Raw genomic sequence first — 115,343 nt, forward strand, 5'->3', positions numbered from 1 at the left:
TCGACCTTGTCAAACACGCACTGAGGCGAGGCCACCCTCCTGGGGCGGCGCGCTGGAGATCGCCGTGCCGAGCGACGGGATGAACGCCAACGACATACCCAACGCCGCGACCAGTGAGGCGGGCAGGACGTCCACCACGTAGCTACCGTCGGCGCGAACGAGGGCGAGCCACCCGAGCCCGATGGCCAGTACCGCCAGGCCGGCAATCACCATCGGCTTCGGGCCGAACCGGTTGATGGCCCGCGGTGCCAGAGCGATCATCCCGACCATGATGAGGATGGTCATGGGAAGCAGCGCCGCACCGCTGGGGAAGGCGCTGTAGCCAAGCACCTGCTGCAGGTAGAGGTTGAGATAGAACCACATCGGAATCCACGCCGCGCCCAGCAGGAGTTGCGCCACATTTGCGGCGGCGAGGTTCGGGACACGGAAGATTGACAGCCGCATCAGCGGCTGCCGGCGGGCGGCCTGGATGGCCACGAACGCCACCAACGCGGCGACCGCGCCGGCGAGGACCAGCCACGTCTGCCCGGAGGTCCACCCGACCTCGGGCGCCCGGACGATCGCATAAACGGTGGCGCCGAGACCAGCGGTGACGGTGAGCGCCCCAGCGATGTCAAGCGAGCCGCGGCGGGCGCCGCCGGCGGGCATGAGCGCCGGGGCGGCGAGCACCGCGATCAGGGCGATCGGAATGTTGATGTAGAACACCCACTGCCAGCTCAGGTACTCGGTGATGACCCCGCCGAGGAAGACGCCCGCGGTGCCGCCCGCCGGCGCGGCCGCACCGTAGAGCGCAAGCGCCTTGGTGAGCTCTCGGGGCTGGGCGCCGAAGAGCATCATCAGCATCGTCAGCGCCGACGGTGCGATCAGGGCGGCGCCAACACCCTGGGTGGCACGGGCGGCCAGCTCCACCGCGACGCTGTCGGCCAGCCCTGCGGCTGCCGACCCGACCAACAGGATCAGCCAGCCGGCCGTGAACATGCGCCGCGCGCCGAACAGGTCCGACAGCCGGCCGCCGAGCAACAGCAGGCCACCGAAGGCTACGACGTAGGCGTTGAACACCCACGACAGGTTCTCCGGCGAGAAGCCGAGATCGTCCTGCATGCGCGGTAAGGCGACGCCGATGATCGAGGTGTCCATGATGACCATGAACTGGGCGAGCGCGATGAGCCCGAGGCCCCACCAACGCTTGGATCCGTGTGACATCTCCACCACTCCTTCATGCCCCTGGGGGGTATGGGTACGCGGTGAAGGTCTACCCCCTGGGGGTATTCCATGTCAAGCGTCAACTGTTCACGGACTCGCGTTTCGCCGCATCCCACGCATCTGGTTGATTCCCGTACCCCCTATGGGTATATTCATCGTTCGTCAGAGGGCGTCGTCTTGCGGCTCAACGGCCACCAAGCTGCCCGCATCGCGGCGGTAAGCCGGCGCCCCACGTTCTCGGACAGGAGAGAGCCATGTGCACCAGCGGATCCAGTTGCGGCTGCGCCACCGCGACCGCCGACAACGCACCGGCCACCGTCGACACCGTCGGCGGCGTGCAGGTCACCTACACCGTGTCGGGGATGACCTGCACCGGTTGCGCCAGCAACGTGCGCCGGGAGCTGAGCACCGTTGAGGGCGTCACCAGCGTCGAGATCGACGTGGCCGCCAGCGGGGTTACGGTCACCAGTCACACCCCGCTGGCGATCGCCAACGTCCGCGCGGCCGTCGAGAAGGCCGGTTACCAACTCGTGAGCTGACCGCAGGATCGGCCGCGCCCGCCCGGCATAACGGAGGGGCGCGGCCGCCCACGACGCTCTACGCCCTCGTGCTGGATCTGGCGTTTGCCGGCAGCGCGAGGCCGAGCTGGAGTGAGCTTGTCCGCGCGTGTGGACGGGCACGGGATAGGGACCTGCATGCCCGAACTAGGCCGGGACAACCACACGGCTACGCGCGCGATGTTGGCTGCCTGAGCTTATCCGGGCCCCAGGCCCCTGCATGATGGCGCTTGTGGGGACGTCCGAGGTGATTGCGAGACCGACCCAGTGACGCCGCGGGCAATGCTCACGGGCAGAACGTGAGGACCGCGAGGAGGCCGATGAAGGCCGGCGCGGCGGTCGCCGCCAGTGGGAGCAACAGGCGCGACGGCACTTTGTGAGTGCAACGGTCTTCCCGAAGGTGGTGTAGCCGCAGCGGAACATCCGCGCCTGCCATCGACAGGGTGCCCGCGGGACTGGGTGATCCCGCGAGGGCGATCAGGGCACCACGGACAGCGGAGGCGCCGCACGCGCGAACCGCGTCCGCGTCGGCGCACAGTTCCACCAGGACCCGAACCGCGCGGGGCGCCTGACGGGTGATGGGCACCCACGGTATGGCTGCCGCAAGGATCTCGGCGGCGGCGACGAGCAGGTGGTGGCGTCCACGAAGGTGAGCCCGCTCGTGAGACAGGACCGCCGCACGTTGCGCCGGTGGTAGCTGCTGGACACCGGTGGAAAGCACGACCAGGCCGTCACGGCCGCCGATGCTGTAGGCGATGGGGGTGGTGTGTGGCACGCTCAGCACGGATCGCGCAAGCGCCGTGGGCGGGCCACCCAGTAGAGCCAGAAGATCTCGATGAGCCTGATGGGACGCGCGCTGGGCGCGGCGCTGACGCACCGCGGAGACGACCGTGCGCGTGATGAGCACACCAGCTGTCAGGGCGCCAAGGGCTCCTACCAGCTCATGCTGTGCGGGCAGATGCCCGTGACGCATGGCAACCCAGCAGTGATGCGCAAGGGTCTCGGTCCATCCCTGCGCACCTGCGCGGGGTACGAGGAGCAGCACCACGCCGAGGGCGAAGGAGCCGATGACGGCGACGATCGCACCGCACCAGGACAAGAGCACCGCGAAGGGATCCTGGCGACCGGTGACACATTCCAGCAGCGGCGGCGCCAGCCAGGCAACGACGAGCGCCCCGACAAGGAGCGCGACACCCGCGTTCACTGCCTCTTCGACCTTTCATCGAGTACCTGCTGCAGCACCGCCAGTTCCCGCTCGGACGCGGAACGAGCGAAGTGCAACAGCACGACGTCCGGCTGGCGGCTGGTTTCCAGCATGCGGCGCAGTGTGCGTGCCACGAGTTCCTCCCGGCTGCCGGCCGGTCGGTACTCATAGGCCTTGCCGCTCTTGTCACGCAGGACCCACTGCTTGCGGTGCAGGTTGTCCAGCACCGTCATCACGGTGGTGTAAGCCAGGGTTCGTCCGGTCAATCGATCAAGGACTTCCCGCACCCGCAACGGCTCGCCTGACTGCCACAGCACGTCCATGACGGTGGCTTCCAGCTCGCCTAACCCGTTCACCGAACACCCCTCCCACGTCCGCGCCAGCCTACGCCCACACCGCGCAAGGGCGGGACTGCCCGCAGGGTCCGCTTGGCAGAAACGCCGATCGCATCGCGCCCCCCAGCCCACCAGCGGGTGACCGGTGGCTGCGGATGTGTGGCGCCACGCCCATGCCAGGCGTTAGGGGCGACCGTCCGGGGGTAAGCGCGGCCCGCACGACTGACGGCCGTGCCCGAGCACAGACTGCTCGCCTGACCAGGCCAACAGGCACCAGGGGGACCAATGAGACGTACACGATCAGGCATCATCCTTGCCGCGTCGCTGGCGGGGTTGTCGCTTCCCGTCGTCGCTGTCGGCAGCGTTGAGGCAGGTTCGGCCACCGTACCCGCCGCCGTTGCGAGTCCCAGCCCCTCCGGAACTCCGCATGAAGCAGCCATGTTCGCCGCGATGATGGCGTCACATCACCAGGATGGGATCGAACTGGCGCAGATGGCGCTGGACAAGTCGACCAACGACGGAGTGCGAGCCGTAGCGCAACGCGCGCAGCAGAACCAGCAGGCGCAGCTGCCTCAGCTGCAGAGCATCGCGCAGAGCGGAAGCATGAGCCCTCAACCGCCAGAAGCACCGCTGGCGAAGTTCAATGAGCAGGAGATGGCCGAGCTGCAACAGCTCTCCGGCACGGAGTTCGACCGCAAGTGGCTCGACACTTTCAGCAGCCACCACATGTCAGCGATCATGATGTCGGACCTTCAGCGGGACTCTGCGGACACCCGGGCTCGCGACCTCGCTAGCCAAATCCGGGACCAACAGCTTCAAGATGTCACTGAGATGAACAACCTGCGAGCGCAGTTGGGCTAGCTTCACACCGCCCAGGGCAGCTGTGCGGAGGTCCTTAGTTCGTCTCTGGCGAGGACCGACGGCCTTTGGCCGCGGCACTGTCTGGATCGGGGACAGGCGGCCCTCGACTGAACGTCGAGGACCGCCTGTCGTGAAATGGTCAGGCGGAGTAGCCGCGGGAAGCGGCCCAGTTCGCCAGTTCGTCGACCTGGATCCAGTAGGTGCCGTCGCCCACCGGCTGCCACGGGTCGGCGAGCTTCACCATGTCGCCGTCGTCTTGGTAACCGACGACCGTGAGGTAGTGCCCGACGGGAAACGACCGCTGGACGTTGTCGGCGTCAACGGCGGAACCGATGACGTTCACCACCGGGATACGGTCCTCGTCGATCGCCTTGCGCAGGTCGGTTCTCAGCCGCTGCACCTCCTCGGGGCGGGCCGTGTCGGTCGGGATCTCACCGGTCTTGTAGACGTCCTTGCCCAGTTCACTGTTGAGGACGCGGGTGATGTCGAACGCGGAGGCGGTGCCAGCAACGGTCGTGCCGAGCTTGCCCGCCAGGTCGTCCTGGCTCTTGATCTCGCCCTTGGCGCTCAGGGCGATCCGGGTTGACGCCGGTCCGCAGTAGTAGATGTTCGGCTGCGCCTGGAAGGTGTAGTCCTCCAGGCTCTTCGTGGAGCGCTGGTCCGCCTGTTGTGCGGCAGCGGCGGGTCCTGCCGCCGAGGAGGGGACGGCCTGTGCAGCGGCGGCGGGGCCGACCGCGACAGCGCTGAGGCACGCGAGACCGGCGACGCCGAGCGCGCTCCTGGCAACGGTTCCGCGAACGTAGGAACCGGTGTTGGTGATGGCGGGAAGCCACCGTACGAGGTTGTTCATTGCTTCGCCTTTCCTCGGGGTGAACAGAGCGACCGGTGGCTGCGTCTGTTCGTCTCGGGGTTCGGGTTGGCACGCGCTTACGCGCCGGAGAACCTAACGCCGGGCGTCGGGCTCCGGCGTTGGGAAACACAACTGCGGCTGAGGCTCGGGCATTCCGGGCGGGCTGGTTCGACGCGGGCACCGAGGATCTGTGACTTCGGTTGCTCGACAGGACGCGCTGGCCGGGCCCGATCAGTCGGGCCCGGCCAGCGCTACTGGCTGTGTGATTACAGGCGGTTGAGGATCTTCTGCAGGGTCTGCACCTCGGTTGCCTGGTCCGAGGCGATCTGCGTTGCCAGGGCTTTGGCGTCGGGGTTGCTGCCCTGGGCCTGTTCGGTCTTGGCCATGTCGATCGCGCCGTTGTGGTGGGCGATCATCATTTGGGCGAACATCTTGTCGAACTCGGTGCCTTGAGCTGCCTTGAGATCCGCCATTTCCTGGTCAGACATCATGCCCGGCATACCAGACGCGCCGGGGGTGGGAGAGCTCATGTCGGACATGTTGTGCCCGGGAGCGGAACTCATGGCCGGCATGCTGTGGTCGGCCGGTGCCGCGGTCGGCTTACCCCAGGCCGTCAGCCAGCCCTTCATCGTGCTGATCTCCGGATCCTGTGCCGCCTTGATCTTCGCGGCTAGGTCCTTCAGCTCCGGGTCGCTGGCCCGCGTGGACGCCAGGTCCGCCATCCCGACTGCCTGCTCGTGGTGCGGGATCATCATCTGCGCGAACATGACATCCGCGTCGTTGAAGGCGGCGCTGTCGGAGGACGAGGAGCTGACCGCCGGGCTGCCGCTGCCGTGGTCCATGCCCATGTCGTTGCCGCCGCAGGCCGCGGTGACGAGTAGGGCGGACAGTGCCGCGCCGGCCAGAACGGTGCGCCGCAGAGTGGTGCGCTTCATCAGGTAAAGATCCTTCTCGCTCGGTATCTGATTTCGGTAGGAGGCGGGTCGGGTTGCAGGCCAGCTCGGCCTGACCCGGACGATTCCTACGTTCGGGACACCGAAACGACAGCCAACCTCAATCTGATAGGCACGGTGGGTGGTCCGCGACCCACGGCAGGGGTGGTCCACACGTTGCGCAGGAGTCGGGCAGGGCTGCGACGCAAACGGCTTATGCGCGCCGCCCAGAGCATGATGCCCACCGCGCCCAGCACGGCCAGGCATACCGCTAACAGGTCGAGGTTCAGTCCATGCCCCGGTGTCTCGCCGGCGTCAGATCCCGCCCTGCGTTGATCGGCTCCCAGATGGGGCTGCACGACCATGCCATCGTTGCCGTCGGCCGCGACAGCGGGGGCAGGGTGATGACCCGTATCACCGACGTGACCAAGGGTGTGCATGCTAGCGACGCCCAGCGCGAGGAGGACGAACAGCATCAACTGCGGCAGGCTGAAACGGCCTGCCGCCGGCTTCATCACTGTCGTCCTGTTCATCCCGATCCACGGTAGTAGGTCTGGCTACGGTTGTCGCGTCACAAGCATTCGCAGCAGCTTGCTGTGGCGCCTTGTCAGGGAGTCAGGTTCGCGATGTCGAACCACGCGAACGGCGGCCACGGAAGATTACGCAACACCGTGCTGTAGAGCACGAAAGCCACGACGTACGTCCCGTACACGCGCGGCGACAACCGTAGCGCGGGAAGCTCACGTCCGAACCACACCGCGGCCGCCCACCGCAGGCCGAGATACACGAGGAACGGGACCGCAACCAGCGCGGCGAGGTGATGGCGCGCCGCCTGCACCAGGTCGCCGTGAAGGAGGTAATAGAACATCCGGGTTCCGCCGCAGCCTGGTCCGTTGATCCCGGTCAACGAATGCCACAGGCAGGGACCGGTGGGGTCAGCAACACCATCGGTCGGGTTGAAGCGAGAGACGAAGCCGCCAGCGGCGAGTACAGCAGCGGCGGCACCGAGGGTCGCCCATCGTTGCGCCGCACGGTCCGCAAGCGTGGCCACCTGTCGCATCCGCCCATCACCTCACAATCGCTGGGTTCGCTACCTGACCCGCTCCGCCCCAAGCGGCGTGCCGGGCCGACCGCCAATACTACTAACATCTCATAGTAGATTGGCGCCATCGCAGAGCCCCGGTTCGCGGGGTCACACAGGAGGAGGCCAGGTGCCCGGCGAACGGTCCAACCGAATGACGTGGGCGGGCACGGCGCTTGGTGTCGCTCTGCTGATCGCGGCCGTCATCGCGTTCGTGAACTGGGATGACGCATCTCGCAGCTCTGACGTCTCGACCGCAAGCGCTCTGAGTCACGTGCACGGCATGGCCGTGAACCCGTCGGACCAACAGCTCTACGTCGCCACTCACCACGGAGTCGTTCGCGTCTCTGATAGCGGGGCCGCCCACGTCGGTGATGGTCGGCAGGACACGATGGGCTTCACGGTGATCGGACCGGACCACTTCCTCGCCTCGGGACATCCCGCGCCCGGGGAAGCCGGACCGACGCATCTGGGCCTGATCGAAAGCACCGATGGTGGGCGCACCTGGCGATCGGTGTCGCTCGCCGGGAGGGCAGACTTCCACGCCCTTCGGAGCGCCGACGGGGTCACCTACGGCGTCGATTCCAGCACTGGCTCCCTGCTGGCAAGCACTGACCGGGTCACCTGGCAGGCCCGGTCCAGGATCGAGGCGTATGACCTGGCGGTCGAACCCGGACAGCCTGACAGCCTTCTGGCCACAGCGGAGCAGGGCCTGCAACGTTCGGTCGACGGGGGGCGCACCTGGGCGGCCGCCGGAGGACGGGCCTTCGTGCTGTTGCACTGGGCCGGCCGCGACCGGCTGCTGGGAATTGCGGCAGACGGCCAGATCCTCGTGTCCCATGACGCAGCCGTGAGTTGGTCGGGCACCGGGGGTCACGTTCCCGATGCGCCGGCCGCCTTCACCACCCACGGTGACCTGCTCTTCGTCGCCACACGTGATGGTCGAGTACTACGCAGCGGGGACGCGGGTGCGACATGGCAACCCATGCAGACATCGCTGTCGTGATCCTCGCCCGCCCCCTGCCATTCCCCGCCGACCGCGTACGGAAGTCCGGTCCATGATGAGGCCGGCAGCGATGTGGTGGCGACCCATCTCGGGCCGCCACCACATGCCTATCGCCCCTGCGCAGTCAGGCGGACTCGCCGCAGCAACTGGGCGTTGAGCGCCACCACGATCGTGGAGACGGACATCAGCACCGCGCCGACGGCCGGGCTGAGGCTGATTCCGGCCCAGGCGAGGACGCCGGCGGCGAGCGGGATCGCCACGACGTTGTAACCGGCCGCCCACACCAGGTTCTGAGTCATCTTCCGGTACGACGCCCGGGACAGGCGGATCACACCGGTGACGCCGCGCGGATCGGACGAGGCGAGGATGACACCGGCGGACTCGATCGCCACATCGGTGCCGGCGCCGATGGCGAGCCCGACGTCGGCGCGCGCCAGGGCCGGGGCGTCGTTCACGCCGTCCCCAACCATCGCCACTGTCAGCCCTCGGGCCTGCAGGTCGGCGACCGCTCGGTCTTTGTCGGCGGGCAGCACCTCGGCGAAGACCTCGTCGACGCCGGGACGGAATCCCAGGTCCGCGGCGACGGCCTCGGCGACCGGCCGAGCGTCTCCGGTAATCATCACGATCTTCCGCACGCCCTGCTCCCGCAGCTCTGCGATGGCCTCGCGGGCCTCGGGACGGATCTCGTCCTCCAGGGCGAACGCCCCCACCGCCTCCGCCTGCCCGCCGTCGGGCAGTCGGACCAAGTGCAGCACGGCAGCCCCGCGCGCCGACCAGACCTGCGCGACCCGAACCAGCTCGTCGGGCACCCTGGCCGCCAGTTCCCGCAGCAGAGCCGGACCGCCCACCGCATAGCTGGTGCCGTCGACGACAGCCTGCACACCTCGGCCGGTCAGCGACCGGAAGTCGCTGGCCCTCGCCTCCAGTCCCCGCTCCTGCGCGACGCCCACCAGCGCCTTGGCGAGGGGGTGCTCACTGTCGGCCTCGACCGCACCGGCGATGCGCAGCACCTCATCATCGGTGACACCGGTCGCGGCGGCCGTGGCGGTGACAGTGTGCGCACCCTTGGTCAAGGTGCCGGTCTTGTCGAACAGCACCGCGTCGACGGTGCGCATCCGCTCCAGGGCGAGGCGGTCCTTGACCAGGATGCCCGCCTTGGCCGACACGGCGGTGGACAGCGCGATCACCAGCGGAATGGCCAGCCCGAGGGCGTGCGGGCAGGCAATCACGAGGACCGTCACGGTCCGGACGACCGCCTGGTCGAGGTCACCCAGCGCCCACCAGGCGCCGAACGTGACCAGCGCGGCGGCAGCGGCGACGTAGAAGAGCATTGCGGCGAACCGGTCGGCGAGCACTTGGGCGCGGCCGTTGGACGCCTGCGCCTGGGCGACGAGCCGCCCGATGCCGGCCAAAGCCGTGTCATCGCCGACCGCGTCGACCCGTACCCGCAGGGCGGAATCTGTCGCCACGGTGCCGGCCACCACCCGGTCTCCGACACCACGCGAGACCGGTCGGGACTCCCCCGTGATCATCGACTCGTCCAGCTCGGCCGAGCCGTCGATGATCCGGCCATCGGCCGGCACCCGGGCACCGGAGCGCACCAGGACCAGGTCGCCCACCCGCAGCTCGGCGGCCTGCACGCGGTGCAGCTCACCGTCGTCGTCGATCCGCTCGGCGTCGTCGGGCAGGAGCGCGGCCAGCGCCGTGAGCGCGCCCTGCGCCTGGCCGATCGCCTTCATCTCCTGCCAGTGGCCCAGCAGCATGATCGTCACCAGCGCGGCGAGCTCCCACCAGAAGTCCAGGTCGAACGTGCCAAGGCTGGTGGCCAGCGACGCCCCGTACGCCACCGTGATCGCCATTGTGATCAGCAACATCATCCCCGGGGCCCGGTCCCGGACCTCGTGGAAACCACCGACCAGGAACGGCCACCCGCCGTAGAGGAAGACCACCGACCCGAGGACCGGACCGACCAGAGTCATGCCGGGAAAGTCCAGGGAGTAGCCGAACCAGTCCATCACCATGTGACTGGTCACCACGATCGGCAGCGTCAGCGCGAGGCTGAGCCAGAATTTCCGGCGGAACTGCTCCGGGTCGTGTCCGGCGTGCTTGTCATGCCCTCCGTGCCCCCCATGCCCGGCGTGGCCGCCGTGGTGCCCGTGGGCGCCGCTGGCGCCCTGTTGGGATGACGCGGAGTGGGGCGAGTCGTGTTCGTGGTGCCCGCCTCGCGGGTGCGGTGTTCGCGTGCTGCGCTGCGTCGCGTCCACGTGACCGTGGCTGTGCTGGCCACGTCCCACCTCATCGATACGGGCCGCGTCGTGATGCGCCATGCGTTCTCGAGTCATGCCGTCCACCTCCGCCCAGCACCATATACCCCCCGGGGGTAGAAGACAAATACCCCTGACGGGTATGCGGCCGCGCAATGGCCGGCAAGCCACCACCGCAGACCGGCGGCCCCGACCGGCACAAGTGCAGGGCGCCACTTGGGCCACTCGAAGGGGCAACAGTGCCCGAAAAAGCCCGCATGCGGCACGTATTGCGAACAAAATCCACGAAGGGCCGCGGATAGCGGGACCGTCCACCGACAAGCGGACCCAGTCGAGGAGCAGCCATGAAACCGGAGATCAGCCGCCGCCGGTTGCTGGCCGGCGTCGCGAGCGCGGTGGGTCTCGTCGGCACCAGTGACGTCTTCGGTGGGCTGGCATTCCCAGCGGGATTGAGAGCGGTGGGCACGAACCGCGTCCGTGGCGGAGACACAGGCGGCACCCGTAGCCGGGTGACGGCCACGCTTCGCCCCCGTCCCATCACCGTCGACTTAGGTGGACCGCAGGTAACCACCTGGGGATACGCCGACGATCTGCCCGGCCCACTTATCCGGGCCCGCGCCGGCGACCTGCTGCGGGTGGAGTTGGTCAACGGCTTGCCGACGGATACCAGCGTTCACTGGCACGGGATCGCGCTGCCCAACAACATGGACGGGGTTCCCGGTCTGACTCAACCACCCATCCGTCCGGGCTGCCGGTATACCTACGAGTTCACCCTGCCCCACCCTGGCACGTACTTCTACCACCCGCACTCCGGCGTTCAGCTCGACCGGGCGCTGTACGGCGTCCTCATTGTCGATGACCCGCAGGAGGCCGGCCGGTACGACCACGAGTGGATCGTGGTGCTCGACGACTGGATCGATGGTACCGGCCGCACTCCCGATGACGTGCTCGCCGCCCTGCGCGAGACGGGCGGCCATGCAGACATGCAGGGTATGGATCCCGCGGGCGCGCACGGGGAAGGCGGCGAGCCCGCCTCGCACCACGACGAGGGGTCCGACACGAGTGGCCACGGCGGCCCGGGTACCGCTGGCCACGGGGACATGGGCGGAATGGAGATGATGACCTCTCCCCTGCTCGGCGGTGCTGGCGATGTGTCGTACCCGCACCATCTGGTCAACGGTCGAGTCCCGGCGGCGCCGAGGGTCTTCCGTGCGCGACCCGGCCAGCGGGCGCGGGTGAGGATCATCAACGCCGGCTCGGATACCGCGTACCGGGTGGCGCTCGCGGGACACCGGCTCACCGTCACGCACACCGACGGATTCCCGGTCCACCCGGTGGACACGGACGCCCTCCTGCTCGGCATGGGTGAGCGCGTCGACGTCATGGTGGAGCTAGGCGACGGGGTTTTCCCGCTGATCGCCGACGCGGAGGGCAAGACCGGACGAGGTCTGGCTCTGGTGCGAACCGGTTCGGGTTCCACACCACCTGCCGCTGTCCGCGTGCCCGAATTGGAACGACAGGTGCTCGACACCGCAACGCTGCACGCAGCCGGCAGCGTGCGGCTGGTCGACCGACGTCCGGACCGGGTGCACCGGTTGGAGCTCGACGGATCGATGAGCCCCTACCGGTGGACCATCAACGGCGCGACCTTCCACGACGCTGACCCGCTGCCGGTGGAGCAGGGAGAGCGCGTGCGGCTGGAATTCATCAACCGCAGCGACATGTTCCATCCGATGCATCTGCACGGGCACACCTTTGCTCTTACCGGCGGCGGTGCCCGCAAGGACACCGTCGTTGTCGTTCCCCAGCAGAGCGTGAGCGTTGATTTCGACGCCAGCAATCCCGGCCTTTGGATGGCGCACTGCCACAACGCCTACCACGCGGAGGCGGGCATGATGGCCACGCTCGCCTACCGCACCTGAGGCACTCCGCTGCGGCGAGCGTTCGTCCACTGGCGGCAGTTGACAAGGCCGGAACGGGGAAGAAACGACCGACGAGCTCTACCGACCGGCCACCGACGAGCAGGCCGACGCCGAGCCCTCCGCAGGCGGTCGCGAGGAGCGCGGCGTCGGTTGCTCGGGGTCAGGAAAGGACGGCGTTCACGACCTCGGTGGCCCGCCACTCGTGCTGGGCGTACAGCCAACCGAACGCCGAGACCTGCACGGTCTGGGCCGCGACGGTCAGCGGAAGGTCCTGCCAGCCGGGGATGGCCTGCAGAGCGGTGAGGAACTGGCGCGTCGCGAACTCCGGCTTCATCAGGTCGCGCACGCTGCCCCAACCGGTGCTGGGCCGCTGCTGGAAGAGCCCGACAGAGTCGTGGTCCCAGCCGATCGCCTGGTACGGGTAGTCCTGCGACTCCGGCAGCACGCCACTGGCGTAGTTGTAGAGGGTGCTCTCCTGCATCGCGGTAGCCACCGCGATCACCAGCCCGCGGCGCGGCACGCCCATCTCGCGGCCGGTACGCACGATCGTCTTGGCGTTGTCCATCTGCGCCTGGTCCAGGCCGGCGACCGGAACGATCCGCTTGGGCTTGGGCCTTGACGTCGCCTTCGGCTTGGGCACGGGAGTTGTCGTAGACGGGGAGCTTTCCGGGGTGGGGGTTGAGGTGACCGGGGCGGCGGGATGGCGGGCCTGCCCGCGGGAGGCCGCGTCGACCTCGGCCCGCTGGGCGATCTCGGCACGCTGGTCCGGGCGGGGTGACTCCCCGGCGGGGTCGGCGCCTACGAACGTGACGCCCACGAGACCGAGGCAGCACACGGCCCCGGTCGCCACCGCCATGCGGGTCCGGCCCGGCCGGGCGGTGAAGAGGTTACCGAGGCCGCCGAGGCGGGTACGCAGCCATCCAATCGTGAGTCGAGGCTGGAACGTGCTAGCTGGCTGTTCGATGGAGGGGATATCGTCCGAACGGTCAGTCGCGCCGCCAAAGCCGCGCGGGTTGTCGGGGTTGCCGTCGTTACGCATCCGCCGAGGCTAGGCAGGAGAAACCATGGTCACCCAGGGTGATCAGGTGGCGATGCTCACACTTCATTCCGCGCAACGGGATCTTCCGCACCAGTCCGGCGGCGCCGGTAGGGACCCTCGCCATCCGGGCATACCGCCCGGCCCGCTGCCGCCCGACAGCGCAGGGCACGAACGGCGCGCACGGACGCCCCTCGCCAGGTGATCCACTAACTCATCCTTTCAGGTGATATCGTATCCGCCTATTGGAACCCACGGCGGGGTGGATCAGCCGATTCGCCCGTATCCGATCCCGATTCCAAATGGTGATCGTCGCCGGTTCCCCGCTGTTTACCAGACCGACGGTCGATGCTCAGATGCCCGCCGCCACGTTCCAGAGCAGGCCTGCGGCGACACCCACCACGAGGCTGAGCGCGGCACCTGTCACCGCGAGCCTCGCCGACCACCGCCTCGCCGGATGCTCGGGCGGCGGAGCGGAGTGATCGCCGCCGGATGACGCCAGCGCGGCGTCGCGGTAGGCCGGGACGATCCAGCGCAGGTAGTAGAAGAGACTGATCACGGTGTTGACGAACACCACGACGGCGAGCCAGGCGTACCCGCCGTCCCAGGCGGCGGCCGCGGTGGTGAGCTTGCCGACGAACACCGCCGTGGGCGGGGTGCCGACGAGGCCGAGCAGCGCCACCAGCAGGGCTGCGGCAAGGCCGCCGCGTCGGGCGGCCAGGCCGCGGTAGTCGGTGAGGTCGCGATGCTGCGGCAGGGCCGCGCTGACCGCGAACGCGGCGATGTTGGTCACCGTGTAACCGGCGAGGTAGACCAGCAGTGAGGGCAGCGCGAGATTACTGCGGTCGACGGCCACGACGGGGACGAGGGCGAAGCCGACCTGGCTGACCGTAGACCAGCCGAGCAGCCGGCGGGGGTCGGACTGCCAGTAGGCGGCGAGGTTGCCCAGGGTCATGCTGGCCACCGCGATGGCGGCCACCACGATCGGCCACGAGGTCGACGTGGGCAGCACGGTGGCGAGCCGGTAGACGGCGACCAGTGCGCCGATCTTGGGCACGGTGGTCAGGAACGTCGCCGCCGTAGCCGTGGCGCCCTGGGCGGCGTCGGGCACCCAAAAGTGAGCCGGTACGCCGCCGGCTTTGAACATCAGGCCGGCGATCAGGGCGACGACTGCGACGGTGGCGACGGCCCGGGGCGCGTCGGGCAGCCGCTCGGCGAGCTCGGTGTATCCGGTGGTACCGGCCAGCCCGGACAGGATGGTCACGCCGAGCAGGAGCAGGATGCCGAAGAGCGCACCCATCAGGTACGTCTTCATGGCTGCCTCGGCGCCTGCGGCGGTGGCGGCGAGACCGATCAGCGCGTACAGCGGGATGCTGGCGAGTAGGAAGCCGACGGCCAGGACGAGCAGGTCGTTGGCACCGGCGAGCAGCACCGCTCCGACGGTGGCGAAGAGCAGCAGGGCATACGTCTCGCTCTCCCTCGGGCTGCCGGAGATCTCGTCGGCGGCGATCGCGAGGATGAGCAGGGTGCCGGTCGCGGCGAGGATGCGGGCGAATCCGGTGGCGGTGTCAACGGCGAACGAGTCGTCGAACGCGCTCGTCGCCGGTTCGCGCAGCTGTATCGCCGCGGCCACGATCGTGGCCACCAGCACGGCGATGGTGAAGGCGCGGATGAACCACTGCCGGTCGCGGGCAACGAAGGAGCCCCCGATCAGCGCCGCGAGGGCGCCTGCGGCGAGCAGCATCTCGGGTAGCAGCAGCGCCGGCCGCATCATCTCCGTTTCCACTGTTCAGCGCCCAAGCAGGCCGACGACGGTGCGTGCCGCAGGTTCGATGACCTGGAGCAGGGGGCGGGGCAGGACACCGATCACGAGTGAGAGCAGCAGCAGCGCCCCGATGGACCACCGCTCGCCGGCACGCAGGTCAGTGAAGCCGATGGACTTTCCGCGGGTCTCGCCGGTGAAGACGCGTTGCAACGCGCGCAGGAACAGCGCCGCGGTGATGAGGATGCCGAGCACGGCGACGGCGGTGGCGGGGGCGGCGGCGATGCTGCCGGTGAAGATCTGAAACTCGGCGATGAACCCGGAGAAGGCGGGCAGGCCGAGGGCGGCGAAGGCACCGACGGCGAAGAGGGTCGCGAAGACGGGTGCGGGAGCGGCGAGCCCGCCGTAGTCGTGCATGTCGTCGGTGCCCGCGCGCTCGCGCAGGACCCCGGCGAGCAGGAACAGCGCGGCGGTGATCAGTCCGTGGCTGACCATCTGGGTGACCGCGCCGGTGACCGCCACCGTCCGGGCCTGCATGGTGTCGCCGGCCACCAGACCGGCGACACCGACGGCGAGGACGATGTAGCCCATGTGGTTGACCGACGTGTAGGCGACCATCCGTTTCAGGTTGGTCTGGGCGAGGGCCACGAGGGCGCCGTAGATGACCGACACCACCCCGACGGCGATGATCACCCAGGCCCAGGCGCGCCACGCCTGGGGCAGCATCGGCATGGCGATGCGGACGAAGCCGTAGGTGCCCATCTTCAGCAGCACGCCGGCGAGGACCGCGGAGCCGACGGCCGGTGCGTCGGTGTGCGCGGGCGGTAGCCAGGTGTGGAACGGCACGGTGGGTGTCTTGACCGCCAGGCCGAGCAGGATCGCGGCGAGCACCAGCCCGCCGGCGAGGGGGCGGGCGGCCAGCGGGGTGGCGGCGGCGAGCGTCGGCATGTCGAAGGTGTGCGGTTCGGCGGCGACGTAGAGGCCGATGAAGCCGACCAGCAGTGCCAGCGAGCCGAGGAAGGTGTACAGGAAGAACTTCAGGGCCGAGTGGGCGCGGTTGCCATGTCCCCAGCCGGCGATGACGAAGTACATGCCGACGATGGACAGGTCGAAGAAGACGAAGAACAGGATCAGGTCGGCGGCCACGAACAGGCCGAGGCTGACGGTCTGCAGGAACAGGAACAGCGCGGCATGCCCTCGCGGCCGGTGCCGCTCGCGAAGCGCGTATACCGCGCAGGCCAGGAAGATCACCGCGGTCATCGCCACCAGCGGTAGTGACAGGCCGTCCACTCCGATGTGGTAGCTGCTGTTCACGCCCGGGATCCAATCCACCTGCTGGGCGAAGGCCAGCCCGCCGGCCGGTGGGGTGTCGTATCGCGCCCAGAGGATCACAATCAGGGCGAGGTCGACGGCGGCCACCGCGACCCAGGCCCAGCGTGCGAGCCTGTCACCCAGGCGCGGCAGGGCGACCAGCGCCGCCGCGGCGACCAGGGGCAAAAAGACGATCACACTGAGCATCAGTTCACCCCAACACCACGAGGACGACGACAGCGACGACGAGCACGACCACGGCCTGCTGGTAGTACTGGTACAGCTGGCCGCTCTGCGGCCGACGCGCGAGCTGTCCCAGCCGGCGCATCCCGGCGGCGAGCGCCTCCACGGCACCGTCGAGCCAACGGTCGTCGACCCGGGCGGCACGCTGGGCGACGTGTACCACCCCGGTCGAGGCGAGCTCGACGCCCCGGTCGAGAACCCGGTCGTCGAAGGGACCGGCCTGGCGGGACAGCTTCAGCACCGCCCCGGCTAGGCCCGTGACGGCCCGGTCCAGCACCCGGTCGTCGAAGCGGGCCAGCGCCTCGGCGCAGCGCAGCGTCGGCCGGACAACCAGGACCTGTGCCGCGGTCTCCATCCCGAGCCAGCGCAGCGCCCACCGCGGTTCAGGGACCGGGCGGCGAGCGACCGCCAGGACGATGGCGAGGGCGATCGCCCCCGACACCGCGAGCTCGATTAGCGAGAGACGGAATTCTCCTGGACGTCCAACTGCTGCCGAGACCGTCGCGCCAAGCGGTGGGAGAGCCAGCAGCCCGGAGTAGGCAGCGCCGACCGCGAGCACGACCAGCGGCGCCTGCTCAAGCCCGCTGATCCGGCCGCTGCCCTTCTGCTCCCCGTGCTGGTGTGCGTCGACGTCGGCCTGCTCGTCGGCGGGCACCCGCCGCCAGATGATGACGAGCATCTTCCCGGCGTAGGCCGCCGACAGCGCCGACGCGGCCAGGCCCACGGCGTAGAGCCACGGCGATTGGTCGAGGGCCCGGGCGAGGATGACGTCCTTGGTCGCCCACAGCGACAGCGGCGGAATCCCGGCCAGCGCGAGCGCGCCGACGGTGGCCGACCAGCCGACCAGCCGCCACCGCGCCACGACTGCCCGCAGGCCGGCGAGTTGCTTGGTGCCTAGCGCGCTCAGCCACGCCCCGGCGGCGAGGAACAGCAGCGCCTTGGTGGCGGCGTGAGCGACCATGTGGGCGGCGCCGCCGGCAACCGCGCCAGCACCGGCGGCCAGCACCACGAATCCGAGTTGGGCCGCGGTGGAGGCGGCGAGAAGTTGCTTGAGGTCGCGTTGGGCGACCGCTACCGCGCCGAGCAGCAGCGCGGTCGCCGCGCCCACCCACATGGTCGTCGGAGCAGCCCAACCGGTCGCGGCGAGCAGCGGTTGCACTCGCAGCAGCAGGTAGCCACCCATGGCGACCATCGCCGCCGAGTGCAGCAGCGCGCTGACCGGGCTTGGGCCAGCCATCGCCCGGGATAGCCAGAACGACACCGGCAGCTGCGCGGCCTTACCGAGCGCCGCGGCGAGGATCCCGGCGGCGGCCAGGTGCCGCCAGCCGGGGCTGCTGGCGGGTAGGTCGGCCAGGGCCAGGCCGGCGCCGCCCGCGAGGGCCGCCCCAGCGGCGAGGTAGAGGCCCACGTCTGCGGCGCGGGTGGTGACGAACGCGGTCAGGCCGGCCGACACCCGGTCGGCGTCGCGCCACCAGAAGCCGATCAGGGCGTATGAAGCGGCACCCATGATCTCCCAGGCGAACAGCAGCGTCGGCAATGTGCCTGCGGTGACGGTAAGTGCTGCGGAAGCGGCGAACAGCAGCATCAGTCCGTGGAAACGGGCTTTAGAGCGGTGAATCTCGCCCGCTGCGGCAAGCAGCACGAGCAGAGTGACCACCGTCAGCATCGGCAGCACGACGGCGCCAAGCCCATCGACGGTTAGCTCGAAACGAGCGCCTGCGAGGAACGGCACCGACACGGCCGGCTGCGTGACCGCAACTACCAGCGACAGCACCACCGACGCCGCGGCGACGGCAAGCGACGCCGGCGCGGCGGCCCGCTCGGCTCGCCGGCCCAGGGCCAGCAGTGCCCCCGCCACCGCCGGCACGGCGACAAGCGACCACAACGCCGCCTGCCCGAGGGTGGTCATCGGGACAGGTCCGCGGCCATGTCGGTCATGTCCACGCGCCGTACCCGATGCAACGCGGTCGCCACAGCGAAACCCACCGCCATCTCCACGGTCATCGCAACGATGATGACCAGCAACAGCACCTGTCCCGACGGGTCCGGGGCGAGGAACCACCAGAACCCGGCGGCGGCGAGGATGAGCCCGTTGAGCATCAGCTCGAGGCCCATCATGACCATGACCACCACCTGCTGGGACAGCGCGCCGTAGAGACCGACGCTGAACAGCGCCGCGGCCACGAGCAACACGGTCTGCAGGGTCACCGTCCGACACCCCCTGGTTGCGGATCGCGGGCGGGCCGACGGCGCAGGTCGTCGCCGAACCGGTCGTAGCGACCGCGATGGGCGGCCAGCACGACACCGGCGACGATGGTGACTGCCATGACCACGCCGACAGCGGCCATGACCAACATCTTGGGACCCATCAGCTCTTCGCCCAACGCCGCCGTGACGTCGTCCGGCGGCGTTCCGCGGCGCGCCGGCCAGGGCTCGAGGAGAACCCCCGTAGCCAGCAGGACGAACACTGCGATCGACACCGCCAGGGCGTGGCGCTTGTCGTGGACCATGCTCATCGGCATCAGCGCCGGGTTCATGCCCATGAACATGACCATGTAGACGGCCATGATGGCCATCTCCATGACCATCATGAGGATCGTCACCACACCGACGTAGTTCTGCTGTAGGAGCAGTACCTGCAGGCCCACGCAGATGAAGGAGACGGCGAGGGAGTAGCTCGCTCGGGCCATCGAGTTCACGATGAACACGGCCGCCCCGGCGAGCACCGCGATAACCGCCAGTGCCCAGAACGCCACGTGTGTGATCATGGTCAGCTCCTACCGAGGGCGATGCCGGCGACGAGGAGGTCCTGCAGCAGCACGGCGGGCAGCAACACGACCCAGCCGACTTCCATGAACAGGTCCGGTCGCGCCGCCGGGAGATGGCGGCGCAGCCAGACGAACACGGCGAGCAGGGCGAGGGTCTTGACCAGCACCCACACCCAGGCGGGCAGCAGCGGACCGGCGCCGCCGCCGAGGAACATCGGCACCGCGAACGCCGCACCGGCGGCCAGCAGGGCATACCGGCCGCTGAGGAACAGCAGCCGGTCAACACCCGACAACTCCACGCTCACCCCACCGGCCACGTCAGGCCCCAATGCCGGGGAGAATGGCCCCCAGACAGCGATGGCCAACACGCCCATACAGAAGACGAGGAATGCCACCGGCATCCACACCACGAACCACAGACCTTGTTGAGCGGCCGCGATGGTACCGACATTCAGGCTCGACGCGGCCACCGCCGGCGCTACCAGCGCAAACATCAGCGGCAGTTCATAGCCGAGTCCGTGAGCCAGAAAGCGGTAACCGCCGACCAGTGAGTACGCGGAGTTGGCGCCCCAACCCGTCAGCCACACGAACGCCCACGCCAGGACGTCCATGGCGTTGAACCACACCACCCCGACGTCGAGGTCGAACAAGGTCCAATCGCCTAGCGGCACCACGGTGACGATCATCATCGCCATCACCAGTAGGCCGGCACCCCCGACGCGCCACAGCAGGGTGTCCGCGGCGACGGTGACACGGCGCCGCTGCCGCATCAACCGGGCCACTTCGCCGATGGGGCGGGTCAGGCCGGTACGGACATCAGCGCCGGCGGCTCGGGCGGACAGGGCACCGTCGAGAACCGCGGCGGCGAGCACGAGCAGACCCAGCAGACCGGCCGCGGCCAGCACCCAGAGCGGAGCTACGACCCTCACTGACGGGTCAGACACGGCTCACCTCGCGGTCCGCCGTCAACGCCTCCAGGTCGAGACTGGCGACGATGAGCCGCGCGGCGGCAAGGTCCCATCCCCGTACGAGATCGGCTACCGCCTCGATCAGCACCGCCGGCTGGTCGTGCGTTGACTGACCGTCCGCCTGGGCTAGTCCCTGGGCGGCGCGATCAAGCATGCTCAGCAGCCGGTCGCGAACATCACCGCGAAGATGCTCGGGAAGGTGCCACCGCGCCAGGTCCCGCTCGGTGAGAGGACCGACACGTCGCAGGGACCACCGCAGCAACCACGAACGCCGCACCATCCGCCTCAACCGATACAGCTGCCGCGAGGCGTGCGCGGTACCGCCGGCTTTCAGCACGGCGTCGCGGACACGGCGGGCATGGGATGCGGCGTCGTCGAAGCCCGCCAGCGCCAACAGGCCAGCGGCGTTGTCACACCGACGAGCTACGAAAAGATGCCTGCTACTGATCCGAGGGTTGGGCGCGGATGGCCCGGCATCGATGAGACGGGCTTCCGCGTCGACGATGACGTCGCCCTGAAGGGTGCATCGCAGGACCAGACCCGAGGGCCAGTGCGCGAGCACGGGACCCAGCCGTGCGTGCAGGACGTCCAACTCCAGGCCGTCGCGGTCCTCAGCGCCGCTGGCGAGCGGGATACCGGCCGGAGCCATGTCCATCGCCCCGTGTCCCATGCCGGCGTGGCCGGTGTGCTCGCCACCGCCCACGGCATCGTGCGCCATGTCATGGCCACCGCCGTGTCCCTTGCCGTGGTGGCCGCGCTGCGGGGTGTGGTGGTCGTCGTCAGACTCCGTACTGCGGCCATCGTCGTGCTGCGGGCGGTGGCTACCGTGGCCCATCGCGTCGTGACCCGCCTGCCCAACGGCGTCGTTGTCGCCGTGTCCACCCACCTGCCCACCCTGCTCGCCGGGCCCCTGCCTGGGTTGGCCCGCGCCCCCGTGATGCTGGGGGTGCGCAGAAGCATCTAATTGGCCTTCGCCGGCGTGGCGGCCTTGCTCGGTAACGGTGCGCTGTTCACCACCCCCATGCCGTCGGGCGTCTTGCGGTCGGGCCAGGTCTACCCAGTGGGTGGCAGGTTCGTTGCCGCGATCCTCGGCGTGCTGCCCGTGTGCGCCCCGGTGCTCGGCCGGGTGGTCTTCATGGCGCGCCTCCGCGCCGCGGTCGGCTCGGCGATCGAGGCTGTCGGTCTGTTGACGATCGCTGTCGCGCAGGCCGGCTTCGGCGGCGTCAAGCGCCGTGCGGGCGGTGTCCGGGGAGTCGACGTCGACACGGATCCTCGGCCCGGGAAGTTGGCTCCACAGGCGGTTGGCCACCTCGGACAGCTCCGGGCCTGGTGCGCCGCAGACGGCCAGGACATCGGCGTCCGCTGGGGATTGGGCTAGATGCCAGCCTCTGTCGAGGATGTGGCGCTCAACCGCGGCGCGCGTGAGCCAGTGTCCGGGGACCTCTATCAGCAGCACGTGCGCGTGGCGGGCCACGAGCTCGGCCCATGTTTTGTTCAGGCCCACCGCAGCGCCCCTTCGCGCCACGCCCACAGCACCGCGATGAAGGCGCTGCCGAGGAAGATGAACATTTCGACGATGGCCGTGATCCCGAGCTGGGCGACCACGACCGCCCACGGGTACATGAACAGCATCTCAACGTCGAACGCGAGAAACAGCAGGGTCGCCAGGTACCACCTCACGTGGTAACGCGAGAGGGCATGTTCTTCTGGCGGCCAGCCAGATTGGAACGGCAGGACGGTCAGCGGCGCTGACGCGATTGCCACAGCGCGGTGGGCCAGGTACAGGCCAGCCACGATCAGCACAGCCACCAGTGCCATGCCCGCCGCGCCTGCGTACATTGCCGCTCCCGTAGTTCACCGCCGGATGGGCGTCGCTTCTCCGGCGCTGCTGGTCCTGATCCTGCTGCCCATCCCCGCCGTCTCGATCCTTCCGCCACGGCCGGCCGGCGGGGCCGACCTGGGCGAGGATCCACCGTCCGCGCACTCAGGTCGCCAGCGGCTGACGCCGGAGGCCGTCGTCGCGCATCGTGGCCTGCATCGTCGATTGCCATCTGGTGCCCTGCCCCGGATGGGGAAACCTCGACATCCTCTCCTACTATTGGACAATAGTAAGAGAGGCATCCGGAGATCGCGGCGCGGCGAGCCGAAGAGCGGTGACAAGAGCTGCCTGTCTCGGAACGGTCCGGGCGCGCGCGTCGCCGCCTCGATGGGGACCGCAGCGAGGCCAACCGCATCGCGGCGGAGACGCCACGGCCGGTCACAGACAGTCACCTTCGACCGGCCGCTTGATCCGCTTTTAGGACTAGATGGTGTGAACACTAATGGGATAGTCTCACTGTCGGTCACCGCCGAAAGCGCGCAATGGCGCCTGCGGTGCCACCGCGTAATCGCCGAAAGGCGAGCCGGGGACCCGAGCCCCTGGGGTGAATCCGCGCCAGCGGTAGGGGCTACTTCCGCTCCGAACCCGACAGCTAACCCGGTCCGCGGACGATGGAAGGAAACACTGTGACGGCACCCCTACGCCGCTGGTTGACACCTGTGGTGGCCGTACTCGCTGCCCTGACGGTCCATCTCGGACCGGCGCCAGCGATCGCCGCCCCCTCCACGCCCACCCCTTCAGGACACGAGGAGGACAACGAACCTCAGTTGCTCAGCGACGTCGTCAAGGCGCGCAACCGCGACTACAGCAAGGCCAAGGCCAATCTCGCGAAATCACAAGAACGCCAGTTGGAACTCGCGATGGAGGCAAACCGGGCGCAGGGCGAGTTGGATGCTCTGGCGCCCCAGGTCAGCCAGATCGCCGCACGGTCCTACCGAACTGGCCGTATCGGTGCGGTCGCGATGCTGCTGGACAGCAACAGCCCCGACTCATTCGTCCGGCGAGCCGCGGCTCTCGATGAGCTCAACATGACTAACGCAGCGAGATTGGCCGAGGTGAAAGCGGCTAGGAACCGGGCAGAGCAGGCAAAATTGGCACTCGACGTTGAAGTGCGCAAGCAGCAGAAGCTTGCGAACGACATGGCGCGGCAGAAACGCGAGGCGGAGAAGGCACTCTCGCTCGTCGGAGGTCAGGGCTTCACCGCAGGTCTGGTGTCCGCGACGTCGCCCGTGGCCCGCATCGCCCCCGGTCGTACGTCCGACGGGGACTGGCGACCCGAGTCGTGCACGGAGAACGACCCCACCACCTCCGGCTGCATCACCCCCCGAACACTGCACATGTACAAGGAGGTCAAGCGGGCCGGCTTCAACCGGTTCGTCGGCTGCTACCGCCCGGGCGGCCCCTGGGAGCATCCCAAAGGCCTAGCCTGCGACTGGTCGCTGCAGAAGAGCGGCTTCCGCCCCTGGTACAACAACGACACACGAATGTACGGCAACAATCTCGCCGCGTTCCTCCTGCGCAACGCCGACCGGCTCGGCATCTACTACGTCATCTGGAACCGCCAAATCTGGTTCCCGGCCACCGGTTGGAAGTCCTACAGCGGACCCTCCAACCACACCGACCACGTCCACGTGTCACTGCTATAGCAGCCTCGCCTGACTCCCCCCGCCAAACGGGGATCTCGTCAGTCTGGTGATGGCCTCCCGTGTTGCGCCGGGGCAGCATGCTGCGCACCTGCTTGTTGCCCCGGCAGGCGACGGTCAGCGTTTCGGGCGGAGGGCATCAACGCGGGCGACAGATTGGTCGATGTGCGTCTCGGTGAGCTGTCCGCGTCGAACAAGAGCAACCACAGTGTCGAGCGTCTTGTCGAAAACGTCTGGCTCGTACACCTGCTGGTTGGCGAAGACCAGCAGGTCGACACCCGCCTGCAGCGCCAGGTGGGCCGCCTCCGCGGACCCGTAGCGGCGGGTGATGGCAACAGCCTGCATGTCGTCGCTGACCACTGGCCCCTGCCAACCGAGTTCACCGCGGAGCAGATCCGTCACGATTGGGCGCGACAGCGACGCCGGCCGGTCCGGGTCCAACCGGGTGTTGAGCACGTGGGCGGCCATCACACAGTCCGCCAGCCCGGACCGGATGAGTCGTCGGAACGGCTCCAGCTCGACGGGCTGCCAGGTGGAGCTGACATCGACGACCTCAAAGTCGGTGTTACCGGCGGCGCTGCCCGATCCTGGGAAGTGCTTGAGCGTGGTCTTCACACCGGCGGCCCGATGAACCTGGATCTCCTCGGTGGCGTTGCTGACGACGACGTCGGGATCGGCGGAGAAACTACGGCCGAGTTTTCCAATCGCCCGGCTCTCCGGGTTGACGTTCAAATCCACGACCGGCGCGTAGTTGAGGTTGACCCCGATCTGCGTCAGGCTGGCGACCAGGCCGCGCGCCCATTCGCGTGTCGCCGTCGCCGAGTTCTCGGCGCCGATCTCCGCCTGTGACTTGGTCGCGGCAAAGCCGTTAGCCGGGTTCAGCCGGCTGGTCCGCCCCCCTTCCTGATCGATCGACACGATGAGCCGGCCCGGCGACGCGTCCTTCAGATCCTTGATGAGCGCGGTCACCTGCTGTGGTGACCGAATGTTGCGCTCAGAATCGGTTTCCAGGTCCCGATCGAACAGGATCACTCCGCCGAGTCCGGCCCTGATCGCCCTGACGATCCAGTCGTCACGATTCACCCGGTCACCGCGAAAGCCCACCACGAGCAGGCTGGCGATCTTCCGGCGGAGCGCTGCCTCATCCACCTGCCCGGCGGTAGGTCGAGCAGTTCGGGTGGACGGCGACCGTGTCGGAGCCGTGGCTTGGCTGGCCTGGCAGGCGGTCAGTGCGGCCACGGCGGCCGAGCCGGCTCCCGTGAGCAGCAACCGGCGAGGCAGACGCACCTTGTTCACGTTCGCACAGTATGGCCCCCCAGGTCTCGACGCTGAGAAAACGCAATGGAGTCACTCGTCCGATGCTCTAGAGCATCCTTCGGGGAGCCCATGCAACGCCGCGAGGTCGCCTCCGCTCCCGGTTGGATCAGGCGCAGTACCTTCAGACCAGCAGGCGTTAATGCTCGGGCAGCGTCGGCAGGGGTTCAGGTCCTACCTTCGGCCAGGCCAGAAGTCAGATCGAGTAGAAGCAGCCGAAATACAGGTCAAGGACGGCGGCCACCCATGTACGGCATGGTGTCCATGCGCGCCATCTTCACCGGTACCCCCGCCCTCGATGCATGAACGATCAGCCCGTTGCCGACGTACATGCCCACGTGATGGAGGTCGCTGTAGAAGAAGACCAGGTCACCAGGTCGCAGGTCAGCGCGGGCTATCGAAGTTCCCTCACGCCACTGCGCCCCGGTGAAATGGGTAAGTGACACCCCGGCCGCCTTCCACGCGTACTGCGTCAGGCCAGAGCAGTCGAAGCTCGACGGCCCGCCAGCGCCCCAGACGTAGGGCTTGCCAATCTGTGCGCAGGCGGTTCGCACAGCGGTGCCGGCTGCTCCGCCGATGTTGACAGCGGGACACGCGCCGATTCGCAGTGACCCACCAGAGCTGCCGCCACCGGCTGCTGCTCGCGGCCGTAGGCCCTCCAACCGATCCACCTCGGCCTGAATGACCTTCCTGCGCTGCACCAGCTCGGCGTCCAGACGCTTCTGCTTGACGACGAGCGCCTCAACCTGGGCGCGTTGGGCGACGAGGTCATCGCGCAGCTTCACGACGTCGGCGATCTTCGCCGCATCGGACCGCGCCACATAGTTGAGCAGCGCCAGCCGGTCGGTCGCCATCTCCGGGGACTTGCTTGCCAAAACAGCGTTGACCGCCGAGGCCCGAGGAATCCTGTACTGCCGTGCTGCCATGTCACCGATCTGTCCCAGCGACATCTCCACGCGCAGCTGCACCGGTTCCAGGCGTTCGCGGAGCTCCTTCGATTTCCTCTGATTCGCGAGGAGCTCGCTGTGCACCTTGTTGTACTGCTCAATGACGGGTTCGAGCTTCTCCCACGCCTGGTCCAACTGCTTCTCGACCTCGGCAGGAGAAGGAACCGCGAGCGCGGGGGACGCGAAGGGCGTAAACACCCCGAGCGCCACAACCACTGCGACAGCCGCGAGGCCGTTACGCATTCTGCGTCCACGTCGCAACAACACGTTCCTGGTACCCCTCACTGAAACAGCCGAGCCAGCATCACATGGCGTGACGGCAGGTCGGTGGACAGCGATGGACGGTACCCTGATCTACGCACGCCGTCTACTACGTCGGTGTAGTAATCGGCTCTGGCGTCATGTCAGCAGGAGAATGCCGTAGCAGCTACGGGCGCTTTCGGCATCTCGCCTACCCGGCGACGAGCCAGCCGCAACCGCGGCTACCCAACGCCGACAGGTCGGGCCCGAGGTCCCATCCGCGGGGCCCACTGCGCGGCGTAGCCACATCCAGTTCCGTCGGCTGGCCCCACCAGCTTGACGCGCCACCGGCGCACCCTCTGCATCGCACCAAGGCCGGCGCGGCCTCGTTAGCGACCCGCCGCAAAGGTCGCGGGGACCTCCCGTGCCTCTACCTCGGGGTCACGCCCCACCCGCTACCCCGGTAACCGCCGAGAAGCGGGAAGGGACCGTCGCAGCCGCGCGACGGCCTCTGTGGGGCGCCACCCCGCCAGCACATCCCTGCCCGCGGACACGAGCGCCACACTAGGCAGCGTGGCACGCGCTCGGAGGCCCCTGGTGCCCATGCACCATCCCGCGACGCGATGACCAAGGCTGCGCTGAGGCTGCCACATCGCTACGCCCCGTGCCTGCCCCTCCCACATCGGCATGGGTCCAGTTCGAGGATCGCGTTTAGGTCATCGATGCAACACCGACCGACGCCAGGCTGGCGGCAGTGCTGGCGTGGATGACTACCCGCACCCTCGCTGCGGCCAGTTCCGAGCACGTGGCTGCTGCGGACGGGCCAGACGTCGCAGAGCCCGAAGGGCTGGTCCGCCTGGGCGGACCAGCCCTTCGGCGAGCACTCGTAGCTCAGCCGCCGGCCACAGACGGGGCCCGGCGATCCGCTCGCAATCGTGCCCGGGTGCGCGGGACTAGGTCCGTGGCCCAGCCCGGCTGGCACCGGCAGGGCGCTGCCTTGACAAACTCGGCCCAACTGAATTCAACGCGGTCCGCCCGTTGCCCGGTTCCGGCTTCACCTCACTTCCGGTGAACGTTTGCCAGCACCCCGATCGTGGGATGAGGTAGGTCGCCGCCGGGTCACTCTGATTACTAACGCAGGCAGCCCACTCAAGCAAGGACGCCTACCCACCGTCATGCCCTGCTGGGGAACGTAATCAGGTGTTCGCTCGGGAATCCCGGAACATGCTTGCACTCGCGTTCGGGGCTTCCCCTGCGAGATCCCACGTGCGCCACGACGACCGCGGTCAACGCGCGGCGTGCTGCCGGCAAAAGGCGGCGCCAGCCGTGAGCCAGGCACGGCGGGACGTGACGGTCCTGTTGCGACGCCGGATCGCCATCCAAGGTGCCTGGGCCAAGGGGTCAAGGGTGGTGATCTCTCCTGTGATCGAACTACTATCGCCGACTAGTAGGTGCGTGACAGGGTTGGTCACCCCCGTACCGACGCTGTTGCGCACCCTTCACGCCGGCGCGGTCCACTGACATTCGGCATGAGGAGCGAGATGGCGAAGAGGCACAAGGCCCGGCCGACGAGGCGACCGGGGCCAAGCCTGGCAGTCCTTCGCCCCATCCTCTGGTCGGCGCTGCTCATTGCAGTGGCCACCGCGGTGATCACGGTGCCGGCGTACGCGGATCCGGCATTGCCCAACGCCATTCCTGACACGGGCGCCAGGCCGGTTCCCTCCAGCCCCGTCCAACTACCCGGCGGCGCCGCCATACCTCCCACCCTCGGAGTGACAACACCGACTGGCTTGGGACCGTTCGCTGCCCAGATCGTTGCCAAGGAGACCGAGGTAGCCACCCTCGGCGAGCAGCTTCTGACGCTCCAACAGGAGCAGACGCGGACCGAGATCGCGACGCAGGAAATTGAGCGGCAGTTACAGATCACGCGGGCCGCGCTTGTGAAGGCACAGCAGAACCTCGGCCCGGCCGCCGTTGAGGCGATGAAGCGGGGCGCGGAATTGCCGCCGGGCGAGGTCGGCTCCCATCTGCAGGATCTCGGCGCCCTCCTGCGCCTTCGGAAGGGCCAGCAGCGCGCCGGCGACTCCCAAGGAAGCGCCCGTGCCCTGCTGCGCGCGCAAGCGGCGGAGCAGCAGGTAATTGCCGCGCGCACTGCCGCGTTGACCGCCGCTCGGGCCGCGCGCACGACCTACGTGACGGCAGAGGCGACCTTCAAGAAGCGGGAAGCCGAGCTGCTGGACCTTAAGCGGCGCAATACCGGCAAGATCGAGATGCTCGAGCGACAGCGTGACGCCGCCGAGCGGCAGTTGCGTCCGAACACCAGTGACGGTGAGAGCGTCGCTGGGATGGTCGCGAACCCTCGCGCTCTCGCGGCGGTCCGGTTCGCTCGGACTCAACTCGGCAAGCCCTACGAGTGGGGCGCTGAGGGACCCAATCGCTACGACTGCTCCGGGCTCATCTGGGCCGCGTACCGATCCCGTGGCGCCGACTATGACCAGTTGCCGCGGGTGTCGCGGGATCAGTACAACGCCACTCGTGGTCGCACCGTTGACCGTTCCATGCTGCTCCCCGGCGACCTGGTCTTCTTCGCCTCGGGCTCCAGCTGGACCACAATCCACCACATGGGCATGTACATCGGCGACGGCAAAATGGTCCAGGCTCCTACCACCGGCGATGTCGTCAAAATTTCCTCCGTCTGGTGGTCGCGCTTCTACGCCGCGACGAGGGTGATCCCGGCGGTCCCCGCGCCTACCCCGTCGCCTTCGGCGCCGCCGCCCGCGGCGACGCCCAGGCCCACTGCGTCGCCCAGGCCCACTCCCACGCCTACTCAACCCAGCCCCACCCCTACCGTGCTCGAGCCGACCCCGACCGCACCCAGCCCTACCCGCTCACTGACGCCCTCTCCGTCGACTAGCAGTTCAACCCCCACCCCTACCTCCACCCCGACCCCGAGTGCGTCAACGACAGGGCCCTAGACCTCGTCAACGGAAGTCTCGGTGCGAGTGGCCCTAGACCTCGTCAACGGAAGTCTCGGTGCGAGTGGTGTTCAGAGAGCTGCGGCTACCGGACCGGGCTGCCAAAATATGGTCGATGACCCGACTCGGCCGCCGCTAGCGACGTCGAGGCGCCTGTCGCGCAGCCGAACGCGGCCGATTGGCCGATGTGGCGCAGCGGCCGAGCGTCGGGAGCTTCGCCTTCAGCAACCTGGGTCGCCGTCGAAGCCTCAGCCGCTGAGGAGCCCGCCGGCAGGGTGGGTGCTGTCTCCGCCATGCGAGGAGTTGGGCTCTGGCGGGAGTTCCTCTGCGGGGTGTGGCCGGCGGTGATGCGGTCAGACGCTGGGACTGGCAATCCTTTGACCAGGTACTCGTCAGGCGCCAGCCTTCGAATAGGCGGCCAGGATCGTCTGGGAGATGAATCGGGCGGCGTCTGTGCTTTCCAGTCGCCCCTTGGCTACGTCGATGGCCGCGCCATGGATGACGTGGTGCAGGACGCTGGTCAGCCAATTGGCTGGGAGATCGGCTCGAAAGGCCCCATCTGCCTGTCCGCGGCGAATCAGGTCATCAACGCGCTGGGCGGGTCCGGCGTGGAGTTCTTGCACCCGTCCGGGCGCCAACGTCGCCTGCGCCGCCTCGAGAACAGCGGTCGCCTGGGCGACCAGCAGCCAGCTGGATTTGATCAGGGCGTCTAGGGCCTCACGGGGGTCGCCGGTCAGGTCGAGCGCCTGCAGGACATGTTCCCCGTCGGCTATAGCCCGGGTTAGCGCGGCGTCGACCAGGGCCTGTCGGGAAGGGAAGTGCCCGTAGAGCGTCACTCGGCCTACCCCTGCCGTCTTCGCGATCTCGCTCACGCTCGCGTCCGCGTTGCGGCTCAGGCAGGCCACCGCCGCGTCCAGGATCTTCGTGACGTTCTGCTGAGCGTCGGCTCGGAGGGTCGGCTTTGCCGGGGGGTGAGACATGCAACTCCCTCAACTCGAACAGCACTGTTCGGGTTATGGTATCTCCTCGAAACTCGAACACACCTGTTCGACTTACTGAAGGAGGCCAGCCGTCATGGCCCAACCCCTGACCGTCACCACCGCACCCCCGCATCCCCATCCGCAGCGCTGGAAAATCCTCGGACTCGTCGGGGTCGCGCAGCTGATGCTCATCCTGGACGTCACTGTTGTCGCGATCGCCCTGCCGCACATGGGCGCGGATCTTGGCCTGGAGCGGGAGGCCCTCACCTGGGTGGTCAGCGGCTACACCCTCGCCTTCGGTGGCCTGTTGCTGCTCGGCGGGCGCGCCGCCGACCTGTTCGGCGCCCGCCGCCTGGTCCTCGCCGGGCTCCTGCTCTTTACAGCCGCGTCGCTCGCCGCCGGGCTCGCGACCAACGGTCCTATGCTGCTGGGCGGTCGCGTCGCACAAGGCTTGGCCGCGGCGATCCTCTCCCCCGCGGCGCTGTCCCTGGTTGTCACCATCTTCGACGGCGAGGAGCGCAACAAGGCCCTCGGAATCTGGTCGGCGCTGGGCGGCGGCGGCGCGGCTCTCGGGGTTCTCCTCGGCGGCCTGCTGACCGCCGGGCCCGGCTGGCCCTGGGTGTTCTTCATCAATGTCCCCTTGGGACTTGTCCTCCTGCTCACCCTCCGGATTCAGCTTCCGCCGCAGCCTCAGCCGATCGGAGACGGTCGGCTCGATGTGCCGGGCGCGGTGCTGGTAACAGCCGCCACCGGGTCCTTGATCTACGCCCTGATCCAGGCCGGAGACCGAGGCTGGGGCACGCCGGTCACCCTGATTCTGCTGTGCACGGCAGTGGCTCTCTACGCAGCGTTCGTCGCCCGCCAGCGCCTCGCCGCCAGCCCACTGATGGATGTACGACTTCTGCTACGTCGACCGGTCGCAGCCGGAACGCTGCTGATGCTGGTCGCGACCGCTCTGATGATCAGCGTTTTCTTCCTGGGAACGTTCTACCTCCAAGACCACCGGGGATACGGCCCGTTACGCACCGGGTTGCTCTTCCTCCCTGTGGCGCTCGCGACCATGCTCGGGGCGAACACCGCAGGTCGCATCATCGGTCGTGCGGGTGCTCGGGCCCTCGCGGTGCTAGGACTTGTCGTGGCGGCGGCCGGCATGGCCATCCCCGCTTTCTGGGAGGGGACGTTGACCATGGTGGTAGGTGTCAGCATCGCTTCCGCCGGCACCGGCGCGGTCTTCGTCGTCGCCTCCGCTACCGCACTCGGTCAGGTTCAACCGCACGAAGCCGGTCTCGCATCCGGAATCGTCAGCACCTTCCACGAATTCGGAGCTTCACTCGGCGCGGCTGTCGTATCCAGCATCGCCGCGGCAAGCATCGCCGGCACCAACACGGCCGGCTTCGCACGCGGCTTCACCACCGGTGCCGTCATCGCCGTCACTGCGGCGATCCTTGCCTTGATCCTCACTCCGAAAACCCGCTCCAGCCAGTGAGCCCCGCGGTGATCCCCGGCGGGCGTTGGTCCCCGCCGAGGATCACCGCTCACAGCACCTCAGTCGCTCAAGCAGGGCGTATGGGCCCGACTGGGGCGCCAGCAAGGCGGGCAGCAGCGTGCCACCCTCCTGAAAGCAATGCTGTCGGTTCCACCGGACGCTGACTCGCGTCGACCTTGAGTGTCGGTGATGAACGCAGCAGATGGAACGCCACCAGGTTGGCGATCAGGCCCGTGACTGCCACCGCCCGCATCGGCCCGGAGAGGACCTCCGGCGGCTCGGCGAAGCGGCGGTCTGCCTCGACGAGGACGTAGATGGCAACCCCGAACAGCAGCACCGCGGTGGCCAGGGCGGCGAGGACCTGCGTGCGGTACAGGCCGAAGGTGCGCTGCCCTTGGCCGGAGGCGCGGCTCGCTGCGGTGGTTCGCGGCCAGGAGGTGATTGGAATTCGCATTGCTCGTCAAAGGTGTTTTCTGCGATGACTCCGGCTCGGCGGCGTGTCGGCATCACCAAAGGGCTGCATCCGCCTACGCCGGTGCTGGCGCGCTCAACGACGCGTAGTTCAACATCGCCCAGTACAACATCCGCGTCTGGCGGGAGCCTGGTCACCTGCCAAGAGGTTGGCCACACCTTCGGGACTCGACCACCAGGACGAGAACCTCGACGAGGCCGGCATCGGCACCTGCATGGTCTACACCGACGACCCGAGCAGCAACCAGCACCCGCATCATCACGACTACGACCAACTGGTGCCGTCCTACTGCGTGTCGATTCCACCACCATCGTCCGCTCCGCCCTGCGCGTCCGACGTGGGCGTTGTTGGCCTATCCACCACCCTCTTCTACTATGCCCGGGTAGTGGAAGCGTCGTCAGCTGCGAGATGAGGCCGACGCCGACGCGCCGCTCGTGGTGCCGTAGGAGGTCAAACACGAGCCAGGGGTAATTGTTCATCGGGGCGCACATCGACATGTGCGCACGGGTGTTACTCCCCTAGATGCGCGAGAGCTCTAGGTTTCACCAATACCATCGGGAGAACGCCATGGGCTCCGACCACACCCGTCCCGCACCGTCCGCCACGCCAGGAGTCAGGCGGATCCTCGTCGCGACGGTGGTGCCACTTTTCGTGATCACGGTGGTCGCCGCGTTGGTCCTCTGGCCACGGCAGGGCCGTGAGTCGACGGATGGGCCGGCGCTGCCCCGCTACCACGGCACAGTGACCCGGGTGGTGACCGAGCCGTGCCCGCCGACACCGGAGGCGCCGGACGGGGACCCAGGTGGGTCCGTCGGCCTGTGCGGAACGGTGACCGTCGCCGCCGAGCAGGGTCCGGACGCCGGCCGACAGGTCGAGACGCCGGTGCCCTCCGGCCCTGGCGCGCCCCGGGTTGAGGTCGGCGACAAGGTGGTCCTGGTCGAGCTGACCGACCCGGCCGACCCGGCGGTGAAGAGTTACAACATTGCCGAGCACCAGCGCGGCACGCCGCTGGTCTGGCTGGCGGTGCTGTTCGCCGTTGCGATCGTGGCGTTCGGCCGGTGGCGCGGGCTTGCCGCGCTGGCGGGGTTGGTGGGGAGCTTCGCCATCCTGCTCGGCTTCGTGCTGCCAGGGATCGGCGCCGGCCAGCCGCCGCTACTGGTGGCGATCGTCGGCGCTGCGCTAATCATGTTCGTGGTGCTCTACCTGACCCACGGGATCACCGCGCAGACCTCGGTGGCCGTGCTCGGCACGCTCGGCAGTTTGGTGCTGACCGGGGTGCTCGGCACGGTGGCGACGGCCGCCACCCACCTGACCGGCTTCGGCAGCGAGGACGCCACCACCCTGTCGATGTTCCAGGGTGACGTGGACCTGCACGGGCTGCTGCTCGCCGGCATCATCATCGGCTCGCTAGGCGTGCTGGACGACGTCACGGTTACCCAGGCGGCCACGGTCACCGAGCTGGCGCATGCCAATCCCGCGCTGTCCCGGCGGCAGCTCTACCGGGCCGCCACCCGGGTAGGTCGGGCGCACATCGCGTCCACGGTCAACACCATCGTGCTGGCGTACGCGGGTGCCTCCCTGCCGCTGCTGCTCCTGCTCGTCGCCGACTCCCGACCAGTCAGTCAGATCCTCACCAGCGAGTTCCTTGCCCAGGAGATCGTCCGCAGCGCGGTGGCCACGCTCGGCCTGATCGCCGCCGTACCGCTGACGACCGGACTGGCCGCGCTAGTCACGACCGCCGGGCGGGCGGCATCCAACACCACGATGGCCGTCATCGAAATGCCGGCATCCCTGACTACAGCCGGTTCAGCTGGCCGCCGGCCGATCACCGAGCGAAACATGGCCCTAGAGGCGCTGAGCACCGGGCGCGCTGGCGATCGAGTATCGGATCGGGCGGCAGGAACCAGCTGGGAGAACCTCGACCACAGCCCCGACCCTGAATGGTGACACGGGTTGGGACGTTCGGGTGAGCAGCCAGAGGCTGTCGCGGCGGCGTCCAGCAAGAGTCTGGGTGAGATTTAGAAGGATCTGCGAGCGGCGAGGTGCCGCTGGTTCAGCCTTTGGCAAGCCGGTTAGCGCGCCGGTCATGGGAGGCGGGCCTCGCCGCCCGGCCCGGTGACGCCTCTGAGGATGTGATCTCCGCCGAACTGCTATTGCAGTACGTTGGCAAGTGCAGTGCTGCCGCAATACGGTGCACGCATGACACTCACGCGATCGCGCCTGGCTGCGTCCGCGCTTTTGATCATTGTGGCGACGGCTGGGTTGAGCGGGTGCGGTACCACCGACACGGCGGCCAGCGAGGGCAAGCTTCAGGTGGTGACGACGGTCGCGCCGATCACCTCGATCACGGCGAGCATCGCCGGCGACCGGGCCACGGTCAAAGGGCTGGTGCCGGAGGGCACCAACTCGCACACGTTCGACCCGCCGCCGAGCGCCGCGAAGTTCCTCAGCACGGCGGACGTGGTGTTCGTCAACGGCCTGAAGCTGGAAGAGCCGACCAAGGAACTCGCTGCGGCGAACATGCGCAAGGACGCGACTCTGGTCGAGATCGGCAGCTCTGTCCTGCCAGAGGGTGACTATATCTACGACTTCTCCTTTCCGGAGGAGGAGGGCAAACCGAATCCGCATCTGTGGACCGACCCGACCTACGCCGTCAAGTACGCGGCGGTCATCCGCGACGCCTTGGTCAAGGCCGACTCGACCAACGCCGACTACTACCGGGCCAACTACGCCAGTTTTCATGTGCAGGCGAAGGCCCTCGACGCGGCGTTGCGCTCCGACCAGGCCACCATCCCCGGCGATCGGCGTGAGCTGCTCACCTATCACGACGCATACGCCTACTTCGCCAAGACCTACGGCTGGAAGGTCATCGGCGCGATCCAGCCAGAGAACTTCGACGACCCCACGCCGAAGGAGGTTGCGGCGTTGATTGACCAGATCAAGGCTGAGCGGGTGCCGGCCATCTTCGGGTCCGAGGTATTTCCGTCGAAGGCGCTCGCAGAGATCGGGCGGGCCACCGGCGCCCGGTACGAGGACACCCTGCGCGACGACGACCTTCCTGGCGAGCCCGGTGAGGCGGAGCACTCCTGGATGGGCCTGATGCGCTACGACTACGTCACCATGATCAAGGCACTGGGAGGGACCGCCTCCGCACTGGAGGCGTTGGTGACCGCCCCGAAGGTTTCCGACACGGCGAGCTATCCGCAGTGAACGACACCAGCGGCACAAGTGAACGGCTTATCCGGCTGTCCGGCGTCACATTCGGATATGACGCCACCCCCGTCCTGAGCGACGTCGACCTGACGGTTCGGGCCAGTGACCTCATCGGTGTGGTCGGGCCGTCTGGCGCGGGCAAGACCACCCTGCTGCGGCTGCTACTCGGCACTGTGCGCCCCCACGCCGGCACCATCACCCGCCATCAGGGGCTCACCGTTGGCTACGTGCCGCAACTGGAAACGGTCAACTGGAACTTCCCTGTCACTGTGACGGAGTGCGTCCTCATGGCCCGTCGGCGCGGTTGGCCCTGGGCGAGCCGCGGCGAACGTGCCGACATCATGCAGACGTTGGAACGGCTCGGCATCGCCCACCTCGCCGATCGGCACATCCGGGAACTTTCCGGCGGGCAGCAGCAGCGAATGTTCATCGCTCGGGCGCTGCTGCGCCGCCCGCAGCTGCTTGTCATGGACGAGCCCACCTCCGGCCTGGACGTCACCAGCCGCCACGACATGCTGCATCTGCTCGCCGATCTGAACGCGGAGGGCACGGCGATCCTGATCACGACCCACGATCTCAACGGCGTCGCGGCCCACCTACCGCAGCTGGTCGCTGTACGTCACCGCGTGATCGCCGCAGGCAGTCCGGCCCGTGTGATCTGCCCACCCGTCCTTGAGGAAACGTTCGGTGCCCCCATGCAGGTTCTGCAGCACCTAGGCATGCCCGTCGTGCTCGACCCCTTCACCGCCACCGACAGCCGGCGGGCCGCGGCGTGATGGCAACCCTGCTCGACCCGTTCCATTACGCCTTCTTCGTCAAGGGGGTTATCGTCGCCACCCTCGCCGGTGGGCTCTGCGGGCTGATCGGCGTGTACATCACGTTGCGTGGGATGAGCTACATCGGCCACGGCCTGTCCCATGCCATCTTTGGCGGATTCGCGGCGAGTTCCATCATCACCGTCAACTACTACCTCGGTGCCGGGATCTGGGGCTTGGCCTCGGCGCTGGCCATCAACGCCGTCACGCGGCGGCGACGCATCGGCGTCGACGCCGCTATCGGCGTCGTCACTACTGCGTCCTTCGCTCTCGGTGTCGCGCTGCTGACCGTCTTCGGCACCAAGGGCCCGAGCTTCGACGCCGCCCTGTTCGGCAGCATCATCGGAGTCTCCAGCGCTGATGTCTGGATCCTCACCGGTATCACCGCCTTCACCGGCGTCGCCGTTCTCATCAACTACCGGGCGCTGCTGTTTGCCACCTTCGATCCCGAGGTCGCCGACGTCAGCGGCGTCCGGGTCGCGCGGGTGGACGCACTGCTCATGTTGGTGCTGTCTCTGGCCATCCTGGCGACCCTGACCGTCATTGGTGTCACCCTCGTCGCCGCGACGCTGATCATTCCCGCCGTGGTGGCGCGGATGCTCACCAACCGCTTCGCCCACATGCTGGCCTGGTCCACCGGCATCGGCGCCGTCTGCGGGTTCATCGGCATGAACCTCAGCTACCACTTGGACGTGCCCTCTGGGACCACGATCGTGCTCACCGGCACCGTGGCGTTCATCGCGGTGCTCGCCAGTACCGGGGGGCGTCGCCTCTCCCGCGCCGCTCGTCGAGAGGTGCCGGCCCAGCCCGTCCGCTCGTGACCTTGGCCGTCGGCGCCGACCAGCAGCGCCCCTTCTGAAACATGATCGGGCGATACCAGTGGTCCAGGCGCCGGCGGCTCCCAGGGTGTGCAACGCGTCAGCTGGTGCTTGCCAATAGGTCGCGGCAGGCCTGCCCGCACGCGTAAAGACGCCAGACTCGGCCAGCCAACCGATTCGCCCGCCGCAACCCCGGCACCCACGGCCGTGGCGGCGGAAAGCTCACGGAGATGCGACCCGGGGAGAGCAAGGCGGACTACTTCTGTGTCCGCCGAGCCTCGGACTGCCCCAGCGACCGACCCCGCGATCACTGATGGCTCTCTGCGCCGCCCCTAGGGAGGTGCACCGTCGGAGGATGACCACCCCCGCGACGGGACGTCTCCGGCACTCCTGCGCGAACGACTCAAGGAGCTTCCTACGAAGATCACTTAGTATTGCGTCAGGCTTGCATTGATGGGACTCTATTTCAGTCCGTAACCCCCTCGGACCTCGAAGGAGTCTCCATGCGTCGCAGGCTGCTCGCCGCCCTCACTGCCACCGCGGTGTCCACTCTCACCTTCGCTGCGCCCGCACAGGCGAGCCACTCGTGGGGCAACTACCACTGGGCCCGCACGGCCAACCCGTTCACTCTCAAGCTGGACAACAACGTCGACTCCTCATGGAGCAACTACCTCAACACCGCCTCCTCGGACTGGACACCCTCTAGCGTCCTGAACACCACCGTGGTCAGTGGCTCGTTCGGCAGCCGCAGCAGCTGCGCACCGACCACCGGCCACGTCGAGGTCTGCAACGGCGCCTACGGCAGCACCGGGTGGCTGGGAATCGCCTCCATCTCCACGACCGGAAACCACATCAGCTCGGCCTATGTCAAGGTCAACGACACCTACTTCAGCCAGGCGCAGTACAACACCCCCGCCTACCGCCGGCTGGTCATGTGCCAGGAGGTCGGACACACCTTCGGCCTGGACCACCAGGACACCAACCAAACCAACACCAACCTCGGCAGCTGCATGGACTACAGCCGCAATCCGGCCGGGCCGCCCAGCAACGAGCACCCAAACTCCCACGACTTCACCCAACTACAGACCATCTACAGCCACCTCGACTCGTTCAACACGCCCACCGTCGCGCCGTCCGGTGCCAGTGCCCTTGCGGGCAACGCGCGGTCGAGTTGGGGCGAACGGGTCCGCGGCACCGACGGCCGCGGTGTGGCCACGTACGTGCGTGAGCACGGGCGCGGCAACTACACCATTACGCGAGTGATCTGGGCGAACTGACTCGCGCTGATCTGACCCGATCCCCGGGGGTGCGCCGCTGGCCCACCCCCGGGCGTCTCCGCCCGAACACCGATGCCAGCGACCACCGCAGTGGCACCTAGCGCGGCGGGCGGGACCGCAGTTAATCACGGAGCACGATGGCGGCGACAAGGCCCACCAACGCTGGCGCGCCTACCGCGACCAGCGACAGCGCCAGATGCATCGACGCCGAGCGCGTGTGCCCGGCAGGAAGCGCAGCCGCAGACGCGTCGGCCCCGCCATCCAAAGGAGCGGAGCTGACAGCCGGCGAGCGCGATAAGCACCCCGCGAACCGCAGGTGCGCCGCACGAACGAGCGGCAGCCGCATCGGCGCACAGCTCCACCAGTACCCGCACAGCATGAGACAGGCAGGCATCGTCGAGTTCATCGAGCGGCAGTCCCGGGCACCACACCCACAACTTCGGTTCGCCGCTGCCAGTGGCATCGTCAATCAGGAGTCGCAGGTCGTGGGCTTCCGCACCTGGCTCGCAGGACGCATGTGAAGTAGATGATCAGGAAGGGCGCCTCTCGTGAGGCGCCCTTCCTGATGACGTCACCATCCCGGCACCCACGGCGTGAACAGCGAGATCAGGAGGCAAGCAACCATCCCTCCACCGGCTTGGCGCATCACGACCGCTCGTGGCCGCACCCCTGGGCCCTGTAGGTGCACACCGCGAGCCGTTCCTGTCACCCGGCGACGCCCCGCCCGAGACAAATGCCGCCTGACGCGGAGCGTCAGGAAGCTTGGTTCGTCCTGTTGGGAGCCGGCGCCCTCAGGCCAGACGCCATCCAGAGCGGAACTGAGCTTGGCGATGCTGGACATCGCACGGCGGCGGGCCACGGAACTCGGACACGACGTGGACCTACGGCACAGCACAGCCCCTGAAGTTCGCTGATGCCACATTCGAGACCGCCGTCTGCACCCCTGCCGCTCTGCGCCATCCCCGGCGTCCGGGGCTCGTGGCCGAAATGGCCCAGGCCCTTGGTCCGGTAGATCCTCTCCTCCAGCCGACCACGTCATCGACGCCACCTGGCCGGCACGAGCGGCCCCCGCGCCTCGTCGATCGTGGGTCGAGACGAAGGCGACGCAAGACAGGGCACCCTCGTTCCCCATCAGGACCCTGGGTAATGAGGCAGTTTCGCCCTGTAGTTTTACCTGCTAGAGCGTTAGGCTGTCTCCGAACCGACCGCCGCCTTTCGGCCCTTTTGAACGCTTTTCGCGGGAGGGCTTATGCCGCCGCATCACGCGACAACGCAGCTGCCGCAAGCTTTCCTCACCGCACTCTTGGCAGCCCTGGCCCTAGCCGCCCTGATCATGCCGTCGACGGTCTGCCTGTCCGCCGGCCGGGCTGAGTCCACGCCGGCCGCGCACCACTCGCCCTCAGCCAAGGATGCCCATTCGTCAGGCACAGGAGATAGCGACCTATCCTCCTCCACCGGTCAGCGTCATCTTGACTGCCCACGCTTCACCAGCAGCGCTGCCGCAATCTCCACCCGGTCCATCTTGGAGATGGCAATCCCTCAAGCTGGGCGGTTGGCTCGCCAGTCGGCGGACGGGAACGTTGACTACTCGCAGAGCAGCTGGCCTTTACACGGTTCCGGCCGCTCCATTGGTCACCCAGTCTCAGCAGCAGCCGGTTCGCCTGTCCTTCGCATATAGGCCGCAGAAAGAGCGAGGTGCTTGACGCACTCACGCGAATCTCCGCGATGTCCCTAGAACGAAGACGATGAAAGGCTTGCTGTGACGAACTACCTGCACCACGCCGGTCACGGCGTGGCAGATCACCCTGCAACCGGTGCGGCATCGACCGCGAAAACCCCTCAGCACCTGGTGGGAAACACACCTGTCCTGTGGATACCAGAACTGACCGGGGAGACCGAGGCCGGCTTCTGGGCCAAGCTGGAAAGCCGCAACCCGGGCGGGATCAAGGACAGGCCCGGGCTCTACTTACTCGATCAGGCGCGCAAGAAGGGAGACCTGGCTCCGGGGGGCGCCGTCATCGAGTCGACCTCCGGCACCCTCGGCCTCGGACTGGCTCTAGCCGGAATGCTCTACGGCCACCCGGTCACCCTAGTAACCGACGTGGGGATGGAGGCGCACATGCGGCGCCTCCTGACCGCCTACGGCGCCACGGTCGACATCGTCGACCGGCCGGACCCGAAAGGCGGGTGGCAACAGGCGCGCAGGAACCGGGTTGCGCAGTTGCTGGAGGAGCAACCAGGCGCGTGGTGCCCGGACCAATACCACAACCCCGACAACGTCAGTGCCTACGAGGGCTTGGCACACGAACTCACCATCCAACTCGACCGCGTTGATGTGCTGGTCTGCAGCGTCGGCACCGGAGGGCACAGCGCTGGCGTCTCCCGGGTGCTGCGGGAGGCGAACCCTGGCTTGCAGCTCCTCGGGGTCGACACCATCGGCTCGACGATCTTCGGACAACCGGATCGGCCTCGGCTGATGCGCGGGCTGGGCAGCAGCATCTACCCCCGCAACGTCGACTACCAGGCCTTCTCACAGGTGCATTGGGTGGCCCCGCCTGAGGCGGTATGGGCATGTAGGCGTCTGGCTGCCACCCGCTATCTCACGGGCGGGTGGAGCGTCGGCGCCGTTGCGGTCGTGGCATCCTGGGCCGCCCGCACTTACCCACCAGACACTCGAGTGGTAGCCATCTTCCCGGACGGCGGCGCCCGCTATGTCGACACCATCTTCAACGACGGCTACTGCCGCCAACATCACCTGCTAGACCGGCCGCCCGCGCCACAGCCCGACCGCCTCGACCACCCTCAGGAACGCGAGGTGACCCGCTGGACCAGCTGCACCACCGTCATCGACCCCGCGCCGCGTCCCCGCGCCGACGTCGAAGCCCCCTCCGGTAGCGGCCCCCACCACACAGGTCGCGGTGTCGAAAACGCCTCCCACCCGGACAGCCCGCGGTGAGGGGCGTGTGGCGCCAGATCGGGTCCTTCGACCGATGCCTTCGACTACTGATGGTGAACCAGCTCGGTATCAATCTCGGCTTCTACATGCTGATGCCGTACCTGGCCAATCATCTGTCCTCTGGTCTGGGCATGGCCGCCTGGACCGTGGGCCTGGTGCTGGGCGTGCGTACCCTCAGCCAGCAGGGCATGTTCCTCGTGGGTGGCATCCTGGCCGACCGGCTCGGGTACAAAACCATGATTGTAGCCGGGTGCGGGTTGCGGACCATCGGTTTCGCGCTGCTCGGCGTCGTGTCCGATCTGCCCATGTTGTTGGCAGCGGCGGTGGCCACCGGGCTCGCCGGGGCGTTGTTCAACCCCGCCGTGCGGGCGTACGTCGCGGCGGAGGCCGGTCAGCGCCGGGTCGAAGCGTTTGCGATGTTCAACGTCTTCTACCAGGCAGGCATCCTGATCGGCCCGGTCGTCGGACTCGCGCTGATCAGCCTGAACTTCCGGGTCGTCTGCTTGTCCGCGGCGATGATCTTCCTGCTGCTGACCGTGGTGCAGATGCGCGCGCTACCGGCGCGGTCCGCACCGCCACAGCCCGGGCGCCGTGCCGGCCTGGGCGGGGTGCGGACCGACTGGCGGCAGGTGGTCAGCAACCGATCGTTCCTGCTGTTCTCCATGGCGATGATCGGCTCCTATGTGCTGTCGTCTCAGATCTATCTAGCCCTTCCGCTACAGGCGACCCGGGTGCTGGGAAGGGGCGGCGATGTGGGCAGCAGCGCTCTGTTCGCGCTTTCCGCAGTCGTAGCGGTGATCGGTCAGCTTCGGCTGACCGCATGGGCGCGGCGACGCTGGAACTCCGGCAAGGCGATTGCCGTCGGCCTGGCCCTGATGACGGCGGCATTCCTGCCACTGGCAGCGACCGCCGGGGTTCGCGCTCAGGACGGTTCACTGGCTATGGCGGCAGTCGCGATCGTTCCCACCCTGATCGCCACCCTGCTACTGACCCTTGGGACGGTGGTGGCATATCCCTTCGAGATGGACACCATCGTGGCGCTGGCACGCGACCGGCTCGTCGCCACGCACTACGGGTTATACAACACCTTCGCTGGTATCGGCATCACCGTCGGGAACCTTGCCACCGGCGCCGCCTGGGGGCTTGCACAGCGGTGGGAGATACCTGCGCTGCCCTGGTTGGTGTTGATAGCGACGGGCGCGGCCTGCGCCACGGCGGTTGCCGGCATGGCCCGTTCGCGGCGGCTAGAGCCCGGGTCCCAAGCGGCAGTCAACCCGACCAGCGCAGCCGTCCCAGAAGGAGCCGTATCCCGATGACACATCATCTCTCTGTCACCGTCGATGACGTGCACGCAGCCGCGAAACGGCTCGCCGGCGTGGCCCATCGAACCCCCGTTCTCACCTCACGCAGTCTCGACCGTCTGGTCGGTGCCAACGTGTTCATCAAGTGCGAGAATTTGCAACGAGTAGGAGCGTTCAAATTTCGGGGCGCCTACAACGCCGTCGCGCGGCTCGACGGGGACGCACGCCGTCGTGGCGTTATCGCCTTCTCCTCGGGCAACCACGCCCAGGCGGTGGCCCTGGCCTCACGCGTGCTCGGGTCCTGCGCCGTAGTGGTCATGCCGAGGGACGCGCCGAGGTCGAAGGTGACCGCCACCGCCGCGTACGGCGCGGAGATTGTCACCTTCGACCGGTACACCGAGAACCGATTCGAAATCACCGCTCAGGTAGCCGCCGAACGCGGCTTGACCGTCATCCCGCCCTACGACCATCCAGACGTGATCGCTGGGGCGGGCACGACGGCCGTGGAACTGTGGGACGACATTGACGACCTCGATGCCCTGGTCGTCCCACTCGGCGGCGGCGGACAGCTGGCGGGCTGCGCTACCGTGCTCCGTTCCATCGCGCCCGCCACCCGGATCGTTGGCGTGGAAACCGAAACGGGCGACAAGAATCGGCAGTCATTGCGTGCCGGCCAGCCGGTTCGTATCCCCGTGCCCCGCACGATCGCCGACGGCGTGACCGGGGAGCGCACGGGTGAACTGACCTTTCCCATTATTCAGCGGCTGGTAGACGACGTGATCGTGGTTACTGACGAGGAGATCCGCAGGGCGATGGCGTTCTTGTTCGACCGGATGAAGCTCGTCGTCGAACCAAGCGGCGCTCTCGGTGTGGCGGCGTTGCTCGCCGGACGCGTGCGGGTCTCTCGCCGGCGGGTGGCTGTGGTCGCCTCGGGCGGCAACATCAGCGCGAGTTTGTTCGGCGAGTTGTTGGCGGGGTCCGCTTCACCTGGGTGAAGGGCCCGCCCGGATGTGGGCGGCGCCCTCTCGGGGCGCTACCCGCGTCGAGTGGAGGAGCAGGCGGCCGCTGATAGGTGGCATTGCGGTGCTCGGCTCGGACAGGTCCATTCTGAACTTGATCTGTGCGGAGGGTCGGGCGTCACTGGTGACGGCCGCCATCCCGGCGAACCGACTGCGGCGCCAACCTGACACCGCTGGCAGGGATGGCGGCCACTCGAGGGAGATTTCCGGGAGAGGTGCCAGCAGGCAGGCGGTGCCGCGTCAGCCCCATCCCGCTAACGACGTCTCCCATCGGGTGGGCACATCACGCTCGGGCACCGGCTCCCTTATGGAGCCGGTGCCCGAGCCTCGGATTGGATCAGGCGGAGTAGCCTCGGGTCGCCGCCCAGTTCGCCAGATCGACAGTCGTCATCCAGTAGGCCGCGGTCGTGGGATTAGCCGAGTCGGCGATCCGCACGGTCCGGCCGTTGTCCTTGTAACCAATGACGGCAATGTAGTGGCCGCCGGGAAACGAGTGCCAGCCGCCATCGGTGTCGGTACCTGTACCGACGGTGTTGGCGACGACGGCACGGCCGTCCGTCACCGCGTTCACGATGTCGCTCTGAAGCTGATCGATCTGAGCCGAGGTGGGAGCACCAGGGATCATGCGGGTCCGGTAAGGATTGCCCTTGACCATCTGGTTCAGCCCGCGGGTGGTGTCCTCGGCCGAATTGGTGCCGTTCTCGGTCGCCCGCAGCGGGGCTACCAGCTCGTCCTGGGTCCGCTCGATGCCGTTGGCGCTAAGCGCGTTGCGCACCGCGGCGGGACCGCAGTTCCAGTAGCTGGTCTGCGCCTGATAGTTGTAGTCGAGGACCTTGGTCGATGGCGGCTTCGGCTTCGCTGTACGGGTCAGATCCGGGTCCGGCTTGGCCGAGGTGGCCCTGGGCGACGTCGATGGGGACGCCGCGACGCGGACTTGGCTGCGGGTGGCAGCGCCGTCGGTGCGCGGAGCCAGCTCAGCGACAGCGGCCGCTGCCCCCTGGCGGACAGGCGCGTCATCGGTGGTGGTGAGCAGGGCGCCGACGCCGGAGGCCAGCACGAGGGCCGCAGCCGAGCCGGCGACGATCTGGGACGAGCGTTCGGTGGCCAGACGGCGCAGCTGACGCTTGAGGTGGTGCTTCACGTAATCCTCCACAGAGCGAGAGCGGCAAAAGCCGGCCGGAACGCGCGGAGGAGCTCACGCGCGACGACGTGTACGGCGACGTGGCCGGCACTGGACCGCTCGGAAAGGGGGGCGCCCGGTCGGCCGGGCGCGGTGGCGGGTACCGAGGTCAGCTCGCCAGCCAGTCGGTGGGAAGCGACGGCACCGCGGCGCCGTGAAGGTGAATCAATCGGGGGAGGCGCTGCATGAGCATGGAACTCCTTCCAACGCCGCCTACCGGGTTAGCTGACGGATTCGGGCGGGAAGATCGCCCTACCGCAGGCCGTGGCTCGCGGATTCACCCCGATGATGCAGTGGGTCCCCGGTTCGTCGGTAACGATTCGGCGGGTCCGAGCGGCGTCGCCTGTTGCGACCGGAAACCGCATCGGACGCGCCGACGTTACTGAATCCCATTCCTCCGGCCAAGTGCCACCACCTGCACAAACTTTGAGCCTCACTACTCTGACCGGAACGGTCCATCACTGACGTCATTCCATGGGACAAGTAGAACTACCGGGCCCGGCGGTCAACAACCGGACAATCATTGAGGCGAAACCCTAATCTCGTTGGGTCAATCGCACCGGCTGGGCCGATATGACCGTTTCGACTTTTCAGCAGCTCGAACCATGGGAACTCAGATCACAATTTGGTCAACTCTGCTTATCGGCAGGTGGGCTCGCCCAGCGGCGGTGCCCGCCGAGGGTTCCGGGTGTGGGGGGCCGTTCGCTGCTGCGGTGGCCAGTGCCGGCCTACGCCCGTTCGGATCGGCCGATCCGAACTTCGACCCGCGCGGTGCACGTCGGGCTCGCGCCGGTAGCAGTAGCGCCTGCGGCACACGTCTGCCGGCAGGCAACTCCTCCAGCGATAAGCCACCCCCAGCCCAGGTGTGCCGTCCAGGGAGGTTGGTCAACCTGCTGATGGGCCGACCGTCGGTTGCGGGGGGGCCGGTGCAGCTTGTAGTGATGCAGAGAGCCCGTAGGCCTTCCTGCGGGCTTGTTCGCATGCTGCAGAACCGGGCGTAGCACAGCCGTCGGTCAGGGTTCCGGTGAAACCGTTCGACCTTGCCGTTGGCTTGTGGCCGGTATGGGCTGGTTTTCTTCGGGGTGATCCCAGGCTTTCTCGTTGTGGCGGATCTCTGTGTAGGCGACCCGGGAGTGATCATCGACAACGCTGCGCCCGAACGCAGTGCCCGTCTGAGGTTCGTAGACGCCGTTGCATGATGCGGGTGTTGGTAGCGGCGGATCGGTTCTCCGGTGACTTGGTCGATGTGTGACAGCCGATGCTGTGGGCAACGGGTCAGCACCGCGTGCACGGTCGAGGCCGCCATGCCCAGGCGCCCGCCGAACTGCACCGGTCCCAGGCGTTGCTTCCACCCGCGGGTGCACGATCTTGCGTACCCGCGGACGCGGGGGCCGGGTCACGATGCGGCCGCGACGAACGTCCTACATGCCCTCGGCGCTCTGCGGCCGGTATCACCGCGACCAGCGGCTCGCCGTTTGGCCAGGACACGTCACAGGTCCGGCTGCTCGGGTGTCCGACCGCCCCTCATCCACGATCAGTCGCGCCAGCCGCAGACGTGCGCGAGGGGTCGAGGCAGCGTTAGCCGGGACAGAAAGGTCTCCTGTTGCGAGAGCGGTTCGTAGACAGATCCACTCCAGAACTGGAGGCCTTCACTCGCCTACGACATCAGATCGTGTCGTCACAAGATCTCTACGAACGGGCGTGGGCAGTACATCTAGCGACTGATGCATCCATTGGACCGGCCCGCTGGGGCGGCGGGCGGGTCCAATGCTCCTGTGGTCAGCCGCCGGTGACCGCTGGCGCCGGCGATCCGCCGGCCGCCGCTCCCGGATGCGGCACCTGGGCCGGGCCCGGCCGGAGCCCGGCCGGTACGGGCAGGGCGCTGCCCTTGACGAACTCCTCCCAGCTGACGTTCCAAGCCGTCCAGCCATTGCCCGGCTGCAGTTGCACTTCGGTCCCCTTGAAGGTGACCAGGTCACCGACCTGCGTGACGCCCATCAGCCAATCGGCGGCTTCGGCCGAGATATTGGTGCAGCCGTGCGAGACGTTAGTGTTCCCTTGGTCCCCCACCGACCACGGTGCCCCGTGGATGAACTCACCGCCCCAGGTGAGCCGCTGCGCGTCCTCGACGTCGATTACGTAGGGGTCGGCGGATCCCCGGGTGTCGAACGTCGTATTCTGGTGCTTCTCCATGATCACCATCTTGCCGCTGGAGGTTGGTGTGCTCGGCTTGCCGAGGCTCACCGGGATCTTGCGAATCAGTTTTCCGTCCTGGTGTACCGACATCTGTTTGGTGGCGTTGTCGACCTCTAGGGACACCTGCCGACCGATCTTGGACGTGGCGCTCCGGTCGGCATCACCGACCCGGTCCTTGCCGATCGGCAGGCCCTCGAGGCCAGCCCGGACGCTGATGGTGGTGCCGGGCCGCCAGAAATCGGGCGCCCGGTAATAGACCTGGGTGCCGTCGGGTACCCACGACCAGGCGCCCGGCTGCGGCGGGTCCGTCTTCACGAACAGGCGCCGCTGCACATCGACCCTGGCGTCTTTCGGAATGGGCGGGTCGAACGCGACCGTTACCGGCATGGCGGTGCCGTACGTCCGATTTTCGGTGAAATACAACGTACTAGTGATCGTCGGTTTCGACGATTTCGGCATGGTGGTAAAGGCGGTCTTGCGGGTGGTGGTGGCGCCGGAATCGCCGGTGGCGGTCACCTCAACGGTGTAGGTCCGTTCCGGCTGCAACGTGGTGCTTGGCACCCACCCCGAGGTGTCCTCCCGCCGCTCCGCCTTGACCTCCTTGCCCTTGTCGTCGGTGATTCGCACCGCAGTCACGCGCCCACCTTTGACGACGGCGCCCACCTCCGCGCTAACTGGCACATCCCGCGTCCGGTCAGCGGGCGTAAGGGCCAGCTCCAGCGGCGCCGCCTGGCCCTTAACCGCCCCCGCGCCCGGCTTGCGGTCCGCGGTGCACCCGCCGAGGACCAACGGTGCGGCCGCAATAGTTACCGCACACAACGTCAATCGCCGCTTCAACTCCATGATGCGTCCCCCCGGATATGCGACTCCCTTCGTCACATTCTCTCTACGAAGCAGCGATAGTAGGCGGACTTTTCAAAGATTCACGCCGGCGCCTTACAGCAACTTTTCTCCGCGCTTCGCCTACTGGCGTGAATGAAACATCCATTCTCATACGTGCCCGTTTTGGTAGGAGTGGATGGACCTGGCAGGACCTTCCCCCTGGCGACCCGGCTGTCCGGTGTGCCGTTCGAGCGCAGCTATTCGCCCTCATCGAGCACTGCTCCACTTGCCCGGTGCCCGCCACATGGTTAATCACCGGCGCGTTGCACTGCCTGATCGGCGTCGTCGTGATCATGTAGGCGCCGCGCGGCTGACGCCGCCACACGGACCGGCTGCCAAAGGCTTGCCATCCGACGTACCAGCTTCAGGCCGCGCCGGAGTTGCCGACCCGGCGAACAGAGCTTCGGCAGGACTCCAGCGCCGTTCCCGTCAGCCGATAGCCCGGCCGGCCGGGGTCAGACGCGGCGTCGCATTCTAGTCAGCCAGCAGGAGTGGGGGCCATGGTCGGGCATCCCGTCGGTCGGTGACGATGACAGCAGGTAGCGAAGTCGGCTCACCTGCGAGCCCCGTCTCGACCTCATTCCTGTCGACGTACCAACGCTCGACCGTAAAACCGTGGGGCCCGGCGCGGCGACCCGCTACACCCGCGCCGACATCTCGCGCCACCGCTTACACCGCATATTCGGGTAGTCGCGTCGCGCTCTCATCCGACTACCGCGCTCACCCGGACTGATCCGACGAACGCGTGCGGAGGGTCGAATCCGAACGGTGCTCTAAGACGTAGCAGGCAACCTGAGCGCAACCCACTGCCGATAGGCGTGGGCATCGGCGCGGTGTGTCCCGCGGCGTCACCACCCCGGCGCCGACGCTCTGCCCGCCAAGTCCAGCCGTACGACGACGTCGCGGGCCGGGATCAGAGGGCGTCGAAGCCGGGATAGTCCGACAGACGCCGGCGCGGGTCGGCGTTGAGCCACCGAAGTCTGTGCATGTACGCGGCGACGTCCGGGTCGTCCTCGTCGTCCTGCGCGTGCCCGATGAGCACCGGCCGCAGCACGGGGCCAGCGACCGTGTCGCCCCGATGAAACGACCAGGAATGTCCGACCGGCGTCTTGCGCGGCGCTGTGTTTGGGGCAGACGTGCAGGCAGAGCGGCTCAGGCGCTCGTGCACCACCCGGGTCCAGAAGAACACACCGAAGGCAGCGAACAGCGGCCACTGCAACGCGTACCCGAGACTGCGGCCGTCGCCCCGCAGCGCGTGTTCCCACTGCCACCAGCCCAACCGCAGGCACACAGCAGCGATCACACCGATGACCAAGTGTCCGAGCAGCCACCGCGGTCTGAGCCAAGCTGACATATCGTCAGAATAGCTGCCGAAACCCACCGGACGGCGACTCACCCTGAACGGTCATGACATACCGTGACGAGATGAAGGTGTTCCCCGTTGCTCTCGACTCGGGCGAGACCGCCAGCCTGCGCCTGGACGACACGACAGTGTTCATCATCTCGACCGCGTCGCGGTCACGGCGCCTGCTGCGCTGGTCCGCCGGATCGGTGTTGGTCGGTCTGAGCCTCGCGGCGGTCGCCAACGGCGTCACCCACGCCGTCAATGAACAAGTTGGCCTCTGGCTGATGGGCGCCGCCGTGGCACTCTTCATTGGAGGAGTCGTCGGCGCCACGGCCGCAGGGGCATTCATCTGGCGAGCCGATCGTCGACCCGACGACAGCCTCAGCGCCGACGAGGTGACCTTCGCCCGCAGTGACGCCATCAACGGTCGAGTCACCGTGACCATCGAATGCGCCGACGGCACCACCCGCCACTTCAGCGCTACCGGCACGGCCGGCCCCCTTACCGCGCAGCTGTTCGCGCGGATGCTCGCCGTGACGGCCCCGACCGACAAGACTCCCACCCCGATTCCGTAAAGGGTGGTCCCCCAGGTCGGGCGCTCGTTTACTCGGGGCGGGCATGAACAGTGTGGCCGCGGCAGCGCCGAGCGCGGCGACGGTGGCACAGGCGATGAGGACGTAGACCATGGCGTCGACATAGGCGTGGTCAGCGGCGTCGGCGAGCGCCGGTAGGCCCAAGCGGTCTGCGACGGCCAGCGTCCCGGCAATCGAGTGGGTCGCGGCGTCGACGGCTGGCGTCGGTAGGCCGGTGGTGTCGATGCGGTCGCGGTAGGTGGCGGAGAGCAGGCTCCCGAGCAGGGCAACGCCGAGGGCTCCGCCGGTTTGGCGCATGGTCATGGTGATGGCGATGCCGGCTCCGGAGCGTTCGGGTGGCATGACCGCGAGCACCGCGTCCATGGCCGGGGCGAGGGTGGCGCCGATGCCGAGTCCCACGACGGCGTACCAGGTGGCGATGAACCCGTAGCTGCTGGCGGCGTTTGTCAGGGCGCCGGTAAGCAGTCCGGCGACGGTGACGACGAGCCCGACGACGATCGGCGCACGGTGACCTATGCGGGCGGTGAGGCGGGTGGCGATGCCGGCGCCAGCGACGAGACCGACGATGAGTGGCAGCAGCCGCAGCCCGGTGTCGAGGGCGTCGAAGCCGAGGACGAACTGGAGGTGCTGGGGTGCAATGAACAGCAGTCCGAACAGGGCGAAGCTGGCGAGGGTGGCGTTGATGGAGCCCCACCGGAATTGTCGATTCCGGAACAGCCGTAGGTCGATCATGGGCTCCCGGTTGTGCAGTTCCCACCAGGTGAATCCGGTGAGCAGTATCGCGGCGGCGAGCAGCGCTGCGATGACGGTGGGCGCGGTCCAGCCTTGTTCAGGGGCTTCGATGACGGCGTAGACGAACGCGACCAGACCGGCGGTGGACAGGACGGCGCCGGTCGGGTCTGGGCGTGGTGGGTTGGGGTCGCGGGACTCGGGCAGGAACACGGCGACGCTGATGGCGGCGAGGGCGACGATGGGCAGGTTGACCAGGAAGATGGTGCCCCACCAGAAGTGCTCGAGGAGGTAGCCGCCGATGATGGGACCCAGCGGGATGCCGATGCCCATGCCGGAGACGAGCACGGAAACGGCGCGGCTGCGCTCGGCGCCGGTGAACAGGGCCGTGAGGGAGGCGAGGGTGGTTGGCATGATGAGCGCGGCGCCGATACCGAGCCCGGCGCGGGCGGCGATGACCTGGGGGGCGGTGTCGGCCCAGGCTGCGGCGATGGACGCGGCGGCGAAGACGGCCAAGCCGAGTAGCAGGCCGCGGCGGCGGCCGTAGCGGTCGGCGAGGGCGCCGAAGGGCAGCAGTAGGCCGGCGAAGAGCAGGACGTAGGCGTTGACCATCCATTGCAGTGCGCTGGTGTCGGCGTTGAGGTCGGTGGCGATGGTGGGCAGGGCAACGTTGAGGATGGTGATGTCGAAGCCGATGGCAACGACGGCGACGGTCAGTCCGGCCAGGGCCCAGCGGTGTCGGCGCGCGTTTGTCGCGGTCATGAGTGGCAGCCTTCGTTCAAGGGGTGTTGGGGGCGTGCGGGTTCTGCCGGCCGTTGTCGGGGCGGTCGGCGCTGCGGTGGTGGGGTTCGGCTAGGGGTGGGTGGGGTGTTCGTGGTCGGCGTGGCTGGCCGGTTCGAGTTGGAAGGTGCTGTGTTCGACGTCGAAGTGCCCGGCCAGGCAGGTTTGCAGGGCGTCGAGTAGTTGTGGTGCGTGGCCGTCGTGGAAGCAGGAGTCATCGACGACGACGTGCGCGGTGAGGACGGGCAGTCCGGAGGTGACGGTGTGGACGTGTAGGTCGTGCACGCCGAGGACGTGGTCGGCGTCGGTGATGTGTTGGCGGATCTGTTCGAGGTCGGCCTCTGCTGGGGCGGCTTCGAGCAGGATGTTGACCGCTTCGCGCAGCAGCCGCAGCGCGCGTGGGGCGATGACGAGGCCGATGAGTAGGGACACCATCGCGTCTGCGCGGGTGAAGCCGGTCAGCGCGATGACGGCTGCGGCGGCGAGGACGCCGACGGAGGTGGCGGTGTCGGTGGCGACCTCGAGGAACGCGCCGCGCATGTTGAGGCTGGCGTCGCGGGCGCGGTAGAGCAGCGCCACTGCGACGAGGTTGCCGACCAGGCCGATCGCACCGAAGACGGCCATGCCGCCGGGTTGCACGTCGGCTGGTTCGAGGAGCCGCCGGACGCCTTCGACGAAGACGTAGACGCCCATCCCGGCCAGGATCAGGCCGTTGACGGCGGCGGCGAGGATCTCCGCCCGCGCCCAGCCGAAGGTGCGCCGCCCGGTCGCTGGTCGGGCGGCGAGCATGGCCGCACCGAGGGCGAGGGCGACACCGCCGGCGTCAGCGAGGACATGCCCGGCGTCGGCGAGCAGCGCGAGGCTGCCGGTGATGAACGCGCCGACGACTTCGACCGCGAAGATCACCACCGACACCATGAGCACGCCGGCCAAGGCTCGGCGGTGCTGCCCGGTGGCCGTCACCTGATGGCTGTGGCCGTGGTCGTGCCCCATCAGTCGCTCTCCTTCACCGTGTTCGCGGTGCGGCCAGTGCCGCACTCGTCGACCACACTAGAAATCATGCGCACATGCGCATACTAAGATGAGTTGATCGGGCCACGTCAAGGCTCGCGAAGAAATAGTTCAGTATTCTGTTTATTCACCCAGTGATGTATTGTCGGGTAGGTGGAGACGCTCACGCACGGGCAGGTCCTGGCTCGCTTCGGTCACGCCCTGTCCGACCCGGTCCGCGCCCGACTCCTGCTCGCGCTGCGCGAGGGGCCCGGCTATCCATCAGACCTCGCCGACCTGCTGGGCACGAGCCGGCAGAACCTGTCCAACCACCTGGCGTGCCTGCGCGGCTGCGGCCTCGTCGTCGCCGTGCCCGAGGGCCGCCGTAGCCGCTACGAACTGGCTGACGCCCGACTCGCGCACGCCCTCGGAGACCTCCTCGGCCTGGTCCTGGCCGTCGACCCGGCCGCCTGCCCGGTCGCCGATTCCGAGGGGTGCTGCTGATGAACGCGCCACTTCCGCTGATGTCAGTTGGCCCGGCACCGGCGCGACGCTCGATCCTGATCCGGCGGGTGCGCCTGTTCGTCGCCGCGACGATCACCTACAACGTCATCGAGGCGGTCATCGCCATCAGCGCCGGGAGGATGGCCTCCTCGACCGCGCTGATCGGGTTCGGGCTCGACTCGGTCATCGAGGTGGCCTCGGCCGCGGCGGTCGCCTGGCAGTTCTCCGGCCCTGACCACGAACGCCGCGAGCGCGCCGCGCTGCGTGTCATCGCGCTGTCGTTCTTCGCCCTCGCCGCGTACGTGTCCGTCGAGTCGGTGCGCGCGCTCGTCGGCGCGGACCGCGCGGAGCACTCCACGATCGGTCTGGTCCTGGCCGCGGTGTCCCTGGCGGTGATGCCGGTCCTGTCGGCCGCGCAACGCCGTGCGGGACGCGAACTCGGATCAGCCTCGGCCGTCGCGGACTCCAAGCAGACCCTGCTGTGCACGTACCTCTCGGCGGTGTTGTTGGTCGGGCTCGCGGTCAACTCGCTGTTCGGCTGGTGGTGGGCCGACCCCGCCGCCGCGTTGATCATCGCCGCGGTCGCAGTCAAGGAAGGCCGCGAAGCCTGGCGCGGCGACAGCTGCTGCGCCCCCGGCGCCGCCTTGCGCTCCCCCGCCGCAGACGGCGACGCCAGCGGGTGCGACGACGGGTGCTGCACCACCGACAACCGCTGAGAGGGACCCTGCGGACGTGTTCGGTTGCTTCGGCCAGCACCGCCGGTCCTGAAGCAGCGGACGGGCTAGGCGAGGGTGATCCAGTACTCCCAAAAGCGGTGGAGGATCGCGAGCAGGATGATCGCGTACCAGCCGGTGAGGATGAGGCTGTGGTAGGTGGCAGCCACGGCGGCGGCCCGCCGCACGGACCCGGGAAGCGCACCACTGTGTTGGCGCAGGGTGCGCAGCGTGACGTACACGAAGATCGGAATGGTGACGGCCCAGACGAGCATGCAGTACGGGCACAGCGCGCCGATGACGTAGAGGCTCTGATAGATCAACCAGTGCACGAAGACCACGCCGAGGGTCACACCGGCTTGTAGTCCCAGCCACAACCAGTCAGGTAGTCGCGCACCGGCCAGCAGGACGACGCCGATCGTGGTGACCACGGCGAACCCCGCGATGCCGATCAGGGGGTTGGGGATCCCGAACGCCTCGGCCTGGGGTGTGGTCATGACCGAGCCGCAGGACAGGACGGGGTTGATGCTGCAGCTCGGCACGTAGCCGGCATCGGCGAGCAGGTTGATCTTCTCGACAATGAGGATTACGGCGGCGAGCAACCCGACAACGCCACCGACGGCGCAGATCCAGGCGGCGGCCCGGGACAGGAAACCCTGCTCGAGTGAGGCCCGCTCGGTGTGCTCGACGGTGGCGGCGCTCATTTAGCCAGCACAGCGTCGATGGCGGCGACAAGGTCGTCCTGGCCGCGCAGGTCGGTCAGGTGCCGGCCGTTGAGGAAGAACGTCGGGGTGCCCTGCACGCCGGCGGCTGCGCCGTCGGTCTTGTCCTTGGCGACCCGGGCGGCAGTGGCGGGATCATCGAGATCACGTTGGAAGCGCGACATGTCCAGGCCGAGGGTGCGGGCGTAGCCGAGGAACACCTCCGTCTGCGCCTGCTCTTTGTGACTCCAACTGGTTTGGTTCTCGAACAGCTGGATGTACATGTCGGAGAAACGGCCCTGGTTAGCTGCGGCCTGAGCCGTCCGGGCGGCCAGATCGGCGTTCGGGTGGCTGGGGATCGGGAAGTACCTGACCACGAAGGTGATGCGGTCCTGGTAGGTCGCCAGAACCTGCTTGACCGCCGGGTACGCGGCGGCGCAGGACTCGCACTCGAAGTCGAGGAACTCCACCAGAGTCACCTTGCCGTCCACTGCGGTGGACAGCCGGTGGCTGTCCTCGCGCACCAGCACCGTCGATTCGATCGCGCCAGTGTCGGTGATCGCCGCAGGCGGCTGGGCGGGACGGTTGACGGCCAGCAGACCGCCGAGCACGAGCACCACCACCGCGATCAACGCCAAGGTCAAGCGAGTGTTCCTCGTCATTTTCCCGTCCTCGTCCGCCGCGTGCACAACGTGATCAGCCCGCCCGCACACAAGCGGCGGAGTTCGATCCGGACGATACAGAGACGGCTGTACCGACTTCCTGTCAGATTCCTGAGACTGGGCGCGTCACCACTCCGCGGACCGACCCGATACTACGGCGGGTAGTAGCGGCGTGAGACGATTGGTCTGGTCGCACCGAGCAGGACCTGAGGGAGGGCGGCATGCCAATGTTGGACGACCCGGCCATCACGGCGAGCACGACCGCCGGAGCACGCTGACGTGGGCGAACAATTCGCGTCCATCGCCGCGTCCGGGCCACTGTTGGCCGCGATGGCGGTCGCGGCAGTGGCGGGACTGGTGAGTTTCCTGTCGCCGTGCGTCCTGCCGCTGGTGCCGGGTTACCTGTCCTACGTCACCGGCCTGGCCGGCACCGATTTGGACGCCGCCGCGCAGCCCGCCCCGCACCCGGGCACCGGCGCGGTTGCCCTAGCGGCCCGGCGGCGCGCGCGTGGTCGGGTCGTGGCCGGCACGCTCGGGTTCATCGCCGGGTTCGCCGTCGTGTTCGTCACCGTCGCCGTGGCGTTCAACGCCGCCGGCCGGGCCCTGGTGACCAACGCCCGCACCATCGAGATCGCCGCGGGCGCGCTCACCGTGCTGCTCGGCGCCGGGTACCTCGGGGCGTTCCCGTTGCTGCAACGGCAGGTCCGCGCCACCCGGCTGCCTTCGGCCGGGCTGGCGAGCGCACCTGTGCTCGGCGCGACGTTCGGCTTGTCTTGGACGCCGTGTGTGTCCCCCACTCTCGGTGCGGTGCTCGGCCTGGCCGCGGTGGAGTCCACCACGACCCGGGCCACCGTTCTCGCGCTGGCCTACTGCACCGGTCTGGGCCTGCCGTTCCTGCTTGTCGGCCTCGGTCTACGCCGCGCGTTGACCCTCACCGGTTTCGTGCGCCGCCACCACCGGTGGGTCACCCGCGTCGGCGGGGCGCTGCTCGTCGCCATCGGGCTGGCGCTGCTCACCGGAGCGTGGGGCGGACTGATGATCTGGCTGCGGAGCACGGTCGGGCCAGGGCAGATCGGCATCTGACCCGGCGCCCGTTCCGACGTGCCGCCGGAGGGCCCGCGCTGTCGGCGTCGACCTGCGCCGACCAGCGCGGCGGGGGCCATGTTGGTCGGCCCCCGGTGTAGGTCCGGCCTCATCGCCGCTGGTGTCGTTGGTCTGACCCGGCAACGACCGCTGCCGCCAGCCCGACCGGGCGGCACAGGCGTGCACTGTTCGCGTGGGCTCGCGTCGCAGCGGCGCGGTCGTCCGCGGCATCGGATGATGCGGTCAGGACGTGACGTATTAGTTGCCTGCGCTCCCGAGGCGGAGACGCCAGGTCGAGCCGTAGCGGCGGCCGGTGCGACGACGCGTCCGCGCGGCACGTCAGTCGGTGGACGCATCGGTGGGGGCGCTCGCGTGTAGCCGGTTGCGCAGTGTCTCCAGGGCGGCGATCTCGGCCTGTTGGCCGGCACGCATCCGCGTCGCCAGGTCGCGCACCTCCGCACGGGGGCCGGCGGACAGGATCGCGTCGACCATGGCGATCCCGCCCCGGTGGTGGCGGGCCATCAGATCGGCGAACCTGATGTCCAGGTTCGCGCCGGTGCTTTCGCGCAGTTGGCTGATTTCGGTTTTGCTGGCCAGGCCCGGCATCGTGCCCGCCGAGGGGGTCGGCTCCCCGGCGCCATGGTCCATGCCGGTCATGTCGCGCATCCAGGTCATGGCCGGTTGGCTGCCGGTCGGTGGCAGATCCCACTGGGTCAGCCAGGTCCGCATAATGCCGATCTGGGCCTGCTGGGTCAGGGCGATGTCCATGGCGAGGGTGGCGACTTCGGGATCGTCAGTGCGGGCGTGCACGATCATCGCCATCTCGACCGCCTGGGCGTGGTGGGTTGCCATGTCTCGGGCGAACCCGGCGTCGGCGGACGTATCGCCTGGTGTTCTTACGGCGGGGGCGAGCAGCCCCACCGTGAGGCCCAGGGCGAACACGACAAGGGCCGCGCCGGCGAGCGGCCACCACCTGCGTGGTGGCTCCGGCTGCGGTGGCGAGGGCGTCTCGGGACTGGTCATCGCTGCTCCTGCTGGCCCTGCTGGGGCAGTTCGCGGGGCGTCGTGCCGGTGGCGGTGATCCCACCGGAGCAGGTCGCGCCCTGCTCGGGTCCGGCGTTGAGTCGGGCGGAGCGGATGAACTCGTCGATCTGCTCGTCGTCGGCGGAGGTGACGGTGAGGCGGTAGCCCCACGCCTGCAGCGAGATCGGCGCGTCGAGCGCGTCGTGGGGGCTGAGCATCATGTAGTCGACGCCGCGGACCCGCTCGGCTAGGCGCTGCACCTGCTCGGCGGGAAGGTCGGGCCGGTAGGTGATCCACACCGCGCCGTGTTCCATGCTGTGGGTGGCGTGCTCGGCGGCGATTGCCGCGTCGTAGATGTCGCCGGTGCAGTTCTGCCAGGCGGTGTTGTGGCTGCCGCCGACCGAGGGAGTCACCTCGTAGGTCAGCGGGCCGCTCTTGTGTTCGCTGGTCAGCCATGCCGGCTTCTTCGACGCGTAGTCCGTCACGCCGGACAGGGCAGTCAGGCGGTCCGCCCACGGCCGGGTGCCCAGCCAGGTGCTGACCGCGGCGTAGCCGATGATGGACACGACCAGGACACTCACCGCCGTCACGACGGCGATCGCCCCCCAGGGCCGGCCGGGGCGAACCGGGAGGACCTTGGCGGGCCGGGTGCGGGCTGAGGACTTCGAGCGTTTCATCGCGATGTCTCTCCAATGGCGTAGTGAGTAGAAGGGGCGGTAGCCGGGGTGTGGGAGGTCCTCGGGTTGGCGGCGTGACGGCCGGACCCGCTGGCAGGAAGCCAGGCTCGGCGGACCGCACGACAACGGCTGTCGGGATACGGCTGGGTGCTAAGGGGTGGCCCGGCACGAGCGACCCGTCCCGGAGACGACGCTGCTTCGGTCGTGGGACCCGGTCGCGGGCTTGGGCCAGGTTGCGGGTGTGCGACGACCATGACGCAACGACGCGGGTCCAGACGCGCAGATCCGTGCACGGCGCGCGGCTTCCCGTCGCCGGGCATCGGTGGGACGGGCTCAGCCGTCTGATCGCCGGCGTGTCGCCAGTGTCGAGCGGCCTACGTTCGCCACAGGGCGAGCTGCGCCAGCCGGGGACACAGGTGGCTGCCCGCCTGGGTGGTACCGACCCGGGGCACGGAGGTCGGGGTGAGGCGGAAGGCCACCGGCGCGACCGACGGCATGACAGTGACCGTCACCGGCACGGTGCTCGACGACAGAGCCGGGCACACCTGGTCGGCATGACCACGACGCTCCCCGGGACAGTCACGGCCGTCGTGCACGGCACTCGCCCCGCCGGCCGTGACAGACGGCGCATGGCCCGAGGTATCGGTGATGTTAGTGCTGGGATGGGCGAGGACAAGTCCGACGAGGACAACCACCAGCAGGCAGAGCCGCCGGCTGAGCCGGACGGCTCGCCGCGTCGTTGCTGACTCGCACCGTGTCATCGTGGGAGATCCTAGCCGCCGTATCCGAGGTCGCTGCGGGCGTTGCGGTCGATGCCAGTCCCAGCGGTCCGCGAGGGTGCACCTGTCACAGCTGGCGGCGGCGCTGCCGCAAATAAAACGCGCCGCCCACGGCGGCGAGGACTGCCAGCAAAACCCCCGCACCTATCCAGAGCCCACCATTGCCCGCGGCCGGCTCGTCGGCGGCCGAGGGGAACGCGGTGACGGCGGCGTCGGTGGCAGGGGCGTCGGTGGCGGCGCTACTAGGCGCCGCGCTCGGGGGGGGCAGGGGCCGTGGTGGGCGCCGCGCCGGCCGGTGGCGCCGCGGCGGCGAGCTTGACGGTCGGTGCGGGGTTGGCGGGTTCGGGATTCCCGGCGCTGGGGACCTCGATCCACCTGTCGACGCGGCCGTCGCTGTAGGTTTGCAGGATCTTCAACGACACCTGCGGCGCGTTCGGCAATTGCCGTACCCGCACCTGATGCTCGGCGTCCTTACCGACGGGCACGGCCGTGCCACCGACGGCGTAGCTGTCGGCCGCCGTGCTGCTCAGCTTCCACCCCTTGGGGGCTTTCAGCAGGGTGACGTCCTGGGCGGTGATCCCGTCGGGCAGGAACACCTGCACCGAGGTGACGCCAGCGCTGTCGGATTCAGCCTCGGCGTTGACCGTCACGACGGCGTTGCTCGCACCGGCCCGGGCCGGACTGACCGTGACGCCGGTGTGCGCCGATGCCGGAGTGCCGATGACCACCGCGGACGCGGCGCCGGCGAGCATCGTGACTGCGAGAGCGTAGTACCGACGCCTCATGACTGTCCTCGTCCTTCAGTTGCTCGGGCTGATCTTCGATAGTCCCGGGGTGCTGTTTTCTGGTAGTCGCTTGCGCGCGTCCGCCAGTTCCCGCCGCGACCCAGCCTGGAGCACGGCGGCGACCGTCTCCCCAGTTTCATGTGGTTATCCGCGGACCTGGCGGTCACGTTCGGCGAGGTCGGCCAGCATCCGGTTGTAGGCGGCCAGTTCGCTGTCCTGGCGCCCGTTGGCCTCGGCGCGGTCGGCGGCACGGTCACGGCGGCGCGCTTCCCGTTCGTCGGCGCGGATCCACTGCCGCATCAGCGCGCCGAGAACGAGGACCGTGGGTAGTTCGCCGAAGGACCAGGCGATCCCCCCGGCCGTGCGCTGGTCCGCCAAGGGGGTGGGACCCCACGGCCGGGCCAGCGCCGTCCACCAGTCTGCGGCCAGCAGGGTGGTGGACTGCATGAGCGCGACGCCGAGGAACGCGTGCAGCACCCTGCTGATCAGCACCAGGATCAGTTTCAGCGGGTGCGGGACGCGGCGCGGGGTGGGGTCGATGCCGATGACCACCCAGAAGAACAGGTAGCCAACAACGAGGAAGTGTCCGACCATGGCCAGGTGCGCGGCGTGCGAACGAACCGCCAGCTCGTACAGGCCGGTGAAATACAGCACGTACAGGCTGACGACATAGAGGGCCAACGCCGCCACCGGGTGAGTCACCGCCCGGGAGATCCGAGAGTGCAGCGCGCTGTGCAGCCACTCGCGGGGGCCCGGCCAGCGCGGGTCAGTCGACGGGGACAGGGCGCGCAGCGCGAGGGTGACGGGGCCTGCGAGCACGAGCAGGATCGGCGCGACCATCATCAGCAGCAGATGCTGGGCCATATGGATCGAGAACAGCACCGGTCCGTAGCGGGCCAGACCACTGGAGGTTGCCACGACGATCACCGCGCAGCCGGCCAGCCAGGTCACGGTCCGGGCCACCGGCCAGGTGTCACCGCGGCGGCGCAGCCGCCACACCCCGGCCACATACAGGCCGGCCGCGACCGCGACGGCGGCGATGATCAGCGGCTCGGGTAGCCACGCCGTGGCCAGCGCGCCGATGCTCAACGGCGGTGGCATCGGAAAGCCCAGGAGGCTGGTGACCGGGTCCTCCTCGCCGCCGCCGACCGGTGCGGGGGTCCGCGACAGGGCGACGGCGGTACCGACGGCCGCGGCGAACAGCAGCGACTCGACGAGGGCGACCCGCAGGAACGGTAGCCGTCTCCCGGCGTTGAGTGCGGGTATCGCCCGGCGGCGGTGCACCAGCCCCGCCACCGCGATAGCGGTCAGCGCGGCAGTCTTGACCAGCAGAAGCTGCCCGTAACGGGTGTCGACGAGGTCTGTTGGCCCGGTCAGGCGCACCGAGGCGGACAGCAGCCCGGAGGCGCCGACGGCGACCAGGCAGGCCAGCGCGAGGGGTGAGAAGCGGCGGACCGCGACGGCGAGGTCGGCGGTAGTGCCCCGGGCGGTGACGGCCAGGGCGAACAGTCCACCAGCCCACACGATCACCGGCAGGACGTGCAGGAGCAGCCCGGATACCGCCAGCTGGTGGTTGCTCGCCGCGGCGGCGTGGCCGGTGAACACCGGAGGAATGACCGCCGCGAGGGCCAGCGGCAGCGCCACCACCGCGCCACGTGGCCGTAGACTCCGAGCCGCGATGATCATCACGGTGAGGGACAGCGTACCGCTGAGCGCCAGTGCCTTACCCAGCGGCACGGTGGTCGCGAAGTTGAGCACGGCGCGGACCGAGAGGACCTGGGAGGCGGGCAGGCCGAACAGGTCAACCAGGGTGTAGCAGAGCGCCACCGCGGCGGCGATCGACCACAGCGCGGCGCTGATCGCCGCGGCGCGCGGCCGCCGGTAGCCCAGCGCGGACAGGCTCCCGCCGTTCTCCTTGGGGGACAGCAGCGCGACGGCGAGCAGCAGCCCGACCGTGGTGACCGCGCCGACCTGCATCCCGAGGCGCGCGGTGGCCAGCAACCAGGCGGTGGCGGGGCCGGGGTCGGGCAGTCCGGGCGCGGTCTGCGGGACCGCGCCGCCACCCCAGCGCAACAGCGCCGCGCCGACACCGGCCGCGACCAGCACTCCCCCAACCGATACCAGGACCGGCCGGCGCAGGACACCTGCGCGGTTCATCGCCGTCCTGCCCTCAGCCGCCACACCAGCAGCCCCAGCCCTACCGCGAACGCGGCCAGCAGCACCACAACGGACCCGATACCCAGGCCGCCGTCATCGTCGCTGACAGCACCAGCGGCGGGCGACGGCGGGGCAAAGTCCGGTGTCGGGGTCGGGGTGGGGGCCTGCGACCCGGAGGAGGCGGCGACGGACGGGGTGGGGACAGACGGTGTGGTGACGGTGAAGGTGTACGAGCCTTGTACCGGGTGCCCGTCGACGGAGACCACCCGGTACGCGACCGTGTACGTGCCCGCGGCCAGGCCCGGGGTCAGTGGCTGGGTGGCGCGAACCCCGGACACTGTTGGCTTCCCGGTGGACACCGGCTGCTTGTCGGCGCTGGTGACCGCGATCGTGGTGAACCGCGGGTCGAGGCGCTCGGCGAAGGTCAGCTCCACACGTGCGGGCGCCGACGCGACCGATGCGTCCCGCGTCGGGCTGGATTCCCGCAACGCGTTGTGCGCCCACGCCGGCGCAGCAGGCACCAGCAGGACTGCGATCGTGGCACACAGCGCCGCTGTGAAGCGGCCGAGAGCTCCGAAGGGTTGTGGGCGGTTCAACGGGACTCCCTGGATTGCCGACAGTTCGTCAGGTAGTCGTCGCCACCTGCCGGATAGTTCCTCATGAAATGTCACCATTCCCTGCCGTCGCAGACGCCGTCGGCGTCGGCTGGCTCGGCCTGCACGGTGGCGTGTTCGACAAAGAAGCTCCGGCGCCCATCACCCCATCCCTTTCCTGGGTCCTGTCCGCACGCCAGCATGTGCTGACATCGCAATACGTCCGAGCGGGCTTTGTTCGTGGCCGCTCTCCTCCCGGTCGAGCCGCTCGGGAGCGGTAATCCGACCGACCTGACCGGCATTGCTCGGGCCGGGTCGCGGCACCGGGCCGGATCAGTTGAGCGCTGGTGGCAATTCGCCCGCCGCAGCCGGGTCGGAGCCGGCATGCTGGGCGCGGCCGGCTGCGTGGAGTTCGCGCAGACGTCGCACCGCTGCCACCGCCGCGTCGCCGTCGATGAGCTGCACCGCGAACAGGGGCAGTGGTTCGCCGTCAGCCAGCTCCAGTGACGCCCACAGTGCCGTGCGGTCGAAGCGCACCCGGTCCACCAAAGCCCACGCGACGGTGTGGTCACCGAGCAGGTTGCGCACCCGGACATGGTCGGTGTCCGCCTCAACCCGCAGCCGCCAGGGCACCAGGGCCAGCGCGGCGAAGAACAACCCGATGCCGGCCACCGCCCACCTGTCAGCCGGGAACAGGGTCCCACCGTTGGAGGTCGTGCCGCTGAGCGTCACTCCCGCGAACGCGTTGATCCCGAGGATCACGGCGGCGGCCGCGAGGCTGATCCACCGGACCCGGCGTGGACGCAACACCACCACCTCCCCCGGTTGGGCCTCTGCCCGGCGCTGGTGTCCGCGCGGCGCTATGTCTCGCATGTGTCCTCCGAAGTCCTTGCGTTCACAGCGGTGGTGCGGGTGTGGTCACGCCTTCGCGCTGCCAACGGCTCGCGGGTCCAGGCGGCTCCTGGCCGCACCGCGCGCGCCGAGGGTTGCGGCGGCGGTGGCACGAGCCGCGGCGGCGCGGGGTCGTCGTTGTCGTGCAGGCGAAGCTGCCACCGTGGGCCCGCGTGCCGCCGGGACGCCACCGGCCCGTCGCCGTGCCACCCGCGCCACGCCAGGAGCAGGGTGATGGCGTAACCGGCGAGCAGGAACGCGTGGCTTACCAGGCGCTGCACCGCCGCCGCCGAGGTGAGCAGGTCGTTGACCGACAGCAGGCCGAGCATGGCGACGAAAACCGGCAGCAGGGGCACCAGGTCCGCCGCCGCGGACCGCCGCACCGCGACGACGACGAACCCGGCGCCGACAGCGATGTTCCAGGCTGCGGACTCGTGCCACAGATGTTGCCCGCCGGGCAGGTGCCCGACGGCGGCGCCGCGCCCGACCTGCGCGAGCCCGAGCACCACCTGCACCGCCCCGAGCGTTCCCAGCGCGGCGCGCGGCACCGCCACCATTCGTCGTCGCGCCGGGCCGTCCTCGCGGCGCCGTGGTGCCGCAGGCGCGGACCCCAGGATCACATCGGTCAGCTCGGCAGGTGACGCCACCAGTCGGGTTCGGACCAGCCGGGTGATCTCGGCCGCGCGGTCGTGCCAGCGCCGGCAGTTCGGGCACGCGACGAGGTGCCTGCGCAGAGCGGCCCCCTGCGCGCCTGTCTCCTCGCCGTCCAACTGCGCCGACAGGATCTCGCGCCACCGCTCACACCCCATGAACGGGTGGTCGCCTCCCGGCCCGAGCCGGTTCCGCGGCTCCTGCACGTCGATCCGATGCCCGCTGCCGGTTGCGTCAACCCGAACGACGCCCCGACTCGTGTCGGGCACACCGGCAGCGTCGCCGCCGTCGCGTCGGCGAACTGTCCGCCACGACCGGCCGGTCGCCGGCGTCGGGGTCAGCGGCCGTCGAAGCCGGGATAATCCGACAGGCGCCGGCGCGGGTCGGCGTTGAGCCACCGCAGTCTGTGCATGTACGCGGCGGCGTCCGGGTCGCTCTCGTCCTGGCCGGCCACCTCGACGGTCGGTATCAGCAGCGGCAGCGGACCCGCGTCGGTGTCGCTTCGGCGAAACGACCAGGACTGCCCAACGCGCACCGTGGGCGCCGTGGTGGGCGGCCCAGACGTGCGGGCGACGCGGCTCAGGCGCTCTCGCACCACCCGGGTCCAGAAAAACACACCGAACGCGGCGAACAGTGGCCACTGCAACGCGTACCCGAGACTTCGCCCGTCGCCTCGTAGCGCATGTTCCCACTGCCACCAGCCCAGACGCAGGCACACCGCAGCGATCACACCGATGACCAGGTGCCCGAGCAGCCACCGCGGTCTGAGCCAAGCCGACATGTCGCCACAATAGCCGCCCAAACCGGCCGGCCGGCGACCCGCCCCGACCGGTGATGGCATACCGTGGCGGCGTGAAGGTGTTCCCCGTTGCCCTGGACTCGGGCGAGACCGTCAGCCTGCGCCTGGACGCCGCGACAGTGTTCATCACCCCCAGCGCGTCGCGGTGGCGGCGTCTGCTGCGCTTCTCTGCCGGGTCGGTGTTGGTCGGGCTGGGCCTTGCGGCGGTCGCCAACGGCGTCACCCACGCCGTCAACGAACCAGTTGGCCTTGGGCTGCTGGGCGTCGCCGTGGCACTCGTCGTCGCCGGGGCTGTGGGCGCCGCGACCGCAGGGGCTGTCATCTGGCGCGCCGAGCGACTCCCGACGGACAGCCTGCGCGCCGACGAGGTGAGCTTCGCCCGCAGTGACGCCACCGACGGACGGGTCACCGTGACCGTCGAGCGCGCCGACGGCACCACCCGCCACTTCAGCGCGACCGGCACGGCCGGCCCGCGTACGGCGCAGCTGTTCGCGCGGATGCTTGCCGTGGCAGCGCCGACCGACAAAGCCCCCACCCCGACCCCGTAAAGCCCGCGTTCCCGCCGCCAACGTCGGCCGTGGCCAGCACCAGAGGCACATTCGGCGTCGCGCGTGCACAAGAATGCCTCGCAGCTCTCGCGCGGCGGTCGACCCGCACCGCGCTGCGTTTCCCCTGGTCGCATCCGTCACGCTCCCGCGTAGGAGTGCAGTCCGGAGATGACCAGGTTCACGGCGAAGAGATTGAAGACCATCGTCGCCCAGCCAGCCACCGCGATCCACGCCCCGGTTGTGGGTCGGACGCTGGCCGTGGCCTGGGCGTGCAGATAGGCGGCATACACCACCCAGGAGATGAACGCCCACGTCTCCTTCGGATCCCACCCCCAGTAGCGGCCCCACGAGGCTTCCGCCCACACCGCGCCAGCCATCACCGCGAAGGTCCACACCAGGAACCCGGCCGCGTGCAACCGGAACGACATCCGCCGCAGCGGCTGCAGGGCCGGCAGCCGCATCGCAAGGGTGTCGCGCAGATCCGTCGGTCGCCCTGCGCCCCGGGTGTCGTAGCGGGCCCGCAGCAGCAGCGCCACCGCGGCGAGGAACCCGAGCAGGAACAGGCCCGAGGCGATCGCCGCGGCGCTGACGTGCACGGCCAGCCACACCGATTGCAGCGCCGGCACCAACGGACCCGCCGGGGTGTAGACGCGCAGGCCCGCGACGCCCAGCAGGACCACCGCGCCCGCCGCCACGTACAAGCCCAGCGGCCGAACCTCGCGACGGCGGGCGGCCAGGGCCAGCCAGGCGGTCGCACCGACCAGGGTGAGCGCGACGATGAACTCGTACATGTTGCCCCATGGCACCCGCCCCGCAGCTGCCGCGCGGGTGATGAGGCAGCCGGTCTGCGCGAGCGCGGCCACGACCATGGCCGCCACCGCGCCCATCCCGGCCCGGCGATGGTTCGCCGGGCGCGTCGGGGCTGGCGCGTCGGGGGGTGACGGCGTGGAGGACGCGCCGGCAAGGACGGGGGTTGGCCGGCGTGACCGGCCTGCCCCACGCAGGGCGTGTGCGGCGGCGAACGCGATCACCGCGGCCAGGTACGCCACAACGGAAAGGACGAACAGTTGGTTCGACAGTGCAGCCATGAGCCTTCCAGACGAATCCGGGGAAGATGTCCGCCTCGCTGCCTGCGGCACGCAGTCGTGCGCCGCAGGCAGGGGCAGGCGGTAGGGGTCAGAGAGCGTCTAGGCGGGCGGGATAACCGGCGGCTGCCAGGGCCGTCGCCAGCACCGATGCCGTGACGACAGCCGGGTCGGCGTCGACAACAGCCCGGCCGGCGACAACGGACACATGGGCCCGATGGACACCCGGCAGCGCTTCCAGAATTCGCCGCACCGCGCTTTCCGCGCGGTCGCAACACAACCCGCGGACAGTGAGCATGTAGGTAACGGTCTCGTTCATGAGGTCCTCTGGCACGACGTGAGAAGCCGTACCGCCGCCGCCGGCCGAGCGCATACGCCGCGCCGGTCGCGGGCACCGGCAGAACGGCACCGAGGGGACATCGACGACGCCCACCGCCGCTGTCAGTCGAACCACCCTGCATGGGTGTATCAGCTGGCGGTGTCGCCGGTCGGAAACCTCAGGCCTGAATCACGTTCGCAGGACGCACAGCAGCGTCAAGGCAGAGCCACCCACGAACCGTCCCCTAAGCCGCCCGGTCAAGTTCCGACCTGGGGCACCTCGAGCGACCCGGCGCCACAGGGCGCCCAACACGATGACGCCGACGGCGACCATCATGATCAGGCACGCGGTGACGGCGATGTCTGCGCCGTCCATCGGCCCGTGGTGCCCGTGCACCAGGGCAGAAGCAGGCATAGCTGTAGCGTCGACGAGGGCTACGGCCGTATCGCCAGCATGAGCGAGCGACTGCGTCACGGCGGCCGCCGGAGTAGCCGCCACGGAGCGGGGTCCGTCCGATCCGCTAGCGCATTGCAGGGCGTGCAGCACGACTAACAACGCGACCATGACCACCACCGCCACGATGCGGGACCGCGCCCGCGTCGCCTCAGTTGGCCCGGCCCACCTCATGACCGCAGACTACGTCACCCCATTGCCGGCCGGAACAGCGGAGCAGGGTGCCATCGAGGTCAAGGTCCTGGGCCTCGATTCCGGGCGCCGAAACACGAACGGATCGGCGTTCCAGCCGGCTTGAGGGTCCCAGCCCGGTGAGGACCGTTAGCGAGACAGCCCCGCAGCGGTCGAACGGTGCCTGTAGGACCGTGCCCGCGGGAGGCTGGCCGGTAGCCGTCACCCCTCAGACAGAGGGCCTGCCGGTTTGATGCGACGGCAAGTGGGTGGGGTTAGCCGGTAATGGCGGCGAGGGCGGTGGCGACGGCATGTAGGTCGGCTTTGATGTAGGTAGTGGTGGCGGGTCCGCGGCGATCGGTGTGCCCGGCGTAGGCGCGGGCCACCCCGTAGCCGCAGTGGCGTTCCAACCAGGTCAGGGTGGTGTGGCGCAGCCAGTGCGTGGTGATCCCTTGGGCGGCGACCGACGGCAACTGTCGGCCGATGCGTTTCCGCATCAGGTCGTAACGCCGGTGGATGGCGGGTTGGCCTTTGCGGTAGCGCAACAGCGCCTCGGTCGGTGCGACGGCGCCGCGGGCTCGGGCATGGTCGTCCAGCCGGCCGGCGAGCATCGGTGTGATGGGTTGCCAGCGTTGCGTGCCGCCCTTCTCGCGCAGGCGGATCAACGCGTGGTCGGTGTCCAGGTCGATCAGGCGCAGCGCGAGAGCGCCGCCGCGCCGGCAGGCCGTTTCGGTGTGCAGGCGCAGCAGCAGCGCGTCGAGCACATGTCATTGCCGCCGCTGCGGGCGGCGGCGTTGATGTCGGACAGTTCGTCGGGAGTGAGAGCGCGGCGGGTGTTGGGCAGCTGGCGGGGTTTGCGGATCCGGTGGGCAGGGCTGTCCACGCCTGTCAGGTAGCCGTCGGCGATGGCGCGGTTGTAAAAGGCGCGGGCGGCGGCGATGAGATGCTCGCCGGCGTGCCGGCCGTTTCGGGAGTTCCGGCGAGGGCGGGCACCCGCGGCGGCCTGCCGCATAGGGCTTCGAAGTCGCTGGCGCGCACCGCGTCGGACGTAGTGGTTGGCGGCGGCCGGGAGCGGCTGCGGGCCGCTGGCGCGGCCGACCCTCATCACCGGAGTACGCCTCGCCGCCACCCTCGCGTTCACCACCGCGACCACCCTCGCCGGCATCTGGACCGCAGCCGAGACGATCGCCGGTCAGGTGCCCTGGGTTGTACCGACCTTCGGACCGTTCGCCACCACCGGGATCATCGTCTGGGCAGTCTGGCTGCTGGCCGGCGTCGTGCACGCCCTCGCCCCGCTGCACTGGACCCGGATGACCATCGGCCTGGCGCTGCTGCTGAGCCCCGCCGCGCTCCCGGTGGGAGCCCTAGTCGGTCTACCGCGACCGCCGCTGTTCGTGCTGGTACCCCACGCCGCGCTCGGCCTTCTGGCACTGGCCATGCCCACCGACCCGCCACGGTGGCAGCGGCTCATGCCGCTCGTCGTCGCCCCGCTGGATTGGCCGCAGCTCACGGCATGGCCGAGCGAAATACCCCCTACCGGTCAGGCGAGTGGGGCACCTTCCTGCCCAAGGCCGCCGTCGCGCTGCTGCTGACGGCCATGCTCACCGCCGCCATCCTCGCCCTACGCCACGACACCCGAGGACTCTGGGCCCTGCTGACACTACTCACCCCGATCGGGCTGCTCGGCCTGTACCCCTTAAGCGAGATCACCGCCGACTTCGTCGGCGCCAGCTACCCCGACTTCCAGGTCGCCACCGCAACCACGGGCATAGTCGACATCCTCAGCGCGGTGACGCTGACAGCGGCGGTCGCCGCCTGCCGCGGAGCACGACCAGCCAGGTCAGCCGCTGTCATCGCCCGGGCGGCGGGAGCCTGTCCCACCTGCGGACGGTGACATCGTCGGCAGTCGTACCGTGATGCCGGTGAGAGGATTGAATCGGACTGCGGCGCAGCCGAACCGCGCTCATTCCTCGCGCCCGAGCAGACGGGTTCCCGCTACGCCAAGGGCTATCTGGTAACGGTGGCTGTAGATGGGGAGCGGCTTACAGCCGGCTGCGCCTGGCCCTGGCGATCGCCGGCGTGGCGGGCCGACGGGGCCAGCCATGCTACCTCTCCACCAGGACACTGGGCCAGGTGAGGAATTGGCCGATGGTGAGGGTTGAGTTCAGGCGGCCGAGCACGATGTCCGCGTCGGGGGACTGCGACGCCGTTGTAGCTCTTCCCGATCCTTGCGGCCGGCTCGCCTGGTAGGACAAGGACGTACGACGCGCCGTATTCCAGCGCGTTCCGGGTCGCGATCGTCTGCCGGGCGCCCATGCGGTTCGCCTCGAACTCCCACGGCCGGGCGTTCGTGGTCGACTTCGCCGGCCGGTAGCCGTCCACGAAGAGGCCCCTTCACGTGGGTCTCGCTGATCAGCGGGAGCCACGGCGTGGCGTGACGTACGCTCTCGCCAGCGACCGATACTCGGCCTTGGCGCCGCGCGGCATGTTCGGCAAGTCATGTTCACCGCGTAGGTACCGGGCGATCTTCCCGAGGCCGGCATTCGGGTCACCGGTGAGCTTCGCGTGCTCGCTAATCAGCTCCTCGGTGTGGCCGATCACAGCGCCGTCGGTGAGAGTCACGTATAGGCCTCCTTCTGAGGCATGTGCTTGAATGCGGTATGACCCGAGCCATCCCTAGCGCCGCAACGCAGGCGCCGTTTCTGGTTGTGACCGCAGATCTCGGCGATAGACCACGGCCGGTGCGAGTCGGCCAATACTTGACTGCGCTCGGCGCCTTGGCTGACTACGCGTACAACCTACCCGTGCCCAGGCTGCCGCCAAGAGAAGGGCCGCCCGACCCCGGTAGCGAGCGCTATGGAGGAATCCGAGACGACGACCCTGACCGCAATAAGCAAATGCTTAGCAACCCCGGCAACATCGAAGGGACAATTCAACGGTCCAGCAGGTCCGGATTTGTGCGCCGTCGGCCTACGGAGGGAATATTTGTTGATCGGCTGAGCCTTGCAAGCCCGCTGGAAGCGGTGCTCGTGGCGGTAGCGAGCGACGTCAAGCCCCTTGGGTACGCGGTGGTAGCTATGGGACTGCTTAAAACCGGGCTCGGGGTGGTAATGGATTGGCAAAAGCACAGAGCCGACCTTCGTCGGGAAGATCAGGGAACGTCGTTGGAAGCCCTCAGCGAAGGCGAAAGAGCGCTTCCAGCAGATGTCTTCATTCGGATGCAACGCCATGCTTCGGTTACGCCCCATCCGGTGCTGGGTGACGAATTGGTCTACGCCGTGAGCGTCATCAGCCATGCCAACCTCGTACGCTTGCAAACCGATGTGGACACGCCAGGGAGAGCCGCGGACTAAAAGCCGTACAGGCGGCCCGTCGTTTTGCGGCGCTTCGCGAGCACGCCATCCGAGCGAGCAGCAACGCCGCCAAGGCGTCGGCCTTCTTCACGCTGTCGCGGACGGTGACAGCAGCCGCGTAGGAAGGCGTACCGTCAGACGCCTTGCGGCCTGGACGTCAACGGTTGAGATGGTCGACAGGGCGGCGCCGCGAAGGGGTCACCTGATGGCAACCGAAGACGAGGTGTCGGACTGGCGTCGTCCAGCAGCGGGTTACTGCGCTGTTTCGAGTAGACGGATGACGACACGGACGAGTCCGGCTAGCCGTTTACGCTGGCCTGCGGGCCGACGGCCGGTTGAAACTGGATCCTGCGGAGACGTTCCTGGTTGACGACAACCGCCGGCGGGAAGATCGCCGGATGCCCTCGAAGACGATCTGGATCGCCAGTCGCTGAACCACTTAGAACTGGGGTCCATCCAGCCACGATGGCGCGGCCGGGGCATCGCCGGCATCTCGTGAGAGCCGCGGTCGTAGAGTGCCGGACGCAAGCTCAGCGACTAGTGGGTGCTTTTCACCGCAAAGGGCGCTAAGTGCTCTCGCTACTTCATATATGTCCGCCTTAACGTAGGTCGTTGTCGTCCCGGCGGCAGATCTGCCGTCGTGCCCAGCGTAAGCGCGAGCGATGCCATAGCCGAAGTTGCGCTCTACCCAAGTCAGAGTTGTGTGGCGGAGCCAGTGAGTGCTGATTTGCTGCGCAGCGATCCAAGGCAGCGATTTGCCTAGCCGCTGCCAGATGTAGTCGTAGCGACGGCGCGTGATCGGTGCCCCATTCCGATACCTCAGCAACTGGCCGCCAGACCCTCGATCCTTGTTGAGTTGAACAAGCGAACGGGCCAGCGTTGGCGAGATTGGCTGCCACCGCACCGTCTCACCCTTCTCGCGCAGTTGCACGAGACAGCCGTCGAGGTCTAAATCTTCTCGTTGAAGCGCGAGAGCACCACCTCGCCTACAGGCCGTCTCCTCGTGAAGCCTGAGCAGAATCGAATCAAGCCGGGGATCATTTCCACTATTTGCCACCAATTTGTTTATCGCAGCCAACTGATTGTCAGTAAGCGCCCGGCGAGTGCTTGCAAGGCGACGAGGCTTGGCGACCCGCGCAGCGGGATTCGCCGCTTCCGAAATCAGCCCATCAGCTACCGCGTAGCCGTATAGGCAACGCATGGCTGATATGAAATGTTCCACTGCGGTTCGTCCGCCACGTGAATTCCGCCGCACGACGACGTTCTTCTTGATGAACTCGGCAAGGTGCCTTATCTCCATGGGCGAAGGCTCGTCTATGCGCCGATCACCCCAAACTTCTTCAATTTTACGCCAGTAAGTCCCATATACCCGCCGTGTGCCTTCGGCGACAGCGCCGGAAACCCTTGAAATATGCTCGCCAAAAGTTGGAATTTCTTTCGACGGCGTAACGCCTTTGAAGACTTCTTCGGCACTCACCCCCAGCCGGGCGATCAAAAACCGCACCGCCTCCAACTCCGCGCCGCCTCCCAGGCGTCCACCTGCGTCGTCAGCCATGCTCTGTCACCTTTCTCAGAGATTGCTGGAGCCCGAGCGCACGGTCGAGCCTATTCATTGTGAATAGCCGGAGTTCCACGCCTCGCAAGTCCGCTACCACCAGGAGGCGATCTATCGGCCTGATTCCGACGGCGAGTCGGACGCTTGACGGAATGCGCAGGTGGCCTTGCCGGGTGACTGTCCACATTCCTGAACCTGACCTTGTCACGCGGACAATCCCGGGTTCCACCTCGTATTCGATTGATTGAAGGGCGCTCCACTGCATAAGGCGGAGCGCCGATCGGTCGGCCAAACGGCCTCGATCGTTAATTGGGGTGACGCAATAGTAGAATGGCGATTTCTCAATTTCTTCGATCAGGTCGGCGAGGGTGAAGCCGCGATGGCGTGCTCGAATCGAGGCCTCAGCGTCAACCGAGCCGTGTTGATCGCCAAATTCGCCATCCTCCCAATTGGGCCAATCCTCGCTTGACGGAAGCACTCCTCCCACTTCCGTCGCCTCCCTTCGTCCTCCACCGGCCTGCGGCACCGTAGGAGCCTCTCCCGCAGAGAAGTGCCACGCTGCGCCGCCCACTCGTCGGCTCTGGCTAGGTTCGCTTCGAGAACCAGACTTGAAAAAGCACCTTCTCACGATGGTGAATTGTTGAACACGCGCTAGACCGTCCTAGGACAGTGATAATTGTCCACTGATTTGCTCCCTCTCCTTGCGCTGGCCGGGTCGGCCTTGGCGAACGCCGGGCCCGGCCAGCTGCCAAACGGCGGCATCGCTCCCTACTCTGATGCTGCTCTTCCTTCCGCTCTGTTGCCTTCGCGGGAGCTAAAGGCCGCAGTCAAGGGGATCCTTAGAGAAGTAACTGAACCTTCTCGTTTTACTTCAGATCGACGGCCGAGCTGCGCCACGGTTCGTAGCATCGGCGCGTTCTGTGATTGGACATGCATCACAACGGACCTTCGGCCGAACTTCTCTGCGTAGTCCAGCAGGCGCCGCAGCAGGCCTGTCCCGATGCCGCGCCGCTGCCAGTCATCTCGCACAAGGAGACAAATCTCTGCGTCAGCACCTTGAGCGATCAGGTTTGCCACAGCGATGATCGGCTGGCCGGGCTCTGACCGGTCCTCAGTCACGAGGAGGGTGAGGCCCTGTGGTGGATCGTGCAGGCGGCGCAGTTTCTCCGGTGTGGGCGATGAGCCCCCCATGTAGCGCTGATGGCGGCTTCGGTTTGAGCAGTTTCGGTGCAGCTGCTCTACTGCCTCAACGTCTGCTGCGGTGGAGGGCCGTACAGCGAGGACTTCACCATCGGGGAGAACAAGAGGTTCTGGTCTCACGTCCGGCTGATCAGGCACTTTTCGTAGTTCGGAGGCCCCGCGATCTCCGGGAAGATCGAGAGTGAGGCTGGCTGCCGTGGCCCCCGCAAGAGGCGAGTAGTCCACACCGCACAGTTCGACCGACAGGTCCCACAGCAGGCGGCCCGCCTGCGCATCGTGCGAGTTTGCGCTGGATTCCTCGATTGCGGCGGGACCTCGCGTCCGCCACCAACGGCTTGGCCCGAGGTATACGCCGGACGGGACGTCGGCAGTGGCAGCGCGCAGTAGGGGCTGCGCGCCGTCTTCTGCCGGCTGAGCGATGAGGGCGCCGATTGCCTGTAGCGCCGCCACGCTTGCTCGGTGTTTCGTGCTTCGCGGCCGGGGCGACAGGAGCCGTGTTGCTGCCCAGCCCGGCTGGCACGCGATGCTGCGCATCGGGATTCCGGCTGCGGCAATCAGGCTGTGCAGGTGGTAGGCGAACAAGAGGTTCGCGAGCTTGCTCGCGGCGTAGGCGTGGTAGATGTTGGGGCTTTGTGGGCTGGGCCATTCTTGCGGGTTCAGACGTGCGACGCGGTGGGCGGTGCTGCTGACGGTGACGATCCGCGCGTCGGCCGCGGCGATCAGCTTGTCCAGCAGGAGCCCAGTCAACGCGAAGTGGCCCAGGTGGTTGACGCCGAAGCAGGATTCGAAGCCGTCGAGGGTTCGCCATCCGGGCTCGCCGATCACCCCCGCGTTGTTGATCAGGATGTCGACGTGTGGGTGGCTGTCGCTGATGATGCTGGCCGCCGCTCTGATGGAACGAAGACTTCCCAAGTCGATGCTGACCTCATCGATTGCGGCGTTGGGGAACTCCTTGCGGATGGCTCGGGCCGCCTCTGCCATCCGGCCGGGGTGTCGGCAGGCCAGGACGACGGTTGCTCCTGCTGCGGCGAGTTGACGGGCGGCTTGGTAGCCGATGCCGGCGTTGGCGCCGGTGATGACGGCGATTTTGCCAGCTTGGTTTGGTGCCCGTTGGGTGTCGTTGGCTGCCCGGAGGGCAGCGCGGGACCGAAGTCCCGACGCTGCCTCCCGTTCGCCGCCCAGTCGAGGTTGATCGGTCGGCATAGTCAACGGCTGGTTCACCAGTCACCGACCGCGTAGGCACCGTTGTAGGTGCCGAGGTTGACACTGATCCAGATGCTGAAACGGGTGCCGTCCTTGACGTTGGTGGCCAAGTTCCTCCACTGCCCCGGCGGCACATAGGTCCAGCCGTTTGAGCACGTCGCCCGGCCTGAGTAGACGACGCACGCATTGAAGGGTGCGCCCCAGCTGCCGCCGTCTCCGGTGTTCTTGACCTGGATGTCGCGGCACTGACTCGTGGTGCGGTAGGTCCCCGTGCGCGGTGCCGATGCGACCTCCACGCCGTCGAAGACCATGAAGTTGTCGGCCAGGCCGAAGCTGGCGCTGTAGGGCGCACTGCGGCATCCGGACGCGGCCTGTGCCGGTGCCGCCGCTACGGCGAGTCCGGCGGCGATGACCATCAGGCCGACGATGGCGGACAGGGTCCGCCGGATCTTGCCGGTCGTCGGCTGCTGGTCGATCTCGGGCGACGGTTGGATGGATGCTGACATTGCTCCTCCTAGGTTCTTGCGGGACAAACGGCAGCGGCCGTGGAGGGAGCGGCGCGCTCGTGGTTGGGTTCGGCGACGGTTGCCGTCGAGCCCGTGTGGGGGACCTTCAGACCGGTCCCGGCGGCGGGGATGGCCGCGGCGGGATCGGGGCAGAGGGCCGGCCGGAGGGCGGCCAGGCTGTAGTAGCGCTTCCAGGACGGGTCTTGGGGGGTCATGGGGTAGCTGTTCAACCAGGTCCAGTCGCCGGCGACGGTGCGGCCGGCGGCTTCTTCGCGGCGGACGAACCGCGCGAAGTGCTCGCTTTCGCGGTGATGGTCGGTGATCGTCACGCCGGCGCGGTCGTAGCTGTGCAGGACTGCTTCCTGAAGCGCGAGCAAGGCTTTGTCGTGTCGCAGACGGTCGTTCTCGTCGAGCTTGAGGCCGTCGATGACGGCGGGTGTCTGGTGGTATCGGTCGGCGTCGGCAAGGTTGCGGGCGGCGATCTCGGAGCCCATGAAGAAGCCGTTGAACGGGGCGGGGTACTGCACGCCGCCGATTGAGAGCAGCATGTTGCTGATGACGGGCACCGCCGGCCACCGCCGGCTGAGGTCGGCGATCCAGCGGTGCTCCGGGTGCTGGATCTGAACTTCGAGGATGTCGCTCTGGTCGACGGGTAGCGCGTGTAGGTGGCCGTCATCGGTGGCGACGATCCACGGCAGGATGTCGAACGGCCTGCGATCTGGCGGGCCCGGCCAGCCGAGGGCGGTAGCCAGGCGCGTGAGTGTGAGATTGGCAGGATCGCCGAGGATGTGTCCTCGACCGGTCCAGGCGGCATACCGGACGAGCTGCGGGTTAATGATTCGTACGGGCGCGGAGCCGCCTGCCGGAACGGGCGGGAAGATGGTGATGGTTGACCGGATGCGGCCGGCGTTGGTTGCTTGGTGCAGGTGGCTCACGAGTGCGCGCTGCACAGCGGTGACGTCGGTGGCGTGGCGGTGGTCGTGTACCTGCAGGCTCTGCCAGCGCAGCCGGCCGATGCAGCGGGCGGAGTTGCGCCACGCTACCCGGGCGCCGTAGGTCAATTCCCGGGTGGTGTGCCGCCATGTGCCGGTTGTGGTGATCTCCGCGCGGACATCACGCCAGCGCCGGGTGAACCCCGCTTGGCCGGTCTCATGGTGCAGCAAGCGGAGGAAGGCATGCGCTTCGTCGAGGACAGAGTTCTGCGTCGTCGACGTAGACGGGTTGGCGACGTCTGCAGTGTTCATCCGTCGACTCCGGCGTCCGGGTCGGCGGGTGGGCGGTGGCGAAAGACCGGCTCGTTGCGGGCGTCGTGCAAGTAGGGGGTTCCTTGGGTGTAGCCGGTGCCGCTGCGCTCGGGTCCGAGGACGCGCACGGCGAGGCGGTAGTGGGTCTGGCGCCACTGGGTGATCGCTGCGGTGAACTCGCGCATCGCGGCGGTAAGGAATGTGTCGGTGGAGGCCGACTGCTGAGCCGCCGCCAGGGCGTCATCGAGACTGACCTGGCCTTGCAGGATTGCCGTGCGGACCTCGGGAACTGACAGGTACGCGGGTGAGTTCAGACGCTTGCCGTCTGGCGTGCGGCACAGCGATTCGAGCATTTTGTAGTGGCGGGACTGGATGGCGCTCGCGCCGTCGGTGTACGGGCGAAAGGCGTGGAACGCTTCGGGCTGGATCGTGGCCAGCAGCGGCCAGAGCGAAGCGCTCTCGCGCAGCAGCGACGCCGCTGCGGACAGTCTGGTCGCGGCGAGCGGCATCCGGCCGGCCTGTACGGCGTTGATGATCTCGGTAAGGTCCGTCGCCAGCAACGCGAAGGTCGTCTCGAAAGCCTGCAAGACGCGAATGAACATCCACTCGTCGTGCACCGTGTGTACCGGCAGCATGCTGACCTGCAGGGCCCGTCGGTCCTCGGCGGTGAGGTCCACGTTGACGGCGGCGGTCACGCGTCGTAGCTGAGCGATCTCTGAGGGGTCCGTTGTGTCCTCGACGAAGCTGAGGCGCCGCAGCGCTGGCATCACCGCGCGGAGCGCGTGTCGCAGTCTTTTGGCCGCCACGGGCGGTGTCGGGCGCAGTTGTGGAAGCGGCGCTTGGTCGTCGTAGGCAGCTCGGAGCTCGAAGGCGATGAGGTCTGTCAGCAGGATCGCGTGTAGGCGGTCGCGGTGGGCGAGCTGTTGCGCGGCCGCACCCGGACCCCGGCTCGGGTCGGGTATCGGCAGGAGTGCCAACCCGAGGTATGAGCGGTAGTCGAAGGTGCCGTCGATCTTGTCGAGCGCACCGGAGAGGAACGCGGACAGGTAGCTGGTGCTGGTGCCGTTGAGCTGCGAAAGCCGGTCCCTTGCGACGATCAGCGCTTGTGTCCACTCGTCGGGGACGAAGTGCTTGCCGTAGTGCTGGTAGGCGGTCACGACCGCGTCGAAGGGGAACCGGTCGGCCGAGGGGCGGCGCTGCGCCAGCCACCGGTGCAGGGGTTGCGCGCTGGTCACCGTGATGCTCCGATCGGTGTCCCGCTGCGGGATTTGACTCGGTACTCGCCGATCGCGTCGCAGAGCGCGTCGATGTCGCGGGCGTTCGTGTAGGCGTGAGCGGCAATGCGGACGACGCCGCGGCGGGGGGCGACGGCGATGCCGTGGTCCTCAAGCCAGGCGGCCATCGCCCAGGCGCGTGGTTCCCTCAGCGTGAGGTGCGCGCCTCGCTCGTCCTCCATGGGCGCCAGGTCCACGATCTCGCCTTGCCGTGTGAGCCGATCGGCGGCGCAGGCCAGGAGCCGTTGCGTATGTTCACGGACCGCGGTCAGGTCCAGGTCCTCGATGAGCGACAGCCCGGCCACGGCGGCGTACGCCGCGGGCACCGATGGTGTGCCGGTCTCGAGGCGGCGGGCGTGCGCCGGGAAGTCGAGTTGCGTCGCGTCGAACGCGTGCGGATCGATGCGGCCGAGCCAGCCGGTCAGGGCCGGGGCGGGTCCGCCGGGATGGCGCACGTACAGGAAGGCGATCCCCGGCAGGCCCAGCAGGTACTTTCCGGTGCCGGCCATCAGGTAGTCGCAGCGCAGCGCGTCGACGTTCAAGGGCATGACGCCGGCGGCCTGGTAGGCGTCGACGATCACCGCGGCGCCGGCGGCGTGAGCGGCGTCTGCCACGCGCCGGATGTTCAGGCGGGTCCCGTCGTGATGGGTAACGGCGGGCACGGAGACCAGCGCGGTGTCGGTGGTGATGGCGCGCAGGTAGTCAGCGGAGCTGACCCGGCCGGCGCGGGGGCCGCACCAGAGCACTCGCGCTCCACGGGGTTCCTGGGCCAGCCATACGTGCGCGACGCCGGGGAATTCGGCGGTGGTGGTCAGCAGGTCGCGTCGGCGCCGCCAGCGCAGGCTGGACACGGCTTGGTAGGCGGCGACGCTGACGTTGGGCAGGATCGCGACCTGGTCGACCTCGGCGCCGATGAGGCGGGCGAATCGGCGCCGGGCGTCGGTCACCTGTTCCTCGGCGGCGCTCCAGAAGCCGGGGCGGGACAGGTCGTCCAGCATCGCGGCCAGCGCCTGATCCATTGCGGTGCTGCGCGGGCCGATGCTGCACGCGGCCAGGTGCACCGTCTGCTCCAGGCTCGGTAATCGGCTGCGGATGCCCGCCGGGATCGGGACAGCTGTGGCGCTCACTGCTGGGCCTGCCTGCTCTGGCGACCGCGAGGGCTGGATTCGGTCAGCTCGGTACGCGCCTCCCAGAGCGTGGGGAAACAGCGATGCGAGATGAGCCGGCTCAAGCTGTCGACTGGGGTGTTGCGGGTGCCGAGCACGCCGTGGCCGATGATGCGGGTCGCGATGGTGTAGTGCTGGGTGCGCCAGAGCGCGATCTGCTCGTCGAGAGACACGAGCGCTTCGGCGAGCCGGTATAGCGGGTCGGATGGCTGTCCGCGGTAGAGGTCGATCGGCGTGAGGTCGAGTGAGGCCAGTAGCCCGCTCAGCGCGATGTCGAGTTCGGTGGTGGCCTGGCGCAGCAGTTTCCAGCCGGGCGATTCGAAGCCGGAGCCGTTGCCCAACTCGGCGCGGAAGGACGCGAACTGCAGCGGGTGCAGGTGCCGCAGGATGTCCAGTTGGTGGGTGACCAGCCGCAGGCTCTGCGCCGCCCGCTGGATGAGCAGTTCGGCCGCGCCGGGGTGGTCGTCGGCGATGTGGTCGAGCGCGCGCGCCAACTCGTCGTAGATCAGCTTGAACCACAGTTCCGAGGACTGGTGGACGACCTGGAACAGCAGCTCGTCGGGGTGCGCCCCCTCGGTGGTGCTGCGTTGCAGGGAGAGCAGTACGTCGGTACGCATGTAGCGGGCGTAGTCGGTCGCTGCGGTGCCGGGCAGCACTGCGGGCAGGGGTGTCGTGGACAAGGGTGGTCCTCCGCATGGTTCGGATCGGTTACGCCGCGGCCCGGCGAAAACGCTGTACGGGTTGTGAGGTAGGGGTCAGCCGTGTAGCGCGGACAACGCGGACGCGGCCACGCGGGACGTCGGCTCCACCAGGGCGGGGTCCGGGTTTGCGTTGAGGCGCAGCGGCGCGGCCGTCAGCGTGAGGTAGAGATTGGCGTCGTAGGTGACGATGTGGCTTCCGGCCGCGTCGGTGTACGCGTAGGCGCCAGCACCCAGGGACGCGATGTCCCGAACGGACTCGGCTTCGGTATGAACGCGGCGCAGTCCCTCATACATGACCCGCCCGGCCTCCGGCGCCCCGATGGTGGCCGCCACGGTCACGACGACGCCTCCGGGCAGTTGACCGAGTGTCGCCGTACATGTCAGGTTGGTGGTGGCACCGACCGGACGGTTCTGGTGCTGTTGCTGTCCCACCGGGCCGAACAGCTCGCTCAGCGGCCGGAAATCCAGCGCAGGGCACAGCGCGTCAACGCTTCGGTAGGTTGCTGGCGGGCCCGTGGATGTCCCAGCAGTGCCGAACCCGGCGGTGCTGGACGACGCCACCGGCGCGGTCACGGACGTGTCGTCGGCCTCCGAGCAGCCGGTCAGTGCCGACGCCGCAAGCCCGAGGAGCATGACAAGAGCTGCAGCAGCTCGGCGAGCAGGCAGGCTCATGCGGTGCCCTGCGCCGTGGGCGGAGGGCATCAGCGCGAGAGCTCCCTGCCGTTCTCGGCTGCCCCTCATGCCAGAGATGGATTGGTTTGCTCGACCGTTCATTCGGCAGCACCTAACTGGGGGCACAGCGCATCAGCCCACCGCAATATGGCGGCGAGCCCGAACCCAGGTCCCTCCCCCGTTGTCGAGGACTGAGTCGTTCGGCATCGAATCCACCACAGCACCTTTGTGCGTGTCTACTAATGCGACTACACCTAGCCGGATACCAAACAACCACATCGGCCAGCCGCAACCATGTTGAGCTGCACAAACAGCGGCTATAAAGGTAGATCGCGGAGATGGTGAAGCTGGTGCCCTGGTGGGGGAAACGCTAGCGTCCAATCCGCCATTGGATGCGGCGGCAGTTTGCATGACCGCCGGCCAGGAACGTGCAACACGGGGAGGTAATAGATCGTGAATCAGCCTGAATCTCAGGTGCGGCAACGCCTTGCGGCATTGGCGGCTTCGGCGTTCGCCCTTGCGACGATCGGCGCGTTTTCCGCGTCACCGGCGAGGGCGGAGGTGAGCCCTTCGAGTTCGGCGACCGCTACGGCCAGTCCTGACAAGCCGAAGCCGCAACGGTCCGCCGTCGAGACGGAGCCCTCGGCGTCGAAGCCGGCCGCCAGCAGTACTCCCGACCCGACCGATCCTCCGCCGGAGCCCGACCCCACCACTCCCCCGCCCGATCCGACCACCGCGCCGCCGGAGCCCGATCCGAGTACTCCCCCGCCCGACTCCCCGCCCGCGCCGGAACCAACGCGGGTAAGTCCTCGGCCGTCGAGCAGTGCGCCAGGCGGGGGGCGGACTCCGCAGCAGCCCGGCGGGGGTGCCACGGACCGTGGCGACCGGCCGAGCAGCGACGGCGGTACCGCAGGATCGTCGGTGCCGTCGCTCCCGGTGACCGGCGGGAGTATCGCTCCGATCGCGGCCACTGGGGGCGCGGCCCTCATCGCCGGCATCGCGCTGCTGCGGGCCGGCCGCCGCAAGCCACGATGAGCACAAGCTGGCCCAGCTGACGCAGGCGGAAGGAGCATCTAGTGACGACGCAGCACCCGGATCGGGCGGTCTGGCCATCCTCGATCGAGGACGTCCCCACCACCGCGCCCGGCCGGGTGCCTGCGGTCGAACCCGTTCGCCGCACCGCTACCCCACCTGACAACGGCATCCGCACCGGCTCGCATCCCCCTGACTCCGACCAGCGACGGTCCTTGGTGTCCGGCGACAGAAGCGGCCGACGGAGGCGATGGCCGCGCGGACCTGCGGCGCTCGCCCTAGCGGCCCTGCTCACGGGCGCGTCCATCGGATTCGGCCTGCACTACACGGTCGTGCCACCGCCGCGTCACACGCCGATAACAACGGCGCCCACCGCATCGGCTGGCGCAGCGTTCGCGCAACGCCAAGCGACGGTCAACCGGGCTACCCTGCCGACGCCCGACATCGCGGACTTCGCCGGACCTTGGCTCGGCACGATCGGAGGCTGCTCGGTCGATGCCATCAGCGAAGCGCAGCGCGGCAACGGTGAGACGACTCGAACCCGCTGCACGGCAGGAATCGTCACCAGTTACTGGATCACGTACCGCAACCTCGCCGACCGGGAGGCCGCAGAAGCCCGATACCGCAGTCAGGCGGCGAACGCGGCCGCCCTGGCCGCAGGTGCGGCGGCTCCGACGCAGCAGAGCACCGCGGCCGGCCGCACCATGCAGTACATCGAGTACGCCTACCGAATTCCCACCGGCAACCGGGCAGGACAAGTCGTGGCCGCCATCTGGTGGAGCGACCCCACGAAGCCCATCGCAGGAGTCTTCACCTGCTACTGGGCTGATCTGGCATCTTCGTGGGCACCACTACGTGACCTATGGGCACAGGCCACCACAACGCCCGTTCAGCGGTAGGCAGCCTGCGCCGGCAGCCGCCCGGCGGCGATCTCCTCGACGGCGTGATGCACAGCCAACCCCGGTACGACGACCTCTCGGCCCGCCCACGGCACGGGAAGTGTCGCTTGCCCGCACTGCCCGCACCACGATCCCGCCTGCCAGACCTGCCAAGCCCGGCCAGCCAGCGTGCCGCTGCCGCGGCCACTCGACCGAGCCAGTGCGAGAGCCGCGGCAGGAGCACCCACCAAACCGACGAGGCCCATCATCAGGGCGCATGCAGCACGGTCAGCTGCCGGCGCTGCGACAACGCCGTACGCGAGCAGACACAGCAACCCGCAGCAGATCCAAGCCACCACCATCGGCCGGCGAGGTGACTGCGGCTGGACCGGCGGCCGCAGGAGATGCGCCAGCCCCGTCGTCGACCTCGTTACGCTGCGACCCCGAACCACCAGAACTCGCGGTGCCAACATGGTGGTGCTGGTGTGAGTCGTCCTGATCCCTGCGGCGTAGACCGAAGCCAAATGGCGTCGACCGCCGGTGGCGCCACAACACGGGCTAGCGGCAAGAGATGACATATCACGAGTATGAACGCCTGCACCGACAATGCGATGACCGGTGCTAGACCGTCCAACGTGGCCATCGTAGCGATCGGCGAGCAGCCGTCCACAGGTACGGGCGCCATATGTGCTGCGCGTCCGTGTCACTCGTATCCCGGCCGCGTAGATGGCAGGTGACGTTCGCCGGCTGTTGAGCTGCACGCAGTTGGGGCATCCCGAACCAAGACTCACGAAGGGCGATTATGGCCGGAGCCACCGACATCTGGCCTAGCTCATTAGATCGATGAGGGATGGGAGCGCGCCAAGCCTCAAAACTCCGCGGTTCCCGGCTCGCTCCTCACTACGTCATCGACCGGACAGCTTTGGTCCCACGGAGGTACCTCGACCAGTACCGGTAGCTCGTCAGCTCCGGCGATCAGGCGTCAGCGGGCAGCGACGGCTCCGTGCATCGGCGAACGAGTCGGTGCAGTGGAGTAGGGGTCGGGCCCACTCAACTCTGGACGCCAATCACTGAGTGGCACTAGTCCGGGTGCCATAATGGTGAAGTCACCAAACAGGGCGCCGAGCTGCGCGTCCGTTCGGAGTGTGATTTCGGTGGCCGCTTGTGCTTTGAACACACTCTTTGCCGTGGAGACGGTTGTCTCGTCATAGGCGTCGGTTACGTCGACGGCGCTCAGGTGCGAAATGACCATCGCGCTTCCTGGAGCAAGCTGGTCTCGGATGGGTGCGATAACGGCATCTATCCGATTGTCGGGCACTTGCTGGAGCACCGCGCAGTAGAGCACGGCGACTGGCCTGTTCAGGTCAATCACCGTTGCTAGGTCACTGTCGCTGAGGGTGTCCAGCAGAAGCTCAGGCTGGGTGAAGTCGCCTTCCAGCGCGCGGTGCGGGCCGCCCATTAGGATTTCGTTGGATGCGACAACCGCGACTGGGTCGATGTCGACGTAGAGCACCCGGCTGTCTGGCGCGATTGCTTGCGCGACTTCGTGAACGTTACCTTGAGTAGGAATGCCCGATCCTAGGTCCAGGAATTGCCGGATGCCGGCCTCGGCCAGCACATGTACGGCTCGGCGCAGGAACAGGCGATTCGACCAGGCAATATCCCGTGCCTCCGGGACGGCCTGCAGGAGCTGATGCGCCGCCGCCCGATCAGCGGGAAAGTTCCTCTCACCACCGAGGAGGTAGTCGTAGATACGGGCGACCGTGGCGCGACCGAAGTCCACGCCGCCGGCAGCAGTCCGCTGGTCAGTCAAGATTTCTCCTACTTTCGATGCGCGGGCACTACCGCGGGGCTATTGGAATCCCTTGCCAGCAGCTCGACGAGCGCGTCCGATACCAAGGCCAGCCGCTGCGCATCGGCCTCGACATCCGGATGTAAAACACGCGATTCCTGCGGCTCCAGACCGGGATCTTCCTGCGGCTCCGACCCGGCTTTTGCCGGTGAATTGAGCCTCTGCATGGCGGTTAGAATTGCCGCTGCCTCGCCAGCTGCCGCAGCCCGGTCGAAGCTGTAACCGGCACATGCCGCGCTTCGCTTCGTCTCAGCAATGACTCCTGCGTCCAGCGGGCCGAGCGCTTGTAGGCCGTCGGCTATCTCTACGCATCGCCGATATAAGTGCGGTCCAGCGCTCAGCAGTACACCTCTGGCCCGCTCGGGTTTACGAGGAGGGTCAAGCGCGATAGTAGGCGTCGCCTGGAAGAGGGCGTACCACAGTGGATGTAGTCGCCGATACAGGCGGCGTCGTCGCGGCAGCGCTCGCATCGCATCAGCGAATTTCCATGCGGACGAAAATACGAGACTGATACACACTAGGGGCAGTGCCAACGTGATTAGCGCCTGCGACACGATCGGTTCAGACCACGGAGGATCAATGCCTCTTAGCTTCAAGGCAATGAAGAGACCTTTGTGCACTACGTACCCGGCACCGAAAGTGGCGCCAATCGCGAGGAGTCTCATACTGACACGCAGCCGACGCTCGGCGAACTTCGCATAGCGGATCGACATTCGGAGAATGTCGCCAATTGCTACAGCTAGGCAAATTAGATAGCCCAGCATATAAATGCCGATTTCCGGCAATTCCGCATACCTCTCCGCGAAGCGCAGAGGCTCGGATACAGCGACGTCGGCCGCCACGAACATGGCTACCATCAGACAAAGTACGGCGGTAAGCAGCACCAACCGGACCCGGAGCCGGCGCGGGGCCTTCTCCGGGTCACCGAGATATAGAAACAATATCTGCACCGCAGCAGCAACTACCAGAACGGAGCCGTTCTCCAGGATCTTCGTGACGTTCGGTATACCGGTGGCTTGATCGACTGCGGCATACACCGGCGCCCAGCCCACGATGACGGCCACTGCGCAGCCAAGACAGATAGCCACGCTCGCCTGAATTTTGGGATCCTCAGGGTCTCGCCTCAGCGCTCCGAGCTTGACCAGAAACGCCGCCATAGCGAGCACCGCAGTGACTATATGACCGATCGCCACCAGCATGTTGGCCCCGTCTAGTCCGTCAAAGCTGCAGCAATGCGGTACACCACTGCGGCGGCGTCGTCGTGAAGGCCAGCGACGTTGACGACATCCCCCAGGCCATCCAACCGCGCCCCTAGGTATGTCGCGACCACCTCAGCGTCTCGCTCCTGCTGCTGGTCATAGGTCCTTGGTGATCGAGCCATCACAGAGTCGACGCCCTCGACGCTGAACATTTCAGCCATGACCTCGCCGGCCCCGTCTATTACAGGACTGCCTACGTGGTCCAGTGCCATATGCATGAGCTCGTGCAGGAGGGTCTGCACCTCCAAGACCATCGACGTCGCCCTGCTGTAGAGGACGTAGTCCGTTTCGGGCGTCGCCACCCATAGGCCGCACGGCAGGGTCGAGGTCTGAGATGTCATCGCGACCAGCTGGATCGGACGGTCTCGTGCAGCCTCCAGCGCCGCGATCAAGGACTGAACCGTCAACGGCACGGGCAGCTCAACCGCCACCCGACGGAGCAACCACTCAGCCCGGCGCTCTTGCCGCCGCCACATACCTTCACCTCCTGAGGCGGGCGCGCCGAGGCACACCGTGCGCCGAGCAGCGCCCCGGCCCCACTAAGTGGCCGCTCAGTGACTACGCTCAAGAGCCGACCACAATAGTGGTGAGACGCTAAGGGGGCAGCATAGCCACCAACACGCTCCGGAGGCACCCCTCTACCGCTTGCAGCCATGGAACTTCCACAAACGAGTGTCCTGAAGCATCGCCAAACGGGGCGAATCGCACTTCGCACGCGCCCACCGAGATGATGACGCGTCCACGGAGAGGCCTACCCCTTGAACGTAACTATCGACCTGCCCCAGCGGCCCAAACTCGCCGACAGGGTGGCGCTCGTCGCGACAGAGGTGTTCGCTCCGACCCATCTCACGGGTGCTATGCCGATCGTCATCGGGATCCAAAGTGCAGCCACTGCTCGCATCGGACTCGCCTGGGGCCTGACGGCTGCGCTGTTCTGCTCGGTTTTTCCAGCGAGCGTCGTGTGGCTCGGTGTCCGCCGGGGTCAGCTCACCGACCGGCACGTCGGGCGTAGAGAGCAGCGCCGAGCACCAATGATGTGGGGTCTGTTGTCGGTCTTGGGCGGAATTGCGATATTGGTTGGCTTCGGCGCGCCACGTCCGCTGACAGCCTTGGTCGTCGCGACGTTCGCGATTGGACTGACCTTGACTGCGGTCAACCTCGCCTGGAAGATCAGCGTGCACGCAGCAGTCGCGGCTGGTTCGGCCGCCGTGCTGGTGAGCGTGCTTGGTCCACCGCTGCTGCTTCTCGCTGTTCCGGTCGTAGCCCTTATCGGCTGGTCCCGCATCCGGCTGCGCGACCACACGCCTGCTCAGGTGGTGGCTGGCACCGGCGCGGGCCTGGTCATCTCGATGCCGATATTCCTTGTGCTGGCTTGACCGACGGCGTGTCCACGCCCACCAGGAGCTTGCCGTTCAGTTCAGGGGTGTCAGGCCGATCCGGGTCGACCGCCGCGACGCGGCGGGTGGTTCCGCCGCGCCTCCAAAGCGGCAACCCCCTCGACAATCGCCCGCAAGGTAGCCCTTGGCATGCCGGGAGGTAGGTTTCGCGCCAGGACTGTGATCTGAGCGAGGTCAGGGTCCACCTCGGGAGCCGAAGCATGGCCGGCAGGCTCGGCTGAGTCGAAGAAGTAGTTCGGACTAACACCCCAGAAGTCAGCCAGGCGCTGGATGTTCTTCATGGTGGGGTTGTCCCGCTCGCCGCTCAAAAGATAGTTCAAATAGGACACCGACAGGCCTGTGGCGGCGGAGACCTCCTCCGGCGTGAACTTGTTCTCCGTGTCCTTGTTCAGGCGTTCGTCGAAGAGAGCTTGGAGTCGACCCGCGAACGTGGAGCCTCCAGAGCCTGGCCCAGCCGAAGGGTGCGACCCTGGTCCACCCCCAGAGTCCGTCATGGTCATTCCCCAACTCCTCGACGCGCCACTATCGTGGGCAAAGTGAATTTCCGACCACAACAGTTGCGGAGCCGTACCGCCCAGTGCGAAGCTTGCTCAAGCACGGCCACTGCTGTGGCAGTGACACGGTATCGGACAACCATAGTGTTGCAACAGGTGTCCGTTGTTTCGACACCTGGCGGAACCGGCGATGCCGGATCGGAGACGGGCAGCGCATCGAAGAAGCGGGATCGGGGGGATGCGCGATGCGCGCCGGAGAGCCTTCGCCAGGCAGAAACCCGCGGGGCACATGCCGCCGCGGTTGCCGTCACGCGGCACCCCTGCGTCGAAGCGAGCTGGCGTCAGTGGCCTCGGAGCAGCAGACTTCGGGGCCGCTGCCGATACCGGTCGACACCGGTGGCAGCGACTTGCAACAGCACCACACGTGGCACAGCGGGAGCGGCGCACCTTCCCAAAACGTTGGTCCCGCAGACCGTCGCGCTCAGCGGCTTCAGCTGAGCATTGGACGGCCGTCTTCACATCGCCGGCGACCGTCGCTAAGGCTCTGGTCACATACTGGCTGTAATGCCAGGAGACCCACATGATTTGGGCGCGCGGCCGTATCGCACGTCGCCTACGGGATGCCGGGCTGCCGCCTCCGCCCGCTCCATACACCGTCGATGCCTGGTGCGAGGCTATCGCCCACGGCCGAGGCCGCCCGATCCACCTTCGCGGCGAGCACCTCGGTATGGACCTCCCCTCTGCGTTTCTCATCAAGCTCGAGCACGCAGACGTCATCATTGTTGACTCGGCCCTACCGATGCTGCCTCGAACGCAAGGCATCCTGCACGAGCTGGCTCACCTTGTCCTCAACCACAGTGGCGACGCCCTGCATGCCGAGGTCGACGCAGCCGTCGAGGCTGAAGCGGAGCTCGCAGCGGACCTGCTCTTCCAGCGGCTGTCCAATGCTGCGACGGTCGCGAGCCGGGCATTGACCTCCGGCACCGCCAACTCGATCCTTAGCCAGCGGCTGTGGTGGCCTACGAGTTGGTGGATCGATCGCCGAACGGACTGGCAGGTCAACCAGCTGTGGATGACCCTACGAGCGGGCATGCCCGAGGCCGCAATCATCACCACCACTACTGCTGAAAGGGTCCCGGTAGAAATTGGCGGCAGCCGGCAGCGTTACCGGCGGGCCGTCGAGGTGCACGAGGCATTGCGGTTGCTGCGTCCGTGGTATTCGCGGCAGGTACACGACAGCGCGACCCAGCGTGCCCAGCGCTATCAACTGGATGCCACGAGTACGGCTGCGGTGGTCGAGGCGGCTCAGGTGGCGGTGGCGCTGCGGCGCCATCAGACCGAGCCGCCCTCGGACGACGTCCCACGGTTACCTCAGCGGCGGCTTGCGGCATACGACATACGCGCGGAGGCCCGCCGCCTGGCGCTGGTGGGTCTTGCGCTACATGACTCCCCCCTCGTCGCTGCGGAACTCGCTCGCTGGAGCCCGGTGGCCTACGGCTCGCGGCCCGAGGAACCTGGGTCCACGGCCTTCGATAGTTTCCCGATCACCCCGTTGAACAGGGCTGTGACTCGAAACGGCTGGGCCGGCGCGGCGTAGCCGGAGCGGCAGGACCTGCGCTCCAGCGGCGTCCAAAGCGGACGGCTGCCAGAGGGTCGCGTGATCCCTGATCTGGGACGGGAACATCTCGCCGCCGAAATGCGGGCCGCTTCCGAGGGCGCAACCGAGAGCCGATAGTTCGCGTCGCTCGTCGTCGCTGGCGATGCCCGGTGCGATGACTGCTAGGTCGAGATCGATCGCTAGGTCAACGGCCGCGCGGATTACCGAACGCGCGGGGCGCCAACCCGCGTCCAGCGCGTAGGCCGGGTGCACTCGCAAAAAGTGCCACGGTGCCGCGTTCAGCGACTCAATGCTCCGCGTGCTGCTGCCGTAGTCCTCTAACAGCAGCCGGACACCCAAATGACGGAGTTGCTCCGAGGCATCGCCGGGAGGTAGATCCGCTGGCTGGCCTAGTGCAAGCACGAGCGAGGAGCCGGCCAGGCCACCGTGCAGCGCATCGCGCAACCCATCGACGAACCGGGGTGTCACGGCGCGGGCAGGGATTGGCACGACCAGCGCAGCGTGCGGGAGCGCGTTCCGCCACGTCGCGGCGGCGGCTATCGATCGGGTCAGCACGGTTCTCGCGAGACCCTCCAACGCGTCTTGGTCGTCAAGGAGTTGGTACGCGTACCCGTCGGCGGCGAGCACGTCATAGCGCGAGTACAGCCAACGGGGCACGGACTGAACCATCGTGATGCTACCGCAGGCGAGATCAACGATCGGTTCGAAGGAGATCGACATGCGTGCGTCATCGAGCTCTCGTGCGAGCGGAAAGGTCTGAATCGGGCCAGCCTGATACGTGACCAAACGGTCTTGGCCTTGCCGGATGGCCCACCACATCACCCGCTCCGCCGCGTCGAGTAGAGCGGCGGCTTCGTCGGGGGCGCCTGAGGTCATGCCTGCGCTCACCCGGACCGCTAGCAGCGAGCCTCCGATGTGAATGGGTCGGCGCAGGGTTGCCACGGCGTAGCACGCCCGCTGGTAGGCGCTCATCTCTGTCGTAGCCCACATCACGAGTGCGAACTCCGCGTCGCCAACCCGGGCTACCTCCGCCGCGTCTCTCGATATGCGACTGAGCCGTGCCGCCAGCTCGTTCAGCAGGACGAGAGCACGATCGCGACCAACCGCGTCAGCCAGGAACTCATAGTTCTCTAGCCGGATTGCCACCACGTGGCAGGTGTCCGCAGCCTTCTCAGCAACCCGGGTGAGCAGCGTCGCCCGGTTCGGCAGGCCGGTGTCGCGGTCATGATGCGCCTCGTGCCTCATCAAGGCGTAGGCATGCGCGATGTCCAGGCTCGTTGACAGCGTCGCCGAAAACGCCCGCAGTGTCGAACGCTCGCGAGCGGACAACCTGTCGCGAGGACCACGAAGGTACAGCCTCAACGTGCCTTGCAGTCCAGTCGTCTTGGCGCCAATCTCGTGTGCGATCGGCAGTGGGGCGCCAGCGGCGTACACAGGGACTTCTGCCGCCGGACCGTCGAACACCACCGCCGCGTCGCGGTCGGCACGAACCAACCGGCCGCCGCCCGCAATCTCGATGTCCGCGGCCTGAGCACCGAAGAGCTTCACCGCCCCGGCAGCCGCAGTCCGGATCACGACATCGATGTCCCGGCTGGCCAAGGCATCGCTCAGCACGGCAAGGTGTTCCCACGCGCGCCGTTCGTCACGGATCCGAAGGCGATGTGTCAGCACCAGATGCAGGACTAACATTGCGGCAGGCAGAGCTATCAATGCCCGCATATCGAGGCCGGTGAGAATCGAAACCAAACCTGCCGTGCCGATTTCAGCGAAGCCCACGATCAGTCGTGTACGCCACATGTAGCGCAGAACCGTCAGGACGGGACGGCCAGTAGCCAGCGTCGCTGCGGCCGTCGTGACTATTTCTTGTAGAGCTAGCACCGCGATCCCTGCGACGAGGAATCCCAGTATGTAAAGTTGCCACCGGGAAGTTGCCAGCCCCGAGTCCTCAAATCTCGGACGTATACCGAAGGCGTGCATAGTTACGGCGGCCAGCGCGGCGGCTACGACATCCATACTGACGTTGTGGATAGCCTTATGCACGCCAGCGGAACGTGGGTATCGTGTGAGGATTCGGGCCACGGTGACGCCGACGGCGGCGCAGATAATCACCCACGGGACAGGCAAGACTGATGCGCACAACAGCGTCGCCGTCGGCGTCAGCGTGATCCGAAAAGGTATACGGGGCGGCACAGGCGCCGAGAAGATGGCACCGACCGCCATCACGGCCGTACCCATTATTGGGTACACCAAATAATACGGCGTCGGTTGATGTAGGTTTATCGCCGCCCACAGAACGCTTGAGAGCGCTGCCGCAAAGACTGTGATCGTCAGCAGCACCAGCGCAGGCCCGCGTCGTCGGGATGACATCAATCATTCCCCCGTATTCATCAACCTCAGCCCTCCCTGCAACAGATCGTCCACATTAACAGGTGAAGCCAACCTTAGTCCCACTCAACGCCCTTGCGCATCACTGAACCCCCTCTCCCGCCTCTCTAATGGTTGGAACATATGACCGCGTGTCGACCATTATCAACTGCAAAGAGTCGTTTTCGTCACTTACCGCGCACTGGGACGCACCGACGTAACGAAAAGTCAACCGCCTGCGCACTCGAGGCGAGCATTGGTAGCCCAGTGCAACCTCGCAGCCACATGAGGTGCGCCATCACCCTTAGCGCCCCGCAGCCTGGTCACTCCATGTAACGGACAAATGACTAAGGGGATGGGGACGGGATCCACGAACTGACAATGCCCGGCCTTGGGGGCAGCCAGGTTTCGTCGTCATTCACGTGCTCGTAGACACCCTGGCCAGCAGTTACGCTGCCGCCGCTCCGCGTCCGCACTGGTGGCGCTATCGTCCTGATATCGGGTATTTAGGGATGGCCCACGGTGCAGTAGATGTGGGCCAGCGGACCCGAGGTGCCGTTGTTGCGCGGCGGCTTGCAGGACGAGCGCGGGTGGCAGATCCGTGCCCCGGCCGATCTTGCGCGGTCGATTCATGCCTCCCCCGCCCGACGAGCCGCTAGGTCAGGGTCGTGAGGACGGTGTGCTGGTGGCGGCGCGGCCGCGATCGAGGATCAGCACAAGGGAGAAGAGGCCCGCCCGAGCGCCGGTCACCTGTTCGTGGGCAGAGAGGACTTCACCGGTGCCAGGGTTGAGGATGAGCTGCGTTGTGGAGCCGTCGGCGGTCACGCTGAATCCAAGGCCGGCCCGTCCGGCCAGGTCTGTCTGCTCGCCTCCGAAGGAGATGTTCGGCACGCCGGCCAGGACGCACAGAATCTCCGCGCGCTGCTCCTGACTGAGATATTGGCTGGTGGCGAGGCCGATGACGCCGTGGACGAGCATTCGGGGGTAGGCAGGCTCGTTAGCCAGCTCCCGTGGTGCTAGGGAGCCGGCGAGCGTGGTGGCATCGGCGGGCAGCGGTTCTGCCAGATACGGCGGCAGTTCGCCCGCCAGGTATCGCGTGGTCTTTTCTGGGGCTGCCGGGAACCTGCTCCGCTCCGCCGGTGTCGGGCGGTGGGTGAGGCCAGGCACATTGGGAAGCTGGCGTGTTAACTCTCGGCCGGAGCTGTCGGAGTCGCGGCGCCAGCGATGCACATCAGAGCGTGTAATCACGTTGGTGGCACGGGTCCACGACTGAGTGTGCAGGTAGGTGTACGGCAGGCCGGTGGAGGCATCGGCGGGAGTGCTGGCGACGCTCGAGGCCAGTGTCATCAGGCGTTGGTCCGGGGTGAGGCCGGGATCGGTGGCGGCCGTTGCGGGCAACGTGCTGCCCTGCTGCTGTGGAGGTGCGGACGCAGGGTGCGAGCCGGTTTGGCCGGTGGGGCTGCTTGATTGGCAGGCAGTGAGCAGGACTCCGAGAGCGCTCGCAGTCACCCGGTGGGCGAGAGTAGTCGTTCGGGGCATGGGCATCGCGGCGATGATTCCTCGCTGGATAGGTAAGTGGTCAGAGAGCTGGCGCTGGCACGCTTCGACGTTGAGGCGACCCGGCGTCGGTGTGGTCGGTTGGCAGCGGGACGTATGCGCACGGACGTCGCTCGGTCTGTTGTTTGGCTTGTAGGCGCTAGGTGGCACTGCTGAGCAGGTTGGCCAGTGCCTGTCGGCCGCGGTCGGTGAGCATGGCCGTCAGGGATCGCCGGTGTGGCACCTGCCGCAGGTGTCCGTCGGCGAGCAACACGTTGAAGGTGTCGCGGACGGTGCCCTCTGAAGGGCGGATGGTGTCCTCAGAAGGGGTATCCACTGTGGCGGCCAGTTCACGCACCGTCCATGTCCGCGTGGGATCCGCGAGCAGCGTCGCGTAGATGCGACGCCGCTTGCCCGCCATCGACCCACCGTCCAAGCGCAATTCCTCACCGCCTGGTCAGATTGGCCTGGGGCACAGATTGGGGGCTGCGGTCACTGAGCGACGTGTCGGTCGCGACGAGCGACTCTCGAATTGGCTGGTCGGAGACGTTGGCGGGCGAACCGATGGTGGTCGCGACCCTGCGTTAGGCCGATACGCGCGCATGGTTGCCGGCTTCGGGGCAGTCAGCATCAGGTGGCCATGCGGGCGTGAAGGGTGACGTTGCTGCCGACGCGTAGCAGGACCCCCGGGTCCTGCATGAGTAGGTCGAACCGGTCGAGTTCGGCGTTGGTGAACCCGACGGTGCCGGTGAGCTGATCCCGCAGGTGCCGGGCGGCGTGGCGGTAGAGGACGCATCCGGGTCCGCCGCCGCGGCTGGTCTCGGTATGCGTGGTGGCGCACACCTGGTCCATGTCCAGGGCGACGAGCAGCCGGACGGTGGCGTCGGTCGAGGGACAGGCCGCCGGCGAACGAGTGAGGGCGTTGATCGCCCGGATAACCTTGTCGATGATTGTGGTGCCACCCGGGACAGCGGTGTACACGACCGGCGGGGCGACGATGGTGCCGGCGAGGATGAGCCAGCCCCCGGAGCGGAGCAGCGCGATCACCGGTGCGAGCGCGTCGAGGTGGTCTGGCTGACGGTGGGCGATCACGATGTCGTAGCCACGTGGATCAGCAGGTGAATCCGTTCCGGTTGAAGCGTCGACGGCGGTGACGTGTCCGCTCGCGCCGACCAGGCGGGACACGTGCGCGATGTCGGCGGCGCCGGTGAGGTCCAAGACTCGGTGACCGGTGCTGACGTTGACCCGCTCGAGTTGGTCGGTCAGTAGTCGCGTGAGTGTTGTCTGTGCCGCTGTACGCCACTGCTGTCCGCCGGTCGGCGCGTCGGTGTCGTTGTTCTGATCAGCGCGGCTAGTGCTAGGAATCATGGCGTTGAGCTCCCATCGTGAATGCCGCCGTGGAGTCGTGTGGCGGGTCGTCGATTCCGGCCGGGTGGCCGTGGCGTTGGTCGACGCAGGTGGCACGCATGCGGGTTAGTTCTTGGCGCAGGCGCGGGCCATCGCGGTGACCCGGGTGCGTGGCGCGGTGCTCGGCGGTGGTCCGGGCGAGGAGTTGACGCGCTTGGACGCAGTGCCCGTCTTGATAGAGGACGAGGGCGAGGGTCGCTTGGGCAGCGAGGGTAGGCAATGCCCGGGGACCGTCGGCGAGGGTGTGGTGGCGGACGAGATCGCGGTAGCAGTCGGCCGCTTCGGGGAGTTTGCTGGTACGGCGGTAGACGGTGGCCAGGACCTTGAGGGCGGCACGTGCCTCCGGTGATGTGCCGCCGCGCAGCCGTCGCAAGGAGCGGCAAGCCCACCGGGCCCAGGACAGGGCGGCGCTGGGGTCGCCGTGGGTGAGGGTGAGTTCCGCGAGCAGAGCGGCGGCGTTTGCGGTGGCGACGTCCAGGGCGGGCAGGTCGTTGGTGGGATCGGTGTGCAGCAGGCCGGTCTGCAGAGCTTCGATCGCGCGTGCATGGTCGCCGTGCTCGGCGCGGGTCCAGGCGTAGGTGAGGCGTTGTGCCATGGACATCCGTGGTCCGACGAGCTGTCGGGGCTCGGATCGCCACGTGACGTGCAGGTCGGTGGGCCCGGCGCCGACCGCGACGCGGTGGATGCCACCGGGTGCGTACGCGGCAGCGCAATGAGTCTTGCCGGGAGGTACGAGGTGAGGGGCGCGGTGCAGCACGGCTTGGGCGACCGCGTCGCGCAGCGCTTGCGCTGGCACGGGTGCGCGCCCGCAGGCGGGCATGCACAGGTAGACCGGCGGGCACCCGGGAAGCTGCACCAGGATCATCGGGTGGTCGCAGTCATGGCAGGTCACCAGTCCCGGCGGGACGGGGGCGGCTGGCACCGAGCGGGCTCGCGCCACCCACTCGTCGACCGTGGCGGATGATAGGCCGCGCTCGCGGGCCACCTCGCTGATCGCCTGGTGTAGGTCTTGCTCGACGGCACGCTTGAGCGTCGCGGCGACCGCGTCGGCAACGAACGCAGGCGTCCATGGGGTAACCGGCGTGCTCCGCGACGGCATAGCGTGTCCCTTTCCTGATCAGATGGTTCTCACGGTTGGCAAGCCGGTCAGTGCTGGCCATGAGGGGGTTGCCTGGGTGCAGACGGCGCGGTGGTTTTCACTGGCGGGCGTCGCAACGATGTCCGTGATGCGGGCGCGATGTGGATCACCTCTGGGCAGGTAGCGGGTGGCGATGGTCGTGGCGACGGTGAGGCAGCGATGGGCGACGTCGCGCCATCCGCAGTCGCGATAAAGGCACGCGAGTTGTGTGAGCGTTTTCAGGCTGACCGGCGCTTCGGGTCCGTGCCGTTGTGTGGCAGTGGTGTAGACGTCTGCGAGGTCTCGAATTGCCTTTTCGCAGCGGCCGACGCGGTGGTGTGCCTCGGCCATGCCGGCTCGGGCGTAGAGGGTCCGCTCGTGGCTGTGGCCGAGTTCGGCGGTGGCGAGGTCGACCAGGTCGCGGTAGGCGGTGACGGCCTGGTCGGCGTGTCCGGTCAGCACGGCCAGGGGTGCCAGCATCGCCGCCGCGTCGAGGCGCTCTGCGGGGTGATTGGTGCGGTCGGCGAGCGTGTGAGCGTAGATCGCCCACTGGTAGGCGTCATGGAGATCACCCAGTGTCTGCCGCGCGGCGGCGTGGTCGATTGCCCTCCGAGCGGGCATCTGGTGGAGCCCTCGCGCCGGTTGCGGTGCCCGGGGCATCGTGAGGTGCATGGTTGTTCCCTTGCGTTCGTCGAGGGGCTGGCGGGAACTGTGCGGCTAGGCGCGAGCCGCCGGTCAGGTGCTGCTCACGTCGGTGGGCGTGAAGTGGCAGCCAGCCGATGGGTTCGATCTGGCCCGGCGCGCTAGTGGGCGGGGCTTTGGGCGATGGTGGAGGTGAACTGGTAGGAACGCAGCACCACCATCGGGTCGGCCATCAGCTCGGCGAAGCGGTCCAGGTCCTCCTCCCTCGCGCCGTCGACCAGCAGTTGGTCGGCCAGTTGGTGGACGTTGTCGGCGTAGAGCTGGCAGCCGGGGCCTCCGCCGGTCCAGGTGCGGGCGGTGGTGCGGGCGTGCACGTGGTTCATCCCGGCGTGCAGCAACAGGGAGGTTGTCCTGTCTCCCCAGTGCAGGTCGACGCCCTGGCTGGCGAGGACGTCCAGAACGCGGTGCACAACGGTGGCGAGTAGTTCCGCGTCTTCGGGGGAGGGAGCGCGGTGCACCCACATCTGGGCGTAGACGATGTCGCCGAGGACCAGCCATCCGCCCGGCTTCAGTAGGGAGATCATCTCGTCGAGCAGTTCGGTTCTGTTGGCAAGCGGCGCCAGTGCGCAGCGCGCATTGATCAGGTCGAACGGCGCGGCTTCGGCGGGTAGTTGCAGACCGTGGCGCAGGTCGCGTTCGTAGACGTGGACGATCGCGGTGGGGTCGAGCAGTTTCGCGTCGTCGTCTAGGGCGACGACGCGACCCGACGATCCGACCAGGCCGGCGAGGTAACGCGTGAGCGAACCAGCTCCAGCGCCGACATCGAGAGCTCGCTGCCCGGTTCGGACTCCGATACGCGCGAATTCACGTGTCGCGATCGGGTCGAACACCTTCGTGAGGTCTCGGGGCGGCGTGCTGCTGCTTATCTGGTTGCGCTGCTGGGTGGACGTCATCGCTTCCTCCTAGGTTCAACCCTGGTTCGCGAGAACACTGGTGCCGCTGTGGGTCCAGAGCAGCTCGACGGACTCGGGACTATGGACGAGGGCCTGCTCGACAAGCCGGATCAGGTGTTGGCGTAGGTCGGCTCGGGTGGATTCCTGCCATCGCTGGTAGGTAATGAGTGGCCGGGTGGCCGCGGTGCGCCGGTCGTAGGCGGCGGCGAAGCCGACAACGAGTGCTTCCAGGTGCTGCGCGTCGTACAGGGCCCCAGGGCAGAAGCAGACATAGAACCGGCGACGGGGAGCGGCGGCGAAGGGCTGGAGGAGACCTCGGCAGGTGGTGCAGCTGGCCAGGTCCGTGAGCAGCCAGAGGCTGGTGTCGTCGTCGTTCACGATGCAACCGCCCTTGCCTGCTTGCAGGTGGCTGGAGTGGTCGGCGACGCCGTTCGGGTCGACGACGCCAACCACCCACCACCGCCCGCGATGGATGCTCGGACGGCGGCCCTGCACCTGGTGGGGCCGGACCCGCCAGATGCAGGGGTGCAAGCGAGGCGCGGAGGTCGCCTCGCTGGGCTGTGAAGGGAGGCGCTGGTGGTCATCATGTGGATCCCGTAGGCACGGCAAGCACGTCGTGCAGGCGGGCGGGATCTGCACGCAGGTCTGCTGCGGGGGCGTGCAGGGCGAGGGTGCCCCGGTCGAGGACGGCGACGTCGTGCGCGATGTCGAGGGCGAGGGCAAGGTTCTGCTCGGCGAGCAGGACAGCGCTGCCGGTCGCGGCGAGGCCGGTGATGATCGCGGCGAGCTGACCGACGATGGCGGGGGCGAGGCCTTCGGAGGGTTCGTCGAGTAGCAGCACCTGCGGCCCGGCGAGCAGGGCGCGGGCCAAGGCGAGCATTTGCTGTTCGCCGCCGGAGAGTTGGTGGGGCCGGTGGTGACGGCGCTCGGCCAGCGCGGGAAACAGGTCGAGGATCTGCCGGGCGGTGACGGTGCGGGGGCGGCCGGGGTGCGGTCGGGGTAGCGCGAGGTGCTCGGCGACGGTGAGGCCGGCGAATAGGCGGCGTCCTTGCGGAACGAGGCCGATGCCGGCGCGGCAGCGGCGGCGGGCGGAGAGGCCAGTCACCAGCCGGTCGTTGAGGACGATTTCAGTGCCTGACAGGGCGGGGTGCAGGCCAGCGATGGTGTTGATCAGGGTGGTCTTGCCGGCGCCGTTGCGGCCGACGACGGCGCTCACCCTCCCGGCCTGCACATCGAGGGCGACGCCAGTGAGCACAGGTGCGCCGTGGTGGCCGGCTCGCAGGTTGCGCACCCGCAGGACGGGCGGCACAGCTGCAGATGGGCCGTTGGCGGCGCCAGGCGTTGTGGGCACGTGGTCGGTGTGGTCTGCCTCGGCGAGGTACACGCGTCGCACGTCGGGGTGGGCGCGCACGTCGCTGGGGGTGCCGGTGGTGAGGTGTCGGCCGTGGTGCAGGACGGTGACGGTGTCGGCGACCGCGCTGACGACGTCGAGGTTGTGGTCGACCAGCAGCACGGCGATGTCGGTGGGCAGTGCGCGGATCAGCTCGACGAGGCGGGCGACCTCGGTGGTGGCGAGGCCGGCCGAGGGTTCGTCGAGCAGGAGCAGTCGGGGCTGGGCGGCCAGGGCGACGGCGACTTCGAGGCGGCGTTGGTCGCCGTACGAGAGTTGACTAGTGGGCCACTGGGCGTGCTCGGCCAGCCCGACCTGGGCCAGGGCGTCCAGGGCCGCCGCCGACGCGCGAGGCCGCTCGCGCAGCACGGCCATGTGCTGCCCGGGCACGGCGAGGAGCACGTTCTGCACGACGGTCAGCGGGCGGGCGAGAGTGGGATGCTGCCAGGTACGGGCGATGCCGGCCCGGGCGCGGCGGTGGGCCGGCCAGCGGTGGATGTCGTGTCCGGCGTAGTGGATGCGCCCCGAGGTGGGCCGCAGGGTGCCGGCGATCAGGTGTAGCAGGGTGCTCTTGCCGGCGCCGTTGGGTCCGATGAGCGCGTGCCGGGCCCCGGGGTGCAGGTCGAGGCTGACCTCGTCGACGACGCGGCGGGCGCCGTAGGCGCGGCTGACGGTGTCCAGTCGAAGCAGCGGTGCGCTCATGTCCCCTCCCGGTCGCGTCGGGTGAAGAGCCCGGCCAGCCGGTGTCGGGGCAGGTAGGCCAGGGCGAGGAAGCTCAGGCCGAGCAGGGTGCTCCCGTGGCCGCTGAGCAGCCCACCGGCCCAGTCCCGGGCGGCCACGAGGAGGATCGCGGCGGCGCAGGCGCCGATCATGCTGCCCGAGCCGATCAGCGCGGCGGCGAGAGCGATCGCGGATATGCCCATGGCAGCGTCAGCGGGCGAGACGTAGCGGGTCACCGCAACGAGCAGCGCACCGGCCGCGCCAGCGATCGCACCGGCGAGGGTGTAGGCGGCGAGCAGGAGCCGGCTGGTGTGGTGGCCGGCGGCTTGCACGCGGGGCTCGTGGGCGGCGATGCCGCGCAGGAGCAGGGCGAAGCGAGTGCGGGTAAGGACGATGACGGCAGCGCCGATAACCAGGGTGCACGCGAGGACGTACAGGTATACCCAGCCGGGCCGGACCATTGGCGGCAGGCCGGGCAGCGCGACCACCGGTGGGGTGTGGGTGCCTTCGCTGCCGCCCGGCACCCACTGGCTGGCGGCGGCGTGCACGAGTTCACCGACACCGAACGTGACCATGAGGAAGGTGGTGGCCCGAACCCGCACCGCAAGCAGGCCGGTCACGGCCGCGGCGATGGCCCCGGCAGTCGTCGCTGCGAGCAGGTGGATCGGGCCAAGGTTGGTCAGCGTGGCGAGGGTGGCTGCGGTGTACGCGCCGACGAGCAGGTACGCGGCCTGCCCCAGCGGTGGTTGCCCGGCCAGCCCGACCAGCAGCTGGGCGCTCATCGCGAGCACCGCCATCACCAAGGCGGTGGCGGCGAGCGAGACGACATAGGCGTTGACCATCCACGGCAGCGCCACCGCCACCGCGACGACGATCCCCGAAGCGACACGTACCAGGCGCACCGCCCGGCCGACGGGTCGATGTTCGGTCGTGGCCGTGCTGGGGGGCGTGAGGGTGGTGGTCACGCGGGCCGTCCCGCAAGCGAAGGGCGGTGCCGGACAGTCAGCGCGACCAGCATCGCGGCGGCAAGGACAAACGCTGCGGCGCCGGGGACGAGAGCGACGCCGAGCGTGAGAACTTGTCCAACACCGAGGGCGGCGAGCAGGGCGCCGCGGATACTGCCGAGGCCGCCGACGACGCAGACGATCAGCGAGTAGACCAGGATCGTCGCGTCCACGCCGGGGGCCGGGCCGATGACCGGGGCGCCGAGCACGCCGGCGGTGACCGCAAGGACTCCCCCACCGACCAGCACGGCAGCCCGGGTCCTGCGGGTGCGTAGTCCGGTGGCCTCTGCCATGTCGGGGTCGGCGACCACGGCCCGAACGACCGCTCCGGTGCGGGAGCGCTCGACGAGCCAGATCAGCAGCACGACGATCAGGGCGGCGACCGCGATGAACCCCAGTCGGTAGACCGGGTACTGGTAGCCGCCGAGGCTGACCGACCCGGCGAGCGCGCGGGGTGGGTCGACTGAACGCGGTTCGGCGCCGAAGACGGTGCTGAACCCGTCGGCGGCGATATATGCCACCCCGAGGGTGGCGAGCACCTGGTCCAGCGGCCGGTCCGTGAGGGGTCGCACCGCGGCGGCGAGGCCCGCTCCCCCGACGGCGCCGACCAGGACCGCCGCGGCGAGGGCCAGGCCGAGGCCGACCCAGCCGCCGTCGGCAAGCTGCCAGGCGATGTAGGCGCCAGCGAGGTAGAGGGTGCCGTGGGCCATCGAGAACACGCCGGCCACGCCGAAAATCAGCGTGAGTCCGGCCGCGATGACGAACAACAGCAGTCCGTACGCGACTCCGTCCAGCGCGGTGATCGTGTAGGGGTTGACGAGCCCGCTCAGGCCCACGGCACTCTCCTTCCAGACGTCGGTCAGGTCAGGCTGGGGCGAGGCGCCGGCCGATGGTGGTGTGCATCAGGTAGCCCGACAGCATCAGCTGCGGGTCCATCAGCACCTCCCGCAGCTCGGCCAAGTCGTCGCGGCTCATGCCGGCAGCGACCAGCTCGGCCTCACGCTGAATCGAGTTGGAGTGGTGCAGCCGGCAGATGCCGGTGCCGCCGCGCCACGAGCGGGACTCGATCCGGCTGTCGACGTCGACCAGGCCGAGGCGCAGCATCACCTCCGGCGCCCGCTGCGCCCAGCCCATCTCCGCCCCGCGAGACTCCCCGTAGGCGAGCAGCGCGTCCTGGAACCGCTCGATCAGCTCGGTCGCCCGAGGGCTCGGGCTGCGGCGGATCATGTCGCGCCAGGTGCAGTCCCAGTCCGCCACCACCATCGCGCCACCCGGAGCGAGACCGCGCGTCAGGTCGGCGAGGACCTGCTCCCGCTCGGGCAGGTGCATCAGCACCAGCCGGGCCACGATTGCCTGCTGCGACCCCGCCGGCAGCTCCAGCTCGCGGATGTCGCCGGCCCGGACGGTGACATTGGGACCCTCGGGGATGTAGCGGGGGTCGAGGTCCACGGCGGTGACGTGCCCATCCGGGGCGACCTGGTCGGCCAGCCAGGTCGTCAGCGTGCCCGCCCCGGCGCCGATGTCCGTGACCTTCCAGCCCGGCCCGACCCCAAGCTCGAACAGGGTCCGGCGAGTGCCAGCGTCGAGGATCTCAGCGAGGTGACGCAGCTGGTTGGCGGCCTCGTCGGTGGCGTTGTCGAACATGTACCCGGCCTGCGCACCGGTCGTCGTCGCGCTCATGGTGTCTATGCCTTTCGGAGTCAGGAACCGAGGGTGGTAAGCGTCTGCACGGTGCGGTTGACCCACACCTGCCCGTCCTGGGCCACTTCCCGCAGGTAGTACGCCTGCACAGGGGTGTGGTTTACCGGCCCGAACTGCCAGGCGCCCCGCGGCGAATCGACCTGCCCCACCCGCGGCAACGCCGCCGTGAGGGTCTGCGAGGTCAGCCCCGTGGCCGCCGAACTCGCGGCGGCAGGCGACGCAACCGGGCGGCTGGCAGCCGGGCTGCCGCTGGATGCAGGGCTGCTGGAGGCGAATGCGGTGCCGGGGCCGGCGGGTGTGGTCGCGGGGGCATCAGGCTCGGCGAGTGCTTCCGAGATGGCCCTGTCCAACACGAGCGCTGCGTCCCACGCGCAGACGTGGTACACGTTCGGCAGCTTCCCGTCGTTACCTGCGGTGAACCGGCTTACGAAGTCTCTGTTGGCCGCGTTGTCCAGCGTCGGCGAATAGTTCAGGGCGGTGTAGATGCCCTTCGCCTGCGGGCCAAGCGCCGCCAGTGGCGCGCCTTCGGTCAGGAAGCCCGAGGCGTACAGCGGCGCGGTGATGCCGAACTGGCGGTACTGCTTGACGAACTCGATCGCCGACCCGCCGGCGTAGAAGGTGTAGACGGCCGCCGGCTTGGCCTCCTTGATCTTCGTCAGGTACGGGGAGAACTCCGTCGTCGGCGCCGGTGCCCACGGCGTCCAGGTCGGCTCTCCATCCGGGTTCGCCAGCTGCCCGCCAGCCTTGCGGAAGGCGGTGACGAAGCCGCCGATCTGATCACGGCCGCCGATGTAGTCCGGGCCGATCACCCACACCCGGCCGTTGCCGACCGTCGTGCGCAGGTAGCCGGCGATCGACGCGCCGGTCTCCTGGCTCAGCCACGATGTCGACCACAGATAGGTGGGATCGGCGATCGTGGAGGGCCGCCCACCCATGCCGATCAGCGGCACCTTGGACTCGTTCAGCAGCGGATACAAGGTCTGCACGGTGTCGGCGGTCCCCCCGCCGACGAGAGCAAGGACCTTGTCCTGCTCGATGAGCTTGCGCGCCGACGCCAGGGCGGTGGCCTTGCCGTCGCCCTCGTCGGCCTCGATCACCTTCACGGGTCGACCGCCGAGCTTGCCGCCCAGCTTGTCCAGGGCCAGCCGCCACCCGGCGGCCTGGTCATCACCGATCGCCTTGTAGTTGCCGGTTTTGGGCACGATCAAGCCGATGCGGATCTCGGCGGCGTTGGTATCCGCGTCGCTGAGGCTCGACCCGGCACAGCCGGCGACAGCGAGCAGGGCGGTGGCAACGATGGAGGCGATCGCCGTTCGCCAGCGATGGTGCCGGCGGCCGGTTGGTTGAGGAGTCACGAGATTGGACGTCCTTCCGTTCTGAGGGGATGGTGCGAGGGCCGTACGTGGTGCTGGGGTGGTATGACAGGGCTGGCCAGGCGGTGCAAAACGGCCAGGACGGAGGCGGGTTCCGTGGCGTCGCAGGTCAGGACCGGCACCTGCGCGCTCACCCGTAAGGCATCGCGAATCTCGTGGCGGTTGCGGGGACCGCCGAGCGGCCGGTTGATCGCGACTAGGTACGGCAGGGCACGGGCGTCGAGGTAGTCCAACGCCGGATAGGACACCGGCAGCCGGGTGGTGTCGACCAGCACGACTGCGCTGGTGGCGCCGAGAGCGAGGTGGTCCCACACCCACCACCAGCGCCGCAGCTCCGGCGTCACATGCAGGACGACGGTGACCCCGGAGGACAGGGTTGCGTAGCCGACCTCTCCGACCGCGCCCGGCTGGCCGGGCAGCGTTGCGCGGCCACGCTGCGCGGCCCGAAGGAAGCAGGACTTGCCCACACCCGCGCCGCCGGTCACCAGCACCTTGACCGTCGGGGCGGCAGGTCCGATCACCCACGAGTTCGCGCTCATGCTCTTCGCCGCCCGCACGCCGGCTCAGCCGGCCGTTCGCGGCCCTGGCCTGACCGCGTCGCCGATGCGCGCCGCCAGGGTGGCCAGCTCGTAGGCGACCTGCGACGTATCGCAGTCGTTGCGGGCGAGCGCCGCCAGTGACGACCCGTCGGGCACCTGCTGCACGACGAGGATCCCGTCTCGCATCGTCAGCATCTGGAAGTGCACGCCGCCGGTCTGCAGCAGGTCGGTGGCGCCGCGCGCCAGACTGACAAGGCCGGACACGATCGCGGCGAGCTGATCGCCGCGGTCGGTGTCCAGACTGTCGGTGCTGGCCAGCAGCAGCCCGTCGCCGGATACCGCGACGACGTGCGCCACTGCGGGTATCTGGCTGGCCAGGTTGTTCAGAACAGTGGACAGCTGCGAATTGCGGGCAGTAGTGGCGGGGCTCATCGGCGTTCTCCTGTCGGGAGGGGAGGGGTTGACGGCGCGTTTCGCAGGCCGCGCATCGTGCCGGCGACCTGCGCCCGGATCGCCGCCGGGTCGATCTGCACGGAGGGCTCCGAGGGGGTCCGCTGTGCCGTCAGGCCGCCCGGGACGACGTGCGCCTGGGGGCGACGTCGAGGCAGACCGGAGGTGGTGCGTCCATCGGTTGCTGGTTCGGCGGCGGACGCCGCCGCCTGCCAGCCCGCGTCGGCGTCGGTGCTGAAACCACGCTCGTCGCTGGCGGACGGCCACAACCACGGCGATTGGGCCGCCATAGCCTGGAACATCGGCGGGTCCGGCGGTCGCGGCGCGCCCACCGGCAATGACACCGGGCCCCGCTGGCGAGGCACGGGCGGCAGTTCCATCGTTACGTCCGTGCGCGGGGGTGATGGTGGCTCCGGCACCACGGGGGTTTGCCGTGTTGGACCAGTCCACTCGGTCCCCGCCCACGGCGCCGCGACCGGGTGAGCCGCCGGCGCGGGAGCCCGCCGGGACGGCCGTTCAATGTGGCCGGGCACGACGATCTCCCGAACGTGCACCCGTGTGACGTACTCAGCCGGCACCAGAACGTCGGCGGTGACGCCGGTCGGCTCGGTAGCGCCCAGCCGTACCCGCACCCCGAACTCTGCCGCCAGCCGGGAGATCACGACCAAGCCCATTTGGTCAGTGACCGCAACCTCCATCTCCGGGCTCGCCAGCAGCGCGTTGGCGCGGTCGAACTGCTCCACACTCATCCCGAGACCGGAGTCGGCGACAAGGATCCGCACGTCATGCCCCGACCACCCCGCGAAGACCCGCACCTGCGCGGCGGAGAACCGGGTCGCGTTGTCCAGCAGCTCCGCGAGGATCGACTTCACGGCGTCGACCGCGCGGGCGTCGACCTCGATCTCGACCAGCTGCTCCATCGTGATCCGGGCGAAGCCTTCGGTCTCCGACAGAGCAGCGTTCACCAGGTCCGCGAGCACCACCGGATGTGGCTGCGACTGGCCGGGGCCACCACCGGCAACGATCAGTAGATTCGATCCATAACGGCGCAGCCGGGTGGCCTGCTGGTCTGCGGCGAACACCCTCGCCAACCGGTCCGGGTCCTCCTCGTCGAGCTCAAGACGATCGATGCTGCCCAGTAGTTGGTCGGTCAGGGCCTGCACGCGTCGACCAACGGAGGTGATCATGGCGATGACCAGGGCACGCCCCCGTGCCTCCCCCACCGCCGCGTTCACCGCCACGTCCAGCACTAGATTGAAAGCGCCTGCGACCTGGCCGACCTCGTCCCCGCCAACCACCGGCACCGCCACGCGTCCGGTGTCCTCGGCCAGCCGTTGCGCCGCCGCTGGATCCGACGTTGCCCGCAGCCGCGCCACCAGGGCTGGCAGCTCCACGTCCGCGACCCGACGGGCGCCCTGCTCCAGCGACGACAGCTGCGCGACCAGCGACCGGGCCACCCGGAGCGCCGTTACTGCGGCGACCAGCAACATCACTAACAGCACCGCAGCTTGCACCGCCGCGGCCCGGACCTGCGCTATCCACAGGTCGTCGGCGGCAGCCGCGATGTCATCGTTCACCGCCGTCTGCACCTGGGCCAACAGATCCGCGCGACTGGTCATCACTCGGCTCCACTGCCCGGCCCCGCCCGGCAACCGCACCGGCTCATACACCCCGGTGCCGGACACCAGCCCGTCCAGCCGCACCGCGGCGAGGACGTCCCCGCCAGTCAAGGTGCGTCCCAACCGCGCCCTCCATGACGGGCGCGCCAACGCGTCGAACTCGCGCAACGCCTCGTCCTGGCCGGTACGAGCGGCCACGACTTCCGCGTGCAGCGCCGGAGTCAACCGCCGCGCCGCCACCGCCTGCAACACCGCCACCTGCTGCTGACCCACCGCCTCACGGGCCCGCGACACCGCCGCGGACGCGCGCATTTCATCGGCGAGCTGCGGCTGCACGCCGCTCTGAGCCACCGCCAACAGCAGATCCCCCAGATCGGCGATGACGATCCGGTACCCGAATGCCACGGCGGACAGCGCCACCGGGCCGTCTCCGCGCACCCGCTGCCGCTGCGCCTGCACATCCACCAACCCGGCGTCAGCGCGGGCCAGGACAGCGCGCACACCCCCCGGCGGATCTTCGAGTTCTCCTCGCAGCACCCGGAATCGGGAGATCGCCTCATCGGCGCGCTGCACGGCCCGCTCGAAATCCGCTGGCGTCACCTTCGACCCCGGCAGCAGCAGACCCACTGCGGTCATCCGCTCCGCCTGCAGTCGCTGAGTCACCTCTGTCGCCGACGCACCGACGGAGAACAAGTCCCCGGCCCCCTCGGCGGCCCGGGCTTCCCCCACGGAGGACCACAGTCCGAAACCCGCCGACACCATCGCGACCAGCACCGTCGGCAGCACGATTAGCGCGGCCTTCCACCGCACCGAGATATCCGCCAACCGGCGGCCCACTCTGACCCGTGAGATCCGCATCGCACCGCCACTGGACGCGCTCACACCGCCGCCCGGCTGTCCGTGGATGCGGCCCGGCAACCACGCCCGCTCCACGCCGTGTCACGCGGCGAGCGCCGCCCGGTCGCGGGCCGAGTCGTCATAACAAGCGCCTGCTCGCTGACAGGGCGGCTGGTGGAAAGTTGCCGGCCGGTCGACACCAGCAGCTGCGGCGCGATGGCCAAATGCGCCACCAGCGGCGTGATCAGCAGGGGCATGAGCCTCCTGGCAACAGGCACGGCGAACCTTCCCTCGGTGAGTTGGTATCGCTGGCTGGTAAAGCAGCGCAGCGGCGGCGATGACGCCGGCATAGAGCGACCTAAGACGAGATCGATCAATGTCGGCCAGCCCTGCCAAGCAGTTCTGACAATCCGCCAACATTCCCGGCATCGACAACATCCACCCAGAGACGAATGTCAGCGGATTGTCGGAACTGGATGACATCCCTTATCGACACGGTCGTCGACGACTTTTGATGTTTGAGTCACCGTCCGCGTCGACTGAGCAGGCGGTGAGGGGCCGCAGCCGCCTGGCGGCGCGACGGCCCGTCGTGTCCACGACCGCTTGAAAGGGCATGCACCATGACCAGTTCATCCATGCCGGAGGTCAGAGAGGTTGGCCATCGGGCTGCCGAGATCCTCGACAAGATGCAGGCGCACCCGGCCTATGGTCGGCTGCTGAGCTCGTCGATGAAGTACTCCACCTGCTGGGCCACGTTCACCGGCTACCCGGCTATCAGCCGTTGGTCGCTGGAGCGCGATGCTGCTCCGCTGCTGGACGAAGCGCTGCGCGTGCTGGCGCTCAAAGCGGCCGTGTTCGAGCTCTCCGGCGGCGACGAGCGCGCCGCCGAACTGCTGGTGCCGGCGCCGGTGGACGAGATGATCCACGCCGTGCTGGCCCAGTTCACGCTGATGATGCGCCTGCAAGGCGACTTGGGCGTCACCTTCCCCCATGCCACCGAGTTGGAGGAGTTCACCTACATCCGCGGGGGCATCACGGACGCCTACTACGCCGCCGCCGGGTGGGGAGAGCAGCCACTGCGGTACTGGCTGGACTCGGCCGAGGTTAATCGACGTCTCGGCCTGCTCAACGAGCGCTACCAGGCGGCCGGCCTCGGCCGGGATGGACGCAGCCACGACTTCGACTTCGACCTCAACGAGCCGCTCGCCGCCGGGGTCAGCGGTTAGCCAACTCCACCGACAGCACCCGCCGCAGGGCCGTCACCGCCTTCTTCGCTCCGAATCGTTCGGCGGCCAGTCGCTCGGCGCGGGCAACAGCGGCGAAGATCTCTTCGGCGGGTGCCTGCCGCAAGACGGCTACGAGCCAACCTTCCAAATCGACCACGTCGGTGGGCAACTGCAGCGCCGCCGCCGTCGGCGCCGGTCGGGGCGCCTGATCGGGGACCAGTTCCCCCTGCGAGGCGTACCGGCCGGCGGGAAGGCCCACCCGGAACGGATGAACGCAAATGGCGACACCGTCCGCGGTTGCCCGCCATCCCAGGTCCGGTCGGTACGCGAATTCGGGTCCCGGCCGGTCGATGACATCGAACTGGCCCGGCCCGAGTTGCTGAGCCGGACACACCACGCAGGTCTGTTCACACCACTGCGGAAGGGGCCCCGACATGCCGACGATCGTACGACAATCAGGAGGTACCAGGGTATGACGGTCTTATCGCCCTCCCGCCCCGCCGCCATCGAACGCGCCCTCCGCGACGCTCGAACCTGGTGCGCGGGACACACCATCGACGACCGACCAGCCCTGGTCCACGCGCTGCGCGTCGCAGTGACCATCGGGCAACACGTCCCCGCCCCAGCACAGGACGTCATCATCGCCGCACTCCTACACGACGCACCGGAATTCGCCCCGAGAGAGCGGGGCGTCTACCAGACCCTCACCGCCAACTACGGGACCGAGGTCGCCCGGATCATCGCCGCTCTCCAGGTCGAACACCGCGCCCTTGATGAACCCGACCCGCCCATCCGCGTCGACGACCAACCGGTGCTACTCGCCTCCACCGCCGACAAGATTGTCGCCCTGACCTCGCTGCTACGTCGGGCCCAAAGCTCGGGCAACGCACCGGACTTCTTCGACCGGCGCGCGGCGCTACGCGGACTACTGCCGCACTTTCGGGCGTTCCAACGCGCCGCACATCCTCGGCTGCCCGCCAGCATGTCGGCGCATCTCGACGCCGCCCTCACGCCGCTCGAGCGCGCCACCGCTTATCCGCAGCGAGTGGGTGCGCGGTGAGCAGCGGCACGCTCGACGAGCAGCTCTGCACGCAGCTACGAGGCGACCTGCTCGCCGCATCACGACGAGTGCCGACGCAGCGACAAATCATTCAGGCATGGGAGTTGTCCTCCGTCGAACGCTGGTTCTACCCCGACCGCCGCAGCCTGATCTGCAAGATCGCCACCGCACCGTTCACCGGCGAAGCGACCGTCCTTCGCGCGCTCAACAACCAGCAAGACCCAGTCCCGCTGCTGAACGGCTACACCCTGCGCCCTGACGGGCTAGGCATGCTGATGGAGGACCTGGGCGAGCCGAGCCGGATCGCGACGTTCGCAGAGGCGGCCGCCGCGGCCCGATGGGTCCATGCAACTGCCGGCATCCCCAACCTCCCTACCTTCGACGAAGCGAGCTTGGCAGGGCTACCAGAGCATGGACTCGACGTGTTAGACGAGCTCCGTCGGCAAGGGCGTCTCTCCCACGACGCGGAAGGGATCGAAGCGGTGCTGCAGCGACTCGCTGCCACCGCACGACACAGAGCCGACGGTGCCGAGCGGCCACCGTTCGGGCTGTGTCACGGCGAATTCCACCGCACGTCGCTGCACGTCAGCCGCACCGGCTGCCGCGTCGTCGACTGGGCCAAGGCGTTCAACGGGCCGGGCCTACTCGACCTGGCCACCTGGTTCGGCACCCGCACACCCACCGAACCTCGACTCCTCACCAAACTCATCCACGCCTACGTCGCCGCGGGCGGGCATCCAGACACTGAAGCCGACCGGGGCGGGCTTCCCGCTGCCCGATGGGCGCTGGGCTGGCACCGGGTGTGGGCAGCCTGCTGGCTGCTCACTACCACCGCCGCAGGCCACTACCAAGCTCCCACCGATCGGCGCCACACCCAAGTCGTCCTCCGGCAACTCCACGGCGCAGCGGAACTGCTCGGAGCACCGCCCATCAGCGCCAGCCGCTCATCATTTACTACAGGAAGATTCTCGTGAAGCGCCTCATCGTCGACACCCACGCCTCGTCCTGCTACTTCCGTACCTCCGTCGGCGGCGACGGGCGCAAGGCGTTGGTGCAGATCACCGAACGCTGCAACCTGCACTGCGCCCACTGCTTCGTCTCCTCGACCGCAGCCGGGTCCGACCTGTCCGGGGTCGACTTCACCACCCGCGTGCTGCCACGGCTGCTCGACGCCCGCGTCGAACGCCTCACGCTCACCGGGGGCGAGCCCTTTGTGCACCCCGACCTGATCGCCATGTGCCAGGCCGTAGCCGACCGAGACCTACCGCTGGGAATCTGCACCAACGCGACGCTGACCCGCGACGCTGACATCGACGCCCTGGCCGCCCTCGGCAACGTCCACGTCAACGTGTCCTTCGACGGATTTCGTCCCGACAGCCACGGCAAGTTCCGCGGTAACCGGTCGTCGTTCGACACCACCGTCGCGACCACCCGCAAGTTCGCCGATGCCGGCTTACTCAAGGGCCTGCTGTCCACACCCAACGCGCTGACCACCCCGCAGGAGTTCGCCGACCTGTGTGCGTTCGCCGTCGACGTCGGCGCGGAATACGTGCTGATGAACCCGCTGTCGTCCTTCGGCCGAGGAGTGAAGAGCCGCAGCAAGCTCGCCGCGACCACGACTGCCATGGACGCGATCCGGGCGGTGACCGACCGTTTCGCTGACCAGCTCGATCTCGTCCGTATTCGCTTCCCCAACGACAACCTGCCGCTGGGTGGCTGCGACGCCGGCAAGCTGATCTACGTCTTCGTCGATGGCCAGGTCGCCGTCTGCCCCTACTTGGTCTTCGCCGCCCGCACGCCCGCCTCAGCGCACCGCGACACCGAGTTCCTGACGGGCAACATCCTCGACGGGGAGGCTGGACCCAGCCTCGACGCCTACGACTTCCACACCCGCTACAAAGTCGGCGCCAACCCGACCTGCGGCTCCTGCCAGGTGGCCGGGCAGTGCGGCAAGGGCTGCCCGGCTGCGGTCGTCGCCGCGGGTGGCCGCATAGGCGACGTCGACAGCGACCAGTGCCCCATCACCAAACCCAACGGCCGTCGCTTGCTGCCGCTGTCCCCGTCGAAGGGGTGAGCAGTCTGTTCATCGCCGTCGAAGGGCCCAATGGAGTCGGCAAAACCACGATCGCCCGCCTTCTAGCCGACCGTCTCGCCGAACTCGGATCGGCCGGGGTTCACCTGACCGGCGAGCCCACCCGCACACCCTTGGGTCAACTCCTGCGCCGGCAGGAATCCTTCCTACACGGCAAGGCCTTGGCCCTCGCTGTGGCGGCGGACCGGGCCGCGCACATCGAAACGGAGATCATCCCCCGGCTCGACGACGGACTCCACGTCGTGACCGATCGTTACGTCGCCTCCTCGCTGGTGCTGCAGCGCATCGACGGCCTCGACCTCGGTGAGATCTGGTCCTACAACCGCTACGTCCTGCCCGCTACCGTCATCTACCTCGAAGACCACCCAGAGGTCATCCGCACCCGACTGGCAGCCCGACCGCAGCTGACCAGGCTGGAGCTGGCCGGCTCACCCGAGAAGGAACTCATCCTCTACCGCGACGCCGCGGCTCACCTGCGCCGCCAGCAGTGGCGTCAACACGTCGTCGTCTGTCACGGCCTCACCCCCGAGCAGGTGGTGGACACTATCCTCGGCCTGCTACCCGCCGACGGCCCCTGACCAGCGAGGCTCACCGTGCTGTCCATCCTGACGATCAACGTGCAGGCCACTGCGCTCGCCCGGGCGCAGAACCTTCTGACCTGGCTGCTGCAGCGCGACGACCACGTGGTCATCCTGACCGAAACCAGCAACGGACCCGGCACCCGTCACCTGCTCAGCGGCCTGCGCGCAGCCGGGTTGTTCATCACTCACCAGCCCTCAGCGGACGGAGACCGCGGCTGTGCCATCGCCAGCCGTATCCCCACCCGCTCAGCCCCACACCTCACCGCGGGTATCAGCCTGCCTGGCCGGGCCCCCGCCCTCACCCTCGACACCGACCCTGCCGTGACGATCCTCGGCCTTTACGTCCCCTCCAGCGACCGGGCGCCGGCCAAGCTCGCCAAGAAGCGGACCTTCCTCACCACCGTCACCGACACCCTGGGCCGACTACCCACCACCGACCGCGCACACCTGGTGGTCGGCGGGGACTACAACGTCATCAGCCGCGACCACCAGCCCCGCTACGCCGGCTTCCGACCCTTCGAGTACGACTTTCTCGACGCTCTCACCGCACTCGGGCTCACCGACGTCCACCGGACTCTGTACCCCAAGGTGCAGGCACACAGCTGGATCGGCCGAGCCGGCAACGGTTACCGCTTCGACTATCTCCACGCCGGTGCTGGTTTACTGCCCCATCTGGCAACCGCCGCCTACCTGAACCAACCTCGCCTTGATGGCCTCACCGACCACTGGGCGCATAGCGCCGACATCGACATACGGCGTACCGGCGGGCGCGGCGCCGGTACTGCCAACACCGAAGCTTCCTTAACGTCCCGTACGTCTTCCTGAACGAGCGGCAGAATAGGCGCGTGATCCTCTGAACGATCGCCACGGCGGCCGCGCGTCCGTCAAACCGACCGCTACGACATGCCACTCCTGCAGTTCAGTTGAAGACAGCTGAGCACGGCGGCCGAGGTTCACAGTCTGGACAGCCGGGGCGCCAACACCCGCGGACCCGACCACCTCAGATCGGTGCCGACGTCCTAACAGCCACGCTCGTCAGATTCCAGATCAGTGTGTCGTAGGTGTCCACGACCCGCAGCATCGGCACACCGAGCGAGCGAATCATCGCGTCGAGTCCGTGCTGCACCTGTTCACCCGAGTGTTGGGAGCTGACCACCCGCTCCACCTCGACGAACGCGCCGAGCCCGTCGACGACGTCCACGCAGACTGTCGCGCCGTCCCAATCGCCAGTCCGGCGCTGCTTGACGATCCGCACTGTTGGCACCCAACCCATCGTGACGAGAGCAGCGTGCATCGCGTCGCGGTCGAAAATCACGCACTCGTGCTCTAGACACGCCATCTCGTTGTCGATCGGCTTCTTCACGGTGAACAGATGGCGACCCTCCTGGGTGCGCAGACGCGCGAACGGCACACCGACCTTCGACATTCCGTACGACCAGCCGGCTGGTGCGTACGCCTGGTCATCCTGCACCGACGGCTCCGTCAACACCACCTGCCGCCGGGCGAGCGCCGCCATCAACCCTCTCGGGTCGTCAACGCGGTACTTGGCTTCAACCTCATGATCATTGTTGGCTGATTCGTGGGTCACGAGCAGGAAGCCTACGAGAGTCGCAGGTCACGCAACCTCAGAGGACCGCGAGGGCGATGTCGGAACTTTGTTGGAAGAATGTTGGGGAAGCCGCTGAGTAGCCGTCACGTCACCGACCTGCACTACAGTGCCCCCACGCCACCGTGTCTCGCCTCGCGCGAGCGTCCGTACTCATCGGGAGCTGCTGATGTCGAGCGTGCCGCCACAAGACGTGGCCAAAGCATGGGTCGCCCTTGGTCAGATGCTGGCCCGCAGCCGTAAAGCCGTTGGTTACACGCAAGAGACGTATGCGGCTCGGGTGAGCTATGGACGGAGCACGATCGCAAACGTGGAAACCGGCCGGCAGCGCGTGGGGCGCGACTTCTGGACCCGAAGCGACGAACTGTTGGGGACCGGCGGGAGACTGTCCCAGGAATACGATCGCATCCGGCTCGCCAGCACCCGGTACATGCCCAGCGGCATGGCTGCCAATCAGGCATCTCAGGTCGCTGCCGAGCCGTCGTCCTTCACCGCTGGGGAGATGCTTGCTCGCCCGTCCGGAACCGACTACCTGATGGGCGAGTGGAACAGCTTTTCCACGCTCACCAGCATGCTGGCCCAGCAGCGCCAGGCCGTGTCACCCGACGCGTTACTTGGCCTGATCGAGGCCCACCGTGATTGCCTGTCGGCGCTGTACCGCAAAGCAGGCCGTGCGCCCGTCCGCGCTGATATCGGAGCGATGCTCGCCGAAGCTTCGATCGTCGCCAGCCGGTTGTGGAGCGCACAGGGCAACCGTGCCCTCGCGCTCGCTCACTGTGCCTACGCTCGCCAACTCGGTGACCGGCTCGGCAACCGCAGGATCAGCGCGACTGCACGCATCTTCGAGAGCAACCTCCACTCGGAAGCCGCCACCCTGATCGGAGCAGACGGCGACACCATGATCGGCCTGCGGCTACTCAATGAGGCCGCCCAAGCGTCCGCCGATCTCAGTCCCGCCGCACGAGCTCGAGTGGCCGCCGAGCAGGCCCAAGCCTTCGCCGCCCTGCGACTTCCACGCGAGGCCACGGCGGCCCTGAAGCGGGCAGAAGAAGCGGTCAACGACTTGTCACCCGTTGACTGTGTCGGCCTCTACAGCGACTGGAGCAGCGCTCGCCTCCACGTCTATGCGGGCACATGCCATCTTCTTCTCGGCCAGCCCCACCAGGCTGTGACCGTGCTCGAAAATGCAGCACAGATGCTGGAGCACGATCATGCCAACGTCAACGTCGCCTTGGCAGCAGTCGTGGATCTCGCCAGTGCCTACGCCGAGGCCGGCGAACTTGAACAATCCTGCACCCTGCTTGGCAACACCTACGACCAGCTGAAAGCAGGTGGAAATCATCGTGGCATTGCTCGAGCTCAACGAGCCCGACAGCGGTTGGCCCGATGGCACGACGAGCGGGTTGTCCTCGAACTCGATGAACAGATGGCCGCCTAACGAGCAGCCGGCGACCCGCCCGCATTCAGCAGCGAACTGACGGCGGCCACCACTGTCGTCGGGTCGAGACTGTCAAGTATCAGGTCAGGTTCGTAGGACACCAGCTCTCGACGCCCAATCCGGTGAGCGACGACGGCGACACGAAACCCGGCGTGACGCGCGCAAGCGATATCGTTGGGCGCATCCCCGATGAGGATCACTCGATCGGAATCAAGCGGCTCACCGTAGACCGCGGAGTAGCGCTGAGCCACGACTGCCGGAAGCTGAAAGCGATCTCGCGCGTCCGACCCGAACCCGCCGATGCGAAGATCAAGAAACTCATCCAAGCCCGCCACGTTCAGCTTCACGTCGGCGGCCGAACGCAGATTGCCGGTCAGCACGGTCTGGATGAAGCCACCATCGTGCAACTCCGCGATGCTCGCCGCGGCGCCTGGATACGGCGGCTGAACCTCAGCCAACTCCTGCCGACCTTCTTGCATCACCGCGGCAATGGCCTGACGGAAGGCGGGTATGCCCGCCTCCGCAGCTGACGGGTCCACGCCCGAAGCGATCGCCGTGTCGACGGCGATCGACTCGTCTGTATACCCATGTACCTTGTTGTCCGGGAAGACAACCTCGGACTGCGCGATGCCGTACGCACGAGCAATCGCGCGCGTCAGCCAGCGCAAGTCCGCGGGGATGAGCGTCCCGTCAACGTCCCAGATGACCAAGCCGGCGCTGCTGTGGTTCATGTAAGCATCGTGGCACCCTCGCCACGCCCACCGACAGTAGGCCCGCCTTGGTTTGCGGCCGGCCGACCAACCGGGGCCTCCTGGGACTACCTCAAGAGGGGTGGCGGGTCGGCGGTGTAGTAGGTGATCAGCTAGGGGTGCTGCGGGACCAGGCCCATACGTCGGGCTGTTGGGCGGCGACGGCCATGTCGAACGCCGCGCAGACGTACGCCCGCGCGATGCGGAAGGCCCGTAGGGCCAGGTGGAGGGCGGCCCTGCCATGTGTGCGGCGGACCAGCAGGCAGAACGACGCGACATCCGGGATGAGTCCCACCAGCTCTACCTCCAGGCTGTCAGGGGCAGTCAGCAGAATGGACAGCATGACCACACCTTCCGCAGCGGCGACCGCTGTCGACCTCGCTGACGACGCCGCCTACCTTGAAGCCGTCGCGCAGGCGCGGAAGGCCGCCGATGCCTATTACGGTTCCGGCGAATCTGACTTGGACGACGAGACCTACGATCGGCTGCTGCGCGGTATCACCGCGTGGGAGGACGGGCACCCCGGGCAGGTCGCGGTCGACTCCCCGTCCCAGCAGGTCGCGGGAGGCGTGACAACTGGCGACGTCGCGCACCCCGTGCCGATGCTC

At 68.2% G+C, this 115,343-nt stretch carries 109 protein-coding genes, 2 pseudogenes and 2 riboswitches (1 of these 113 running past the window's edge); of the genes and pseudogenes, 37 read left to right on the forward strand and 74 right to left on the reverse strand.

All coding sequences use genetic code 11. The annotated features are described in order from the left end of the window. Positions 1–9: 9 nt before the first annotated feature. The gene (locus MED01_RS32965; protein ID WP_238672361.1) at positions 10–1,203 is read right to left on the reverse strand and encodes an MFS transporter; all 1,194 of its coding nucleotides are present in this window, start codon (positions 1,201–1,203) and stop codon (positions 10–12) included. Positions 1,204–1,457: 254 nt separating this feature from the next. Between MED01_RS32965 and MED01_RS32970 the strand changes: the two genes are divergently transcribed. After that, the gene (locus MED01_RS32970) at positions 1,458–1,742 is read left to right on the forward strand and encodes a heavy-metal-associated domain-containing protein (RefSeq protein ID WP_308193587.1); all 285 of its coding nucleotides are present in this window, start codon (positions 1,458–1,460) and stop codon (positions 1,740–1,742) included. 304 nt (positions 1,743–2,046) lie between these two features. Here the strand turns inward: MED01_RS32970 and MED01_RS32975 are convergent, their stop codons facing one another. Together MED01_RS32975 and MED01_RS32980 are read right to left on the reverse strand one after the other, a co-directional pair. Beyond that, complete coding sequence (locus MED01_RS32975) at positions 2,047–2,964, reverse strand: M56 family metallopeptidase (RefSeq protein WP_238672362.1); 918 nt, start codon at positions 2,962–2,964, stop codon at positions 2,047–2,049. Then, positions 2,961–3,320, reverse strand: coding sequence for a BlaI/MecI/CopY family transcriptional regulator (locus MED01_RS32980; RefSeq protein ID WP_238672363.1), 360 nt, complete (start codon positions 3,318–3,320; stop codon positions 2,961–2,963). The genes MED01_RS32975 and MED01_RS32980 overlap by 4 nt, the downstream gene beginning before the upstream one ends. Before the next feature lie 264 nt (positions 3,321–3,584). On the opposite strand from MED01_RS32980, the gene MED01_RS32985 reads away from it, so the two are divergent. Then, positions 3,585–4,160 (forward strand): DUF305 domain-containing protein, encoded by a 576-nt coding sequence (locus MED01_RS32985; RefSeq protein ID WP_238672364.1) that lies wholly within the window; start codon positions 3,585–3,587, stop codon positions 4,158–4,160. A 139-nt stretch (positions 4,161–4,299) separates the two neighbouring features. Here MED01_RS32985 and MED01_RS32990 read toward each other — a convergent pair whose 3' ends face one another. The 4 genes from MED01_RS32990 to MED01_RS33005 all read right to left on the reverse strand — a co-directional run bounded on the left by MED01_RS32990 (position 4,300) and on the right by MED01_RS33005 (position 7,002). Further along, the gene (locus tag MED01_RS32990; protein WP_238672365.1) at positions 4,300–5,010 is read right to left on the reverse strand and encodes a C39 family peptidase; all 711 of its coding nucleotides are present in this window, start codon (positions 5,008–5,010) and stop codon (positions 4,300–4,302) included. A 266-nt stretch (positions 5,011–5,276) separates the two neighbouring features. Further along, the gene (locus MED01_RS32995) at positions 5,277–5,945 is read right to left on the reverse strand and encodes a DUF305 domain-containing protein (protein WP_238672366.1); all 669 of its coding nucleotides are present in this window, start codon (positions 5,943–5,945) and stop codon (positions 5,277–5,279) included. An 86-nt stretch (positions 5,946–6,031) separates the two neighbouring features. After that, positions 6,032–6,475 (reverse strand): DUF6153 family protein, encoded by a 444-nt coding sequence (locus tag MED01_RS33000; protein WP_238672367.1) that lies wholly within the window; start codon positions 6,473–6,475, stop codon positions 6,032–6,034. A gap of 74 nt (positions 6,476–6,549) precedes the next feature. Beyond that, positions 6,550–7,002 carry a DUF2752 domain-containing protein gene (locus MED01_RS33005; RefSeq protein WP_238672368.1) on the reverse strand — a complete coding sequence of 151 codons (453 nt, stop codon included), beginning with the start codon at positions 7,000–7,002 and terminating at the stop codon, positions 6,550–6,552. A gap of 151 nt (positions 7,003–7,153) precedes the next feature. Between MED01_RS33005 and MED01_RS33010 the strand changes: the two genes are divergently transcribed. Then, the gene (locus MED01_RS33010) at positions 7,154–8,029 is read left to right on the forward strand and encodes a F510_1955 family glycosylhydrolase (RefSeq protein WP_238672369.1); all 876 of its coding nucleotides are present in this window, start codon (positions 7,154–7,156) and stop codon (positions 8,027–8,029) included. A gap of 107 nt (positions 8,030–8,136) precedes the next feature. Here the strand turns inward: MED01_RS33010 and MED01_RS33015 are convergent, their stop codons facing one another. Beyond that, complete coding sequence (locus MED01_RS33015) at positions 8,137–10,371, reverse strand: heavy metal translocating P-type ATPase (protein WP_238672370.1); 2,235 nt, start codon at positions 10,369–10,371, stop codon at positions 8,137–8,139. Between the two features lie 266 nt (positions 10,372–10,637). On the opposite strand from MED01_RS33015, the gene MED01_RS33020 reads away from it, so the two are divergent. Next, positions 10,638–12,215, forward strand: coding sequence for a multicopper oxidase family protein (locus MED01_RS33020; RefSeq protein WP_238672371.1), 1,578 nt, complete (start codon positions 10,638–10,640; stop codon positions 12,213–12,215). Positions 12,216–12,375: 160 nt separating this feature from the next. On the opposite strand, the gene MED01_RS33025 is transcribed toward MED01_RS33020, so the two are convergent. The 9 genes from MED01_RS33025 to MED01_RS33065 all read right to left on the reverse strand — a co-directional run bounded on the left by MED01_RS33025 (position 12,376) and on the right by MED01_RS33065 (position 22,142). Then, positions 12,376–13,254 carry a peptidase M23 gene (locus MED01_RS33025; RefSeq protein ID WP_238672372.1) on the reverse strand — a complete coding sequence of 293 codons (879 nt, stop codon included), beginning with the start codon at positions 13,252–13,254 and terminating at the stop codon, positions 12,376–12,378. A gap of 349 nt (positions 13,255–13,603) precedes the next feature. Continuing rightward, a complete protein-coding gene (locus MED01_RS33030; protein ID WP_238672373.1) occupies positions 13,604–15,037 on the reverse strand; it encodes an NADH-quinone oxidoreductase subunit N in 1,434 nt (477 codons plus the stop codon). A gap of 3 nt (positions 15,038–15,040) precedes the next feature. Then, a complete protein-coding gene (locus MED01_RS33035; protein WP_238672374.1) occupies positions 15,041–16,531 on the reverse strand; it encodes a complex I subunit 4 family protein in 1,491 nt (496 codons plus the stop codon). A gap of 4 nt (positions 16,532–16,535) precedes the next feature. After that, entirely contained in the window at positions 16,536–18,476 is a 1,941-nt protein-coding gene (locus MED01_RS33040; RefSeq protein ID WP_238672375.1) for a proton-conducting transporter transmembrane domain-containing protein, read from the reverse strand. Next, positions 18,473–18,775 (reverse strand): NADH-quinone oxidoreductase subunit NuoK, encoded by a 303-nt coding sequence (locus MED01_RS33045; RefSeq protein WP_238672376.1) that lies wholly within the window; start codon positions 18,773–18,775, stop codon positions 18,473–18,475. Before MED01_RS33045 ends, MED01_RS33040 begins: the two co-directional genes overlap by 4 nt. Further along, complete coding sequence (locus MED01_RS33050; protein WP_238672377.1) at positions 18,772–19,335, reverse strand: NADH-quinone oxidoreductase subunit J; 564 nt, start codon at positions 19,333–19,335, stop codon at positions 18,772–18,774. The genes MED01_RS33045 and MED01_RS33050 overlap by 4 nt, the downstream gene beginning before the upstream one ends. Positions 19,336–19,337: 2 nt before the next feature. Continuing rightward, positions 19,338–20,264, reverse strand: a complete 927-nt coding sequence (locus tag MED01_RS33055; RefSeq protein WP_238672702.1) for a complex I subunit 1 family protein — start codon at positions 20,262–20,264, stop codon at positions 19,338–19,340. Between the two features lie 7 nt (positions 20,265–20,271). Beyond that, positions 20,272–21,807 carry a hypothetical protein gene (locus MED01_RS36420; RefSeq protein WP_372493782.1) on the reverse strand — a complete coding sequence of 512 codons (1,536 nt, stop codon included), beginning with the start codon at positions 21,805–21,807 and terminating at the stop codon, positions 20,272–20,274. Next, the gene (locus tag MED01_RS33065; protein WP_238672378.1) at positions 21,798–22,142 is read right to left on the reverse strand and encodes an NADH-quinone oxidoreductase subunit A; all 345 of its coding nucleotides are present in this window, start codon (positions 22,140–22,142) and stop codon (positions 21,798–21,800) included. Before MED01_RS33065 ends, MED01_RS36420 begins: the two co-directional genes overlap by 10 nt. Positions 22,143–22,673: 531 nt before the next feature. After that, positions 22,674–22,804: riboswitch (cyclic di-AMP (ydaO/yuaA leader) on the forward strand. A gap of 4 nt (positions 22,805–22,808) precedes the next feature. Between MED01_RS33065 and MED01_RS33070 the strand changes: the two genes are divergently transcribed. After that, positions 22,809–23,828 (forward strand): coiled-coil domain-containing protein, encoded by a 1,020-nt coding sequence (locus MED01_RS33070; RefSeq protein ID WP_238672379.1) that lies wholly within the window; start codon positions 22,809–22,811, stop codon positions 23,826–23,828. Between the two features lie 114 nt (positions 23,829–23,942). On the opposite strand, the gene MED01_RS33075 is transcribed toward MED01_RS33070, so the two are convergent. Both MED01_RS33075 and MED01_RS33080 read right to left on the reverse strand, forming a co-directional pair. Next, the gene (locus tag MED01_RS33075; protein WP_238672380.1) at positions 23,943–24,974 is read right to left on the reverse strand and encodes a glycoside hydrolase family 3 N-terminal domain-containing protein; all 1,032 of its coding nucleotides are present in this window, start codon (positions 24,972–24,974) and stop codon (positions 23,943–23,945) included. 392 nt (positions 24,975–25,366) lie between these two features. Next, positions 25,367–26,329, reverse strand: a complete 963-nt coding sequence (locus MED01_RS33080; protein ID WP_238672381.1) for a C40 family peptidase — start codon at positions 26,327–26,329, stop codon at positions 25,367–25,369. Positions 26,330–28,116: 1,787 nt separating this feature from the next. On the opposite strand from MED01_RS33080, the gene MED01_RS33085 reads away from it, so the two are divergent. After that, complete coding sequence (locus MED01_RS33085) at positions 28,117–29,301, forward strand: C40 family peptidase (RefSeq protein WP_238672382.1); 1,185 nt, start codon at positions 28,117–28,119, stop codon at positions 29,299–29,301. A gap of 392 nt (positions 29,302–29,693) precedes the next feature. Here MED01_RS33085 and MED01_RS33090 read toward each other — a convergent pair whose 3' ends face one another. Further along, positions 29,694–30,281, reverse strand: a complete 588-nt coding sequence (locus MED01_RS33090; protein WP_238672383.1) for a TetR/AcrR family transcriptional regulator — start codon at positions 30,279–30,281, stop codon at positions 29,694–29,696. A gap of 94 nt (positions 30,282–30,375) precedes the next feature. On the opposite strand from MED01_RS33090, the gene MED01_RS33095 reads away from it, so the two are divergent. Next, on the forward strand, positions 30,376–31,767 hold the full coding sequence (locus tag MED01_RS33095) for an MFS transporter (protein ID WP_238672384.1): 1,392 nt from the start codon (positions 30,376–30,378) through the stop codon (positions 31,765–31,767). Positions 31,768–31,834: 67 nt separating this feature from the next. On the opposite strand, the pseudogene MED01_RS35950 reads toward MED01_RS33095, so the two are convergent. After that, a pseudogene (locus MED01_RS35950) lies at positions 31,835–32,188 on the reverse strand (cation efflux transmembrane domain-containing protein); the annotation flags it as partial. A gap of 199 nt (positions 32,189–32,387) precedes the next feature. On the opposite strand from MED01_RS35950, the gene MED01_RS33105 reads away from it, so the two are divergent. The 10 genes from MED01_RS33105 to MED01_RS33150 all read left to right on the forward strand — a co-directional run bounded on the left by MED01_RS33105 (position 32,388) and on the right by MED01_RS33150 (position 43,614). Continuing rightward, positions 32,388–32,651 (forward strand): hypothetical protein, encoded by a 264-nt coding sequence (locus MED01_RS33105; RefSeq protein ID WP_238672385.1) that lies wholly within the window; start codon positions 32,388–32,390, stop codon positions 32,649–32,651. 155 nt (positions 32,652–32,806) lie between these two features. After that, entirely contained in the window at positions 32,807–34,186 is a 1,380-nt protein-coding gene (locus MED01_RS33110; RefSeq protein WP_238672386.1) for a YibE/F family protein, read from the forward strand. 228 nt (positions 34,187–34,414) lie between these two features. Further along, entirely contained in the window at positions 34,415–35,449 is a 1,035-nt protein-coding gene (locus MED01_RS33115) for a metal ABC transporter substrate-binding protein (RefSeq protein ID WP_238672387.1), read from the forward strand. Then, positions 35,446–36,228 carry a metal ABC transporter ATP-binding protein gene (locus tag MED01_RS33120; RefSeq protein WP_238672388.1) on the forward strand — a complete coding sequence of 261 codons (783 nt, stop codon included), beginning with the start codon at positions 35,446–35,448 and terminating at the stop codon, positions 36,226–36,228. Before MED01_RS33115 ends, MED01_RS33120 begins: the two co-directional genes overlap by 4 nt. Continuing rightward, entirely contained in the window at positions 36,228–37,088 is an 861-nt protein-coding gene (locus MED01_RS33125) for a metal ABC transporter permease (RefSeq protein ID WP_238672389.1), read from the forward strand. Before MED01_RS33120 ends, MED01_RS33125 begins: the two co-directional genes overlap by 1 nt. A gap of 500 nt (positions 37,089–37,588) precedes the next feature. Then, positions 37,589–38,362 (forward strand): zinc metalloprotease, encoded by a 774-nt coding sequence (locus MED01_RS33130; RefSeq protein WP_238672390.1) that lies wholly within the window; start codon positions 37,589–37,591, stop codon positions 38,360–38,362. Positions 38,363–38,739: 377 nt separating this feature from the next. Next, on the forward strand, positions 38,740–38,883 hold the full coding sequence (locus MED01_RS33135; RefSeq protein ID WP_238672391.1) for a hypothetical protein: 144 nt from the start codon (positions 38,740–38,742) through the stop codon (positions 38,881–38,883). Between the two features lie 1,238 nt (positions 38,884–40,121). Next, a complete protein-coding gene (locus MED01_RS33140; protein WP_308193588.1) occupies positions 40,122–41,318 on the forward strand; it encodes a PLP-dependent cysteine synthase family protein in 1,197 nt (398 codons plus the stop codon). Next, on the forward strand, positions 41,315–42,634 hold the full coding sequence (locus MED01_RS33145; RefSeq protein ID WP_372493783.1) for an MFS transporter: 1,320 nt from the start codon (positions 41,315–41,317) through the stop codon (positions 42,632–42,634). Before MED01_RS33140 ends, MED01_RS33145 begins: the two co-directional genes overlap by 4 nt. Continuing rightward, entirely contained in the window at positions 42,631–43,614 is a 984-nt protein-coding gene (locus tag MED01_RS33150; protein ID WP_238672393.1) for a pyridoxal-phosphate dependent enzyme, read from the forward strand. Before MED01_RS33145 ends, MED01_RS33150 begins: the two co-directional genes overlap by 4 nt. A gap of 361 nt (positions 43,615–43,975) precedes the next feature. On the opposite strand, the gene MED01_RS33155 is transcribed toward MED01_RS33150, so the two are convergent. From MED01_RS33155 to MED01_RS33180, 5 genes are all read right to left on the reverse strand, one after another. Then, positions 43,976–44,779, reverse strand: coding sequence for a C39 family peptidase (locus tag MED01_RS33155; RefSeq protein WP_238672394.1), 804 nt, complete (start codon positions 44,777–44,779; stop codon positions 43,976–43,978). A 234-nt stretch (positions 44,780–45,013) separates the two neighbouring features. Next, positions 45,014–45,154, reverse strand: a riboswitch (cyclic di-AMP (ydaO/yuaA leader). Between the two features lie 1,443 nt (positions 45,155–46,597). Beyond that, positions 46,598–47,857, reverse strand: a complete 1,260-nt coding sequence (locus MED01_RS33165) for a L,D-transpeptidase (protein ID WP_238672395.1) — start codon at positions 47,855–47,857, stop codon at positions 46,598–46,600. Between the two features lie 952 nt (positions 47,858–48,809). Beyond that, complete coding sequence (locus MED01_RS33170; protein WP_238672396.1) at positions 48,810–49,199, reverse strand: hypothetical protein; 390 nt, start codon at positions 49,197–49,199, stop codon at positions 48,810–48,812. 215 nt (positions 49,200–49,414) lie between these two features. Next, on the reverse strand, positions 49,415–51,325 hold the full coding sequence (locus MED01_RS33175) for an MFS transporter (protein ID WP_238672397.1): 1,911 nt from the start codon (positions 51,323–51,325) through the stop codon (positions 49,415–49,417). A 90-nt stretch (positions 51,326–51,415) separates the two neighbouring features. Further along, the gene (locus MED01_RS33180) at positions 51,416–52,336 is read right to left on the reverse strand and encodes a cation diffusion facilitator family transporter (protein WP_238672398.1); all 921 of its coding nucleotides are present in this window, start codon (positions 52,334–52,336) and stop codon (positions 51,416–51,418) included. A 171-nt stretch (positions 52,337–52,507) separates the two neighbouring features. Between MED01_RS33180 and MED01_RS33185 the strand changes: the two genes are divergently transcribed. Together MED01_RS33185 and MED01_RS33190 are read left to right on the forward strand one after the other, a co-directional pair. Next, a complete protein-coding gene (locus MED01_RS33185) occupies positions 52,508–52,837 on the forward strand; it encodes an ArsR/SmtB family transcription factor (RefSeq protein ID WP_238672399.1) in 330 nt (109 codons plus the stop codon). Continuing rightward, a complete protein-coding gene (locus MED01_RS33190; protein ID WP_238672400.1) occupies positions 52,837–53,553 on the forward strand; it encodes a cation efflux transmembrane domain-containing protein in 717 nt (238 codons plus the stop codon). The genes MED01_RS33185 and MED01_RS33190 overlap by 1 nt, the downstream gene beginning before the upstream one ends. A 65-nt stretch (positions 53,554–53,618) precedes the next feature. On the opposite strand, the gene MED01_RS33195 is transcribed toward MED01_RS33190, so the two are convergent. Continuing rightward, positions 53,619–54,254, reverse strand: a complete 636-nt coding sequence (locus tag MED01_RS33195) for a vitamin K epoxide reductase family protein (protein ID WP_238672401.1) — start codon at positions 54,252–54,254, stop codon at positions 53,619–53,621. Further along, the gene (locus MED01_RS33200; RefSeq protein WP_238672402.1) at positions 54,251–54,913 is read right to left on the reverse strand and encodes a DsbA family protein; all 663 of its coding nucleotides are present in this window, start codon (positions 54,911–54,913) and stop codon (positions 54,251–54,253) included. Before MED01_RS33200 ends, MED01_RS33195 begins: the two co-directional genes overlap by 4 nt. 279 nt (positions 54,914–55,192) lie before the next feature. On the opposite strand from MED01_RS33200, the gene MED01_RS33205 reads away from it, so the two are divergent. After that, positions 55,193–55,996, forward strand: a complete 804-nt coding sequence (locus tag MED01_RS33205; RefSeq protein ID WP_238672403.1) for a cytochrome c biogenesis CcdA family protein — start codon at positions 55,193–55,195, stop codon at positions 55,994–55,996. Positions 55,997–56,335: 339 nt separating this feature from the next. Here MED01_RS33205 and MED01_RS33210 read toward each other — a convergent pair whose 3' ends face one another. The 8 genes from MED01_RS33210 to MED01_RS33245 form a co-directional block, all read right to left on the reverse strand. Further along, positions 56,336–57,019 carry a DUF305 domain-containing protein gene (locus tag MED01_RS33210; RefSeq protein ID WP_238672404.1) on the reverse strand — a complete coding sequence of 228 codons (684 nt, stop codon included), beginning with the start codon at positions 57,017–57,019 and terminating at the stop codon, positions 56,336–56,338. Further along, the gene (locus MED01_RS33215) at positions 57,016–57,696 is read right to left on the reverse strand and encodes a thioredoxin-like domain-containing protein (RefSeq protein WP_238672405.1); all 681 of its coding nucleotides are present in this window, start codon (positions 57,694–57,696) and stop codon (positions 57,016–57,018) included. The genes MED01_RS33210 and MED01_RS33215 overlap by 4 nt, the downstream gene beginning before the upstream one ends. 1,021 nt (positions 57,697–58,717) lie before the next feature. Next, on the reverse strand, positions 58,718–59,260 hold the full coding sequence (locus tag MED01_RS33220; protein WP_238672406.1) for a DUF1775 domain-containing protein: 543 nt from the start codon (positions 59,258–59,260) through the stop codon (positions 58,718–58,720). A gap of 144 nt (positions 59,261–59,404) precedes the next feature. Beyond that, positions 59,405–61,417 (reverse strand): bifunctional copper resistance protein CopD/cytochrome c oxidase assembly protein, encoded by a 2,013-nt coding sequence (locus MED01_RS33225; RefSeq protein WP_238672407.1) that lies wholly within the window; start codon positions 61,415–61,417, stop codon positions 59,405–59,407. Further along, complete coding sequence (locus tag MED01_RS33230; RefSeq protein WP_238672408.1) at positions 61,414–62,013, reverse strand: copper resistance CopC family protein; 600 nt, start codon at positions 62,011–62,013, stop codon at positions 61,414–61,416. Before MED01_RS33230 ends, MED01_RS33225 begins: the two co-directional genes overlap by 4 nt. A gap of 330 nt (positions 62,014–62,343) precedes the next feature. Next, positions 62,344–62,820 (reverse strand): PH domain-containing protein, encoded by a 477-nt coding sequence (locus tag MED01_RS33235; protein ID WP_238672409.1) that lies wholly within the window; start codon positions 62,818–62,820, stop codon positions 62,344–62,346. Positions 62,821–62,870: 50 nt separating this feature from the next. Then, the gene (locus tag MED01_RS33240) at positions 62,871–63,758 is read right to left on the reverse strand and encodes a zf-HC2 domain-containing protein (RefSeq protein WP_308193589.1); all 888 of its coding nucleotides are present in this window, start codon (positions 63,756–63,758) and stop codon (positions 62,871–62,873) included. A gap of 131 nt (positions 63,759–63,889) precedes the next feature. Then, a complete protein-coding gene (locus tag MED01_RS33245; RefSeq protein WP_238672410.1) occupies positions 63,890–64,333 on the reverse strand; it encodes a hypothetical protein in 444 nt (147 codons plus the stop codon). 71 nt (positions 64,334–64,404) lie between these two features. Here MED01_RS33245 and MED01_RS33250 point away from each other — a divergent pair, with 71 nt between their 5' ends. After that, positions 64,405–64,899 (forward strand): hypothetical protein, encoded by a 495-nt coding sequence (locus tag MED01_RS33250; protein WP_238672411.1) that lies wholly within the window; start codon positions 64,405–64,407, stop codon positions 64,897–64,899. A 137-nt stretch (positions 64,900–65,036) separates the two neighbouring features. On the opposite strand, the gene ccsB is transcribed toward MED01_RS33250, so the two are convergent. Both ccsB and MED01_RS33260 read right to left on the reverse strand, forming a co-directional pair. Continuing rightward, complete coding sequence (gene ccsB, locus MED01_RS33255) at positions 65,037–65,987, reverse strand: c-type cytochrome biogenesis protein CcsB (RefSeq protein ID WP_238672412.1); 951 nt, start codon at positions 65,985–65,987, stop codon at positions 65,037–65,039. Between the two features lie 88 nt (positions 65,988–66,075). Continuing rightward, positions 66,076–66,303, reverse strand: coding sequence for a heavy-metal-associated domain-containing protein (locus MED01_RS33260; RefSeq protein ID WP_238672413.1), 228 nt, complete (start codon positions 66,301–66,303; stop codon positions 66,076–66,078). 562 nt (positions 66,304–66,865) lie between these two features. Here MED01_RS33260 and MED01_RS33265 point away from each other — a divergent pair. Beyond that, positions 66,866–67,054, forward strand: a complete 189-nt coding sequence (locus MED01_RS33265) for a hypothetical protein (RefSeq protein WP_238672414.1) — start codon at positions 66,866–66,868, stop codon at positions 67,052–67,054. Between the two features lie 148 nt (positions 67,055–67,202). Here the strand turns inward: MED01_RS33265 and MED01_RS33270 are convergent, their stop codons facing one another. Beyond that, positions 67,203–67,691: a site-specific integrase gene (locus tag MED01_RS33270; RefSeq protein WP_238672415.1), complete on the reverse strand. Its 489-nt coding sequence runs from the start codon at positions 67,689–67,691 to the stop codon at positions 67,203–67,205. Continuing rightward, complete coding sequence (locus MED01_RS33275; RefSeq protein WP_238672416.1) at positions 67,616–67,939, reverse strand: hypothetical protein; 324 nt, start codon at positions 67,937–67,939, stop codon at positions 67,616–67,618. The genes MED01_RS33270 and MED01_RS33275 overlap by 76 nt, the downstream gene beginning before the upstream one ends. A 43-nt stretch (positions 67,940–67,982) precedes the next feature. Between MED01_RS33275 and MED01_RS33280 the strand changes: the two genes are divergently transcribed. Next, on the forward strand, positions 67,983–68,519 hold the full coding sequence (locus tag MED01_RS33280; protein ID WP_238672417.1) for a hypothetical protein: 537 nt from the start codon (positions 67,983–67,985) through the stop codon (positions 68,517–68,519). Further along, positions 68,441–68,821, forward strand: a complete 381-nt coding sequence (locus tag MED01_RS33285; RefSeq protein ID WP_238672418.1) for a hypothetical protein — start codon at positions 68,441–68,443, stop codon at positions 68,819–68,821. Before MED01_RS33280 ends, MED01_RS33285 begins: the two co-directional genes overlap by 79 nt. Before the next feature lie 518 nt (positions 68,822–69,339). On the opposite strand, the gene MED01_RS33290 is transcribed toward MED01_RS33285, so the two are convergent. Then, positions 69,340–69,549 carry a hypothetical protein gene (locus MED01_RS33290; protein WP_238672419.1) on the reverse strand — a complete coding sequence of 70 codons (210 nt, stop codon included), beginning with the start codon at positions 69,547–69,549 and terminating at the stop codon, positions 69,340–69,342. A gap of 182 nt (positions 69,550–69,731) precedes the next feature. Between MED01_RS33290 and MED01_RS33295 the strand changes: the two genes are divergently transcribed. Continuing rightward, positions 69,732–70,280, forward strand: coding sequence for a hypothetical protein (locus MED01_RS33295; RefSeq protein WP_238672420.1), 549 nt, complete (start codon positions 69,732–69,734; stop codon positions 70,278–70,280). A gap of 439 nt (positions 70,281–70,719) precedes the next feature. Here MED01_RS33295 and MED01_RS33300 read toward each other — a convergent pair whose 3' ends face one another. From MED01_RS33300 to MED01_RS33335, 8 genes are all read right to left on the reverse strand, one after another. Beyond that, positions 70,720–71,835, reverse strand: coding sequence for a tyrosine-type recombinase/integrase (locus MED01_RS33300; protein WP_238672421.1), 1,116 nt, complete (start codon positions 71,833–71,835; stop codon positions 70,720–70,722). Positions 71,836–72,603: 768 nt separating this feature from the next. Next, positions 72,604–74,256, reverse strand: coding sequence for an oxidoreductase (locus tag MED01_RS33305; RefSeq protein WP_238672422.1), 1,653 nt, complete (start codon positions 74,254–74,256; stop codon positions 72,604–72,606). After that, positions 74,253–74,744, reverse strand: coding sequence for a hypothetical protein (locus MED01_RS33310; RefSeq protein WP_238672423.1), 492 nt, complete (start codon positions 74,742–74,744; stop codon positions 74,253–74,255). Before MED01_RS33310 ends, MED01_RS33305 begins: the two co-directional genes overlap by 4 nt. A gap of 8 nt (positions 74,745–74,752) precedes the next feature. Continuing rightward, the gene (locus tag MED01_RS33315) at positions 74,753–75,988 is read right to left on the reverse strand and encodes a nitric oxide synthase oxygenase (protein WP_238672424.1); all 1,236 of its coding nucleotides are present in this window, start codon (positions 75,986–75,988) and stop codon (positions 74,753–74,755) included. Next, positions 75,985–77,223: a tryptophan 2,3-dioxygenase family protein gene (locus tag MED01_RS33320; protein WP_238672425.1), complete on the reverse strand. Its 1,239-nt coding sequence runs from the start codon at positions 77,221–77,223 to the stop codon at positions 75,985–75,987. Before MED01_RS33320 ends, MED01_RS33315 begins: the two co-directional genes overlap by 4 nt. Further along, positions 77,220–78,389 (reverse strand): aminotransferase class V-fold PLP-dependent enzyme, encoded by a 1,170-nt coding sequence (locus tag MED01_RS33325; RefSeq protein WP_308193590.1) that lies wholly within the window; start codon positions 78,387–78,389, stop codon positions 77,220–77,222. The genes MED01_RS33320 and MED01_RS33325 overlap by 4 nt, the downstream gene beginning before the upstream one ends. Then, positions 78,386–79,108, reverse strand: a complete 723-nt coding sequence (locus MED01_RS33330; RefSeq protein ID WP_238672426.1) for a tryptophan 2,3-dioxygenase family protein — start codon at positions 79,106–79,108, stop codon at positions 78,386–78,388. The genes MED01_RS33325 and MED01_RS33330 overlap by 4 nt, the downstream gene beginning before the upstream one ends. Positions 79,109–79,183: 75 nt before the next feature. Further along, a complete protein-coding gene (locus MED01_RS33335) occupies positions 79,184–79,801 on the reverse strand; it encodes a hypothetical protein (protein ID WP_238672427.1) in 618 nt (205 codons plus the stop codon). A 921-nt stretch (positions 79,802–80,722) separates the two neighbouring features. Between MED01_RS33335 and MED01_RS33340 the strand changes: the two genes are divergently transcribed. Beyond that, positions 80,723–80,836 (forward strand): LAVTG motif-containing sortase-dependent surface protein, encoded by a 114-nt coding sequence (locus MED01_RS33340; protein WP_238672428.1) that lies wholly within the window; start codon positions 80,723–80,725, stop codon positions 80,834–80,836. Positions 80,837–80,877: 41 nt separating this feature from the next. Beyond that, on the forward strand, positions 80,878–81,732 hold the full coding sequence (locus MED01_RS33345) for a hypothetical protein (protein WP_238672429.1): 855 nt from the start codon (positions 80,878–80,880) through the stop codon (positions 81,730–81,732). Between the two features lie 961 nt (positions 81,733–82,693). Here MED01_RS33345 and MED01_RS33350 read toward each other — a convergent pair. From MED01_RS33350 to MED01_RS33360, 3 genes are read right to left on the reverse strand one after another with little or no spacing between them, the layout of a single operon-like run. After that, positions 82,694–83,524 carry an SAM-dependent methyltransferase gene (locus MED01_RS33350; protein WP_238672430.1) on the reverse strand — a complete coding sequence of 277 codons (831 nt, stop codon included), beginning with the start codon at positions 83,522–83,524 and terminating at the stop codon, positions 82,694–82,696. 8 nt (positions 83,525–83,532) lie between these two features. After that, on the reverse strand, positions 83,533–84,762 hold the full coding sequence (locus MED01_RS33355; RefSeq protein ID WP_238672431.1) for an MAB_1171c family putative transporter: 1,230 nt from the start codon (positions 84,760–84,762) through the stop codon (positions 83,533–83,535). A gap of 11 nt (positions 84,763–84,773) precedes the next feature. After that, positions 84,774–85,253, reverse strand: coding sequence for a hypothetical protein (locus MED01_RS33360; RefSeq protein WP_238672432.1), 480 nt, complete (start codon positions 85,251–85,253; stop codon positions 84,774–84,776). Positions 85,254–85,580: 327 nt separating this feature from the next. Here MED01_RS33360 and MED01_RS33365 point away from each other — a divergent pair, with 327 nt between their 5' ends. Continuing rightward, complete coding sequence (locus tag MED01_RS33365; protein WP_238672433.1) at positions 85,581–86,198, forward strand: phosphoesterase PA-phosphatase; 618 nt, start codon at positions 85,581–85,583, stop codon at positions 86,196–86,198. A 50-nt stretch (positions 86,199–86,248) separates the two neighbouring features. Here MED01_RS33365 and MED01_RS33370 read toward each other — a convergent pair whose 3' ends face one another. Then, positions 86,249–86,719 carry a helix-turn-helix domain-containing protein gene (locus MED01_RS33370; RefSeq protein ID WP_238672434.1) on the reverse strand — a complete coding sequence of 157 codons (471 nt, stop codon included), beginning with the start codon at positions 86,717–86,719 and terminating at the stop codon, positions 86,249–86,251. 721 nt (positions 86,720–87,440) lie between these two features. Here MED01_RS33370 and MED01_RS33375 point away from each other — a divergent pair. Next, on the forward strand, positions 87,441–88,310 hold the full coding sequence (locus tag MED01_RS33375) for a DUF6545 domain-containing protein (protein ID WP_238672435.1): 870 nt from the start codon (positions 87,441–87,443) through the stop codon (positions 88,308–88,310). A 108-nt stretch (positions 88,311–88,418) separates the two neighbouring features. Here the strand turns inward: MED01_RS33375 and MED01_RS36250 are convergent. The 17 genes and pseudogenes from MED01_RS36250 to MED01_RS33460 all read right to left on the reverse strand — a co-directional run. Next, positions 88,419–90,698: pseudogene (locus MED01_RS36250) on the reverse strand (EAL domain-containing protein); the annotation flags it as partial. Positions 90,699–91,355: 657 nt separating this feature from the next. Beyond that, on the reverse strand, positions 91,356–92,042 hold the full coding sequence (locus MED01_RS33385; protein ID WP_238672436.1) for a hypothetical protein: 687 nt from the start codon (positions 92,040–92,042) through the stop codon (positions 91,356–91,358). A 349-nt stretch (positions 92,043–92,391) separates the two neighbouring features. Next, positions 92,392–92,652 carry a hypothetical protein gene (locus MED01_RS33390; RefSeq protein ID WP_238672437.1) on the reverse strand — a complete coding sequence of 87 codons (261 nt, stop codon included), beginning with the start codon at positions 92,650–92,652 and terminating at the stop codon, positions 92,392–92,394. A gap of 209 nt (positions 92,653–92,861) precedes the next feature. Continuing rightward, entirely contained in the window at positions 92,862–93,599 is a 738-nt protein-coding gene (locus MED01_RS33395; protein ID WP_238672438.1) for a class I SAM-dependent methyltransferase, read from the reverse strand. Beyond that, a complete protein-coding gene (locus MED01_RS33400) occupies positions 93,589–94,737 on the reverse strand; it encodes a hypothetical protein (protein ID WP_238672439.1) in 1,149 nt (382 codons plus the stop codon). The genes MED01_RS33395 and MED01_RS33400 overlap by 11 nt, the downstream gene beginning before the upstream one ends. Before the next feature lie 18 nt (positions 94,738–94,755). Beyond that, positions 94,756–95,427, reverse strand: coding sequence for a hypothetical protein (locus tag MED01_RS33405; protein WP_238672440.1), 672 nt, complete (start codon positions 95,425–95,427; stop codon positions 94,756–94,758). A gap of 131 nt (positions 95,428–95,558) precedes the next feature. Continuing rightward, positions 95,559–96,350 carry a methyltransferase domain-containing protein gene (locus tag MED01_RS33410; RefSeq protein ID WP_238672441.1) on the reverse strand — a complete coding sequence of 264 codons (792 nt, stop codon included), beginning with the start codon at positions 96,348–96,350 and terminating at the stop codon, positions 95,559–95,561. A gap of 15 nt (positions 96,351–96,365) precedes the next feature. Further along, the gene (locus MED01_RS33415) at positions 96,366–96,803 is read right to left on the reverse strand and encodes a hypothetical protein (RefSeq protein WP_238672442.1); all 438 of its coding nucleotides are present in this window, start codon (positions 96,801–96,803) and stop codon (positions 96,366–96,368) included. A gap of 130 nt (positions 96,804–96,933) precedes the next feature. Then, on the reverse strand, positions 96,934–98,442 hold the full coding sequence (locus MED01_RS33420; protein WP_238672443.1) for an ATP-binding cassette domain-containing protein: 1,509 nt from the start codon (positions 98,440–98,442) through the stop codon (positions 96,934–96,936). Then, the gene (locus MED01_RS33425) at positions 98,439–99,425 is read right to left on the reverse strand and encodes a branched-chain amino acid ABC transporter permease (protein ID WP_238672444.1); all 987 of its coding nucleotides are present in this window, start codon (positions 99,423–99,425) and stop codon (positions 98,439–98,441) included. Before MED01_RS33425 ends, MED01_RS33420 begins: the two co-directional genes overlap by 4 nt. Next, on the reverse strand, positions 99,422–100,300 hold the full coding sequence (locus MED01_RS33430; RefSeq protein WP_238672445.1) for a branched-chain amino acid ABC transporter permease: 879 nt from the start codon (positions 100,298–100,300) through the stop codon (positions 99,422–99,424). Before MED01_RS33430 ends, MED01_RS33425 begins: the two co-directional genes overlap by 4 nt. 28 nt (positions 100,301–100,328) lie before the next feature. Then, the gene (locus MED01_RS33435) at positions 100,329–101,144 is read right to left on the reverse strand and encodes a class I SAM-dependent methyltransferase (RefSeq protein WP_238672446.1); all 816 of its coding nucleotides are present in this window, start codon (positions 101,142–101,144) and stop codon (positions 100,329–100,331) included. A gap of 20 nt (positions 101,145–101,164) precedes the next feature. After that, entirely contained in the window at positions 101,165–102,520 is a 1,356-nt protein-coding gene (locus MED01_RS33440) for an ABC transporter substrate-binding protein (RefSeq protein WP_238672447.1), read from the reverse strand. After that, positions 102,517–103,077: a hypothetical protein gene (locus tag MED01_RS33445; RefSeq protein ID WP_238672448.1), complete on the reverse strand. Its 561-nt coding sequence runs from the start codon at positions 103,075–103,077 to the stop codon at positions 102,517–102,519. The genes MED01_RS33440 and MED01_RS33445 overlap by 4 nt, the downstream gene beginning before the upstream one ends. A 24-nt stretch (positions 103,078–103,101) precedes the next feature. Beyond that, positions 103,102–103,509, reverse strand: coding sequence for a roadblock/LC7 domain-containing protein (locus MED01_RS33450; protein WP_124771784.1), 408 nt, complete (start codon positions 103,507–103,509; stop codon positions 103,102–103,104). Beyond that, positions 103,506–106,004 carry a sensor histidine kinase gene (locus MED01_RS33455; protein ID WP_238672449.1) on the reverse strand — a complete coding sequence of 833 codons (2,499 nt, stop codon included), beginning with the start codon at positions 106,002–106,004 and terminating at the stop codon, positions 103,506–103,508. The genes MED01_RS33450 and MED01_RS33455 overlap by 4 nt, the downstream gene beginning before the upstream one ends. 20 nt (positions 106,005–106,024) lie before the next feature. After that, a complete protein-coding gene (locus tag MED01_RS33460) occupies positions 106,025–106,240 on the reverse strand; it encodes a hypothetical protein (RefSeq protein WP_238672450.1) in 216 nt (71 codons plus the stop codon). A 363-nt stretch (positions 106,241–106,603) separates the two neighbouring features. On the opposite strand from MED01_RS33460, the gene MED01_RS33465 reads away from it, so the two are divergent. Continuing rightward, on the forward strand, positions 106,604–107,209 hold the full coding sequence (locus MED01_RS33465) for a hypothetical protein (RefSeq protein WP_238672451.1): 606 nt from the start codon (positions 106,604–106,606) through the stop codon (positions 107,207–107,209). On the opposite strand, the gene MED01_RS33470 is transcribed toward MED01_RS33465, so the two are convergent. Beyond that, positions 107,199–107,645 (reverse strand): hypothetical protein, encoded by a 447-nt coding sequence (locus tag MED01_RS33470; RefSeq protein ID WP_238672453.1) that lies wholly within the window; start codon positions 107,643–107,645, stop codon positions 107,199–107,201. The genes MED01_RS33465 and MED01_RS33470 overlap by 11 nt on opposite strands. Positions 107,646–107,681: 36 nt before the next feature. On the opposite strand from MED01_RS33470, the gene MED01_RS33475 reads away from it, so the two are divergent. From MED01_RS33475 to MED01_RS33495, 5 genes are read left to right on the forward strand one after another with little or no spacing between them, the layout of a single operon-like run. After that, a complete protein-coding gene (locus MED01_RS33475; RefSeq protein WP_238672455.1) occupies positions 107,682–108,269 on the forward strand; it encodes an HD domain-containing protein in 588 nt (195 codons plus the stop codon). Further along, entirely contained in the window at positions 108,266–109,243 is a 978-nt protein-coding gene (locus MED01_RS33480) for a phosphotransferase (RefSeq protein WP_238672457.1), read from the forward strand. Before MED01_RS33475 ends, MED01_RS33480 begins: the two co-directional genes overlap by 4 nt. After that, the gene (locus MED01_RS33485; RefSeq protein WP_238672459.1) at positions 109,240–110,343 is read left to right on the forward strand and encodes a radical SAM protein; all 1,104 of its coding nucleotides are present in this window, start codon (positions 109,240–109,242) and stop codon (positions 110,341–110,343) included. The genes MED01_RS33480 and MED01_RS33485 overlap by 4 nt, the downstream gene beginning before the upstream one ends. After that, positions 110,340–110,939, forward strand: coding sequence for a dTMP kinase (gene tmk, locus MED01_RS33490; protein ID WP_238672461.1), 600 nt, complete (start codon positions 110,340–110,342; stop codon positions 110,937–110,939). The genes MED01_RS33485 and tmk overlap by 4 nt, the downstream gene beginning before the upstream one ends. A gap of 15 nt (positions 110,940–110,954) precedes the next feature. Beyond that, positions 110,955–111,767 carry an endonuclease/exonuclease/phosphatase family protein gene (locus MED01_RS33495; RefSeq protein WP_238672462.1) on the forward strand — a complete coding sequence of 271 codons (813 nt, stop codon included), beginning with the start codon at positions 110,955–110,957 and terminating at the stop codon, positions 111,765–111,767. 175 nt (positions 111,768–111,942) lie between these two features. On the opposite strand, the gene MED01_RS33500 is transcribed toward MED01_RS33495, so the two are convergent. Next, positions 111,943–112,530 (reverse strand): class IV adenylate cyclase, encoded by a 588-nt coding sequence (locus MED01_RS33500; RefSeq protein ID WP_238672463.1) that lies wholly within the window; start codon positions 112,528–112,530, stop codon positions 111,943–111,945. A 187-nt stretch (positions 112,531–112,717) separates the two neighbouring features. Here MED01_RS33500 and MED01_RS33505 point away from each other — a divergent pair, with 187 nt between their 5' ends. Then, complete coding sequence (locus MED01_RS33505) at positions 112,718–113,986, forward strand: helix-turn-helix domain-containing protein (protein WP_238672464.1); 1,269 nt, start codon at positions 112,718–112,720, stop codon at positions 113,984–113,986. Here MED01_RS33505 and MED01_RS33510 read toward each other — a convergent pair. Beyond that, positions 113,983–114,717 (reverse strand): HAD family hydrolase, encoded by a 735-nt coding sequence (locus tag MED01_RS33510; RefSeq protein WP_238672465.1) that lies wholly within the window; start codon positions 114,715–114,717, stop codon positions 113,983–113,985. The two genes, MED01_RS33505 and MED01_RS33510, sit on opposite strands and share 4 nt — an antisense overlap. 127 nt (positions 114,718–114,844) lie before the next feature. Next, positions 114,845–115,078: a hypothetical protein gene (locus tag MED01_RS33515; protein WP_238672466.1), complete on the reverse strand. Its 234-nt coding sequence runs from the start codon at positions 115,076–115,078 to the stop codon at positions 114,845–114,847. Here MED01_RS33515 and ligA point away from each other — a divergent pair. Beyond that, a protein-coding gene (gene ligA / locus MED01_RS33520) for an NAD-dependent DNA ligase LigA (RefSeq protein WP_238672467.1) crosses the window boundary here: on the forward strand, positions 115,077–115,343 show its 5' end (the start). It continues 1,836 nt past the right edge of the window; the window shows 267 of its 2,103 coding nt (coding positions 1–267); it begins with the start codon at positions 115,077–115,079; the stop codon falls past the right edge of the window. The genes MED01_RS33515 and ligA overlap by 2 nt on opposite strands.

The organism is Micromonospora alfalfae (assembly GCF_022230925.1).
GTDB lineage: Bacteria > Actinomycetota > Actinomycetes > Mycobacteriales > Micromonosporaceae > Micromonospora > Micromonospora alfalfae.

Coding starts and splice junctions, on each gene's coding strand:
- MED01_RS33300 (WP_238672421.1), bottom strand. CDS start 71,835: ATGGCTGACGACGCAGGTGGACGCCTGGGAGGCGGCGCGGAGTTGGAG.
- MED01_RS32995 (WP_238672366.1), bottom strand. CDS start 5,945: ATGAAGCGCACCACTCTGCGGCGCACCGTTCTGGCCGGCGCGGCACTG.
- MED01_RS33435 (WP_238672446.1), bottom strand. CDS start 101,144: ATGAGCGCGACGACGACCGGTGCGCAGGCCGGGTACATGTTCGACAAC.
- MED01_RS33335 (WP_238672427.1), bottom strand. CDS start 79,801: ATGAGCCTGCCTGCTCGCCGAGCTGCTGCAGCTCTTGTCATGCTCCTC.
- MED01_RS33460 (WP_238672450.1), bottom strand. CDS start 106,240: ATGCCCCTGCTGATCACGCCGCTGGTGGCGCATTTGGCCATCGCGCCG.
- MED01_RS33450 (WP_124771784.1), bottom strand. CDS start 103,509: ATGAGCCCCGCCACTACTGCCCGCAATTCGCAGCTGTCCACTGTTCTG.
- MED01_RS33400 (WP_238672439.1), bottom strand. CDS start 94,737: ATGCCGTCGCGGAGCACGCCGGTTACCCCATGGACGCCTGCGTTCGTT.
- MED01_RS33025 (WP_238672372.1), bottom strand. CDS start 13,254: ATGCGTAACGACGGCAACCCCGACAACCCGCGCGGCTTTGGCGGCGCG.
- MED01_RS33225 (WP_238672407.1), bottom strand. CDS start 61,417: ATGAACCGCGCAGGTGTCCTGCGCCGGCCGGTCCTGGTATCGGTTGGG.
- MED01_RS33150 (WP_238672393.1), top strand. CDS start 42,631: ATGACACATCATCTCTCTGTCACCGTCGATGACGTGCACGCAGCCGCG.
- MED01_RS33065 (WP_238672378.1), bottom strand. CDS start 22,142: ATGTACGCAGGCGCGGCGGGCATGGCACTGGTGGCTGTGCTGATCGTG.
- MED01_RS33395 (WP_238672438.1), bottom strand. CDS start 93,599: ATGATTCCTAGCACTAGCCGCGCTGATCAGAACAACGACACCGACGCG.
- MED01_RS33050 (WP_238672377.1), bottom strand. CDS start 19,335: ATGATCACACACGTGGCGTTCTGGGCACTGGCGGTTATCGCGGTGCTC.
- MED01_RS33315 (WP_238672424.1), bottom strand. CDS start 75,988: ATGAACACTGCAGACGTCGCCAACCCGTCTACGTCGACGACGCAGAAC.
- MED01_RS33385 (WP_238672436.1), bottom strand. CDS start 92,042: ATGACACTGGCCTCGAGCGTCGCCAGCACTCCCGCCGATGCCTCCACC.
- MED01_RS33390 (WP_238672437.1), bottom strand. CDS start 92,652: ATGGCGGGCAAGCGGCGTCGCATCTACGCGACGCTGCTCGCGGATCCC.
- MED01_RS33035 (WP_238672374.1), bottom strand. CDS start 16,531: ATGCTCAGTGTGATCGTCTTTTTGCCCCTGGTCGCCGCGGCGGCGCTG.
- MED01_RS33190 (WP_238672400.1), top strand. CDS start 52,837: ATGAACGCGCCACTTCCGCTGATGTCAGTTGGCCCGGCACCGGCGCGA.
- MED01_RS33510 (WP_238672465.1), bottom strand. CDS start 114,717: ATGAACCACAGCAGCGCCGGCTTGGTCATCTGGGACGTTGACGGGACG.
- MED01_RS33180 (WP_238672398.1), bottom strand. CDS start 52,336: ATGGGGCACGACCACGGCCACAGCCATCAGGTGACGGCCACCGGGCAG.
- MED01_RS33505 (WP_238672464.1), top strand. CDS start 112,718: ATGTCGAGCGTGCCGCCACAAGACGTGGCCAAAGCATGGGTCGCCCTT.
- MED01_RS33005 (WP_238672368.1), bottom strand. CDS start 7,002: ATGCGACAGGTGGCCACGCTTGCGGACCGTGCGGCGCAACGATGGGCG.
- MED01_RS33125 (WP_238672389.1), top strand. CDS start 36,228: ATGGCAACCCTGCTCGACCCGTTCCATTACGCCTTCTTCGTCAAGGGG.
- MED01_RS33195 (WP_238672401.1), bottom strand. CDS start 54,254: ATGAGCGCCGCCACCGTCGAGCACACCGAGCGGGCCTCACTCGAGCAG.
- MED01_RS32985 (WP_238672364.1), top strand. CDS start 3,585: ATGAGACGTACACGATCAGGCATCATCCTTGCCGCGTCGCTGGCGGGG.
- MED01_RS33355 (WP_238672431.1), bottom strand. CDS start 84,762: ATGCTGGTGGCGATCGGTCATATAGTCACTGCGGTGCTCGCTATGGCG.
- MED01_RS33370 (WP_238672434.1), bottom strand. CDS start 86,719: ATGACCATGACGGACTCTGGGGGTGGACCAGGGTCGCACCCTTCGGCT.
- MED01_RS33465 (WP_238672451.1), top strand. CDS start 106,604: ATGACCAGTTCATCCATGCCGGAGGTCAGAGAGGTTGGCCATCGGGCT.
- MED01_RS33175 (WP_238672397.1), bottom strand. CDS start 51,325: ATGACCGCGACAAACGCGCGCCGACACCGCTGGGCCCTGGCCGGACTG.
- MED01_RS33285 (WP_238672418.1), top strand. CDS start 68,441: ATGGCCGAGCGAAATACCCCCTACCGGTCAGGCGAGTGGGGCACCTTC.
- MED01_RS33245 (WP_238672410.1), bottom strand. CDS start 64,333: ATGTCGGCTTGGCTCAGACCGCGGTGGCTGCTCGGGCACCTGGTCATC.
- MED01_RS33015 (WP_238672370.1), bottom strand. CDS start 10,371: ATGACTCGAGAACGCATGGCGCATCACGACGCGGCCCGTATCGATGAG.
- MED01_RS33000 (WP_238672367.1), bottom strand. CDS start 6,475: ATGAACAGGACGACAGTGATGAAGCCGGCGGCAGGCCGTTTCAGCCTG.
- MED01_RS33020 (WP_238672371.1), top strand. CDS start 10,638: ATGAAACCGGAGATCAGCCGCCGCCGGTTGCTGGCCGGCGTCGCGAGC.
- MED01_RS33410 (WP_238672441.1), bottom strand. CDS start 96,350: ATGACGTCCACCCAGCAGCGCAACCAGATAAGCAGCAGCACGCCGCCC.
- MED01_RS33310 (WP_238672423.1), bottom strand. CDS start 74,744: ATGTCAGCATCCATCCAACCGTCGCCCGAGATCGACCAGCAGCCGACG.
- MED01_RS33515 (WP_238672466.1), bottom strand. CDS start 115,078: ATGCTGTCCATTCTGCTGACTGCCCCTGACAGCCTGGAGGTAGAGCTG.
- MED01_RS33260 (WP_238672413.1), bottom strand. CDS start 66,303: ATGAACGAGACCGTTACCTACATGCTCACTGTCCGCGGGTTGTGTTGC.
- MED01_RS33210 (WP_238672404.1), bottom strand. CDS start 57,019: ATGACCAGTCCCGAGACGCCCTCGCCACCGCAGCCGGAGCCACCACGC.
- MED01_RS33135 (WP_238672391.1), top strand. CDS start 38,740: ATGAGACAGGCAGGCATCGTCGAGTTCATCGAGCGGCAGTCCCGGGCA.
- MED01_RS33165 (WP_238672395.1), bottom strand. CDS start 47,857: ATGGAGTTGAAGCGGCGATTGACGTTGTGTGCGGTAACTATTGCGGCC.
- MED01_RS33040 (WP_238672375.1), bottom strand. CDS start 18,476: ATGACCACCCTCGGGCAGGCGGCGTTGTGGTCGCTTGTCGCCGTGCCG.
- MED01_RS32970 (WP_308193587.1), top strand. CDS start 1,458: ATGTGCACCAGCGGATCCAGTTGCGGCTGCGCCACCGCGACCGCCGAC.
- MED01_RS33470 (WP_238672453.1), bottom strand. CDS start 107,645: ATGTCGGGGCCCCTTCCGCAGTGGTGTGAACAGACCTGCGTGGTGTGT.
- MED01_RS33375 (WP_238672435.1), top strand. CDS start 87,441: ATGGACCTCCCCTCTGCGTTTCTCATCAAGCTCGAGCACGCAGACGTC.
- MED01_RS33265 (WP_238672414.1), top strand. CDS start 66,866: ATGACCACCACCGCCACGATGCGGGACCGCGCCCGCGTCGCCTCAGTT.
- MED01_RS33420 (WP_238672443.1), bottom strand. CDS start 98,442: ATGAGCGCACCGCTGCTTCGACTGGACACCGTCAGCCGCGCCTACGGC.
- MED01_RS33130 (WP_238672390.1), top strand. CDS start 37,589: ATGCGTCGCAGGCTGCTCGCCGCCCTCACTGCCACCGCGGTGTCCACT.
- MED01_RS33275 (WP_238672416.1), bottom strand. CDS start 67,939: ATGCGGCAGGCCGCCGCGGGTGCCCGCCCTCGCCGGAACTCCCGAAAC.
- MED01_RS33445 (WP_238672448.1), bottom strand. CDS start 103,077: ATGAGCGCGAACTCGTGGGTGATCGGACCTGCCGCCCCGACGGTCAAG.
- MED01_RS33110 (WP_238672386.1), top strand. CDS start 32,807: ATGGGCTCCGACCACACCCGTCCCGCACCGTCCGCCACGCCAGGAGTC.
- MED01_RS33215 (WP_238672405.1), bottom strand. CDS start 57,696: ATGAAACGCTCGAAGTCCTCAGCCCGCACCCGGCCCGCCAAGGTCCTC.
- MED01_RS33220 (WP_238672406.1), bottom strand. CDS start 59,260: ATGAGGCGTCGGTACTACGCTCTCGCAGTCACGATGCTCGCCGGCGCC.
- MED01_RS33455 (WP_238672449.1), bottom strand. CDS start 106,004: ATGCGGATCTCACGGGTCAGAGTGGGCCGCCGGTTGGCGGATATCTCG.
- MED01_RS33090 (WP_238672383.1), bottom strand. CDS start 30,281: ATGTCTCACCCCCCGGCAAAGCCGACCCTCCGAGCCGACGCTCAGCAG.
- MED01_RS32965 (WP_238672361.1), bottom strand. CDS start 1,203: ATGTCACACGGATCCAAGCGTTGGTGGGGCCTCGGGCTCATCGCGCTC.
- MED01_RS32990 (WP_238672365.1), bottom strand. CDS start 5,010: ATGAACAACCTCGTACGGTGGCTTCCCGCCATCACCAACACCGGTTCC.
- MED01_RS33095 (WP_238672384.1), top strand. CDS start 30,376: ATGGCCCAACCCCTGACCGTCACCACCGCACCCCCGCATCCCCATCCG.
- MED01_RS33080 (WP_238672381.1), bottom strand. CDS start 26,329: ATGCGTAACGGCCTCGCGGCTGTCGCAGTGGTTGTGGCGCTCGGGGTG.
- MED01_RS33475 (WP_238672455.1), top strand. CDS start 107,682: ATGACGGTCTTATCGCCCTCCCGCCCCGCCGCCATCGAACGCGCCCTC.
- ccsB (WP_238672412.1), bottom strand. CDS start 65,987: ATGGCTGCACTGTCGAACCAACTGTTCGTCCTTTCCGTTGTGGCGTAC.
- MED01_RS33200 (WP_238672402.1), bottom strand. CDS start 54,913: ATGACGAGGAACACTCGCTTGACCTTGGCGTTGATCGCGGTGGTGGTG.
- MED01_RS33405 (WP_238672440.1), bottom strand. CDS start 95,427: ATGCACCTCACGATGCCCCGGGCACCGCAACCGGCGCGAGGGCTCCAC.